Origin of the sequence: Streptomyces sp. NPDC050738 (assembly GCF_040654175.1) — a bacterium.
In the GTDB taxonomy this organism is placed as follows: Bacteria; Actinomycetota; Actinomycetes; order Streptomycetales; family Streptomycetaceae; genus Streptomyces.
This window is the reverse complement of the sequence record NZ_JBFAHN010000006.1, coordinates 56,526-169,713: the sequence shown is the minus strand read 5'-3', so window position 1 is coordinate 169,713 and position 113,188 is coordinate 56,526. Positions and strand designations below refer to the sequence as shown.

Here is a 113,188-nt window from a genome sequence, read left to right as displayed (position 1 = left end):
CGACACCACGTCGAGCCAGGCGGGTCCCGGTGCGATCGGCAGCATCAGGCCCGACAGCAGCATCGACGGCATGGTGAACGCGTTGACCAGCGGCCCGAATCCCTGCGGCTGGTCGACCCCCATGGCCACCGCGTACGAGAGCGAGCCCAGCGAGAGCGTGAGCAGGGCCACGAACGCGAAGCCGATGAGGATGCCCGCCAGCGGGGCGCGCAGGCCCATCACCAGGGCGACCAGTACGAGCACGGCCGACTGGAGGACCAGGAGCGCGGCATCGCGCAGAAGGAGGCGCTCGCGCACCTGGAGGAAACCCTCCGCGAGGAGGTCGGGGCGGAAGAGGACGACCCCATGCCGGCGCTCGTGGCCGGACAGATCAACTGGGTGCACTCCACCCTGGCCGCCTTCATCGGGCGCCGGGCGGTCGCCGGCCATCCCCTCGACGAGGTCTCCCGCGACGCGCTCGGCCTCCTCGACGAGATGGAGGAACTGCTGAGCGAAAAGGTGCTCAACTACGCAGTCCGTGGCGCGTGATGAGGATGTCCGGTGTGATGTCCGTCATCTGAGACGTGACGCGCATCTCCAAACGGCCCCAAGGCGCTTCCTGGCCGATAGCCTCCGGCCAGAGCCGTAGTAAGGAATTCGTCAAAGGGGTACGCACGTGGCCAGGAAGCTCGCCGTCATCGGCGCCGGACTCATGGGGTCCGGTATCGCACAGGTCTCGGCGCAGGCCGGCTGGGACGTCGTACTGCGCGATGTGACGGATGCGGCACTGACCCGTGGCACGGACGGCATCAAGGCCAGTTACGACCGCTTCGTCGCCAAGGGGAAGCTGGACGCGGCCGACGCGGAAGCGGCGCTGTCCCGTATCACCACGAGCACCGAACTCGACGCGGTCGCCGACGCCGACATCGTCGTCGAAGCGGTCTTCGAGAAGCTCGAGGTCAAGCACGAGATCTTCCGCGCGCTCGACAAGATCGTGCGGGACGACACCGTCCTCGCCTCCAACACCTCCGCCATCCCGATCACGAAGATCGCGGCCGTGACGGAGCGTCCGGAGCGCGTCGTCGGTGCGCACTTCTTCTCGCCGGTGCCGATGATGCAGCTCTGCGAGCTGGTGCGCGGCTACAAGACGAGTGACGAAACCCTCGCCACCGCACGGGAGTTCGCCGAATCCGTGGGCAAGACCTGCATCGTGGTCAACCGTGATGTGGCCGGCTTCGTGACCACCCGGCTGATCTCGGCCCTCGTGGTGGAGGCGGCCAAGCTGTACGAGTCGGGCGTCGCCAGCGCGGAAGACATCGACATCGCCTGCAAGTTGGGCTTCGGACACGCGATGGGCCCCCTCGCCACCGCCGACCTGACGGGCGTCGACATCCTGCTGCACGCCACCAGCAACATCTACACGGAATCCCAGGACGAGAAGTTCGCACCCCCCGAGCTGATGCGCCGGATGGTGGACGCGGGCGATATCGGCCGCAAAAGCGGGCAGGGCTTCTACAAGCACTAGGCATTTGTCGCCCAGGGGTCACCCCCAAGGGTGAATTCGGTATCAGTTCGCTTACAGACGGCAACTTCTCCGCCTGCGGGGCAGTCAGTTCAGTGTCATACGTGAAAGACGTGAATCGCGCGGAGCACTCCCGGGGAGTTCATATGCACATCAAGGGCGACCATGCCGAGCTGGTCGTCGGGGGCCGCCTCGACGTCCGCAGCGCGGCGGACGCCCGTACGGTCCTGCACACGGCCGTCGACGACGGAGCCGGCGACCTCGTGCTCGACCTGACCGAGCTGGACTCCTGGGATGCGACCGGACTGGGCGTGATCATGGGCGCCCACCGGCGGGCCGGACGGTGCGGTCGGCGACTGGTGCTCCGTGGCGTACCGCCACAGATGCAGCGCCTTTTGGTGGCGACCCGGCTGCACCGCATTCTGGCCATCGAGGGCGGAATCGTCGCAGAGGCACTTCCTCGGGTGTGACGTCTGTGGAGGGAGTGTGAGGATGGGATTCCTCGCGCAATCCTCACGAAGCTGTGACGTCTTGGACGGCCCGGCACCCCGCGTGCTCGTGGATACTGTGCGAAGGTTTAGGGTTCGCTCGCCCACCGATTGACGCAACCCATGTGGTGGGCACCGGACCAGAAGCGACAGCGCGATGTGCGAGGCCGGGAGGGGCAACCGCACGCAGCGCCATCTGGGGGGCTTTGACCATGGACCCGATAAACCGGGGACCCGAAGATTACGGTCACGACAACAACGACTACAGCGACGGACGCGGTGAAGGCCCACGGCCGCAGCGACCGCCGCGCGATGCTCTGACACCCGATCTCGGGCAGCCGTCATCGGCTGCGCCCGTACGTACGGTCCAGCTCGTGACCGGTGACTTCCTGCTCACCGTCAACCCCGTGGACGGCAGCGAGATAGAGCCCTGCCCACCGGGGGAGCAGCCCGCCCGGCCGGTGCGCCACCGCACCGACGAGCGCGCGGAGCTGCTGCGTGCGGCGAAGCCGCCGCTGCCGCCGGGTCCGCTCGCGCCCGAACTCCCGCTGCTGGAGCGGCAGGAGGAGCGTGAGCGCCTGGTTCGGCTGCTGGCGCGCGGACGCTCCGTACGGCTGACGGGACCCGGCGGCTCGGGACGCACCGCGCTGCTCGACGCCGTCGCGGACGACTGTGCCGAGCTGGCGCCGGACGGTGTCGTACGGCTCTCGGGCTATCACCGGACCCCCGCCGATCTGCTGCACGATCTGTTCGCCGCCGTGTTCAGCGCGCCGATGCACCGGCCCGACCGCGGTGAACTGCTCGACCTGGTCCATCAGATCGGCGCCGTCGTCGTCCTGGACGACCTGGAGTTCGGCGGCAGCGCGCTGGACGAGCTCCTCGACGCCACACCCGAGTGCGCCTTCCTGCTCTCCGCCACACCCGGGACCGCCGCCCCGTCCGACGACTCGCACCTGGAAGAGGTCTTCCTCGGCGGGCTCGGCCGCAGCGCCTCGCTGGAGCTCCTGGAGCGTGCCGTCGAGCGGCCGCTCACCGACGAGGAGGCCAACTGGGCGGGCGACCTCTGGTTCGAATCCGAGGGGCTGCCGCTGCGCTTCGTACAGGCGGGTGCGCTGCTGCGCCAGCGCGATCAGCTGCGGATCGATCCCAGCGCGTTCGACTCTTACGGGTACTTCGACGGGCAGCCGGTTGACGCTGCTTTCGGGGCCGAGGAAGCGCACGAGCTCCCGCTGCCTTCACTGGGCGAGGGCGCGGCCCCCGCGGCTCTGCTCGCCTCACGGCTCAGCGAGTCCGCGCAGGCGACCCTGCACTTCGCGGTGGCGCTCGGCGGCGAAGTCCCGCACCAGGCGCATCTGCCGGCGCTGGTGGGGGACACGCACGCGGATGCCGCGCTGGGCGAGCTGGCCCACAGCGGTCTGCTCTCCGCGGTCGGTGGGCGCTACCGGCTGGCCGCCGGTGTCGTACAGCAGCTGGAGTCCGCCGGGTACGCGGAGGGGGGGGGCGGCCGCGCCCCCCCCCCCGCCCCGCCCGACGCCAGGTGGGCGGGGCGGGCCGCGGGGCGGGGCGCGCGGGGCGGGCGCGGCGGGGGCCCCCCCCCGCGGCGGGGGGCGGGGGGGGGGGGGGCGGGGGGCCCCCCCCCCCCCCCACGCCGCCGCCCAGCACTACGCCTGGTGGGCGGGGCACCCCTCGGTGACGGCCGAGCGGGCCGCCGCCGAGGCCGACGCCCTGCTGGCCGCGCTCACCGCTCTGGTGACCGCGGGCGAGACGGAGTACGCGGGCACCGGGGTGCAGCTGGCCCGCAGCGCGGCTCCGGCCTTCGCCGCGGGTCTGCACTGGGGCGCCTGGGAGCGGTCGCTGCGGACCGGCCAGGAGGCGGCCCGGATCTCCGGTGACGTCGGTGACGAGGCGTACTTCCACCACGAGTTGGGGGTGCTGGCGCTCTGCACCGGGAACATCGACCGGGCGCGCGCCGAGCTGGAGGCGTCGATCGCGATGCGCGGCGCCCTCGCCGACAAGCGCGGCACGGTCGCGGGACGCAGGGCGCTCGCTCTGGTCGCCGACCGGTCCGGCTCCGGGGGCTTCGCGCTCGAAGGCCGTACGCCCGCGGGGGAAGAGGTCCCGGCGGCGCGCTACGAGGAGTCGGCCTCGCCGCCCGGCGGCGTACCGGCAGCCGTACCGCCCCTGCCGCAGGGGCCGTCGGAGAACGAGACGGTGGTCACCCGGCGGACCACACCGGTCGGCGGCGCACCCGTGCGCCGTTCGGTGCTCCGCGGTGCGCGGCGCAACGTGGTGGCCGCGGGGGCGGGCGCTCTGCTCGCCGCCGTGCTCGGCACCGTGGTGACGCTCGGCGCGACGTCGGGCAACGGCGACAAGCCCCCCGAGAAGGGCGGCAACGGCCAGACGGTCCAAGAGGGCGACAACCAGGACGGGCTGGACGCGGACACTCCGTCCGACGGGTCCACCACCCGGCCGGGCGGCGGTGCGACCGGAGGCACCGGCGGCAATTCGGCCGATCCTTCGCAGCCCGCCCCGGGCACTTCGGGCTCCGGCTCGACGCCGGGAGCGAGTTCCGATCCGGGCACGTCGGGCAAGCCGAGCACTCCGGGCAAGCCGACGTCGCCGGGCAAGACCACCAAGCCGGGTTCGCCGACGCCGAAGCCGACCACCTCCAAGCCGTCCACCCCACCCACGACGCCGCCGACGACCCCTCCGACGACGCCGCCCACGACCCCGCCTACGACGCCCCCGACGACTCCGTCCACCTCGACCTCGGCCTCCGGATCGACCGGGCCGACCATCGTGCCGACGAAGTCCACGAGCGCCCCGGCAACGAAAACGCCGGTCAGTACCGCACCGACCACCGGCGCGAGCCAGGGGACGGTGCCGGCCTGACCGGCGTCGTAACGGAAACTCAGAACAGCCGAAGCTTGTCGTCCTCGATGCCGCGCATCGCGTCGTAGTCGAGGACGACACAGCCGATCCCGCGGTCCGTGGCCAGCACCCGCGCCTGCGGCTTGATCTCCTGGGCCGCGAACACGCCCTTGACCGGGGCGAGATGGGGGTCGCGGTTCAGCAGTTCCAGGTACCTGGTCAACTGCTCGACACCGTCGATGTCGCCGCGCCGCTTCAGCTCCACGGCGACGGTCCCGCCGTCCGCGTCCCGGCACAGGATGTCGACCGGGCCGATCGCCGTCATGTACTCGCGGCGGATCAGCGTGTGGCCCTCGCCGAGGATCTCGATCCGGTCGGCGAGCAGCTCCTGAAGGTGCGCTTCCACGCCGTCCTTGATGAGCCCCGGGTCGATGCCCAGCTCGTGCGAGGAGTCGTGGAGGACTTCCTCCATCGTGATGATGAGCTTCTCGCCCGCCTTGTTGATGACGGTCCACACACCGGCGTCGTCCCCCGAACCCTCCTTCAGGGTGCACGGCGGCGACATCCAGTTGAGGGGCTTGTAGGCCCGGTCGTCGGCGTGGATGGAGACACTTCCGTCCGCCTTGACCAGGATCAGGCGCGGTGCGGAGGGCAGATGGGCGGTGAGGCGGCCCGCGTAGTCGACGGAGCAGCGGGCGATGACGAGACGCATGGTCGGCAACGCTACTCGACGCGTGGGGGTGCACGCGATTCGCCCGTCCCGCGACGGCCGCCGCCGCCGACCGAGCTTTTTCGGGCCGCACCATATTTCCCGTACGACCCCGTTCGTTATTGGCCGGTTGTGTGCCCATTCTTCTGGTGCGGCCGGGGTTGCGCGCTTACCGTGGAAGCTGGAGGTCGCCGCGCGTGCACGCTGCGTCGTCGAACTCTTCCCTGCCCGTAAGGCCCCGTGCATGTCGCGGGGCCGCGAGAGGAGAACCCATGTCGCTCGACGTCTCACCGGCCCTACTCGAACAGGCCGAGCGAGGCGAGGTCAGCGAAGCCGACTTCGTTGACTGCGTCCGGACCTCCCTGCCCTACGCATGGGAGATGATCAGCTCTCTGGTGGCTCAACTGAAGGTTGACGGCGGCGAGTTCGCTGACAATCAGACGCCGCCGCCCAACGAGCAGGCGCGCGGCCAGCTGCTGCGCGCTCTTGCGAGTGATGCGATACGAGGTGCGCTTCAGCGCCACTTCGGAGTGCGACTGGCATTCCAGAACTGCCACCGTGTGGCGGTTTTCCCGCTGGACTCCTCGGTCGACGAGCGGCTCGCCCGCTTCACCTCGATACGCGGCCAGCTGCTGAACCAGTCGCCCGAACTCCGGGACTGCTGAAGCATTGAGCTGCCGCTCCGCATCGCGGGAGGTGTACTGATGTGGGGCGGCGGCACCCGGCAGGTTGACCGAGGCGGGTTGCAACTAGCCGATGAGCGGCAGGACTTCGGCCCCCAGGCGCCGTACATTCTCCTCTGTGGCGGCCACGTCGCCCGACCCCTCGACGAGCAGTGCGAAGCGCGTGATGCCGGTCTTCTCGGCCGTGGCCGCGATCCTGTCGGCGGCCAGTGCGGGAGTGCCCACCGGGTGCAGCCCGCAGAGCATTTCCGTGTACGCGACCGGGTCGCGCATCGCGCGGTGGCGGCCGTCGACCGTCACATGGGCGTCGAGCCCCTGCTTCAGCCAGCCGGGCATCGCCTTCAGCAGCGTCTCCGCCGCCTCCGCCGGACGGTCCGCGATCTGCGCCACGCCCGCCGACACATGGGCGCCGTCGGGGCAGTGGCCCGCCTCACGGGCCACGCGGCGCCACAGGGCGACCATCTGGGCCTTCTCCTCGTCGTTGCTGTGCATCCCGAGCAGCATCGGGAGTCCGCGCTCCGCGGCGAGCTTCACGCTCTTCGGCGACGTACAGGCGACGACGACTTCCGGACCTTCGGCGTCGGCGCCCGGTCCGAGCACTTCGCCCGCCCTCGGGACGACGGAGACCTCGCGGAAGGCGAACCGCTCGCCCTCGGCGGACACCCGGGGTTCGCGCAGCCACCGCAGCAACAGGTCGAGGGATTCCGGGAAGCCGCTCTCGTACGCCTCGAGTCCCGCGCCGAAGACCTCCAGGTCCACCCAGGGCCCGCCGCGTCCCACGCCGAGGCTGAAGCGGCCCCCGGACGCGATGTGGAGAAGCGCCGCCTGCTCGCCGAGCGCGACCGGGTGCGCGCTGGGCAGCACGCTCACCGCCGTACCGACGCGGATCCTGGACGTACGGCCCAGCACGAGCGCGGCCAGCGTGACGGCGGAGGGACACACGCCGTACGGAACGAAGTGATGCTCCGCCAGCCAGACCGAATCCAGCCCGCACTCCTCGGCGACCTCGGCGGACCGCAGCGCGCGGTGCAGCGACTCCCCCTGTCCCTGTCCCGGGAACTGAGCTGCCAGTACAAAGGCCCCCACACGCATGGCCATCCGCCTCCCTGCGGCCGACGCGGCACTCTCCACTACTGGCAATAACGTCTGACACGTGCCAAAGGCACGGCCTACGCGCGAGTAATTGTGATTGTCCGCCAAGTGGGGTCCCGTGCTGGGGCGAATACCCTCTTCCGCTCCCCGTAGGCTGGGATGTGAGAGAAAGTGTCCGTTCTGCCCCGTGAGGTGTCACGTGTCTCCGCGCCGCAACCGCCCCAGTGGGGGCGAGAGTCCGAGTGAACCTTCCGACGGAGGAGGGGGAGCGGGCCCCGACCGCTTCGGGTTGCAGCGCACCGAGTCCTGGCAGGGCGAGGAGTGGCTCGTGCGCATGGTCAGCGGCGCCGCCGCCGCGGGCAAGCGCTATCGCTGCCCTGGTTGCGATCAGGAGATCCCCTCGGGCGTCCCGCATGTGGTGGCCTGGCCGGAGTACGGCGGAGTGGACGACCGCAGGCACTGGCACAAGGCCTGCTGGAACGCGAAGGACCGCCGCACCTCGAAGGTGCAGCGGTCCCGTAACGCGCCTCGTTACTGAGGGAGTTGGCCGGCCGGCTCAGACGTCGCGCTTGCTCAGCAGCGCGAAGGAACCGGCGACCGCGGCCACGGTGACCACGGCCAGCAGGGCGAGCTGCTTCATGCCGTTGCCGGCCTGGTCGCCGTCGCCCGCCAGGCCGAAGAGCATGACGATCGAAGTCGGGGCGTTGTACTCCATGAGCTTGTCGGCGATCGGCCGAAGGCTCTCCGAGATCCCGAGGATCGGGCCCAGGATCGACGGCAGCAGCACCAGGCCGAGCATCGCGGTGATCGCGCCCGCCGAGTGCCGCAGCATCGAGCCGACGGCGATTCCGAGCAGGCCGAGCAGCGAGACGTAGAGCGAGGCGCCCAGAAGGCTGCGCATCAGCTCCCCGCCGGTGGGGGAGCTGGCGCCGCTGTGGAGCCCGGCGGTGACCAGACCGACCAGACCAATGGCGATGAACAGGGCGGAGTAGGAGAGACCGAAGAAGACGATCATCTTCGCCGCGAGGACGCGCCACCGCTGCGGGGATGCGGTGAAGGTCGTACGGATCATGCCGGTGCCGTACTCGGAGGAGACCACCAGTACGCCCAGCGTGATGATGCAGATCTGCCCGAGCAGCAGACCGAAGACCGCGGGCGCGGTGAACGGGGCGTCGGAAAAGTCCGCGTCGTCGAACTGGAAGGCGACCAGCACGCCGATCCCGACGACCAGGCCGAACATCACGCCGAGCGTCCAGATCGTGGAGCGGACGGTACGGATCTTCGTCCACTCGGAGGCGAGCGCGTGGCCCAGGTGCGTGGAGCGCACCGGGATCGGCGAGGTGTAGCCACCACCGGCCATCGGTTGCTGCTGCTGGTACGGGGCCGGGGCCTGGGCCGGGGGCGGGGTCGGGGCGGTCATCGGGCGTCCTCGGGCTTGGTCAGGTCGGAGGGTGCGGGGGCCTCGGCGGGCGGCGCTTCGGCAGGCGGGGCGACGGGCGCGAGGTGCATGGTGGGGGCGGATGCGGGGGGCGCGGGCTGCGCAGGGGCCGGCGCGAGCTGCATCGTGGGCATGGGGGCCGGGGCCGCCGCGTACGGGTTCTGACCCGGTGCGGCCTGGCCCGGCTGCTGGCCGGGCGGCGGCGGGGGATACCAGCCGGGCTGCGGCTGCTGGCCCACGGGCTGCGGCGGTGCGTATCCGTAACCCTGCTGCTGCGGGACCGGCTGCTGCAGGCCCGCGCGCTGGTCCACCGTCGAGCGGTAGTCCACGGCGCCCTGCGTCATCCGCATGTACGCCTCCTCCAGCGACGCCTGGTGCGGGGAGAGCTCCCAGAGGCGTACGTCCGCCTCGTGCGCCAGATCGCTGATCCTGGGCAGCGGCAGCCCGGTCACCCGCAGCCCGCCGTCCTGCTCGGGCATGACATGGCCGCCGGCCTCCGTGAGCGCGGCCGAGAGCTTCTCGCGCTGCTCCGGCTCGGTCTGCGGGGTGCGGACGCGCGCGAAGTCGGCGGAGTTGGCCGAGATGAAGGCGCCGACACTCATGTCGGAGAGCAGCTGGCCGCGCCCGATCACGATGAGGTGGTCGGCGGTGAGTGCCATCTCGCTCATGAGGTGCGAGGAGACGAAGACCGTACGGCCCTCGGCGGCAAGGGACTTCATGAGGTTGCGGACCCAGAGGATGCCTTCGGGGTCGAGACCGTTGACCGGCTCGTCGAAGAGCAGCACCTGCGGGTCGCCGAGCAGCGCGGCAGCGATGCCCAGACGCTGGCCCATGCCGAGCGAGAAGCCCTTGGAGCGCTTGCGGGCGACCTCCTGCAGACCCACGACGCCCAGCACCTCGTCGACGCGGCGGGCCGGGATACCGGAGAGCTGCGCCAGACACAGCAGGTGGCTGCGCGCGCTGCGCCCGCCGTGCACGGCTTTGGCGTCCAGCAGGGCGCCGACCTGGCGCGGTGCGTTCGGCAGCTTGCGGAAGGGGTGACCGCCGATGGTCACATGGCCCGAGGTGGGCTCGTCGAGCCCCAGGATCATGCGCATGGTGGTGGACTTGCCGGAGCCGTTGGGGCCCAGGAAGCCGGTCACGGTTCCTGGGCGCACCTGGAAGGAAAGGTTGTACACGGCTGTCTTGGCGCCATAGCGCTTCGTCAGGCCGACTGCCTCGATCATTCTCCAGCCCCATCGACGGTTTCAGGTCGTCGGGGCTGCCGCCTCAATGCGGCCGAACGCCCCCGTATGAGTGAGGAGGATATCCAGGCCTTGACGGTTCCGGCCAAGTCGTGACCCTAGGCGTCCCGCTTCTTGAGCAGTACCAGCGCGCAGACGACCGCGAGCACCACCCAGCCGACGAGGATCGCGAAGCCGCCCCAGGGGCCGTAGGCGATGCTGCTGTCGGGGTTGTCGATGACCTGGGTCATCCGGGTGCCGGCCTGGTCGGGGAGGAACTGGGCGATCTTCTTCGTCTGCGAGACGGAGTTGAGGATCGGCGAGATCAGGAAGAACAGCGGCATCAGGATGCCCAGCGACAGCATCGAGCTGCGCAGGATGCTCGCCACCCCCATCGCGAAGATCCCGATGAGCCCCATGTAGAGGCCGCCGCCCGCCACCGCGCGCAGGACGTTGTCGTCGCCGATCGTCGTGGAGTGGTCGCCGAGCAGCGCCTGGCCGAGGAAGAAGGAGCAGAAGGCGGCGACCTGGCCGACGACCAGGGTCAGCACGCCCGCCACCACGATCTTGCTGAGCAGGAAGGTGGTGCGCTGGGGGACCGCGGCGAGCGAGGTGCGGATCATTCCGCTGCTGTATTCGTTGCCCACGACGAGGACGCCGAAGACGATCATGGCGAGCTGGCCGAGCATCATCCCCGACATGGAGATCGAGGTCGGGTCGAAGGTGAGCTTGTCCTGCTCCGAGAGGTCCTTGAAGTTGGCCTTCATCAGGGCGCACAGGCCGACGCTCATGCCCACCGTGACGACCAGGGCGATGAGCAGCGTCCAGGTGGTCGAGGCCACCGTACGGATCTTGGTCCACTCCGAGGTGAGGACCGCAGGTACCGATGCCATGGGTCAGGCTCCCTCGTTCTTGTTCTTGCCGCGGGTGAAGCCCTGACCCCACTGCGGGGCCTGCGGGCTCTGCTGGCCCGCCTCCGGGTGCGCCCGCGGGGCCTCGCCGTCCGCCGTGTGCGCGTGGTACTCCACGGAACCGGCCGTCATCTGCATGAAGGCCTCCTCCAGCGAGGCGCGCTGCGGCGACAGCTCGTGCAGAACGAGCTGATGGCTCGCCGCCAGCTCGCCCAGCTGCTCGCTGCTCGCGGCGTCCACCTCCAGGGAGCCGTCGCCGACGCTGACGGCCGTGATGCCGGCCTCGGTGATGACGTCCCGCAGCCGCTCCTGCTGCGGCGAGCGCAGCCGTACGTAACTGCGTGAGTTCTGGTGGATGAAATCGGCCATCGAGGTGTCGGCGAGCAGTTTTCCCTGGCCGATGACGATCAAGTGGTCGGCGGTGAGCGCCATTTCGCTCATCAGGTGGCTGGATACGAAGATCGTGCGGCCTTCTGCCGCAAGACTCTTCATCAAGTTGCGGATCCAGTGAATTCCCTCGGGGTCCAGACCATTGACGGGTTCGTCGAACATCAGGATCTCGGGGTCGCCGAGAAGGGCCGAGGCGATTCCCAGCCGCTGCCCCATGCCCAGCGAGAAGCCCTTGGACTTCTTCTTCGCCACCGCCGTCAGACCCACGGTGTCCAGGACCTCGGAGACCCGGGAGGTGGGGATGCGGTTGGACTGGGCCAGGCAGAGCAGATTGTTGTACGCGCTCCGGCCGCCGTGCATCGCCTTCGCGTCGAGCAGCGCACCGATGTACTTCAGCGGCTCGGCGAGCTCGCGGTAGTGCTTGCCGTCGATACGGACCGATCCTGCGGTCGGGTTGTCGAGACCGAGCATCATCCGCATGGTGGTCGACTTGCCGGCGCCGTTCGGGCCGAGGAAGCCGGTCACCACACCTGGCCTGACCTGGAACGACAGCTGGTCGACGGCGGTCTTGTCGCCGTACCGCTTGGTGAGGCCCTCGAGCTCGATCATGCGGTCACGCTAAAACGGCACAAAGCCCCCCGCCACCGGAGTGGCAGGGGGCTGTGAGCCGTATGCGTCAGCTGTAGGCCGGCTGTACGTCAGCCGCGCCTCAGCGGGTCTGCTGCGCCGGGACGCCGCGGGAGACCGGCTCGTCGTCCACGGGGCTGCTCGCGGCGGCGACAGCGGCACCGGTGAGGGTGGCCAGCATCTCGCGGACGTTGGTCAGCTGCGCGTTGATCGAGTCGCGGCGGTTCGTCAGCGCCGCCAGCTCGCGCTCCGACTCGCTGCGGATCCGGTCGGCCTTGGCGTTGGCGTCGGCCACGATGTCCTCGGCCTGGCGCTGGGCCGTCTCGACCGTCTGACGGGCACGGCGCTCGGCGTCCGTACGGAGCTTCTCGGCCTCCAGGCGGAGCTGCTCGGCGCGGTGCTCGATCTCGGCCAGACGCTTCTCGGCCTTCGCCTGACGCGAGGCCAGGTCGCGCTCCGACTGCTCGCGGCGCTTGGCGAGGTTCGTCTCGAAGTCCGCGGCGGCCTGGGCGGCCTTGGCGCGGGTCTCCTCGAAGAGGGCGTCCGCCTCCTCGCGCTTGGACTGCGCGTCCTTCGTGGCCTCGCCACGGAGCTGGGAAGCGTCGCTCTTGGCCTTCTCGACGATCCGGACGCCCTCGTCCTCGGCCTTCGACTTGCGCTCGGCGGAGAACGACTCGGCGTCGTTGCGCACCTGCTGGGCGGCCGACTCGGCCAGCTCACGGTGCTGCTCGGCGGCGCGGCGGGCCTCCTCACGAAGGTCCTTCGCCTCCTCCTCGGCAAGACGGAGGATCTTCTCGACGCGGGCACCGAGACCGGCGTACGACGGCTCCGCGTCGTTGACCTGGGCCTGGGCGTTCTGCGTCTCGAGGTGCAGCTCCTCGATGCGCTTTTCCAGAGAGGTGATCCGTGCCAGAGCGCTGTCACGGTCGGCGACGAGCTTGGTAATGCGGTCGTCCACCTGACCGCGGTCGTAACCACGCCGCACGAGCTCGAAGCCGAATGGGGAGGAAGTGTCGCTCATGAGGTTCCTGTCGAATGAGACCGGTGAGGTGATAGGGGGAATCCTAGGGGCCAAAGCGGCGTGTCATAGAGCAGATGCCCGTTTGATCTGGAGAATGTCCAGCCTTTTGAGTGGCTAGTTCTCGGAAGGCTTGCCACTCGAACGAGTTCCACCTGCTGCTGCGCCCGCCTTGACGGCCCCTTCCTTGCTGCTGTTGCCGCCGGTGGGTGCCTCAAAGGATTCCAACGCCTCCAGTACGTCCTGGACACGGGAGATCTCGGCCTGGATGTCCTTGCGCCTGCGCACCAGGACATCGTGTTCGCGGGTGGCGTCCGCGACGAGCTGCTCGGCCTCGGCCCGCGCCTCGCTGCGGAGTTGCTCCGCCTCCCGTACGAGCGTGGCCTTCTTCGTCTCGGCTTCCTTGAGCAGCGACTCGGCCCGCTTCACGGCGGCGATACGGACCTTGCCCGCCTCCGAACTGGCCTCCGACACCAGCTCCTTGGCCTTCGCCTCGGACTCGATCTGCTGGTCGGACGCGGCCTTCATGAGGTTGTCGACGCGCTCGCCCGCGGTCCGCATCTGCTCGGCGGTCTCGCGGCGGGCCCGCTCGTGCAGTTCCTCGATCTCGGCCGTGATGCGGTCGCGCAGCTCTTCCGAGCGTTCTCTTATGGCGGTGGCGTCCCGGCGTGCGCCGACGAGGAGTTCGTCGGCGTCCGTACGGGCCTTCTCGACCAGGCTGTTGCCCTCGACCGTCGCGTCGGCGGTGATCCGCTCCGCTTCGCTGCGGGCCGCGCCGACCATGGTGTCGGCCTGCGCCTCGGCCTCGGTGGCCGAACGCAGCGCCTCCTCCTGGGCCTTGGCGATCAGCTGGTCGGCCTGTTCGGCGGCGTCCGAGCGGCGCTTGGCGGCTGCCGTACGCGCCTCGTCGAGGAGCCGGTCGGCCTCCGACTGGGCGTCGGAGCGCAGCTGTTCGGCGGTCGCCGCGCCTTCGGCCTTGACGCGTTCGGCCTCGTTGCGGATGCGCTCCGATGCCTGCTGGGCGGAGCCCACCATCTCGGCCGCCTCGGCCCGAAGGCGCTCGGCCTCGCCCGATGCGTCCCGCACCAACTGCTCGGCGCGGGCCACCGATTCGGTCTGCAGCTGCTCGGCCGCTGCCGTGGAGTCGGCCTGCAGCCGCTCGGCCTCCGAGGAGGCCTCGGTGATCAGCAGGTCGGCCTGGCCGGCGGCGTCCGAGCGGATGCGGTTGGCGTCCTCGCGGGCCTCGGCCCGGGCGCGGGCCGCGTCCTGCTCGGCGGATGCCACCGCGTCGGAAGCCTCCGTGCGCATCCGCTGCGCGTACTCGGAGGTGTCCGCGCGCAGCCGCTCGGCCTCGGCGATCGCCTCCGAAACGGTGCGCTCGGCAAGGGACTTGGCGGCCTCGGACTCCTCATGGGCGACGGAGCGGATACGGGAGGCGTCCTCCTTGGCGCGCTCGCGCTCGCCGTAGGCGTCGGAGCGGAGGCGGTCCGCCTCCTCCTGGGCCTCGGTCTTCGTGCGGTCCGCTGAGTGCTCGGCGGCGGAGCGCAGCCCGGCGATCTCCTGCTCTGCCTGCTCCTGCAGACCCGATACGGAGTCCCGTACCTCCTTGGCGGTCTGTTCGGCGGCGGCGACCATCTCCGTCGCCCTGCGGTCCGCCTCCTCGACCAGCCTGATCGCCTCGGCCTGCGCCTCCTCGACCCGCTTGCGGGCGGAGGCGAGGAGCTCCTCGCTCTGCTCGCGGGCCCGTGTCCGCTCCTGCTCGGCCTCGGCGCGGGCGGAGCCCAGCGTCTCCTCGGCCTCGCGGCGGCGGCGTACGGCCTCCTCCTGGGCGGCGGCAAGGGCCTCCTGCGCTTCGTTGCCGACGCGTTCGGCCGCGGCCGCGGCCTCCGCACGTACGCGATCCGCGCTGTCCTGTGCCTCGGACTTGAGCCGCTCGGCCTCGGCGGCGGCCTCGGAGCGCAGCCGTACGGCGATGGTCTCGCCTTCGGCCCGCGACTGCGAGGCGTCCGCTGCGGCCTCGTCGCGCAGCCGCTCGGCCTCCTGCTCGGCCTGGGACTGCAGCGTGCGGATGCGCTCGGCGGCCTCGGCCCGCAGGCGTTCGGTCTCCTCCGCGGCTTCGCGGCGGATCCGCTCGGACTCGCCACGGGCGTCGGCCAGGGCGGTCTCGGATGCGGTGAGGCGCTGCTCGGCCTCGGTGTGCAGCCGGGCCAACTCCTCGCCCGCTTCGGCCCGTCGGGCCTCTATGCCGCGCTCGGTCTCCTCGCGGAGCGCCGAAGCGGCTTCCTCCGCCTGGGACTTGACGCCCTCGGCCTGCTCGTCGGCCTCGTCGCGCAGCCGCTGCGCCTCGGCGCGGGTGCGCTCCAGCGTCTCCTCGGCCTGCTTGCGCAGGGTCGTGGCGCGCTCGATGGCTTCCGTACGGACCCGCTCGGACTCCGTCGCCGCGCCCGCGCGCAGCTCGTCGGCGTCCGTACGGGCCTTCGCGAGGAGCTCTTCGGCGGTGGTGGCCGCCTCTTCGATCTGCTGGACGGCCTCCCGGCGGGCCTCGCCGCGGATCCGCTCGCCCTCCGCGACCGCCTCGGCCCGCAGCTGCTCGGCCTCGCCGCGCAGCCTGCGCGCCTCCTCCTGCAGCTCGACCGTCTTGGCCCGGTACTCCTTGGTGTCGTCCTTGGCCGCGCCCTTGAGGGACTCGGCCTGCTCGGCGGCCTCGCCGCGCAGCCGCTCGACCTCGGCCTCGGTCTTGTCGCGGATCCGCTCGGCCTCGTCGGCCGCCGCCTTGATCGTCGACTTGGCGTCCTCGGAGGCCTTGGTGAGGACTTCCTCGGCGGTACGGGCGGCCTTGGCGAGCTGCGCCGCGGTGTCCTCGGCGGTGGCCGTACGGGCGTTGTCGCCCGCCTCCTTGATCAGCCGCTCGGCCGCCGCGCGCGCATCGGCGAGGGCCTGCTCGGCCTCCGCCTTCAGGGCTTCGGCCTCGGTGGTGGCCTCCCCGACGAGGCGGGCGATCTCGGCCTTGGCGGTGCGGGTGCGCTGTTCGTTGGTCGACTCGGCGGTGGTCAGCTGCTTGGACGCCGACTCCTTCGCCTCGCTGAGGACCTTCTCGGCCTCGGCGCGCGCCTCGCGCAGCGCCGTCTCGGCCTCCTGCATCCGCTGCTCGGCGGTGCGGCTGAGCTCGGCGGCCTGCTGGCGGGCCTGGTCGGACTCGGCGGTCGTGGACGTACGCAGCTGCTCGGCGTGGGAGGTGGCCTCCTGCGCCTGGTTCGAGGCCGCGTTCAGCAGGCGCTCGGCGTCCTTGCGGGCGCGCAGCAGGATCGCGTCGGCCTCGGAGCGGGCGGTCTCGGCGGCGGAGCTGAGGCGCTGGCCGGCCTCTTCGGCGACGCGGGCGGCCTCGGCGCGGGCGGCGGCCAGGGACTGCTCGGCCTCGGTGCGCGACTCGTCCATGAGCCGACGGGCCTGGGCTTCGGTGCGGGCGCGGAGCTGTTCGGCCCAGGCCACGTTCTCGTTGACGTGGGCCTCGACGGTCTGGCGGCGCTCGTTGAGCTCCTGGTCCAGGCGCTGGCGGCGGGTGACCGCCTCGGTGTGCAGCTCGGACTGCAGGCGCGCCTGGTGCTCGGCGTGCTCCTGCAGGATCCGCTGGGTCTGGGCGCGGGCGTCGCGCAGTTCGCGCTCCGCGTCCATCCTGAGCTGGTCGGCCTGGGTCTGGGCGTTACGGAGCAACTGCTCGGCCTGATAGCCGATGTCCGCCGCGTCGTAGGCAGGGCGGGACGCGAGGTTGCGGCGCGCCTCGTGGAGCTTGGCGCGCAACACCTCGACCTGGTAGCCGAGGTCCTCGGCGTGCTGGACGGCCTTCTCCCGCTCGGTCTTCAGCCGGTCCATCTCGGCCTCGAACCGAGAGAGATGGTCGTCAGCCCGGTGACTCTCCTGGCGTTCGTACCCCCGCACTGCGCGGTCCCATCCGTCCCTGGTCGCAACACTTCTTCCGTACGCGAGCACGTCGTCGTGCATGACGGCCCCCGGGGAATGGTGTCAGATCATCGGCGAGACCTGGGTCACAGGCCCCGATCCGGCCCCGGACCGGAGCCGCCCACTCTACCGGCCCAGGTATCCGGAGGTCAGTGCTCCGGGGAGGCGGGAGGTGCGGAGGTGACCAGTTCCGTCAGTACGCCGTGACAGTCCTTGGGGTGCAGAAACGTGATGCGGGAGCCCATGGAGCCGATCCTGGGCTGGTCGTAGAGGACCCGGACACCCTTGTCGCGGATGGCCTGGGAGTCACCGTCGACGTCCTCGGTGCCGAAGGCGATGTGATGTACGCCCTCGCCGTTCTTGGCCAGCCACTTGCCCACCGCGGAGTCCTCGCGGGTGGGTTCCAGGAGCTGGAGGTAGGAGGCGCCGCCGTCGGACGTCTCGTTGATCCTGAGCATGGCCTCGCGTACGCCCTGCTCCTCGTTGACCTCGGTGTGGTGGACCTCGAAGCCGTAGGTCGCACGGTAGAACTCGACGGTGGCGTCAAGGTCGTGGCAGGCGATCCCGATGTGGTCGATTCGCGTCAGCATGGCTTAAGTGCAGCGCGCCGACGGGTGGTTACGCAACGTGCGCGCGATCACATTCGTGAGGCGGTGACGAGCGGCGTACCGCTCAGTACATTCAAGTAAACCCTCGTTCACATCTCACCATCCAAGGGGCCGTGCCCATGTCTGTGTCCGGAACGACAGGTACCACCACCTCCGTGATCGTCGCGGGCGCCCGTACGCCCATGGGACGCCTGCTGGGCTCCCTGAAGTCCTTCTCCGGCGCCGACCTGGGCGGCTTCGCCATCAAGGCGGCGCTGGACCGGGCCGGGATCGGCGGCGATCAGGTCCAGTACGTGATCATGGGCCAGGTGCTCCAGGCCGGGGCAGGGCAGATCCCGGCACGTCAGGCGGCCGTCAAGGCCGGCATCCCGATGAACGTCCCCGCGCTCACGATCAACAAGGTGTGTCTCTCGGGCCTCGACGCGATCGCGCTCGCGGACCAGCTGATTCGCGCGGGCGAATTCGACGTGGTCGTCGCCGGCGGCCAGGAGTCGATGACCAACGCCCCGCATCTGCTGCCGAAGTCCCGTGAGGGCTACAAGTACGGCGCGATCGAGATGCTCGACTCGATGGCGTACGACGGGCTGACCGACTCCATCGAGAACATCGCGATGGGCGCTTCGACGGAGAAGCACAACACCCGCCTGGGTATTGCCCGTACGCCCCAGGACGAGTTCGCGGCCGGCTCCCACCAGAAGGCCGCCGCAGCCCAGAAGAACGGCCTGTTCGAGGCGGAGATCACCCCGGTCGAGATCCCGCAGCGCAAGGGCGACCCGGTCCTCTTCTCGCAGGACGAGGGCATCCGCCCCGAGACCACGGCGGAGTCCCTGGGCAAGCTCCGCCCCGCGTTCGCAAAGGACGGAACGATCACCGCGGGCACCGCCTCGCAGATCTCCGACGGTGCGGCGGCGGTCGTCGTGATGAGCAAGGCGAAGGCCGTCGAGCTGGGCCTCGACTGGATCGCCGAGATCGGCGCCCACGGCAATGTGGCGGGCCCCGACAACTCGCTCCAGTCGCAGCCTTCGAACGCGATCCAGCACGCGCTCGGCAAGGAAGGCATCGGCGTCGACGACCTCGACCTCATCGAGATCAACGAGGCCTTCGCGGCCGTCGCGGTGCAGTCAATGAAGGACCTCGGCGTATCGCCGGAAAAGGTGAACGTCAACGGCGGCGCGATTGCCCTCGGACACCCGATCGGCATGTCCGGGGCGCGGGTCGTCCTGCACCTCGCGCTGGAGCTGAAGCGCCGTGGCGGCGGCGTGGGTGCGGCCGCGCTGTGCGGTGGCGGGGGTCAGGGCGACGCGCTGATCATTCGCGTCACAGGGAAGTAAGTTTCGCCGTAGGTACGGAAATTCGCTGATCGGAGCTGTCAACGTGGACGTCCCCACCCTGGTCGAGCAGGCCCGCGAGGGCAGGCCCCGGGCCGTAGCCCGGCTGATCTCCCTGGTGGAGGGGGCGTCCCCGCAGCTGCGGGAAGTGATGGCGCAGCTCGCGCCGTTGACGGGCGGCGCGTACGTGGTGGGTCTCACGGGCTCGCCCGGAGTCGGCAAGTCGACATCCACCTCGGCGCTCGTCTCCGCGTACCGCAGGGCCGGAAAGCGCGTCGGGGTCCTGGCCGTGGACCCCTCGTCGCCCTTCTCGGGCGGTGCGCTCCTCGGAGACCGGGTCCGGATGTCCGAGCACGCCTCGGACCCCGGCGTCTACATCCGGTCCATGGCCACCCGCGGCCACCTGGGCGGGCTCGCCTGGTCGGCCCCGCAGGCCATCCGCGTCCTGGACGCGGCGGGCTGCGACGTCGTCCTCGTGGAGACGGTCGGGGTCGGCCAGTCCGAGGTGGAGATCGCCTCGCAGGCCGACACCTCCGTCGTCCTCCTCGCCCCCGGCATGGGGGACGGAATCCAGGCGGCCAAGGCCGGAATCCTGGAGATCGGCGACGTGTACGTCGTCAACAAGGCGGACCGGGACGGCGCGGACGCCACCGCCCGCGAGCTCAACCACATGCTGGGCCTGGGCGAATCGCGCGGCCCCGGCGACTGGCGCCCGCCGATCGTCAAGACGGTCGCGGCCCGCGGCGAGGGCATCGACGAGCTCGTCGAAGCCCTGGAGAAGCACCGCGCCTGGATGGACGAGCACGGGGTCCTGGCCGAGCGCCGCCGGGCCCGCGCCGCCCACGAGGTCGAGACGATCGCGGTCACGGCCCTGCGGGAGCGCATCGGCGACCTGCGCGGCGACCAGCGGCTCGACGCCCTGGCCGGGCGGATCGTGGCGGGCGAGCTCGACCCGTACACGGCGGCCGACACCCTCGTGGAAGGCGTAACGGCGGCCTCCTGAAAGGGAGTTGCCGGGCGGAGTTGTCCCCTTGGCCGGGACCGGCCGAGCTGCTAGTTTCGCCACCATGTTCCTCGACCGTGCGTAGGGCACGTCCCCGACCGCGACCTCTCGTCGCGGTCCTTGGCGTCCCCTCCACCCGGCACTCTTCGAGGAACACCCCATGTCGTACGCAGCTGTCCTGCGGCTCCAGCACGCCCGCGCCACCTTCGGCGCCGCCCTGCTCGGCCGCCTGTCCTACGGGACCGTCTCCCTCTCGCTGACCCTCGCCGTCCAGCAGAGCTCCGGCTCGTACGCCGTGGCCGGCACCGCGATGGCGCTCTTCGGGGCCGCCTCCGTCTTCCTGTCCCCGCTCAAAGCCCGCCTCATCGACCACCACGGGCCGCGCCGCGTCCTCCTGCCGCTGGCCGCCCTGTACGCGGCGGCCCTCGCCCTGCTCACCGCGCTGACCTGGCGGCCGGGCGCGAACAGCGCCGCGCTCGGGGCGCTCGCCCTGCTCGCGGGCGCCCTCACCCCACCACTGGGACCGACGATGCGCACCGTGTGGCGGCAGCTCGCGGGGGACCGGGCCGATCTGCTGCGGCGTGCGTACAGCCTCGACGGAGTCGCCGAGGAGCTGCTCTTCGTGAGCGGCCCCCTGCTGGTCGGCGCCCTGCTCCTGGCCGGGCCGCCCGCGCTCGGAGTCGCGCTCAGCGCGGGGCTCGTGGGGGCCGGCACGGCGGCGTTCCTGGCGTCGCCCGCCGTACGCGCGATGACCGGCAGCGGGCCCGGCGCGCGGCAGGGTTCCGCGGGCGTCGTACGGGGCGTCGCCCAGCCGGTGCTGCTCGCGGCCGGTGTCGGGCTCGCGCTCGGGGCGCTCGACCTGCTCGTGCTTGCCTTCGCCGACGACCGGGGACACACGAACGCGGTGGCCTGGGTGATGGCCGCGCTCTCTGTGGGCAGTGCGGCGGGCGGCCTGGCCAACGGGTCGGTGGACTGGAAGCGGCCCGCGCAGGCCCGGCTGCCGCTGTTCGCGCTCGGGCTCGCGGGAGCGCTCGCTGCGGCGGCCTTCGCGCCGGGACTCCTCGCGCTCGGGGCGGTCGCGCTGATCGCGGGGCTCTTCGTCGCCCCGGCGATCACGACGGCGTACCTCGTCGCGGACGAGACGGTGGGCGACGGGGCGCGCACCCAGGCGGGAGCGTGGGTCAACACCGCGGTGAACGCCGGGATTTCGGGCGGGACGGCCGGGGTGGGGCTGCTGGTGGGCCGGCTGCCGGTCGGGGTCTGCTTCGGCCTTGCGGCGGCAGCGGTGGTGGGCGCCGTGGGGCTGTCGCGGCTGGGGGTACGCACCCGGGCCGCGGCGCCCGCCTCGGCCTGAAAGGCGGCAGGGGCGGGCGGCGGCCGTACGCGCTACGGCTTCCGCTGGCCGCGCAGATGGTCGGCGACCGGGGACAGTGACGCGCGCAGTGCGGCCAGCGCCTCCGGCTCCAGCATGTCGATGAAGTGCTTGCGCACCGAGGCCACGTGATGCGGGGCGACCTTCTGCATCGTCTCGCCGCCGAGGTCGGTGAGGACCGCGTACAGCCCGCGGCGGTCGGACTCGCAGTTCTCGCGCCGTACGAGACCCGCGTTCTCCATGCGGGTGATCTGGTGCGAGAGGCGGCTCTTGGACTGCAGGGTGGCGGTGGCGAGATCGCTCATGCGCATCCGGCGGCCCTCGGCCTCGGAGAGGTTGACCAGGATCTCGTAGTCGTTCATGGTCAGGCCGAACGGCTGGAGGTCCTTCTCCATCTGATACGTCAGAAGCCTGTTGACGTCCAGATAGGTGCGCCAGGTGCACTGCTCGGCTTCTGTCAACCAGGGGGTGGCCGTCTCGGTGTCCATGATGAGGATTCTACCTAAGAAGTTGAATGCCGGACGAGTCTAGGTGTGTGACATGTGTTCGAAGTTGCACTCCGCAGACTACCGGTCACAGGCCGAAACGACGCTGGAGGTCCCCCAGCTGGCCGGGAAGACGCGGTACGGCACCGGGCTGACCTGTGTTCGGCCCCCCGCCCGGCACCCCCGCCTGCTGCGGCACCGCACCCGTCGGCTGCTCCGCCATCAGCACCTCGGTCGACTGGAGGAGGACCGTCCCCGCCCCGACGAACTCGAACTGGTGCTCCTCGCCCGAGGTGCCGCCGATCCCCGTCAGCGACCGGATACCGCCCATCACTCCCGTCATATAGCCGTGGTCGTAGTGGTGGCAGGGCGACGGACAGTCCGCCCAGCCGACCAGGGCCTGCGGGTCCACGCGGATCGGCGGCTCCATGAAGACGACCGGGCCGTTCGACGCTGCCACGAACTTCCCCGTACCGATCAGCGTCAGGAAGCCCGGCACGATCGACTGCTTCAGCGCGAGCGACGGCTGGAAGGCGAGGAGGTTGCCCGAGCGGATGGTGAGGTTGCCGTTCTCCAGGTCGTAGGAGTTCACGTCGAACGCCCGGTCGGCGAGGAGCATCTTGCCGGAGCCCTCCGCGACGACCCAGTCCGCGGCGTGCATCGGCGAGTGGAAGCTCGTACGGAGAATGCTGTCGAGCCGGCCCCGTCCGAAGCCGTTGAAGTCGATCCGCCCGTAATAGGCGATCATCTTGCCCTTCTGCAGCAGCCACTGGCTGCTCTTGAGCTCCACGCAGAAGGTGTACTTGTTGACGTTGTCGTCGACGGGCAGCGACATCGGGTCGAAGACCACAGGTCCGGTCGTCATTACAGCTTCTCCTCCGAGGCCTGTACGTACACCGCTCCATTGCCCGACAGCTCCAGCTGGAACGCCTCGCCCGAGCCGCGCCCCACCATGTCGCGCCAACCGAGCGCCGTGGAGAGCTTGTTGCGTACGTCGCCGTGGTGCGCCACATAGGCCTGCGGGTCGACATGGATCGGGCGCTGCGGGGTGATCGGCAGCTCCACGACCCCGCCGTGCGCCATCACCGCCACCGCGCCATGGCCCTTGAGGGTCGTGGTGAACAGGCCCTGGCCGGTGACCTGGCCGCGCACCATCCCCATCACCCCGCCCTGCGAACCCATGAACATCGTGCCCTGCTGCAGCGCCCCGTCGAAGGCGAGGAGCCGGTCCGCCTCCACGTACAGGGTGTCGCCCGCGAGCTCGATCACCTGGATGTGGTGACCGCCGTGGCCGAACATCACCGTGCCGCTGCCCTCGACCGTCATCAGCGGCGTCGCCTCGTTGGCCACGCGCCGGCCGATCATCGACGCCAGGCCGCCCTGGCCGCCCTGGATGTTGGGCGTGAAGGACACCTCGCCCTTGTACGCGAGCATCGCCCCGCGCTGGCTGAACATCTTCTGGCCGGGCAGCACCGTCGCCTCGACCATCTTGGAGTTGATCTCACGGAAGGGCATCAGACCTCGCCCCCGATGGTGTTGCGCTCGCTGGGCTGCACGTACACGAGCCCCTCGCCCTCGAAGCGGATCTGGAAGGCCTCGCCCGAGCCCTCCCCGATGAACGTGCGGAAGGTCACCCCGGACTGGAAGTGCTGCTGCAGATTTCCGGTGTGCGCGATGTACGCCCCCGGGTCGACCTGCAGCGGATACTGCGCGCTCACCCGCAGCACCACGGCCGGGCCGTCCGACATGATCGCCGCCTGGCCGACGCCCTCGACGGTCGTGGTGAACAGACCGTTGCCCTGGGTCGCGCCGCGCAGACCGGTGAAGGTGGTGCCGGTGCGCAGGCCCGCGTCCGTGCACAGGAGATTGCTGGACTCGACGTACAGCTTCTCGCCGTTGAGCGAGACCAGGCTGATCTCGCTCGCCCGGTCCGCGAAATAGCAGGTGCCCTGCCCCTTCACCTCCATCATGACCATCTGCTCGCCGGTCAGGCGCCGGGTCACCATGCCGCGTATGCCCTCACCGCCGCCGGACATCTTCTTGAACGCCATCTGGCCGTCGTAGGCGACCATCGCGCCGTTTTTCGCCTTGACGGCGTCGCCGGTCATGGAGACCGCGAGCACCTTGCTCCCCTGGAGCCTGAACTGAGCCACGGAATCGAAGATAAGGGGAGAAGAGGGGCGCGAACAGGGCCCTTGAGGAGGATCTGGACCCTGAGACGGCCCGGGGGAGGGCGACTGCAACAATGGTTCGAGCTTGTGCGTACATTCACAAGATCACTCGCTGCTTACGACGCCGAAGGTTGCCCACCGTGGACATCAAGACCGCTTCCGCCCTCCGCCGCCTCCGTCTGGTCTCCGCCCCCGAGGCGGTCTCCTTCCTGCTGCTGCTCCTGTGCTCGGTGCTCAAGCGCACCACGGAATTCAACGCGGTTCCGGTCATGGGCATGGTCCACGGCGTGCTCTTCGTCCTGTACGTGATCTTCTGGCTGGACGCCTGGAACCGCACCAAGTGGTCCGCAGGCACCGGCATCCTCTACTTCGTTCTGTCGGTCCTGCCGACCGGCGGCTTCTTCGCCGAGCGCAAGCTCAAGCGCGAGGCCGAGAGCGCGGTCATCGCGGCCCGTGCCCGTCGCGAAGGCGTGGTCGCCTGATGATCGTCGCCTTCTCGGTCTCCCCGCTGGGCGTCGGCGAGGACGTGGGCGAGTACGTGGCCGACGCGGTGCGCGTGGTGCGCGAGTCGGGTCTGCCGAACCGTACGGACGCGATGTTCACCTCCATCGAAGGTGACTGGGATGAAGTGATGGACGTCGTCAAGCGCGCCGTCGCGGCCGTCGAAGCGAGGGCGGGGCGTGTCTCGCTCGTCCTCAAGGCGGACATCCGGCCCGGGGTCACGGACGGGCTGACCTCAAAGGTCGACACCGTCGAGCGCTACCTGGGTGGGTCCACCGCTTAGGGCGATCCCCAGCGGCGTCCGCTCGTACAGGACCTGGTGTCCGTAGCGGCGCGACGTCAGCAGGCCCGCCCCGCGCAGCGCCGACAGATGCGCCGATACGGAGCTGGGGGCCAGCCGCAGCCGGTGCGCGAGCGCGCTGGTGGAGGCGGGGTCGTCCAGCGCGCACAGTACGTCCGCCCTTGCCCGGCCCAGCAGCCTGGCGAGGGCGTCCGGCGTCCGGCCGTCGTCCTGTTCCGTCCACAGGGCGCCGATGCCGCGTGCGGGGTAGACGACCGTCGGCTGCCAGGGGGCGTCGAATCCGCTGATCACGTCCGGCCAGCAGAACGTGCTGGGCATCAGCATCAGGCCCTGGCCGGTCGGTTCGCGTACGTGCTCGCCGTTGTTGGCGAGCGTGACGGTCGCGCCGTCCCAGCTCAGGCGGGGGTGCAGTTCGGAGAGCAGGCCGCCCAGGCCGACCTCGGCGAGACGCCGGGAGTGGTACGCGATGTCCGCCTCCAGGAGCGAGCGCAGACGGGGCCACTCCGGTTCCACGAGGGCGTGCCAGGCCGCCTCCATCAGGTCCGCCAACTCGCGTACGGCTCGGGCCGGTTCGTGGATCATGCGCTGACCTGACGGGGTCTCGGCGGCACCGGGCGTGCAGGCGAGGGAGCGGGCCATGTCGTCGCGGGCGAGCTCGGGGTCGGTGGCCCGTACGGCTGCGATCTCCTCTTCGAAGGAGGCCGAGGGGCCCAGGGGCGGCGGGCAGAGGAAGTCCGGGTTGTGCCCGCGGCGCGGCATCATCAGCCAGATCGGGGTGAGGTCCAGGCCGGTGGCCGCGGTCCGGATCTTGCGGAGCCAGGGGAGGTGATAGCCGTGGCGGGCGGGGGAGTTGAGGGTGCGGATGGCTTCCTGGGTCTCCCAGAGGGGGGAGAGCGCGAAGCGGCAGCGGAGGAGGTCGGCCTCGCCGAGGTGTACGCGGAAGGGCATGGGGTTCCCGGGGAGTGATTCGGGCTGGGCCGAAAGTCTAGGGCGGGTGGGGTGGGCGGGGGCAGGGTGCGGTCATGCCGTCGCCGGACCTTTCCCCTACCCCGCCCCTCCCCGCTGTGACATGTGCGGCTCCGCCGCCTGGCGGGGTCGCACCCCGGGCCCCGCTTGCGGGGGCTTCGCCCCCTGCACCCCCGATCGCGGCCTCCGGCCGCTCGTCCTCAAACGCCGGACGGGCTGAAGATGCCCGACCGGTCGAAGATGCCCGACCGGTCGGCGTTGACCAGTCCGGCACCGGCTATCGCAGCGTCTTCCGCGTCCGCGAGTTCCGTACCGTCTTCCTCGCCCACCTCCTCTCCCTCCTCGGCGTCGTCGTCAGCGAGATCGCGCTGACCGTTCTCGTCTACGACCTCACCGGGTCTCCCCTCCTCAGCGCCCTCACCTTCGCGCTCGGATTCCTCCCGTACCTCATCGGCGGCACCCTCCTCGCCGGAGTCGCCGACCGGTTTCCCGCCCGGCGCGTGCTCGTCCTCTGTGATCTCGTCTGTGCCGGGAGCGCTGCCCTGATGGCCTTTCCCGGTACGCCCGTTGCCGGGCTCCTCGTCCTGCGGTGCGCCGTCGCCGTGGTGTCCCCCGTCTTCAACGGGACCCGCATGGCGACCCTCACCGACATCCTCGGGGACGGTGACCGGTTCGTTCTCGGGCGCTCGCTCCTGCGGATCGTCTCGCAGAGCGCGCTGCTCGCCGGGTTCGGGGCGGGCGGGCTGCTGCTGACCTTCGTCTCGCCGCGGGGCGCCATGTGCGTCACCGTCTTCACCTTCGCCGCCTCCGCGCTGCTGCTCCGCTTCGGGACGCGGCGCAGGCCCGCCCGGTCGCAGGGCGGGGGCGGCGGCGCCCTGCTGCGCGAGTCGCTCGCCGGGGCGCGGCTGGTGATGGGGGACCGGAAGGTGCGGGCGCTGACCCTGATGTTCTGGGTCTCGCCGCTCTTCGCCGTCGCGCCGGAGGCCCTCGCGGCTCCGTACGCCGGTGAGATCGGGGCGCCGTCCGCCGCGCTCGGACTGCTGATGTGCGCGATGCCCGTCGGCACGATCGCGGGCGAGCTGTGGGCGGGCTCCGCGCTCACCCCTGCCACCCGGTCCCGGATCGTGCTGCCGCTGGCCGCGGTGAGCGTGCTCCCGCTGCTGCTGTACGCGGTACGGCCGGGCGTCGCGCTCGCCGTGGTCGCGCTCGTGCTCACCGGGGCCACCGGGGCGTACACCCTGGGCCTGGACAAGTGGTACGTGGAGGCCGTCCCCGAGGAGATCAGGGGGCGGGCCATGACCCTGCTCACCGCCGGGATGATGACCGTCCAGGGGGTCGGCATGGCGCTCGCGGGCGTGGCGGCCGAACTGCTGCCGGTGCACCAGGCCGTCGCGGGGGCCGGGGCGCTGGGGACCGTCGCGATTCTCGTACTCCTGCGGGAGGTGCGGATCGTACGGAAGACCGAAGAGCGAGACAGGGCTGACCGGTATATGACCGGCGGGTAGGGTCGGGGCCGTGCCGAAGCCGCTCAGCCTTCCCTTCGATCCCATCGCCCGCGCCGACGAACTCTGGCAGCAGCGCTGGGGGCCCGTCCCTTCGATGGCAGCCATCACCTCGATCATGCGTGCGCAGCAGATCCTCCTGGCCGAGGTGGACGCCGTCGTGAAGCCGTACGGACTGACCTTCGCGCGGTACGAGGCACTGGTCCTGCTCACCTTCTCCAAGGCCGGCGAGCTCCCGATGTCCAAGATCGGCGAGCGGCTCATGGTGCATCCGACCTCCGTGACCAACACCGTCGACCGGCTGGTGAAGTCGGGTCTGGTCGACAAGCGGCCGAATCCGAACGACGGGCGCGGAACGCTCGCCTCCATCACGGAGAAGGGCCGGGAGGTCGTCGAGGCGGCCACCCAGGATCTGATGGCGATGGAGTTCGGGCTGGGGGCGTACGACGCCGAGGAGTGCGGGGAGATCTTCGCGATGCTGCGGCCCCTGCGGGTCGCCGCCGCCGATTTCGACGAGGCCTGACCCGCCCGAAGATCGCCCGTTGCGTCCGGTTACGCTCGACGGCATGAAGAAGAGCGTGCTGACCCGCTACCGCGTGATGGCGTACGTCACCGGTGTGCTGCTGGTCCTGCTGACCCTGGGCGTCATCGCCAAGTACCTGCTGGACATCGACGGGGCCGCGAGCTTCGTCAGCGTCGTCGGCATCGCGCACGGCTGGCTGTACGTGCTGTATCTGGTGTTCGCCTTCGACCTGGGGTCCAAGGCGAAGTGGCCGGTGGGCAAGCAGATCTGGGTGCTGCTCGCGGGCACGATTCCCACGGCCGCCTTTTTCGTGGAGCGCAAGGTCTCTCACGAGCTGGAATCCCTGGTCAAGGACGACGGCCCGGCCGTCGCCCAGGCGTAATACCCCCCGCCCCCGGTACAACCGAGGGCGGTTCGCCATCGACATTTACTAGGACGTCCTAGTAAATTCGAAGCATGGACATCGAAGAGGGCCGTCGTCGCTGGCAGGCCAGGTACGACTCCGCCCGCAAGCGGGACGCCGACTTCACCACGCTCTCGGGCGACTCCGTGGAGCCGGTCTACGGACCCCGGCCCGGGGACACGTACGAGGGCTTCGAGCGGATCGGCTGGCCCGGCGAGTATCCGTACACGCGCGGTCTCCACCCGACCGGGTATCGGGGCCGGACGTGGACCATCCGGCAGTTCGCCGGGTTCGGGAACGCCCAGCAGACCAACGAGCGCTACAAGATGATCCTGGCCAACGGCGGCGGCGGGCTCTCCGTCGCCTTCGACATGCCGACGCTCATGGGGCGCGACTCGGACGAGCCCAAGGCCCTCGGCGAGGTCGGGCACTGCGGCGTCGCGATCGACTCGGCCGCCGACATGGAGGTGCTGTTCGACGGCATCCCCCTCGGCGACGTCACCACCTCGATGACGATCAGCGGGCCCGCCGTCCCCGTCTTCTGCATGTACCTCGTCGCCGCCGAGCGGCAGGGAGTCGACCCCGCCGTCCTCAACGGGACCCTGCAGACCGACATCTTCAAGGAGTACATCGCCCAGAAGGAGTGGCTCTTCCAGCCCGAGCCGCACCTGCGCCTCATCGGCGACCTCATGGAGCACTGCGCGGCCGACATCCCCGCGTACAAGCCGCTCTCGGTCTCCGGCTATCACATCCGCGAGGCCGGCTCCACGGCCGCGCAGGAACTGGCGTACACCCTCGCCGACGGCTTCGGCTATGTCGAGCTGGGGCTCTCGCGCGGGCTCGACGTCGACACCTTCGCCCCCGGGCTCTCCTTCTTCTTCGACGCGCACGTCGACTTCTTCGAGGAGATCGCCAAGTTCCGTGCGGCGCGCAGGATCTGGGCCCGTTGGATGCGCGACGAGTACGGCGCGCAGACCGACAAGGCACAGTGGCTGCGCTTCCACACCCAGACGGCCGGGGTGTCGCTGACCGCGCAGCAGCCGTACAACAACGTCGTACGCACAGCCGTCGAGGCGCTCGCCGCTGTCCTCGGCGGCACCAACTCGCTGCACACCAACGCCCTGGACGAGACCCTCGCCCTCCCGAGCGAGCAGGCCGCCGAGATCGCGCTGCGTACGCAGCAGGTGCTGATGGAGGAGACCGGCGTCGCCAACGTGGCCGACCCGCTGGGCGGTTCCTGGTACGTCGAGCAGCTGACCGACCGGATCGAGGCCGACGCCGAGAAGATCTTCGACCAGATCCGGGAGCGCGGGCGCCGCGCCCACCCGGACGGGGTGCACCCGATCGGGCCGATCACGTCGGGGATCCTGCGCGGGATCGAGGACGGCTGGTTCACCGGGGAGATCGCCGAGTCGGCCTTCCAGTACCAGCGGTCGGTGGAGAAGGGCGACAAGCGGGTCGTCGGCGTCAACTGCCTGGAGGGCTCGGTCACCGGGGACCTGGAGATCCTCCGGGTCAGCCATGAGGTGGAGACCGTTCAGGTACGGGAGCTGACCGCGCGCAAGGCGGCCCGCGACGAGGCGAAGGTGCGTGCCGGCCTCGACGCCATGCTGGCCGCGGCCCGCGACGGGTCGAACATGATCGCCCCGATGCTGGACGCGGTGCGGGCGGAGGCATCGCTCGGTGAGATCTGCGGGGTGCTCAGGGACGAGTGGGGGATCTACACGGAGCCACCGGGGTTCTGACCGTCCGACCGGACGCCTTCCGGTGGTCGGTGCGGGGCGGGGAAGCCCAGTCGCGGCGCCAGGTCGCGGGCTTCCTGCGCCCAGCCCGCCAGGAAGGCCAGGGTCGCCCCGCGCTCGCGATAGCGCAGCTCGGCCGGGACCGTTCCCGCGCCGCCGTAGCCCAGCTGTTTTTCCTCGCCGGCGCGCTGGAGCATCAGCTCGGTGAGCCAGTCGTACTTGACCGCCGATGCGCACATCCCCAGGCGTACCAGGCGCTCGTCGCCGCGCCAGCCGGAGTGGCGCAGGCCCGCCAGGTAGTTGCCGTACATCTCCCGCTCCAGGACGGGGAGTTGGGCGGCGGGCAGGAAGAGGTCGAAGACCGTGTCGGGGATGTAGTTTCCGATGTCCTCGCCCAGTGCACCGTCCCCGGTGAATGCCCAGTCGAGGAGGACGGTCTGCCCGCCGCTCCCGGAGAGGGCGTTGGCCGGCCACAGGTCGAGGTGGCTGAGGGCGCGGGGGAGGGCCTCCATGATCTGCAGGAACCACGCGCGGTCGCGGTGCAGGGCGGTCATCGCCTCCCTCAGCCCCGCCGGGAAGTGGTCGCGTACGAGAGGCTGCCGCCAGGCCGCGTCGTCGTCGAGGAGGCCGTGGCCGGGCTCCTTGGTGATGTAACCGCGCAGGAAGCGGCGGCTGAGCCAGGGGGAGTCGCCGGGGGCGGGGGCGTCGGGCGCGCCGTGGGCCCTGCCCAGGGCGTGGGCCAGCCGGCCGTGGCGGGGCGTCGGCCACGCCGTGGCCGGTTCGCCCCGTACGTCCTCCAGCCACAACGCCACGTCCCCGTCGGCGCGTTGGACCGAGGCGAGGAGGCTGGGTGCGGTGATGCCGTACGGCTTCCAGGCGTCGGGCAGCCCGGACTCGTACACCTCGGCCTCGCGCCGCCAGTAGTTCCAGTGGCCGGGGTCGTCGGAGGCGGCCCAGGCGGCGAGCGTCTCCTTGCGGCGGGTGAGGACCTTGACCACGGCCGAGCGGTCGTCGCCGGCGCTGACGCGCCAGACGCCGCGGGTGACGCCGTTCTTGGGGTTGTGGGTCAAGGGCTCGGTGCGGGCGTGGCCACCGAGGATGTCCTGGGCTTCCCGGATCAGCTGGGTCGGCATGGGGAGAGGTTAGGCGGTCGCGGGGATCGTCAGCCGGAAGAGCGCCCCGCCGCCCGGTGCCTGCTCCGCCGTGAGGTCGGCACCATGGGCGCGGGCGATCTGGCGTGCCATCGCCAGGCCGAGGCCCGAACCGGGGAGGGCGCGGGCCGCCTCCGCGCGGTAGAAGCGGTCGAAGACGTGAGGGAGGTCCTGGGATGCGATGCCGGGGCCGTGGTCGCGGACCGTCAACTCCGCTGCGGTGAGGGTGACTTCGACCGTTCCTCCGGGGAGGGAGAACTTCGCGGCGTTGGAGAGGAGGTTGGCCAGGAGGCGGGAGAGGCGGGCGGGGACTCCGGGCAGGGCGGGGTCGGCTGTCGCCCGTACCGTGAAAGCGATCTCCGGCCAGTGGCCGCGTGCCGTGGCCACCGCGTGGTCGACGAGGGGGGAGAGGCGGACCGTTTCGAGGAGCGGTGTGGGTTCCTCGTCGCGGGCCAGCTCGATCAGGTCGTTGACCAGGGAGGTCGCCTCGGCGATCTGGCGGGTGAGCGCGGTCGAGGCGCGGGTGCGCTGAGTCTCCGTCAGACGGTCTGCCCTGGCGATGAGTTCGGCATTCGTACGCAGTGCGGTGAGCGGGGTGCGCAGCTCGTGGGAGGCGTCGGCGACGAGGCGGCGCTGGGCCGTGACCGAGCTTTCCAGCTCGTCCAGCATGGTGTTGAAGCTGGTGGTGAGCCGGGTGATCTCGTCGTGGCGGTCGGGCGCGGGCGCAGGCTCGATGCGGTGGCGGGGGTCGCGGGTCGCCGTGATGCGCTCCGCCGTGGCGGTGAGGCGTACCACCGGGGCGAGCCCGGTGCGGGAGACCCAGTAGCCGAGGGCGGCCGCGAGGAGCACGCCGGCCGCGCCGATGGCCGCGAGCAGCCAGGCCGCCTGGTGCACGCCGCGCTCCACCGGGTCGGCGCGCAGGGCGACTTGGAGCGCCTGGCCCTTGCCGATCGAGGTGGTGAGCATCCGGGTGGGGTGACCGGAGAGCGTGATGTTGGTGTAGTACGGCGCCCGGTCGCCGGCCGCCACCTCGCGGGTGGCGGCGCTGACGGGCAGGAGAAAGGCGGTGGCCGGATCCTTGGCGGGGTCGGCCGGGACGATCTGGCTGCACGCCGGGGCGGAGAGGAAGCGGCACTCGCCGGCCAGGACACCGGGGGCCTCGCCGCGGTGCTGCTGGGTGGCGAGGGTCGCGGACTGGGTGAGGCTGAGGTCGAGCTGGTGGTAGAGCTCGTAACGGATCACGAAGAAGGCGGCCACGACGACGCCGAGCGCGACCAGGGCGACCGCGGCGGAGGCGGTGAGGGCGAGGCGCGTGCGCAGCGGGAGGCCGCGCGGGGTGCGCCGCCGGCCGCTCACGGGAGATCCAGGCGGTAACCGATGCCGTGGACGGTCTGGACGAGGCGTGGTTCGCCGCCCGCCTCCAGCTTGCGGCGCAGATAACCGACGTACACCGCGAGGGAGTTGGAGTCGGGGCCGAAATCCTGGCCCCAGACCAGCTCCAGGATCAGCTCGCGGGGGAGCACCTGGCCCGGGTGGCGCAGCAGGAGTTCCAGGAGGGCGGACTCGGTGCGGCTGAACTCCAGGGTGCGGGTGGAGCGGCGGCCGGTGCGGGTGGCGGGGTCGAGGGTGAGGTCGGCGTACGTGAGGGACACGTCATCCTCCGCCGGGGCCGCCCGGCGGAGCAGGGCGCGTACGCGGGCGATCAGCTCGTCCAGCGCGAAGGGCTTGACGAGGTAGTCGTCGGCGCCCGCCTCGAGACCGTCGACGCGCTCGCTCACCGAGTCCAGCGCGGTCAGCACGAGCACGGGGGTGCGGTCGCCCGCGGCCCGCAACTGGCGGCAGACGCCGAGCCCGTCGAGGACCGGCATCATCACGTCGAGCACGAGGGCATCGGGCTGCCAGGAGGCGACGGCGGAGAGCGCGGCCAGCCCGTCACCGACGCCGAGCACCTCGTACCCCTCGACGCTGAGCCCGTCCTCGACGGCGGCGCGCACCTCGGGCTGGTCGTCCACGACCAGGATCTTCGTCATGGGGCAAAGCCTGCCAAATGCGGCTCTTAGAAGCTTCTTAATCCGCCTCGCGAATCTGCAGTCATGCGGACATCGACTCGTACCAGCACGACTCGGACCACGGCTGCTCCTCCCTCCGTCGTCATCGGCGCAGGCGGCACCGGCGGCCACATCTATCCCGGGCTCGCACTCGCCGACGCGCTGCGCCGGGCCGACCCGCGCGCCGTCGTCACCTTCGTCGGTACGGAGCGCGGGCTCGAGACGCGGCTCATCCCCGACGCCGGATACCGGCTGCACACCGTCGACATGATCCCCTTCGACCCCGCGCTGGGCGCCCGCCGCTATCTGCTCCCCGCCGCCCTGCTCAAGTCGGGCGTCCAGTGCCGCACCATCCTGCGCGAGCAGGGCGCCCAGGTCGCCGTCGGCATGGGCGGCTACCCGAGCGCCCCCGTCATACTCGGCGCCAGGATGGCCGGGCTGCCCAGCGTCATCCACGAGTCCAACGCCGTTCCCGGCCGCGCCAATCAGTTCGCCGCGCGCCTCACCCCGCACCTCACGGTCGCCTTCGACCGCAGCCGCGCGCACCTCGCCGGAGGGCAGAACGCCGAGACCGTCGGCATGCCGATCGCCGCCCCCATCGCCACCCTCGACCGTGCGGCCCTGCGCGACGAGGCCAGGCGCGCCCTCGGTGTCCCCGACCGCGCCCGGCTCGTCCTCGTCAACGGGGGCAGCCTGGGCGCCGCCCGGCTCACCGAAGCCGCGGTCGGGCTGGCCTCGCGCTGGCAGTGGCGCCAGGACGTGCACCTGCTGATCAAGACCGGTCCCGCCGCCCTGGACGCGGCCCGCATACGCCTCGCCGACGAGGGCGGCGACCGTGTCGCCCGCGCCGTTCCCTACCTCGACCGGATGGAACTGGCCTACGCGGCAGCCGACCTGGTCGTCTGCCGGGCCGGCTCGGCGACCGTCGCCGAACTCGCCACCACCGGCGTCCCCGCCGTCCTCGTCCCCTATCCGCACGCCCCGGGCGACCACCAGACCCACAACGCCCGCGTCCTGTCCGACGCCGGCGCGGGCCTGCTGCTCCCCGACGCCGAGACCACCGCCGACCGGCTCGCCGAACTCGTCGGACCGCTGCTCGACGACCCCGCGCGGCTCGCCGCGATGAGCGGCGCCGCCCACCCCTCCACCCACGCGCAGGCGGCCGATCTGCTGGCCGCCACCGTCCTCTCGTACGCAATGGAGCACGCCGCATGACCACTACGGCCACCCCCGCCCCCGCACCCTGGAAGAACCGCACCGTCCTCGTCACCGGCGCCGAGGGCTTCATCGGCTCGACGCTCGTCGACCTCCTCGTCGAACAGGGCGCGAACGTCCGGGCTTTCGTCCACTACAAGCCGTACGCCGAGAAGGGCCACCTCGCCCACCACATCGGCCACGCGAGCCACGTCGAGATGCTCGCGGGCGACGTCCGCGACGCCGGGCGCGTCAGCGACGCGGTGGCCGGCTGCGACACCGTTTTCCATCTCGCCGCCCTGATCGGCATCCCGTACAGCTACGACTCCCCGGGCGCGTACGTCCAGACCAACGTCGTCGGCACCGAGAACGTCGCCGAGGCCTGCCGCCGCCACTCCGTGCGCCGCCTCGTCCACACCTCCACCAGCGAGGTGTACGGAACCGCGCTCACCGCCCCCATCAGCGAGAGCCACCCGCTCCAGCCGCAGTCCCCGTACTCCGCGTCGAAGATCGGCGCCGACATGATGGCGCTCTCCCACTTCCACGCCTTCGACCTGCCGGTTACGGTGGTCCGCCCCTTCAACACGTACGGCCCCCGCCAGTCGGCCCGCGCCGTGATCCCCACGATCCTGGCCCAACTCCACTCCGGGGCACGGCAGATCAAGCTCGGCTCGCTCGCCCCGACCCGCGATTTCACGTACGTCACCGACACCGCCAGGGGCTTCCTCGCCCTGGCCGACTGCGACCGCGCACTGGGGGAGAGCGTCAACCTCGGTACGGGCCAGGAGATTTCGATCGGCGACCTGGCCGAGGCGCTCGTCGCCGCGTCGGGCCGGGACGCCGAGGTAGTCGTGGACCCCACCCGGCTGCGCCCCTCGGGCAGCGAGGTCATGCGGCTGCTCTCCGACAACACCAGGGCCCGCGAGTGGGCGGGCTGGGAGCCGCAGGTCCCGCTGACCGAGGGGCTCGCGCGCACCTCGGAGTGGATCGCGGAGCACCTGCACCTCTTCGCGGCCGACCGCTACCAGGTCTGAACAGGGCCTGAACCGGGTCTGACCAGGGCCTGGCTCAGCCCTGTACGGCGCCCAGCCCCGACACCAGCAGCAGCGTGAAGCTGCGGGCCCACGCCTCGTCGATGGGCTCGCAGCTCACCAGCGTCCGGTGCACCACGGCACCGGCGATCACATCGAAGATCAGGTCCGCGTTGCGGGCCGCCGCGACCGCGTCCTCCTCGTACGGCAGCTCCCCGCGCGCCTGCGCCCGCTCGCGGCCGACCAGCACGAGGCGCTTCTGCCGGTCGACGATGGCGGTACGGATCCGCTGCCGCAGCGGCTCGTCGCCTGTCGACTCGGCGACCACCGCCATCAGCGCGGTCTTGGTCTCCGGCCGTTCCAGGAGCGCGGCGAACTGCAGCACCACGCCCTCCACATCGGCCAGCAGGCTTCCCCTGTCGGGCAGTTCGAGCTCGTCGAAGAGGACCGCCACCGCGTCCACGACCAGCTCGTTCTTGCCCGCCCAGCGCCGGTAGAGGGTGGTCTTGGCCACCCCCGCACGGATCGCCACATCGCCCAGGGTCAGCTTGGACCAGCCCAGTTCGACCAGGGCGTCCCGGGTCGCTTCGAGAATCGCGGCGTCCGCGGCGGTGGAACGCGGGCGGCCCGTACGAGGCGTGGGAGGCGTAGGAGACGTGGGGGGAGGCGGCATGCCCGCGACCATACCGGTCGGTAGGTAGCGGAGTGAGTGAGTCAGATCACGAAGAATTCCCGCGCCGGGGCGGTCGCCGCCCAGTTACGCTACGACTCGTAGCGTAAAGAGCGACAACCACGGCGCCGGGTGGGGACCCGGTGCTTCCCGAACTCAATACGCCAGTGGCTTTCCGGAACGAGCGGCCGAAGGGGGAGGATGTACTCATGCAGCCTAGGAACATGTCCATGAGCGGCGTCGTCGACCTCGCCGCAGTGAAGGCGGCCAACGAGGCCCGGCAGAAGGCGGAGCAGGCGCGCGCCGAGGCCGCCAGGCAGGGCGGCGGAGCCCCCGCAGCGGTCTCCCCCTCTTCTCTTGTCATCGATGTCGACGAAGCCGGCTTCGAGCGCGATGTACTCCAGCGCTCCGCCGAGGTCCCGGTCGTCATCGACTTCTGGGCCGAGTGGTGCGAGCCGTGCAAGCAGCTCGGCCCGCTGCTCGAGCGCCTCGCCGTCGAGTACAACGGCCGTATCCTCCTCGCGAAGGTGGACGTCGACGCCAACCAGATGCTGATGCAGCAGTTCGGCATCCAGGGCATCCCGGCCGTCTTCGCCGTCGTCGCCGGCCAGGCGCTCCCGCTCTTCCAGGGCGCGGCGCCCGAGGCCCAGATCCGCGAGACCCTCGACCAGCTGATCCAGGTCGGCGAGGAGCGCTTCGGACTCACCGGCATCGTGGTCGACGGGGACGCCCCCGCGGGCTCGGCGGAGCCCGCCCCGATTCCGGTCGGCCCCTACGACGCCCTTCTGGAGGCCGCCGTACAGGCCCTGGACGCCAATGACTTCGGCGGCGCGGTCCAGGCGTACAAGAACGTCCTGTCCGACGACCCGGGCAATGAAGAGGCCAAGCTCGGTCTCGCCCAGGCCCAGCTCCTCCAGCGCGTCCAGAGCCTGGACCCGCAGCAGGTCCGCAAGGACGCCGCAGAGAAGCCGGCCGATGTCGCCGCGCAGATCGCGGCCGCCGACCTGGATCTGGTCGGCGGTCACATCGAGGACGCCTTCGCCCGGCTCGTCGACACGGTCAGGGTCACGGCGGGCGACGAGCGGGACACCGCACGCGTGCGGCTCCTCGAACTCTTCGAGGTGATCGGCGCCGATGATCAGAGAGTGACGGCGGCGCGTGGCGCGCTGGCCCGGGTCCTCTTCTGAGGCTGCGCTGAGCTGTCACTAAACGCGTGATGTCAGCGGGAAACCCCTGACGATTTGGCGACACAGAGACAACAGGCGGCCGCGCTTTACCAAAACTTGGTAAACGCGGCCGCTGTTACTCGTAGTAAGGCAAGCGGGTCGTTCTGCCCGCTTTTGAGTGGCAATCACCGCACATAAACCCTGGGTCGGGTCCACCCTGTGTGTCCGCCTGATGTCGGCACGTCGTGGCCTGGTTATACGTCCGTTACTAGCGGGTAACGAGACCCCTTGTGCGCAGCCCCCGAATGGACCACGATCGGCCAGGCTCGGTCCAATAACGCACCGGTGCGACATCCGGTCGTGCTGTGGCGGATTGGGTCCCCACCGGGTCGGTCGGCGGCAGTGGCGCCGACCGTGGACAGGGGGGTTCCTGCTACCCGGCAGGGCCTGTCCGTGAGGTTGCGCGAACGCGTGGCCAGTGGTTGTCGCTCGGGGGTGATCGCCGTTGTTTCGGAATGCAACTTCGCCTCCGATGCTGGCGCTCTCCTTCCCGAGGACGTAGCACTTCTCCCATCCCAGGACGGGCTCAGGTCCGATCCGGAGATGTACGTCCGAGAAGGAGGATTTTTATGAGTTCCCAGGTACGTGGCGGGACCAGATGGAAGCGGTTCGCGCTGGTCATGGTGCCCGCAGTGGCCGCGACGGGCGCGATAGGCGTGGCCATGGCGCAGGGTGCGCTGGCGGCTTCGTTCAGCGTCTCCGGCCAGAGCTTCAAGGTCACGACAGACGAGCTCCGGGGCAAGGGCTTCAGCCAGTACGGCGGTGTCGACACCGGGTACGACCTCAAGGGCAACAAGGCCGCGCACGCGGTGGCGATCTCCGGCTTCAAGTCGGCCACGATCACCAACATGTGCCAGTCCGTCGTCACCCCTGATGTGCCGTTCCTCGGTTCGGTCACGCTGGTGCTGAAGGCCGGTGGCGGCGGTACGCCTGTCGAGGCGGACAACCTCTACCTCGACGTCGAGGACCTCGACGCCGACGCGGTCTTCCACAACATCGACATCGGTGTTGCGGCCAAGGACGCCAGCAAGGGCCCGGACATGAAGCCGGGTGAGAAGGCGAACCCGTTCGGCTTCGCACAGCAGGCCGACAGCGTCGAGCTCTCGCACGTGAAGCAGAAGGCGTGGGCCACCACTGCCGGAACCTTCAAGCTCAGTGGGCTCAGCATGCGTCTGAAGTCCGGCACGCACGAGTGCTACTAGGCACACCTCGGGCGGGCCGGTAAGCACCCGGTCCGCCCGTCCCACTCACTTCTTCTCAAGGCAATGCCGGTACCAGGGAGCTGTTTTCCATGAGCGCCGAGTCCTCAGGTGACCGCGATTTCACATACTGGCGGCTGCGATTTCAGGCTTGGAGGGGTGTACGCCCCTTCTGGGCCGGTCTGTTCACCCTGCTCAGCGGGGCGCCGATCATCTACTTCCCGTACTTCAACCTGCACCTCGGCCACCTCACGATGGCCATGGCGACAACGGCGGGTGCGGGCTCGCTGATCATCGGCATCCTGCTGATCACCCTGGGCCTGACGATGTGGTTCCACTCCATCGTCCGGGTCTTCGCGGGTGTCGCGACCATCCTGCTGGGGCTCATCTCGATCCCGCTGTCCAACATCGGCGGCTTCCTGCTCGGCTTCCTGCTCGCCCTCTTCGGCGGCGCACTGGCTGTTTCCTGGGCCCCGGCCAAGAACGCGGGCCAGCCGGCCGAGCCGGCGGCCGGGATTCCGGCGCAGGGCCTCCTCGGAGAGGCGCCCGAAGGCGCAGTCCCCGCAGGCGAGTTCGACCACGCGGCCGTACCGGATCAGCACGCGGCTCAGCATTTGCCGCCGCAACCGCCGGCCGTGCACGACGACACGACATTTGACGCCAACGGTGGGAGGCACCGTGCGGGGTGAAGAAGGTCAGCTGACGCTCTCCGGAGACGATGATCTCCGCGAGAGAAGAGGGCCGCGTCACGCGGCCCCCAGGAAGTCGCTCCTGACCAAGCTGCATATCCCCGCGAACAAGGCGATCGCCCTGGCGGCGATGCCGACGGCGGTCCTGGTCGGGATGGGGCTCACCCCCAAGCTCGCGATGGCCGACGACGACATTCCGTACGCGGCAGGTCCCTGCGTCTCCGCTTCCGACAGCCCGAGTGCGACACCGTCCGAGACGCCCAAGCCCAAGGAATCCGCGACTCCGTCGCCCTCCGCGAGCTCGGACGGCAAGGACGACGGTAAGGGCGACGACACGGCCACGCCGTCCCCGACGGCCAGCCCGTCGGGATCCGCGTCCAAGCCGGCGACGACCGCCGACCCGAAGTCCGGCGCGTCCGCTTCGGCGACCCCGTCGCCGACCGCGACGAAGTCGAAGAACCCGCTCGACCCGCTCGGCGTGGGTGACGCGCTGAAGGACCTGCTGGGCATCAAGGACACCGCTTCGCCCGCGGCCACCCCCGCGCCGACCCCGACGCCCACCAAGTCCTCCTCGACGGCTACCCCGTCGGAGAAGCCGGCGGACAAGGTCACCGACGGCGCGAAGAAGGTGGTGGACGACACCACCAAGGCGATCAAGGACGCGGCGGACAAGGCCGGCAAGACGGTCGAGGACCTTCCCAAGTCCGCCCAGGGTCTGGACGCCAAGAAGGACACGGACATCCCCGACGGCGCCAAGCCGTCCTTCCCGTGCCCCACCGCGGACCCCAAGGCACTCGCGGCCGCCGACCTGGAGACGGGCATCCCCGACCTCCCCTCGGACCCGTGGACGCTGAAGACGCCGCTGCTCACCCTCAAGGGCCTGGACTACAAGGGCATCGTCGAGGTGAAGACCGCGGACGGCAAGATCAAGAAGGTCTTGAAGTTCACGGCCACGGAGCTCGACATCAAGAACCTGCACCAGCTCGTGATCGGCCCGAACGGCTCCACGGCCCATGTGCAGGCGCGCGACGGATCCACGTCCACCGTCAAGGACGGCACGGTGACGATGTACACGGAGTCGCTGAAGGGCAACCTCTTCGGCCTCATCCCCATCACCTTCAGCCCGGCGACCCCGCCCCCGGTGAACGTCCCCTTCGCCTTCTTCACGAACGTGACGGTGACCCAGGCGGGCCAGTTCGGCGGCACACTGACCGTCCCCGGCCTGCACAACTACTTCACCCAGGGCTGATCTTCCGGGAGCCGCGGAACGACGACGGCCCGTATCCCCTCTTCAACGGGGGATGCGGGCCGTAGTCGTCTTGGAGGGGAACAGCCAGTGAGCCGGTTCGTACGCCGCTGCGGGCGCGCGCTGCGGGGCGAATGGCAGCGCGTGATCGTCGACTCCGTACGGGAGGCCAGGCGCCGCGGTCTGCCCGCGTTCTCCCTCGCCCTCCTCGCGACCCTCACGGTGATCGCCCTGCACGAACTCGCCCGGACCGCGCCAGGCGCGGAGGCGATACGACTGACCGGCGAGGTCAGAGGCGACCTCCCGCTGGGCCTGGTCCTCCTCCGTACGCCGGTCTCCCTCTTCCTCGCAGCCCCCGAACTCCCCGTCTGGCCAGGCCTCCCCAAGCTCTTCCTCGCCTTCGCCCTGGCCGAACTCACCCTGGGCCGCGCCCGAACGCTGCTCATTGCGTACGGCACGAGCCTGGCCGGCACGCTGGGAGCCCGCGTGATGTTCGCACTGGGCCCCGACCGACTGGGCGGCCTGCCACCGGAGTTGGCGCACGTGCTGGACACCGGGCCCTCGGCCGGGGTGGTGGGCCTCTTCACGTACATCGCCGTGGTCAGGACCGCACCGGTGCTGTTCGCTCTCACGAGCGGAATCATCGTGGTCCAGTCGGTCCTGAACCCGAACCTCGCGGGCCGCGAGCACTTGATAGCGGTGAGCGTTGCGACGGTTCTGGCGGTGGTGCAACGCAGGCGGTCGGTCCCCGGCAGGGACATCGACGACTTTCGGCCCGAAGGGTGCTTGTCATGAGTTTCAGCATGTATGTGCAGAAGTCCGAGCACGGTGAGTCGGTGCCGATGGACGAGGCTCTGGCCCGAGAGATTCTCAGTCCTCACATCGCGGCAGGCGGAGGTGACCCGGTAGTAGCGGTACGGGCTGACGATGGCGGCGTGACAGAGGTGTACGTGGACGCCAGCGGCCTCATGATCCACCGGCCCGAACGAGACGGGATCTTCGACATTACGGCCGAGCTGATCGACCGGCTCGACGCGGTTCTGCTCATACCGGGCGGGCCGGCCGTCGTCCGGAGTGAGACGGTCCGTGAACACTTGCCGGAAGAGTTGCAACGCGACGCTGTCGTCATCGAGTTGTCCGGCGCGGCCATCCTGCGCGTGCTGGAGACCTGCTGAGGAGTCGGCCATGGGCATTCACAGGGAAGATCTGTACCCGGACCTGACCGCTGCCGGCGGTCTTGGACCAGCTCTGGAAGAGGCGGCGAGGCTGCGCGGATGCGACATCGGGCTGCCGCCCTGGGCGATCGACGCCGTCGTTCTTGAGACGGCACGAGGATTCGTGTCGGTCGATCCTGCGGCAGAGGAGCGACTGTTCCGGGTGGTTGTCCGCATCATCGGGTACACCGAAGACGGGTTCGTCTGGCGGATCGGCTCCACGCGAGATCTTGGATTGTTGGTGGAGGCACTCGCTGCATGGCAGGAAGGGGTTCAGCTCGACGAGTTGAGGTCGAGGTTCGATTTCATGGAACTCGACGAGTTCGCCCGAGCGGTCGAAAGCGGAGAACCCACCGCTTTGCAGTGGTCCGGTCTCCTGTCGACAGAGTTCCACCGGAGGCAGTGGAACCTTCTGCGCCGCTTCCATGCAGATGAGGTACTGGGGAACATGTTCCCCTCGATCACGCACGGCGCGGTCCGACTTCGGGTGGATCCGTTGGACGGAACAAGCCGCCAGGTCCTGGTGCATGAGTTGGACGGGGAGCGGTATGAAGTAGTCCGCGTCGGGGTGCCGGATGCCGTCTGGACCGAGGTGCAGACAGGTGACCTGATCGCCTTCGTGCGAACTGCCTTGCGCCCGCAGTGATCTCGGCAGTCCACAGGCGTGGACTGGTACATGAGAGGCAAGACAAGTTCCTCCGTAATGTTCCGATCCGATCGGACCTTCAGGGTCTGGCGTTTCGGGATCGGACACTCCCAGCTGCTGCTTCGGGCAGTTCCCGACAGCATGGACACCGTTTGCCTGGACCTTCATTTTGAAGATGTGAGCGCAATGCAGTTGGTCCGGCAGTACAAGTCCATCGAGCTCTGCTCCGCGAGCAAGGCCGAAGCCGAAGAGATTCTCGGTTTCTATGGAATCAGTCCGTCCGTCAGCAAGAGGTATCTGCCCGTCGTCCTTCGGTCCCCAAGCGGATCAGGGTTTGTGCTGTGTGGACGCGCTACTGCGCTGCGCGGCGGAGAAGACCGCTTCGGAACCGCCTCCGAAGGCGATGACCGCAACGTCATCTGGAGCAAGCCGTAGGCGGAGCGCTACTCGTTGAGGGTCTCCTACTTGATGTGCTTCAGGAAGGCCGACCACGCGACCGCTGGAATGAGAAGCGCGGGGCCCTGCGGGCGCTTGCTGTCGCGTACGGGGATCAGGGTGGGGTGACCGTCAGCGACTTCTACGCAGTCGCCACCCTGCGTGTTGCTGCGGCTGGACTTGCGCCAGACGGCGGCGCTGAGGTCGGGTGGGGCGACGCGTGTCACGGTAGATGTCCTCCATCGCGGATCGGATCAAGTCGGCCGATGCGCTGGGCGGCAGCGCCTGGGCCTGCAGATGATCGAATGCTAGGGCGTACTCTGCGACGGTTCCCTGATGCTCGGCAAGCTCTCCGGAGTGCGAACTTTCCAGGTAGGCCACATCCGGCCGCCGAGGGAACGACAGCACCGTGAGCGAGCCTCCGAGGAGAGGATGCTCCTCCAGGTCGAACGGTGCTACCTGCACGGTCACATGCTTCATCTCCGTTGTCATGCGCAGGAGTTGGCTCAGCTGCTCGTGCATGACGGCTCCGCCCCCGATCCTGCGACGCAAGACCGCCTCATCCAGGATGGTCCAGAGCACCGGGCCGTCGGGCCTGGCCAGAATCGCCTGGCGTGCGAGCCTTGTCTCCAGCATCGCCTCCAGCTTGTCGCCCACGCTGGGGCGGGCGACACCGAGCAATGCGCGCGCGTAGGCCTTGGTCTGGAGCAGGCCTGGAACCGTATGTGCCATGTACTTCCGGATCTTGCAGGCCTGAGGCTCCAACTCGACATATCGGCGGGCCCAGTCGGGGATTGGCGTCTTCTGGACGTGCGCCCAGAGGTCGCACAGGTCGCCGTCCGCGCCGAGCAGCGCGTCCAGCTTGTCCGACACATCCTTTGGCGGGATCTCCTTGCCCAGTTCGAACTGGGCGATGCGACTGTGCGCGATCGGGACCCGGTCGCCCAGTTCCCGCTGGGTCCAGCCCGCCCGGATCCGGAGCTTGCGCAGCTTCGCGCCGTACAGCTCGGGGAGGGATGACGTGGGGTGGAGTTCCTTTGGTGCGGGCATCGCCGCCCCTCCCGTCCCTTGCCGTTTTCGCTTCGCCGCTTCGAAAACCGTGACCCTTGGTGATCGTAGCCTCACGCACCGATGCTGGTTCCATGAACCAGCAAATGCCAGACGCAAAGCGGGAGTTCGCGCAGCTGTTCAGCTCCACGCGCCGTGGTGCCCATCTCGCCCGGGTCGCTGCTGTCCGGGTGTTGGCCGCCTGGGGGTACGAAGCCGACGTTCCCGCGCTGGTCGTCGCCGAGCTCGCGGCCAATGCCGTCGCCCATTGCCGCACCGCCGGGCGGGACTTCCGGCTCTATCTCGCCGTCGATCCTGACCGATTCGCGGTTCTCCGCGTCGAGCTCTCCGACGCCTGCGCCGATACGCGGCCCGCCCCGCGCCCCTGCCTCCCCGACGACGATGCCGAAGGCGGCCGCGGGCTCGTGCTGGTCGAGGCGCTGAGTCTCGACTGGGGTGTGGCCGACCGGCCGTACGGGAAGACCGTCTGGGCCGAGGTCCTCCTGGAGGTCGGCACCCGCCGTGACCCCTCAGAGGTATAGACCTCTGGTGCCAACCAGGGCCTGTAGCAGGCATGTTGCATGGGCAGCGGCAGCCGTTGTGCACCGCGCAACGCTCATCACGATCCGGTCCCGCTCCCGCAAAGGGGTCTGGACCAGTTCCCGATTGATGGTCAGACTCGCGTCACAGCAGACAGACAGTGAGTCAATTGGGGAGTACGGGAATGAATCGACGAGTCCTCGCGGCAGGTATCGCGCTGGTCATCGGAGCGTCCGCCACCGCATGCGGCGGCGACGACTCCAAGGACAGCGGTTCGGCCACCGACGGCAAGGGCAAGACCCTCACCGTCTGGATCATGGAGGGCACGAACCCGGACGCGAAGCCGTTCTTCAAGGAGGCGGCCGCCGCCTTCAAGAAGAAGACCGGCGCCGACATCAAGGTCGAGTACCAGCAGTGGGCCACCGCCCAGAAGAAGTTCACGACCGCGATCGAGGGCGGCCCGAAGCAGGTCCCCGATGTCGCCGAGGTCGGGACCACCTGGGTGCCGCAGTTCGCCGACGCCGGCGCGCTCGTCGATGTCACCGGCAAGGTGAAGGAATCCGGGCTGAGCGACGACCTCGTCGAGGGGCTCAAGGACGCGGGCACGCTCGACGGCAAGCAGTACGGCATGCCCTGGTACGCGGGCGTCCGGTCGATCCTGTACCGCAAGGACATCTTCGCCAAGTACAACCTCAAGGCGCCCACCACCTGGAAGGAACTCCAGGCGGCCGCCGTGACGTTGAAGCAGAAGGAGCCGAAGCTCGTCCCCTTCCCCGTCGCGGGCGGCGCCGAGATGTTCGCCACCACCTTCATCTGGGGTGCGGGCGGTGAGCTCGCCACCGAGTCCGGCGGCAAGTGGAAGTCCGCCATCAACTCGCCCAAGTCCGTCGAGGGCATCCAGTTCTACACAGACCTGGCGAAGAAGGACAAGGTCTCCCCGGCCAAGGTCAACACCTGGACCGAGAAGGAGGTCGGCGACGCCTGGAAGAAGGGCGAGGTCGGCATGTCCATCTCCGGCAACTGGACGCCCAAGGCCTTCACGGACGCCAACCCGGACCTCAAGGGCAAGCTCGCCGCGGTCCCCGTCCCCGGTCCGACCGGCGGCATGAGCCGGTCCTTCCTCGGCGGCTCGTACCTCTCCACCTTCAAGGGCGACAACCAGGCGCTGGCCTGGGAGTTCGTCAAGATGCTCACCACCGGTGAGTTCGCCACCAAGTGGGCCACGCAGACCAACTACTTCCCCGGGCAGAACTCGGAGCTGAAGAAGGTCGCCGCCGCGAAGGACCCGCTGGTCGAGCCCTTCGCCACGCAGATGCTCGACGCCGGTGCGACCGTCCCGAAGACCAAGGCGTACGGCGAGATCCAGGCCTCCCAGGTCATCCCCAAGATGATCCAGTCCATCCTGAACGGCAAGGCGACCGTCCAGGAGGCGGCCGACAAGGCGGCCGGTGAGATGGACGCGATCTTCGCGAAGAGCGAGTAAGTAGCGACGAGCGAGTAAGAGAGCTGTTGTTGTGAAGAGCACGATCGAGGGCGGCGGGGCGACGGAGGCTCGCCCCGCCGCCGGCGGCGGACCGGGGAAATCCCCCCGTACCCCTGCCGAGAACGCCCGCCGCCGCAAGCGCCTGACCGAGATCACCCGCCCGTGGCTGCTCCTGGCCCCCGCGCTGGTGGTCCTTGCCGCACTCCTGCTGTGGCCGCTGATCCAGGTCGGCAAGCTGTCCTTGCAGGACTACGAGGTGAAGTTCGGCGGCGGCGTCGGCACCTGGACCGGCTTCGACCACTACACCGACCTGCTCTCCAGCTCGCTGCTGTGGAAGACGGTCCTGCCCAACACGGTCTTCTTCGCCGTCGCCTGCGTCGGCCTGACCGTCGTGCTCGGCACCCTCGTCGCCCTGCTGCTCAACCGGCTCGGCACGGCGTGGCGGTTCATCTGCTCCACCGCGATCATGGCCGCCTGGGCGATGCCGGCCGTCACCGGAACGTACGTCTGGATCTGGCTCTTCCAGCCGGAAGACGGCATGTTCAGCAAACTCGCCGGCAATCTGGGCCTCATCGACCCGGCGACGACCAACTGGTTCACCGAGCGGCTGCCGTTCTACGCGATCGCCACCCTGAACGTGGTCCACCACGGCTTCCCGTTCGTCGCGATCACGATCTTCGCCGGGCTCCTGACCATTCCCAAGGAGCTGTACGAGGCCGGGATGCTGGACGGCGCGAACGCCTGGCAGCGCTTCTGGAACATCACCGTCCCGACCATCAAGCCGGTCTTTCTCGTGGTGACCATCCTGTCGACCATCTGGGACTTCAAGGTCTTCACGCAGATCTACATCATGCCGGGCGGCAGCGGCTCCAACGAGGACGTCTACAACCTGGGCGTCTTCTCGTACAACCAGGCCTTCGCCCAGAACGACTACGGCACCGGATCGGCCGCCGCGATCCTGCTGACCGTGCTCCTCCTCGCCATCACCGTCGTGTACATCCGCACCCTCTTCAAGCAAGGGGAGGAGGACCTGTGAGCCGCCCCTCGACCGCGTCCCGCATCGGCCTCGGCTCGGCCGTCGCCGCCCTGCTGGTCTTCACCCTGTTCCCCGTCTACTGGATGGTCTCCACCGCACTCGACCCCAAGGCGGTCACCCGCGGCGCGGACGTCCTGCCCAGCGGAGTGAGCTTCGAGCACTTCAGCTTCGTCTTCAAAGAGGGCAACTTCGGTACCTATCTGCTGAATTCGGCACTCGTCGGCATCGGCACGATCGTGGTCGCCGGAGTCCTCGCCCTCTTCGCGGCGGTCGCGGTCGCCCGCTTCAAGTTCCGCTTCCGTACGTCGGTCCTCGTCATGGTGCTGATCGTGCAGATGGTCCCGCTGGAGGCGCTGGTCATCCCGCTGTACCTCCAGATGCGGGACTACGAACTGCTCGACAGCCTCATCGGCCTGACCATCGTCTACATCGCCCTCTCGCTCCCCTTCGCGATCTGGACCCTGCGCGGCTTCGTGCAGACCGTCCCCAAGGAGGTCGAGGAGGCGGCGTACATCGACGGCTGCTCCTGGCCGCGCATGTTCTGGTCGGTGCTGCTCCCGCTGGTGGCCCCAGGCCTGGTCGCGACGAGCGTCTTCGCCTTCATCACCGCGTGGAACGAGTTCGTCTTCGCGTACACCTTCATGAAGGGCGCCGACAAGTACACGGCCGCGGTGGGCATTTACCAGTTCTTCGGCGAGAACTCGACGTCCTGGGGCCCGGTCATGGCCAGCTCCACCCTGGTCACCGTCCCGGTGCTGATCTTCTTCGTGATCGTCCAGCGCAGGCTGGCGTCCGGCCTGGCGGCGGGCGCGGTCAAGGGCTGAACAGCGGGCGCAGCGATTTCGGTCTCTTGTGATACTCCGGTCATGAAGTGGGAGTTGCGTGCCGCCGAGGCGGCCGACATCGAGACCATCGCCGAGCTGCGGGCCCTCGTCATGAGGCCCGACCTCGTGCGCTTGGGGCGGTACGACGAGGTGCGGGTGCGCCAGCGGTTCCGCGACGGGTTCCTGGCGGAGTACACCTGGGTCGTCGAGATCGAGGGGGAGTTCGCGGGATCCGTGACCCTGCGGCCGGAGGGCGAGGGGCTGTACCTCGAGAACTTCTACCTCGAACCCCGGCTCCAGGGGCAGGGCGTCGGGGCGGGCATCCTCGCCACCCTCTTGCAGCGGGCCGACGACGACGCCCTGCCCGTACGCCTCCAGGTGCTGCAGGGCAGCGCGGCCCGGCGGCTGTACGAGCGGCACGGGTTCGTCCCGGAGACCGAGGACGCGATCGATGTCTTCATGGTGCGGCCCCTTTCGCGCTAGCCGAGCAGCCAGTACGCGGTGGCCAGGTGCAGCACCGCGCCGAGCCCCGAACAGACCGCCATGCCCGCGATCCGCCGCTGGGCGCCGATCGCCAGGTCGCCCAGCTGGGCGGCGCCGAGCACGATCAGGATCGCGGCTGCCCCGGTCGTCCCCGCGCCTCCGGTCAGCATGACGAGGGCGACCAGGCTGAGGGGGAGTGCGCGGGCGGCGTAGGCCCGGGCGTAGAAGTCGACAGCGGGCGTGACCTGTTCACCGCGGCCCAGCGGGAGGGCGGGACGTAAGGCGCCTGCCACGGAGAAGAGTCCGGAGCACAGGGCTGCCGCCGAGTTGGCGAGCGTGAGAGTGGCGTTCATTGGTTCCTTCCTAGAATCATTCAGACTGTGAATGATTCTGGGAAGGTAGCATCGTCGGCATGAGCGATGTCAAGGGCGAGCCGCTGCCCGCCACGGTCACCTTCCGGCTCGGCGTGCTCGGGGCGATGGCCGGAGACCGGTTCGCGGAGGCCGTCAAGCCGTACGGGATCAAGCCCAAGCACGCGGGGGTGATGGCGATCCTCGGCGACGAGCAGGCAGCGTCGCAGCAGGAGTTGGCGACCCGCATGGGCGTCGCGCCCAGCCTGATGGTGTCGCTGGTCGACCGCCTCGAGGCGCTGGACGCCGTGCGCCGCGTACGCGATCCGAAGGACCGCCGGCGTCAGGTGCTGACGCTCACCGCGGAGGGGCGGGAACTCCTTGAGCGGTGCGCGCGGGCGGCGCGTGCGCTGGACGAGGAGCTGCTGGCCGCGCTGACTGTGGCCCAGCGCGCGGCGCTCGGGCGGGCGCTGGAGGCCCTGGCCGGTGCGGCGGGGCTGCCGGCGGACGGAGCGTGAAACGCCGGTGGGCGGCACCCCCCTGACAACTGGGGTGCCGCCCACCGGCGTTGCTGCGTGCTGAGCCGAGCGCGGGTACTAGTCGCGCTCGCTGCCGCCCAGGTGGTGCACCCGGACCATGTTCGTGGTGCCGGGGACGCCGGGGGGCGAGCCGGCCGTGATGATCATGGTGTCGCCGTTGCTGTAGCGCTGGAGCTTCAGCAGTTCGCCGTCGACCAGGTCGACCATCGCGTCCGTGGAGTCCACGTGACCGACGACGTGCGTCTCCACGCCCCAGCTCAGCGCGAGCTGGTTGCGGGTCGACTCCGAGGTCGTGAAGGCCAGGATCGGCTGGCACGTGCGGTAGCGCGAGAGGCGGCGGGCGGTGTCACCGGACTCGGTGAAGGCGACCAGCGCCTTGGCGTCCAGGAAGTCCGCGATCTCGCAGGCCGCACGGGCGACCGAACCGCCCTGCGTGCGCGGCTTCTTGCCCGGCACGAGCGGCTGCAGACCCTTGGAGAGCAGCTCCTCCTCGGCGGCCTCGACGATGCGCGACATCGTCTTGACGGTCTCGATCGGGTACGCGCCCACCGAGGACTCCGCGGAGAGCATGACCGCGTCCGCGCCGTCCAGGATCGCGTTGGCCACATCCGAGGCCTCGGCGCGCGTGGGGCGGGAGTTGGTGATCATCGACTCCATCATCTGGGTCGCGACGATGACCGGCTTGGCGTTGCGGCGGCAGAGCTCGATGAGGCGCTTCTGCACCATCGGGACCTTTTCGAGCGGGTACTCGACGGCCAGGTCGCCACGGGCCACCATCACGGCGTCGAACGCCATGACGACGCCCTCCATGTTGGCGACGGCCTGCGGCTTCTCGACCTTGGCGATGACGGGGACCCGGCGGCCCTCCTCGTCCATGACCTTGTGGACGTCCTTGACGTCGTCGGCGTCACGCACGAAGGACAGGGCGACCATGTCGCAGCCCATCGCCAGGGCGAAGCGCAGGTCCTCGATGTCCTTCTCGGACAGGGCCGGGACGTTCACCGCCGCGCCGGGCAGGTTGATGCCCTTGTGGTCGGAGATGACACCGCCCTCGATGACGATCGTGTGGACCCGCGGGCCGTCGACCGAGACGACCTTGAGCTCGACGTTGCCGTCGTTGATCAGGATCGGGTCACCCTTGGAGACGTCGCCCGGCAGACCCTTGTAGGTCGTACCGCAGATCGACTTGTCACCGGGGACGTCCTCGGCGGTGATGGTGAAGTCGTCGCCGCGGACGAGCTCGACGGGGCCCGAAGCGAACTTGGCGAGGCGGATCTTGGGGCCCTGGAGGTCGGCGAGCACGCCCACCGCACGGCCCGTCTCCTTGGCGGCCGCGCGGACGCGGTCGTAACGGCCCTGGTGCTCCTCATGGGTGCCGTGGCTGAAGTTGAAGCGGGCCACGCTCATGCCGGCCTCGATCAACGAGACGAGCTGCTCGTGAGAGTCGACGGCGGGACCCAGGGTGCAGACGATTTTGGAACGGCGCATAAGGCGGATCCTATCGGTTTGTTTCGCTTCGGAATATTCCGTCTGGTGGAAAGTACAAATGGGCAGAGTTGCGCTCAGGTGTCGGCCGGATTCCCGGGGGAGGAGCGGGGGAGAATCAGCCACGAACCAGGGCGTAAACCTGCTGGGCAATTTCCAGTTCTTCGTCTGTGGGGACCACGGCCACAGCTACTCGCGCGTAATCCGGCGAAATCAGACGCGGTTCGTCGGATCGCACGGAATTGAGATCGGCGTCCAGTGCGTATCCCATCTCCTCCAGACCGTCGATCGCCGCCTCGCGGACCGGCGCCGAGTTCTCGCCGACGCCCGCAGTGAAGGCCACCGCGTCGACCCGGCCGAGAACGGCCGAATAAGCGCCGATGTACTTCTTGAGGCGGTGGACGTACACCCCGAACGCGAGCTGGGCCGCTCCGTCGCCCGCGAGCGCCCGGCGCACCACCTCGCGCATGTCGTTGTCGCCGCAGAGGCCGACCATCCCGCTCTTCTTGTTGAGCAGTACGTCGATCTCGTCCACGGACATGCCCGCCACCCGGGAGAGGTGGAAGACCACGGCGGGGTCGATGTCCCCGGACCGCGTACCCATCACCAGCCCCTCCAAGGGGGTGAGCCCCATGGAGGTGTCCACGCACACCCCGCCGCGCACCGCAGAGGCCGAGGCGCCGTTGCCCAGGTGCAGCACGATGACGTTGACCTCCTCGGGCATCTTGCCGAGCAGCTTGGCCGTCTCGCGCGACACGTAGGCGTGGGAGGTGCCGTGGAAGCCGTAGCGGCGGATGCGGTGCGCGTCCGCGGTCTCCACGTCGATGGCGTAACGGGCCGCGTACTCCGGCATGGTGGTGTGGAAGGCGGTGTCGAAGACGGCGACCTGGGGGAGGTCGGGGCGCAGCGCCTGGGCGGTACGGATGCCGGTGATGTTCGCCGGGTTGTGCAGCGGGGCGACCGGCACGAGGCGCTCGATCTCCGCCAGCACCTCGTCGGTGATGAGCGTGGGAGCGGTGAACTTCAGGCCGCCGTGCACGACCCGGTGGCCGACCGCGGCCAACTCCGGGGAGTCCAGGCCGAGCCCGTCCGTCTCCAGCTCGTGCGAGACCGCTTTGAGCGCGGCCTCGTGGTCGGCGATGGGGCCGCTCGTCTCGCGCTCGCCGTGCTTGACGCGCGAGGTCTCCTCGCCGATCCGCTCGACCAGGCCGCTGGCCAGGCGCGAGCCGTCGGCCATGTCGATGAGCTGGTACTTGAGCGAGGACGAGCCCGAGTTGAGGACGAGGATCCGGGTGGCGGTCATGCGGTGGGCTCCTGATTCTGGGCCTGGTTCTGGCTCTGGTTCTCTGCCTGCGCCTGCGCCTGCGCCTGGATCGCGGTGATCGCGACCGTGTTGACGATGTCCTGGACGAGCGCGCCGCGCGACAGGTCGTTGACCGGCTTGCGCAGACCCTGGAGCACCGGGCCGACCGCGACCGCGCCGGCCGAGCGCTGCACGGCCTTGTAGGTGTTGTTGCCGGTGTTGAGGTCGGGGAAGATCAGCACGCTGGCCTGCCCGGCGACCTCCGACTCCGGCAGCTTGGTGGCGGCGACGGAGGGCTCCACGGCCGCGTCGTACTGGATCGGCCCCTCGATCATCAGATCCGGGCGGGCCGCGCGGACCAGCTCGGTGGCCTGGCGGACCTTGTCGACGTCCGCGCCCGACCCCGAGGTTCCGGTGGAGTACGAGAGCATCGCGATCCGGGGCTCCACGCCGAACTGGGCCGCGGTGGCCGCCGCCTGGACGGCGATGTCCGCGAGCTGCTCGGCGTTGGGGTCCGGATTGACCGCGCAGTCCCCGTAGACGAGGACCTTGTCGGCCAGGCACATGAAGAAGACCGACGAGACGATCCGGGCGTCCGGCTTCGTCTTGATGATCTCGAAGGCGGGGCGGATGGTTGCCGCGGTGGAGTGCACCGCGCCCGAGACCATGCCGTCGGCCAGGCCCTCCTGGACCATCAGCGTGCCGAAGTACGAGACGTCGGCGACGACGTCGAAGGCCAGCTCCACCGTGACGCCCTTGTGGGCGCGGAGCTCCGCGTAGACCTCGGCGAAGCGCTGGCGCAGCTCGGAGGTCTGCGGGTCGATGATGTCGGCCGAGGTCAGGTCGATGCCCAGGTCGGCGGCCTTCTTGCGTACGGCGTCGACATCGCCGAGCAGCGTGATGTCACAGACCCCGCGGCGCAGCAGGACGTCGGCGGCGCGCAGGACGCGGTCCTCGGTGCCCTCCGGGAGGACGACGCGGCGCTTGGACGCGCGGGCCGTCTCCAGGAGTTCGTGCTCGAACATCATCGGGGTGACGCGGCCGCTGCGGGCCACCGAGAGGCGGCCCAGGAGGTCGGTGGTGTCCACGTACCGCTCGAAGAGCCCGAGGGCCGTCTCCGCCTTGCGGGGGGTCGCGGCGTTCAACTTCCCTTCCAGCGCGAAGAGTTCGGCTGCTGTGGGGAAGGAGCCGCCCGCCACCGCGATGACCGGGGTGCCGGGGGCGAGGCGGTCGGCGAGCTTGAGGATCGCCTCGCCGGGGCGCTCGTCGAGGGTCAGCAGGACGCCCGCGATGGGCGGGGTGCCGGCGCTGTGCGCGGCGAGCGAGCCGACGACCAGGTCGGCGCGGTCGCCGGGGGTGACGACGAGGCAGCCGGGGGTCAGGGCGCTGAGGAACTTCGGGAGCATCGCGCCGCCGAAGACGAAGTCGAGCGCATCGCGGGCCAGGCCCGCGTCGTCGCCGAGCAGAACCGTGCCGCCGAGTGCGTGATTGATCTGCGAGACGGTCGGTGCGGCGAGGGCGGGCTCGTCGGGAAGCACGGCGCAGGGCACCGGGAGGCGGGCCGCGAGGCGCTCGGCGATCTCGTCGCGGGCCTCGGGGGCGACGCGGTTGACGATCACGGTGATGACGTCGCAGCCCAGGGCCTCGTACGCGCGGTACGCATTGCGGGTCTCGGCCCGTACGGACTCCGAGGTCTGGCCCTTGCCGCCGACCACCGGGATGACCGAGGCGCCGAACTCGTTCGCCAGGCGTGCGTTGATCGCCAGTTCGTCGGGGAGCTGGGTGCCCGCGAAGTCCGTGCCCAGGACGAGCACCACCTCGTACTCGCGTGCCACCTGGTGGAAGCGGTCCACCAGGCGCGAGACCAGCTCGTCGGTGCCCTGCTCGGCCTGGATCGTGGAGGCCTCGTGATAGTCGAGGCCGTAGACGGATCCCGGGTCCTGGGACAGGCGGTAGCGGGCGCGGAGCAGATCGAAGAGGCGGTCCGGGCCGTCGTGGACGAGGGGGCGGAAGACGCCCACCCGGTCCACCTGACGGGTGAGGAGCTCCATGACTCCCAGCTCGATGACCTGCCGGCCGTCACCTCGGTCGATCCCGGTCACGTACACGCTGCGCGTCACGCGTGCTCTCCATCCTCGTAGTCCGTGTATGCCGGTATGCGGGTATTCAGAGTGATTTATCTGGAGCAAATGCCCCGTTTAGGGTGGTCATGCCCTGTTGACAATACCCCCGTGCGTGGGTACGTCGCCCGCCGGGAAATGGCGGGACCTAAGGCCTGACGCAAGGGTCCCAAGGCCTTCTGTGCCACGGCTGGGAGCGCGCCGGGCCGTACAAGCGTGGAACAATCGGACACGGCTCACATGTCCCAGTAGGAGCAGGAGACACAGCACGATGCGCATCGGAGTTCTCACCGCAGGCGGCGACTGCCCAGGCCTCAACGCAGTCATCCGGTCGGTCGTGCACCGGGCAGTGGTCGGGCACGGCGACGAGGTCATCGGCTTCGAGGACGGTTTCAAGGGGCTGCTCGACGGCCACTACCGCCCCCTCGACCTCAACAACGTGAGCGGCATCCTCGCCCGCGGCGGCACGATCCTCGGCTCGGCCCGGCTGGAGCGCGACCGGCTGCGCGAGGCCGCCGAGAACTGCAGCGAGCTGACCGAGCGCTACGGAATCGACGCCCTCATCCCCATCGGCGGGGAGGGCACGCTCACCGCGGCCCGGATGCTCTCGGACGCGGGGATGCCGGTGGTCGGCGTACCGAAGACCATCGACAACGACATCTCCGGCACGGACCGCACCTTCGGCTTCGACACGGCTGTCGGCGTCGCGACGGAAGCCATCGACCGGCTGAAGACGACCGCGGAGTCGCACCAGCGCGTCATGGTCGTCGAGGTCATGGGGCGCCACGCGGGCTGGATCGCGCTGGAGTCCGGGATGGCGGGCGGCGCGCACGGCATCTGCCTGCCCGAGCGTCCCTTCGAGGTCGACTCGCTGGTGAAGATGGTCGAGGAGCGGTTCTCGCGCGGCAAGAAGTTCGCGGTGATCTGCGTCGCGGAGGGCGCGCACCCGGCCAAGGGCTCGATGGCGTACGAGAAGGGCGAGGTCGACCAGTTCGGCCACGAACGCTTCACCGGCATCGGGACGCGGCTGGCCATCGAGCTGGAGACCCGTCTCGGCAAGGAGGCGCGCCCGGTCATCCTCGGACACGTCCAGCGCGGCGGCACCCCGACGGCGTACGACCGCGTGCTCGCGACGCGCTTCGGCTGGCACGCGGTGGAGGCGGCGCACCGGGGTGAGTTCGGGAACATGACCGCGCTGCGCGGGACCGACATCACGATGGTGCCGCTCGCGGATGCGGTGACGGAGCTGAAGACGGTTCCCGAGGGGCGGATGTACGAGGCCGAGTCGGTCTTCTGACGGTCTTCCGACCGGTGATGCGCGGGACCTAGGTCCCTTCTTGTGACGGGTGAGCGGCCCTGAGCGTCTTCCCCCGAGGACGACTTGGGCCGCTCTTTCGTTCCGTCAGCGCGGCGGGTCCTCCCCGACCAGTCCGTCCACCGACTCGCGGATCAGATCGGCATGACCGACGTGGCGCGCTACCGACGGGGCTTGCCGCGCTTGGTGTTTTTCGCGCCCTTGGCGCCACCGGATCCGCTGCGGGGGCTCTTGCCCGCGGCCTTCTTGGGCGGGGGCTTCTTCTTCGCCTTTTCCTTGTCCTTGGGCTGCGCCGCAGGCGCTCCGCGGCCCCGTGAGCTGTTCACGGTCCGGCCCCGGACGATCCCGATGAACTCCTCCACCAGGTCGGTCGTCTCGTCCTCCCGCCACGCCAGCGCGATGCGCGACTCGGCGATCGTCTCGCCCGTCACCGTCCGGTACGTGAGGTCCTTGCGGTGGTGCAGACGCGCCAGCGACTGCGGTACGAGAAGGACACCGACCCCCGCCGCCACCAGCTCGATGGCGTCGGCCGTCGTCTCCGGACGCTCCTTCGCGGGCTGTCCCGGCAGCTTCTCCCAGCCGAGGGTGTCGTCGAGGGGATGCAGCACGATCTCGTCGGCCAGGTCCTCGGCGGAGATCTCCTCGGTGGCCTCGGCTGCCGCGAAGGCGTGGTCCTTGGGGAGCACGACGACGGTCGTCTCGGTGTAGAGGGGGATCGCGCTCAGGTCCGTACGGTCGATCGGAAGGCGTACGAAGCCGGCTTCCGCGCCGCGCTCGCGCAGGAGGCCGGGGCCTTCGGCGGGCGACACCTGGGTGAGGGTGAGCGGTACGTCGGGCAGCCGCTCGTTCCAGATCCGGACCCACTTGGTGGGGGTCACCCCGGGGACGTACGCGAGCCGGAACGAGCGAGGGGGTGCTTCCGAGCCTGTCACCTGGCCAGGCTACCGGTCGTGGTCAGCGGTCGCGCACGCGCTCGATACCCTTGAGGCATGACGTCGCACCAGAGCACCCAGACCATGAAGCCCGCCACGGCGGCCAAGAAGCTGGATGTGTACCTCGAGGCCACCCCCGCCGAATTCCAGGAGGGTGTCGTCTCGCGCGCCGAGCTGAACGCGCTCCAGACCGACCCGCCGCAGTGGCTGCAGGACCTGCGCGCCAACGGCCCGCACCCCCGCCCGGTCGTCGCCGCGAAGCTCGGCATCTCCATCTCGGGCCTGGCGCGCGGCGGAGTCACCGAAGCGCTCACCACGGAGCAGATCGAGGCGCTGAAGGCCGAGGCCCCGGAGTGGCTGAAGGCGGAGCGCGCCACGCAGGTGGACGTCCGCAAGGAGTCGGTCCGGATCAAGGAGCTGCACGCAGAGAAGGCAGCGAAGGCGGCGGAGCGCGCCGACCAGGACCGCTGAGCGGTTCTCCTTTCTGGGCCCGGAAGCCGCGTGGGGCGCCAAATCGTTAGGACAACTCCCGGGCGCTGATGCAGAGTTGGCACATGTTGGATCACATCGCCATTCAGGTGCACGACATCGCGGCCAGCGCCGCGTTCTACGACGCGGCACTCGCCCCGCTGGGCGGTGAGCGCAAGAAGCAGTACGGCGAGAACATCAGCTTCGGGGTCACGGGCCACCCCTTGTGGCTGGTCCCCGCGGCCGACCCCGCGCCGGCGCGCGAACTGCACATCGCCTTTGCCGCGGCTGACCGCGCGGCCGTGGACGCCTTCTACGCAGCGGCACTCGCGGCGGGAGCCGAGGGTCTGCACGCGCCCAGGCTCTGGCCGGAGTACCACGCGTCGTACTACGGAGCTTTTGTCCGCGATCCCGACGGGAACAACGTCGAGGCTGTCTGCCATCAGCCCTGAGGGCCGCGCAACGCTCAGTCGGTGAAGCCGTTCTCGGCGAGGATCTTGTCGATACGGGCGCGGTGCGCCGCTTCCCATGCGTCGAGTGATTCGCCGGCCTCCTTGGCCAGCTTTGCCTGGGCGTCGAGCAGTGTCGGCACCTGGCGGCCGCTGGGCGTGACCACGATTCCCTCCTCGTCGGCCACGACGATGTCACCCGCGTTCACATCCACTCCGCCGCACCGGACCGGGCCGTTGAGCGGGGCCACGGCCGCCTTGGTTCCGGGGATGGGGATGACTCCCCTGGCGAAGACCGGGAAGCCCGCCTCGCGAACTTCGGCGAGGTCGCGGATCAGCCCGTCGACCACGAACGCTGCGACTCCCCGGCGCTGGGCGACCGCGCAGACGTTCCCGCCGGCGAGCGCGAAGTCCAGATCGCCCGACTCGACGACGATGACCGAGCCGGGCGCGGCGCGGTAGATGGCCGCGTGCAGCATGAGGTTGTCGCCAGGAGGGCACCGCACCGTGAACGCAGGGCCTGCGACGCGTGGGAACGGCGACCAGAGTGGACGGATGCCGATGTCCATGACCTGCTCCCGCCCGAGGAGGTCGGCGAGCGTGGTCGGCGGAATGTCCTCGAACCCGGTGGTGGCGGTCATGTCCGTCCTTCGGTGGCGTGGTGGGCTGTCGATTCGGGCGAGTTCCATCATGCGGCAGTGGATCTTCGGCTCCGGGGCAGGATGAGTGGGTGATACCTCCCCGGTTGTTGTGGTGCGACCCTCGTCCCATCCCTCGATTCACCAGATGCTGCTGTTCCCGGCAGGGTTCACCCCTCTGCTGAGCGATGCGCAGCTGGCCTGGGTGCAGGCGCAGTGGGACGACGCCGGATAGGCGACCTCTCGAACGGGCGGCCCGGGTCGGCGTGACCGGCTGAACCGGAGAGGGTTGCGAGGCCGTCGAAGTGCTGCGGCCGGCCGGGGAAACCAGGGGCGTGGTGCGGCCCCCGGCCCCCGGCCCCCGTCAGTCGGCCTGCGGGACTCTGAAGCGGCGGCGGTACTCCGTCGGAGTCGTGTTCAGGCGGCGTCTGAACGCCCGTACCAGGGTGTCGGTCGTGCCGAAGCCGCAGGCGGTGGCGATGCGTTCGAGGGTGGCGTCGGTGGATTCGAGGCCGTGGCGGGCCTTTTCGACGCGGATGGATTCGATGTACGTGTGCGGGGTCGTGCCCAGCTCGGTCTTGAAGAGCCGGGTGAGGTGGCGGTCGCTGACATGCGCGTACGCCGCCAGGTCCGCGACGGTCAGCGGCTGGTCGACGTTGCGCATGATGTGGTGGCGGATGTCCTCGATCCGCCGCGTCGTGGAGACCTGCTCCAGCGGGACGCTGAACTGGCTCTGGCCGCTGGGGCGTTTGAGGTACATCACGAGCTGGCGCGCGACGCGCAGCGCGACGGCCTCGCCGAGGTCGTCGGCGATCAGGGCCAGCGACAGGTCCAGGCAGGCGCTGATCCCCGCCCCGGTCCACACGTTGCCCTCGCGGATGAAGATCGGGTCGGCGTCGACCTCGACGGCCGGGTGCTCGGCGGCCAGTTGCTGTGCGGTCGACCAGTGGGTGGTGGCCCGTTTGCCGTCGAGGAGACCGGCGGCGGCCAGCAGATGTGCTCCGACGCATACGGAGGTGACCCGGCGCGTACGCCCGGCGAGCACCTTCACCGAAGCGACCAGGGCGGGGTCCACGTTCGCGCGGACGCGGCCTGAGCTGTCGACGTCCACCGAGCCGGGCACGATGAGGGTGTCGATACGCCCCTCGGCGGCCTCGTTGAAGGTGACGTCGGGGAGGATGCGTACTCCGGCCGCGGTGGTTACGGGGGCCATGCTCTCGGCGGCGAGGACGACGCGGTAGCCGGCGGCGGCCTCGGTCTCGCGCTTGGCCAGGGAGAACACCTCCGGCGGGCCGGTGACATCGAGCAGGTCGACTCCCTCGAAGAGGACGATCACGATCAGTCGTCCGACGGTGTCCGGCACGGGCTGCTCCTGCTCCTGGTGCTGTTCCTGGTGCTCCTGCGGCATGTCTGTATCTGCATGTTAGACGTCATTGTGGACACGGCTGGGGGGTCGTAGCGTTTTGGACACAGCCCAACGCACCTCACCCCACCCGAACCCCCGAAGGCGGTACACCCATGTCCAGAACGACGCTGCGCGAGCTCAACGGCTTCGACGAGACGCCTGCGAAGCTGGCCGGCTCGACGCTGATCCTCATCGACTTCCAGAACACCTACACCCAGGGCGTGATGGAACTCGACGGGTGGGAGGCCTCGCTGGACGCCGCCGTACTGCTGCTGGCGCGCGCCCGTGAGCAGGGCACGAAGGTCGTGCATGTCATCAACGACGGGGGCGAAGGCACTCCGTACGACATCCGCGCCGAGATCGGCCAGATCCACCCGCGCCTGGCGCCCGTGGACGGGGAGCCCGTCGTCGTCAAGACGGCACCGAACGCCTTCCACGGCACCGACCTGGGCGACCACGTCACGGACGGGCAGGACGTCGTCATCGCCGGGTGGATGACCCACATGTGCGTGGCATTCACGGCGCAGGGCGCGTTCCTGCGCGGCAACCGCCCCACGGTCGTCGCCGAGGCCACCGCCACCAGGTCCCTGCCGGTCGCCGGCACCGACCTGGACGCCTGCCAGGTGCACTACAGCGCGCTGGCCACCATCGCCGACCTGTACGGCGTCGTCGTCACGTCCCAGAAGGAGATCGTCTGATGTCGAAGATTTTGCGTTCCGCTGCCGCACTCGGTGTCGTCGGTGTTCTCGCCTTCACCGCTACGGCGTGCGGCGGAGACTCCGAAGCCGCCTCGCGCACCGAAAGCAAGCCGTCGCCCACCGCGGAGAAGAACGTCGCGAAGGACACGACGACTCTGCGCCAGCTCAACAAGTTCGACGAGACCCCGGCGACTCTCGCGGACGCCACGCTGATCCTGGTCGACTACCAGAACACGTACACCGAGGGCGTGATGGAGCTCGACGGCTGGCAGGCGGCGGTGAACAACACCGAAGCCCTGCTGAAGCGGGCACGCGCCGCCGGTACGCCGGTCATCCATATCGTCGACAAGGGCTACGACCTGAAGTCGAAGGGCGGCCAGATCATTCCCGCCCTCACCCCGGCCAAGGGCGAGCCTGTGGTCGAGAAGTCCGTCCCCAACGGCTTCTACAAGACCGACCTCGCCCAGCAGGTCAAGAAGGCCGGGCGCAAGAACGTCATCATCGCCGGGTTCATGACGAACATGTGCACCCTGTTCACCACGCAGGGCGCGTTCCTCAACGGCAACAGCCCGACCGTGGTGGCCGATGCCTCCGCGACCCGGCCGCTGCCGCTGAACGGCAAGCCGAACGGCATCCCGGCGCAGCAGGTCCACGAGGCCGCTCTCGCCACGGTCCAGGACCTCTACGGGGTCGTGGTTCCGAAGCAGAGCGCGATCAAGTAGCACCGAGCAGCAGTACGCGCCCCCTTTCGGGATAAGGGGGCGCTTCCCCCCCATGAATGTCCGTTCCCAGCACTGGAATTCCCCATGCAGAAGCTCCCCCCACCGCACCGATATCCGTACGAAGAATTACCCAGGAGAAAACGAAGATGGCTACACGCAGAGGTTTCATAGGCAGCGCTTCCGGCATCGGCACCGCCGCCCTGCTCGGCTACTCGGCGTCCCCGAGCGCCGCCGACACCCCGGTGGCGGGCGAGGTGGGCGCGGTGGCGGTGACCCCGCAGCAGGCGAAGGACTCGATCTTCGCGGTGAACGCCGGGATGCGCTCCAACTACGCCACGCTCAAAGCCGAGTTGATCAAGCATCTCTCACCGGTGATCGTCGTGCAGAACGACGCCAAGGGCGGCAGGTTCACCCTCGTCACCGACGCCGGCCAGGAGTCGGTCAACCCCGTGGCGGAGACGTTCGAGCTGGCGAAGTCCATCGCTCACGTCCCGCTCGGCCTTTTCTCCGTGCTCGCCTCGTATCTGGCGGACAAGATCCCGAACCTGCCGAACGCAGGGCGCATGGACGCCCATGACCTCGTCATGGTGGCGTTCAACGACGACAAGTCATCCGCGTGGATCACCCCGCTCAAGGCATACGCCACGACCCTCACGACGGCCCGCCGCAACCTCGCCGCCGCCGGTCTGCCGGCCGCGCTGACCACGTCCTGCGGCAACATCCTCGACGGCGCCCTGAAGTTCATCAACACCTCGGTCCAGACGAAGGTGTTCGACATGGCGTCCTTCGAAGCGTTCTCCGCGAGCGTCTACCCGGACATCCGCGTCAACATGGAGCATGCCGCGCAGGCCCAGATCGCGGGCGTACAGCAGATCATGAAGACCTGGCGCACGAAGGTCGGCGAAGCGGCGTGGGCGGACCTGTACTGCGTGGTGCTCTCGCAGTGGACCACCAGCGTGCTCAACCAGAACACCATCATCATCAAGGACTGCATGAACGCGGCGAAGGTCGCCACCCACCTGATCGACCTGCCCGGCCTCGAAACGCCGAAGGACCCGATCTTCACCGCGCTCGACAACCTTGCCCGGATCGTGCAGGACAACATCGCCGCGGAGATGGTGTTCCCGAAGGACACGAAGGTCGCGGACGCGCTGAAGGGCAACCAGGACCTGCTGTCCGACGAGATCCTGATCCAGCTCGGCGGATCCGGCGCCACGGCGGCGACGGCGAAGGCCGCCCCCGCCTACAACACGCTCTCCGAGGGGATGTGCCCGGTCCGGAAGTGACCCCGGCCGGCTGGGTGGTTGGGTGAGGGGGTGACTCGATTCCCTTATCTGGAGGCGGCGCGGGCGTCCTATGACACCGTCGCCGAGGACTATGCCGTGCTGGTGCCGCCGCTGGTCGACGGCGACACCTTCGGCCGCGCGATGCTCGGTGCTTTCGCCGAGCTCGTACGGGATGCCGGCGGACTCCCCGTCGCCGACGTCGGGTGCGGGCCCGGACACATCACCGCGCGGCTGGACGGCATGGGGCTGGACGTGTTCGGGGTCGACCTCTCGCCGGGGATGGTGGAGGTCGCCCGGCGGACGTATCCCCGACTGCGGTTCGACGTCGGCTCGATGACCGGCCTCGACCTCCCCGACGGTGAACTCGGCGGCATCGTCGCCTGGTGGTCCGTACTGCACACACCACCGGAGGTGCTGCCCGTGGTGCTCGCCGAGTTCCGGCGGACGCTGGCGCCCGGCGGGCATGCGGTGATCGGGTTCCACGTGGGGGAGGGGAGCCGGCGGCCGGAGCGTGCGTACGGCCATCCGGTGGCGTACGGCACCTACTTCTGGCAGCCGGACCGCATGGCCGAGCTGCTGGTCGAGGCCGGTCTCGACGTCGTCGCGACGCTGGTGTCGGAGGGGGCGAAGCGGCCGAGCGCGGTGCTGATGGCGCGGCGGGCGGGCTGACCTGCCGGCTTGTGCTCGCCTAGCCGCGCGCCAGTGACCAGAAGCGGGGCACGATCGTGTCCAGGAAGGCCTTGCCCTCGTCGGCCGCCGTCGACGTCGTCGATGTATTGCCCCAGTTGAGCGTCGACACCATCTGCGCCTGGTAGTCGGAGTGGAGCTGTTCGAGGAGGTCCTCGATGTGGTGGCGGGGGAGGGGCAGGAGCTTGGCGGCCGGGCGTACGTAGGCCTGCCAGCGGGTGGTCGCCGCCGAGCGCAGCAGGTCGGCCAGTTCCCCGTCGCGGCCCGTCGCCGTGAGGAACGCGGCGGGGGTCAGGGAGAGCACCTCGGCGAGGGCGGTGGACTGGCGTTCGTTGCCGCGCCAGCGGCCCGAATCCTCCATGCGGACGTACGCGGAGACGTCCATGCCGATCCGGCGTGCCAGGTCCTCCGGGGGCAGCCCCTGGGCCAGGCGGTGTTCGCGCAGGGTGGTCGCGGTGATCAGCAGGTCGCCGAGCGAACACCACAACACCCCGGCCAGCGCGGTCAGTTCGCGGGAAGTGGGCGAGAGCAGGCCTCGCTCCCAGGCCGCCACCGTGTCGGGGGTGACCTGGAGTCCGTACTGGGCGCGCAGTCCGTAGGCGACGTGGCCGGGGGCCATGCCCAGCGCCTCGCGCAGGCGGCGCGCGGCGGGGGCGTCGAAGGGTGGGCTCTCGTGGTGCACGGGCACACCGTAGAGGGGGGAGTGAGGGTGCGCATACGGTGCGTTCCGACAGGGTTCGGGCTTTGGAGGAACGTACGGGCGCCGGTTAGCCCTTGACCGCGCCTCCCAGTGCGAAGCCGCTTCCCAGGCGGCGTGCGATCAGGACGTACAGCAGCACGACCGGCGTCGAGTAGATCATCGAGAAGGCCGCGAGCTCGCCGAAGGCCACCTGGCCCGTGCGGTTGCCGAAGAAGTTGAAGATCGAGACCGAGGCGGGGAGCTGCTCGGGGGTCAGCAGGAGCATGAAGGGGACGAAGAAGTTCCCCCACATCATGATGAAGCTGAAGATCGTGACGACCGTGACCCCCGGTCCCATCAGCGGGAGCACGATCCGGGTCAGCGTCTGCATGGCGGTCGCGCCGTCCGTGCGGGCCGCCTCCTCCAGGACCATCGGGACGCCGTCCATGAAGTTCTTCATCAGCCATATCCCGAAGGGGAGTTGGGAGGTGGAGAGGAAGAGCGCCGTGCCGTACGTGGTGTCGATGAGGTTCGTCTGCACGAACAGGCCGTAGACCGGGACCATGATCGCCGTGATGGGGAGGCAGGTGGTGAAGAGGACCGTGAGGAGGAAGGGGCGGTTGAAGCGGGACTGGTAGCGGGAGAGCGGGTACGCGGCGAGGGCCGATGCCGCCACCGTGAGGGCCGTCGCTCCGCCGCAGAGGATCAGGCTGTTGAGCATCGGGCGGAAGGTGATCTCCTCCGTGAGCACGCCGGAGAAGTTGTCGAGGGTCGGCTGGTCGGGGAGGTGTACGCGCAGGCCTGCCACCGGGTCGATGGAGGACAGGATCAGCCAGACCAGGGGGAGCGCGAAGGCCGCGGCCAGGACCAGCAGGGCCAGGTCCGTGGCGAGGCGTTCGGCGGTGCGGCGGTTCTTCAGGGCGCGGGGCATGGCGGATCAGACCTCCGTCTTCAGCAGGCGCAGGTAGACCACGGAGAAGAGCGAGCTGATCAGCAGGAGGAGCAGGGCGACTGCCGTTCCGTAGCCGATCAGGGACTTGTTGAAGGCCTGGTCGTACATGAAGACCGGGAGCGTCTCGCTCCGGTTTCCCGGGCCGCCCCGGGTCATGGCCCAGATCAGACCGAAGACCGAGAGGGTCTGCAGGGTGTTGAGCATCAGGTTCGTGGCGATCGAGCGGCGGATCATGGGGAGCGTGATGTGCCAGAAGCGGCGCAGGCCGCTCGCCCCGTCGACCTCGGCCGCTTCGGTGATGTCCTGCGGGATCTCGGCGAGGGCGGCCGAGTAGATCAGCATCGAGAAGGCCGTTCCGCGCCAGACGTTCGCGAAGGAGACCGCGACGATCGGGAGCGTGTAGAGCCAGTTCTGGGACGGGAGATGCAGCCAGTCCAGGATGGCGTTGAGGGTGCCCTCGCGGCGGAAGAAGGCGTACAGGAGGAAGGCCGCGACGATCTCAGGGAGCACCCAGGCGGCGATCACGAGGGCGCCGGTGACGGTGCGCACGGGCTTGGAGGCGCGGCGCATCAGGGTGGCCAGGAACAGGCCCAGCGAATTCTGGCCGAGGAGCGAGGAGATGACCGTGAAGACGAGGGTGAGCCAGACCGCGTTGCGGAAGACGGGGTCGGCGAAGGCGCGGCGGAAGTTGGCGAAGCCGACGAAGTCCGTCGAGGAGGAGCCCGTCAGCTGCATGTTGGTGAAGGCGATGTAGCCGCAGTAGCCGATGGGGCCGGCCAGGAAGACGAGGAGCAGGACGACGGCCGGGGCCAGGGGCAGCCAGCCGAGCCGGCCGCCCCTGCGCAGGGTGCTCACCGGGTGTCAGCCCTTGTTCAGGACTGCGTCGCCGGCGATGGTCTTCAGCGCGTCGTCGTACGTCTTCGCCGCGCCGTCGGGTTTCGCGTCACCCGTGGTCACGGCCTCCATCGCCTCGCCGATCGCCGTGGAGATCTGCGGATAGACGGGGAGCGCCGGGCGGTAGTGCGTGTACTGGACCAGGCCCGTGAAGAAGGCGACGCCCGGGCTGGACTTGAGGTATTCCGGATCCGCCGCGACGTCCTTGCGGACCGCGATCTGGGCGCCCTGGACCGTCCACTTCACCGCGTTCGCCTTCGTCTGCAGCTGCTCGATCATCTTCCACGCCAGGTCCTGGTTCTTGGACTTGGCGGGGATGGAGTAGATCCAGCCGCCCGACATGGAGACCTTGCCCGGCGCCTGGCCGTTCTGGGTCGGCATCGCGGTCTGGCCGAGGACCGTCGACCACTCGGGCCAGGGCTTGCCGCCGGTGGGCAGCCACTGGTTGCCCATCCAGGAGCCGTCGATGTCGATGGCCAGCTTGCCGTTGGGGAGCCAGTCCGTCTGGACCTGGGTGCCGACGTTCGGGTCCAGGGCGTCCGACTGCTGGGGGCCCAGCTTCTCGGAGAAGACCGTGTTCACGAAGTCGAGGGAGTCCTTGAAGCCCTTGCCGCCCGCCACCCACTTGCTGGACGCGGTGTCGTAGAGGGGATCGGTCCCGGTTCCGTACAGCAGCATCTCGAAGCCCTGCATCACGGCTGCTTCGCCCGGGCCCTTGCCGGTGTAGATGTTGAGGGGAATGGTGCCGGGGACCTTCTGCTTGATCGTGCGGGCCGCATCGAGGATCTCCGCCCACGACTTGGGCTGCCAGTCGGCGGGCAGGCCCGCCTTCTTGAAGATGTCCTTGTTGAACCAGATGCCACGGGTGTCGGTGCCGTCCGGCACGCCGTACGTCTTGCCGTCCTGCGCCTTGGCCGCCGTCTTGGCGGTCGGCAGGAACTGGTCCCAACTCGGCCATTTGGCAAGGTACTTGTCGATGGGTGCGAGGTAGCCGCTCTTGATGTCCGAGTTGATGAGGAAGGTGTCCTCGTAGACCAGGTCCGGTGCGGTCTTCGAGGAGCGCATCATCTGCTGGATCTTGGTGTAGTACGCGTTCTCGTCGGCCTGGATCGGGATGAGCTTGACCTTTTTCCCGGGGTTGGCCTTCTCGAAGTCCTTCTTCACCGCCGCGAGGTAGTTGTCCATGACGAGGACTTTGTTGTTGGTGGACCGCTGGTAGGCGATCTTCACTGTGTCGGGGCTGGAGCCGGAACCACTGCTGCAGGCAGTGAGCGAACCGGCGGCGAGCACGGTGGCTGCGGCGGCAAGGATCAGCGGAGCGGTGGGGCGCACGGGCACGACCTCCTCTGGCGAAAAAGCCTGGGTGGGCTGCCCGGTGAACCTAAGGCGGAGCTCAAATCAAGGTCAATCCCCGTGCATGACAACGTTGTTATCGGTTGCGCTACGGACCGCTGATCCAGCGGTACTGGAGCTCCGGGCGCCCGATCTGCCCGTATTGGGGTGCGCGGGCGGCGCGCCCCGAGTCGACCAGGTGCTCCAGGTAGCGGCGTGCGGTGATCCGCGAGATGCCGATGGCGGCGGCCGTCTCGGTGGCGCTGGTACCGGTGGGGCTGCGGCGCAGTGTCCGGGTCACCGCCTCCAGGGTGGAAGCGCTCAACCCCTTGGGCAGGACGGCGGGTTGGGGCGTACGCAGGGTGGCGAGCGCCCGGTCGACCTCCTCCTGGCTGCCCGCCTCGCCGGCCTCGGACGCGGTGCGGAACTCGGCGTAGCGGATGAGGCGGTCGCGCAGGGTGGGGAAGGTGAAGGGCTTCAGGACGTACTGGACGACGCCGAGCGAGACCCCTTCGCGTACGACGGCCAGATCGCGGGCCGAGGTGACCGCGATGACGTCCGCCGAGTGGCCCGTGGCGCGCAGTGAGCGTACGAGCTGCAGACCGTGCCCGTCGGGCAGATGCAGATCGAGCAGGAGCAGGTCGACGGGGGCGCCGTCGGAGGTCGCGCGGTCCAGGGCGCGGACGGCCTCGGCGCGCGAGTGGGTGGTGGCGACGACGGTGAAGCCGGGGACGCGGCCGACGTAGAGGGTGTGCGCGTCGGCGGCGACGGGGTCGTCCTCGACGACCAGGACGCGCAGGGGGGTGGTCGTCGTCATGTGCCGCTCCTCGGTGGGGTGTTGGTGGACGGATCCGGCTCCGGTTCCGGCTGTTGCTCCGGCTCCAGTGGCAGTCGTACGGAGAACTCCGCGCCCTCCACCGCGACCGTTCCGCCCAGGCGCAGCGCCGACTGGCGTACGAGGGCCAGGCCCAGGCCGCGGCCGGCGCCCCGGGTGGACCAGCCGGGACGGAAGACCTCATCGGCGTCGGCGGCCCGGACGCCGGGGCCCGTGTCGGCGACCCGCAGCAGGAGTTCGCCTTCGGCCGCCCGGACGGTGACCGTGACGCGGGCGCCCTCGCTGCCCTGGGCCGCGTCCAGTGCGTTGTCGATGAGGTTGCCGAGGAGGGTGACCAGGTCACGGGGTGGCAGCAGGCCCTCCTTGATGTCGCTGTCGTCGGCCAGGACCAGTTCCACGCCGCGCTCGTTGGCCTGGGCCGCCTTGCCGAGGAGGAGGGCCGCGAGCACCGGTTCGGCGACTGCTCCGACCACCCGGTCGGTGAGCGTCTGGGCCAGTTCGAGCTCGGCGGTGGCGAAGTCGACCGCCTCCTCGGTCCGGTCGAGCTCGATCAGCGAGACGACGGTGTGGAGGCGGTTGGCGGCCTCGTGGGCCTGGGCGCGCAGGGCCTGGGTGAAGTCGCGTTCGGAGTCCAACTCACCGCTGAGCGCCTGGAGTTCGGTGTGATCGCGGAGGGTCACGACCGTGCCGTGCTGCTCACCGCCGCGTACGGGGCGCGTGTTGACGACCACCACGCGGTCGGCGGTGAGGTGCACCTCGTCCACGCGCGGCTCGGAGGAGAGCAGCGCGCCGGTGAGCGGTGCGGGCAGGCCCAGGGTGGCGGCGCTGCGGCCGACCGCGTCCGGGCCGAGGCCCAGCAGTTCGCGGCCGCCGTCGTTGATCAGGGCGATGCGGCGGCGGCTGTCGAGCATGAGGAGGCCTTCGCTCACGGCATGCAGGGCGGCCTGGTGGTAGTCGTGCATCCGGCTGAGCTCGGCGGCGTTCATGCCGTGGGTGTGGCGGCGCAGGCGGGCGTTGATGACGTACGTACCGAGCCCGCCCAGTGCGAGAGCACCGCTCGCGAACCAGAGCAGCATTCCCACCTGCTGCTGGATCTGCGCGTCGATCCGCTTGACGGTGATCCCCGCGCTGACCAGGCCGACGACGCGGGTGCCGTCGCGGATGGGCGTGACGACGCGGATCGAGGAGCCCAGGGTGCCGGTGTAGGTCTCGGCGTACGTCTCGCCGCGCAGGGCGGGCGCGATGTGTCCGAGGTAGCGGGCGCCGATCTGATCGGGGTCGGGGTGCGTCCAGCGGATGCCGTGCACGTCCATGATCGTGACGAACGCGACGTCGGTGGAGTCGACGATCTGCAGGGCGTACGTCTGGAGGGCCGCCGTCGGGTCCGGGCCGCGGATCGCCTCCCGTACGGACGGCGAGAGCGCCACCGCCTGCGCGGCCGCCGTCGCCTGGCGGCGGGCGGCCTCCTGGGCCTGGCGGTTGTCCGTGACGTAACTGAAGAGCGCGCAGCCCGCGACGATCACCGCCACGAGGACGACCTGCATCGCGAAGAGCTGGCCGGCCAGGGAACGGGGGCGGGGGACGGATATGCGCATGGGAGCAGTGTGCATGGCGGAAAAGCGGTGAACGTAATGCACGGAAGGGTGACGGGGGTCACAGGGCGGTGGATAGTCGCGGGGATCCATCGGGACGTGGAGAAGCTCACGAGAAGGAGGGCAACGTGGCCCCCACCAGGCGGGACCGTACGCACTATCTGTATCTGGCCGTGATCGGAGCGGTCGTGCTCGGCATCATCGTGGGGTTCGCCGCCCCCGGTGTGGCCGTCGAACTCAAGCCGATCGGCACCGGGTTCGTGAACCTGATCAAGATGATGATCTCGCCGATCATCTTCTGCACGATCGTGCTGGGCGTCGGATCGGTGCGCAAGGCGGCGAAGGTCGGGGCCGTCGGCGGGCTCGCTCTCGGCTACTTCATGATCATGTCGGTGGTCGCCCTGGCGATCGGGCTGCTCGTCGGCAATCTTCTGGAGCCGGGCGCCGGACTGCATCTGACGGAGGCGGCGCGCAGCGCCGGGGCCAAGCAGGCCGCGGGCGCGAGCGAGTCGACCGTGGAGTTCCTGCTCGGGATCATCCCGACCACGATGGTCTCCGCCTTCACCGAGGGCCAGGTGCTCCAGACCCTGCTGATCGCGCTGCTCACGGGCTTCGCGCTGCAGGCGCTGGGGCCGGTGGGGGCGCCGGTGCTCAAGGGTGTCGAGCACATCCAGCGGCTGGTCTTCCGCATCCTCTCCATGATCATGTGGGCGGCTCCGCTGGGGGCGTTCGGGGCGATGGCGGCGGTGGTCGGGGAGACCGGGGTCGATGCGCTCAAGGCCCTTGCCGTGATCATGGTGGGCTTCTACATCACCTGTGCGCTGTTCGTCTTCGTCGTGCTCGGGGTGCTGCTGAAGGTCTTCACGGGGCTCAACATCTTCCGGCTGCTGAAGTATCTGAGCCGTGAGTTCCTGCTGATCCTGTCGACCTCGTCGTCGGAGTCGGCGCTGCCGCGGCTGATCGCGAAGATGGAACATCTGGGCGTGAGCAAGCCGGTCGCCGGGATCACGGTGCCGACGGGGTATTCGTTCAATCTCGACGGCACCATGATCTATCTGACGATGGCCTCGATCTTCGTGGCCAACGCGCTGGACAAGCCGATGAGCGGCGGCGAGCAGATCTCCCTGCTGCTGTTCATGTTCGTCGCCTCGAAGGGCGCGGCGGGCGTGACGGGTGCGGGACTCGCGACGCTCGCGGGAGGACTCCAGTCGCACCGGCCGGAACTGGTCGACGGGGTCGGTCTGATCGTGGGCATCGACCGCTTCATGAGCGAGGCGCGCGCGATGACGAACTTCGCGGGGAACGCGGTGGCCACGGTGCTCGTCGGGACGTGGACCAAGGAGATCGACAGGGAACGGGTGGATGAGGTCCTGGCGGGCCGGATGCCGTTCGACGAGAAGATGCTCACTGACGAGGGTGTCTCGGAAGTGCCCGAACAGCGGTCGGGCGGCAAGGAGTTGGCGGACGAGCGGGCCTGATGGCCGGGCTGCGGGCGGTACGGGATGTGATCCGTACCGCCCGCGTGGCGTATCAGGCCTTGAACTGTGAGAGCAGCTCGACGAGGTGAGCCTCGATCGCGCTCTTCTCGATGCCGACCTCGGCCAACGGCCCCTCGCCGTCCTCCAGTTCGAGGAGCGCGAGCAGGATGTGCTCGGTGCCGATGTAGTTGTGGCCGAGGCGCAGGGCCTCCCGGAAAGTGAGCTCCAGGGCCTTCTTCGCTGATGCGTCGTACGGAATGAGGTCGGGCACCTCGTCGGCGGGGAGGGCGGGCGGAAGCGCGGCGGACGCGGCCTGCCGTACGGAGTCGAGCTGCACCCCCTGCGCGCGGATCGCGACCGCGGCGAGCCCCTCGGGCTCGATGAGCAGCCCGAGGACGAGGTGGGCGGGCACCATCTCGGCCTGGCCGGCCGCCTTCGCCTCGTTGTGCGAGGCCATGACGACGTTGCGGGCGCGCTCGGTGAAGCGGCCGAAGCCCGCGCTCGGGTCGAGGGCCGCGGCGGCCGGGTCCTTGAGGTCCTTCGGCACGAACCGCTTCTGGGCGGCCTGCTTGGTGACCCCCATGCTCTTGCCGATGTCGGTCCAGGAGGCGCCGGAACGGCGGGCCTGGTCGACGAAGTGGCCGATCAGATGGTCGGCCACTTCGCCGAGGTGGTCGGCGGCGATGACGGCGTCGGACAGCTGGTCGAGGGCGTCGGTGTGACCCTTTTTGATGGCTTCGATCAGGTCGTCGAGACGGACGGGATGCGTCGGACGGACTGGATTGGTCATGCGTCAACCTTAGGTTGACGCTCTCCGGATCGTCAACCCTTAGTTGACGATTGCCCTGGCTGCGTACGCGAGGATCTCCGGGGCCGCGTCGCGCAGGCTCGTGAAGTGCCGTTGCACGCCGTCGACGGGCCGCGGTGTGTTCACGCCCCACACGGTCATGCCGGCCGCCAGTCCCGCCCTGACACCCGAAGGTGCGTCCTCGATCACGAGGCAGTCCTCGGGTGCCGCGCCCAACCGCTCGGCCCCCAGCAGGTACGGCACCGGCGACGGCTTTCCCTCGCTCACCCCGGCGGCGTCCACGATCACCTCCGGGACGGGCAGCCCCGTACGGGCGAAGCGGCCGCGCACCCGGTGCTCGTAGTTGGAGGTGACCAGCGCCCATGACCCGGCGGGCAGGGCCGTGAGGAGTGCTGCGGCGCCGTCGAATGCGGAGTACGTACCGGAGCGGACGTCCTCGTCCTCCAGAGCATGGAATTCGGTGAGGCACCGCTCCGGGTCGAGCGAGGGTGCGACGGCGGCGAAGGTCTCCAACGGCCGCGTCCGCAGCGCCTCCTGGTAGACCTCGGCCGGATCGAGGCCGTGGCGCGTGGCCCAGGTCGCCCAGATCAGGCGCTGGTTGTCGAGGGCGTCGATCAGGGTGCCGTCGACATCGAAGAGGACGTATCTGCCGGAGCTGTTCACCGTGTCATTGTCCCAGCCCCGCGATTTACCTGTGCATTAGCATCCCTTGGGAATCGGATGGGGGAGTGATTTCGGATGACCGGCACGCAGAACACCCGGGGAGCGCGGCGGGCCGCCTACGCCACGGACGGCAGCGACTACCGGGGTGCGGTGCGGCACCACCTCTCGTATCTGCTGAAGTGGCTCCTGGCGTTCGTGGTGGGCGGCCTGCTGCTCATCGCGGCGGTGCCGCTGTCCGGGAAGCAGTATCTGATTCCCGTGGGGATCGTGGGGTGCCTCATGGTCGGCGGAGGCCTGCAGTTCTGGGTTCCCGAGGCGATCTGGAACGTGAGGTGCCGGCGTGTGCTCCGTACGTACCCCCTCGTCTTCCGTACGCCGGTGGAGCAGGTCTTCGCGGGCGCCCAGGGGAATGCCAGGCAGCTCCGTATGGGCGGGAAGGGCCCCGGAGGCTCGCCGTTGATGCGCGGGAAGATCATGAAGCCGAACAGCGGCGGCTGGCCCGAGGCGGCCAATGCCGGTGTGTGGTTCGCCGGGGACGATGCGTTCGGCGGGGTGGCGCTGGTGCCGGGGAGCGGGGAGCTGATCTTCATGCAGCCCGACGGCTTCAAGGACGACGCGGCGGCGTGCGCGGCGCGTGAGGCCGCGGGCGAGGGCCGTCGGCAGCAGGCGTCCAGGGCCGGACTCCGGCGGTTCGTCAACTTCCAGGTCCGCCGGTAGCCCGGTAGTCCGGACAGAAGTGGGCCCCGGCGGAAGGGAATCCGCCGGGGCCCGCTTCTGTACGTTCCCGGTGCCTGCCTAGTCCGTGCCGAACTCCATTGCGGCGCGGTCCAGCATGGCTTCCTCGTCGGGGGCCGTGCCGCGCGAGGCGATGGCCTCGGCGCCGCCCTCCGACAGGGTGCCGATCAGCCCGGTCGCGGCCGCCTGGGCGGCGCCGATGGCGGGGTGGGCGGAGTCGGCGGTGTTGCCGCTGCCGATCAGGCCGAGGCTCGCGTACTGCTCCAGCTTGGCGCGCGAGTCGGCGATGTCGAGGTTGCGCATGGTGAGCTGGCCGATCCGGTCCACCGGGCCGAACGCGGAGTCCTCGGTGCGCTCCATGGACAGCTTGTCCGGGTGGTAGCTGAACGCCGGTCCGGTCGTGTCGAGGATCGAGTAGTCCTCGCCGCGCCGCAGCCGCAGCGTCACCTCGCCGGTGACGGCCGCGCCGACCCAGCGCTGCAGCGACTCGCGGATCATCAGGGCCTGCGGGTCCAGCCAGCGGCCCTCGTACATGAGACGGCCGAGGCGCCGGCCCTCGGAGTGGTACTGGGCGAGGGTGTCCTCGTTGTGGATGGCGTTGACGAGACGCTCGTACGCGGCGTGCAGCAGGGCCATGCCGGGAGCCTCGTAGATCCCGCGGCTCTTGGCCTCGATGATCCGGTTCTCGATCTGGTCGGACATGCCCATGCCGTGGCGGCCGCCGATGGCGTTGGCCTCCATGACGAGGTCGACGGCCGAGGAGAACTCCTTGCCGTTGATCGTCACGGGGCGGCCCTGGTCGAAGCCGATCGTGACGTCCTCGGTCTCGATCTCGACCGAGGGGTCCCAGAACTTCACGCCCATGATCGGCTCGACGCTCTCGACACCGGTGTTGAGGTGCTCGAGGGTCTTGGCCTCGTGGGTGGCGCCCCAGATGTTGGCGTCGGTGGAGTACGCCTTCTCCGCGCTGTCCCGGTAGGGCAGTTCGTGGGCGACCAGCCACTCCGACATCTCCTGGCGGCCGCCGAGCTCGGCGACGAAGCCCGCGTCGAGCCAGGGCTTGTAGATGCGCAGGTGCGGGTTGGCGAGCAGGCCGTAGCGGTAGAACCGCTCGATGTCGTTGCCCTTGTACGTCGAGCCGTCGCCCCAGATCTGGACGTTGTCCTCGAGCATCGCCCGCACGAGGAGCGTGCCCGTGACGGCGCGGCCCAGCGGCGTGGTGTTGAAGTACGCACGCCCGCCCGAGCGGATGTGGAACGCCCCGCAGGTGAGCGCGGCCAGGCCTTCCTCGACCAGCGCGGCGCGGCAGTCGACCAGGCGCGCGATCTCGGCGCCGTAGGCCTTCGCACGGCCGGGCACCGACGCGATGTCGGGCTCGTCGTACTGGCCGATGTCGGCGGTGTAGGTGCACGGGACGGCACCCTTGTCGCGCATCCAGGCGACGGCGACAGAGGTGTCGAGACCGCCGGAGAAGGCAATGCCGACGCGCTCGCCGGAGGGCAGGGAGGTGAGGACCTTGGACATAGGAAGAGTATGCATCCCAATGCATTTTCATGCAAGGCGGGAGGTGGGGCCCATCGGGAAGTCCGTCATGCGCGCATCGCATTCGCGATGACGGCGGCCGCTCGGGCCGGCGGGACGCCCGCCGTGGTGAGGGCCGTGTGGGCGGCCGCCGCCGCAGCTTCCTCCGGCGGGAGGGCGCCGTCGTTGACCGCGTCCATCAGGCCGAACATCGCCTGCTCGTGTACGTACGCGAGCGCCGCGACCGGCAGTGGGGAGCTGAACACGCCCTCGTCCAGGCCGCGTTGGAGCAGGTCGGTGAGGTCCTGGCGGACCGGGGCGAGCCGCTGCCTGATGCCCTCCACGGTGATGCTGCGCTGCGCGAGGGCGACCAGCAGGCGGTAGCGGTCGGCGATCTCCCAGGCTGCGAGGGTGGCGCGGGCCAGCTCGTCGGCCGCGTCGCCTTCGGCTCCGTCGCGGCCTGTGGAGCGTGCCTCGATGAGGGCGGCCGCCGCGTTGTCGGCGAGGGCGGCGATCAGGATGTCGCGGCTGGGGAAGTGGCCGTAGACCGTGCGGCGGACCACGCCGGCCGCGCGCGCGATCTGGTCCATCGAGGCGTCCGGGTCGTGCAGCAGCTCGGTGAGCGCCACGTCCAGGATGCGGCGGCGGTTGGCGTCTGCGCGTACGGAAGAAGTCACCTCCTCATTTTGCACAGGGGCGTGCATCGGCGTAACTTGCACAGCAGTGTGTAATTGCACAGCAGTGTGCAAGTCGATGGGAGGCGGCAGGGATGGCGTTGTGGCAGAAGCAGCCGGTGGATGAGATGGAGCAGCCGTACGCACGGCGCTGGTGGGCGCTGGGGGTGCTCTGCCTGAGTCTGCTGATCATCGTCATGGCGAACACCGCGCTGACGGTCGCGGCCCCCGACATGACCAAGGACCTGGGGCTGAGCAGCTCGGACCTGCAGTGGGTCATCGACGGCTACACGGTTCCGTACGCCGCGCTGATGCTGCTGCTCGGCGCGATCGGCGACAAGTACAGCCGCCGGGGCGCGCTCGTCCTCGGGCTCGTCGTCTTCGGGGGCGGCGCGGTCGCCGGGTCCCTCGTCGGGAGCGCGGGCGGAGTCATCGCCGCGCGCGCAGTGATGGGCGTCGGCGCGGCGATGATCATGCCCGCCACGCTCTCGCTGCTCGCCGCGAGCTTCCCGCGCGCCGAACGCGCCAAGGCGATCGTGCTCTGGACGGCGACGGCAGGACTCGCCATCGCGGCCGGCCCGCTGGTCGCGGGCGCGCTCCTCGAGAACCACGGGTGGGCGTCGACGTTCCTCATCAATGTGCCGATCGCCGCGCTCGCGATCATCGGGGCGTTCGTCCTCGTACCGCCGTCGAAGGCGCACGGTCACGGGCGTATCGACTACGCGGGCGGGCTGCTGTCCGTGGTGTGGATCGGCGCGCTCGTCTACATGATCATCCAGGGCCCGCACTTCGGCTGGGACGCGAAGGCGCTCGGCGCCGCGGTGGTCGCCGGGGTGGGGCTCGTGGCCTTCGTGGTGTGGGAACTGCGGTGCGCGCGCCCGCTGTTGGACGTGCGCCGGTACCTCGACCGGGGCTTCGCCGGGTCCAACCTCGCCGTCGCGCTCTTCTTCCTGGCCGTCTTCGGGGCCTTCTACTACCTCACGCAGCACCTGCAGTTTGTGCTCGGCTACACACCGCTGGAGACGGGCGTACGGATGCTGCCGCTCGCCGGTGCGGTCTTTGTCGGGTCGGCGCTGACCGGGATTCTGACGCCTCGGCTCGGCATGAAGGTCACCGTCACGGCGGGGATGGTCGCCGGAACCGCCGCCCTGGCACTGCTCACGCAGGTCGACGCCTCGTCCACGTACACCGCCTTCGTGGCACCTCTCGCCATCCTCGGTCTGGCGATCGGGCTCGCGCTCTCGCCCTGCACGGACGCGATCATGGGCGCCTTCCCGGAGTCCGAACTGGGCGTCGGCGGCGCGGTCAACGACACCTCACTGGAGCTCGGGGGCTCACTGGGGATCGCGATCCTGGGCTCCGTGCTGGCCGGTTCGTACTCCTCGCATCTCGCGGACAGCGTGGGCACCAAGCTGCCTGCCGATGCGCTGGGCACGGCCCAGGACTCGGTCGGTGCGGGGCTCGCCGTGGCACAGAAGGTCGGGGAGCAGGCCGGCCCGCAGCAGGCGCAGGCGCTGGTACAGGCGGTGAACGGCGCCTTCTCGGACGCGGTCGCCCACACCAGCCTGATCGGCGCGGTGATCCTGGGTGCGGGGACCCTGCTGGTGGCGGTACTGCTGCCGGGGCGGCGGGGCCCGGCATCCGGCGTGGGGTCTGCTGCCGGACCGGGGAACACGGCGCCGGAACAGGAGCCCGCGGAAGCCCGGCTCTGAGCGGGCAGGCCGGCGGCCCCTGGACTCCGGGTCGGCCGCCGCCCCAACGGCCCTTGACCGGGTCGCCGCCGAGCACCGCGGGACGGGACACCGGGCACAGAGAAATCCCCGGACGGGAATTGCCGTCCGGGGATTTCTCAGCGTATATTGGGGAGTTCTGTGTGCCCACAGAAAAGGCCCCTCAAGGGGGGCCGATAAGAGGAACACTACCTGGCAGGGAGCGAATTTGTCAACCCGAGCGAATGCCGAATTGCGGAACGAGCAGGAATTCATCGACCGGCTCTACGCTCGCGTCGACGAGCTGCGCGGCCTCGCCGCCGACTCTGTCCAGGACGCGCTGGTGCCGGTGGGGACCGGGCAGCAGGCCCGTCTTGAGCGGGATCTGCTGCTGGTGGAACGGTCGGGGCTGGTCGTTGCGCTGAATTCGGTGGAGGGGTCGCTGTGCTTCGGGCGTATTGATCTCGCGGAGAACGACGTCACACATCACATCGGGCGCATCGGTATTCGCGCCGATGACATCGAACGCACTCCAGTGCTGATCGACTGGCGTGCTGCTGTGGCCCGGCCCTTCTATCTCGCCACCGGACACACGCCGATGGGTCTGCGCCGGCGCCGACACCTCACTCTCGACGGCCGCACCGTCACCGAGCTGCACGACGAGCTGCTGGATGTGGGGGACTCCGAGCGCACCGGGTACGAGGACCCGACCGGCGACGCCGTGCTGCTCGCCGCCCTCAACTCGGCCCGCACCGGCCGCATGGGCGACATCGTGCAGACCATCCAGGCCGAGCAGGACCGCATCATCCGCGCCCCGTACCAGGGCGTGCGGGTGGTCGAAGGCGGTCCCGGCACCGGCAAGACCGCGGTCGCGCTGCACCGTGCCGCTTTCCTGCTGTACGAGCACCGCGAGCTTCTCGCCAAGCGGGCCGTGCTGATCGTCGGACCGAACCCCGCGTTTCTGCGGTACATCGGCGAGGTGCTGCCCGGGCTCGGCGAGACGGGCGTCCTGCTCGCCACCGTCGGCGAGCTGTTCCCCGGCGTGCACGCGACCGGCGTCGACACCCCGCGCGCCGCTGCCGTCAAGGGCGGCGAGGCCATGGCCGAGGCGCTGGCGCTGACCGTACGCGACCGGCAGCAACTGCCCGAACCCGGCGCTCCGTTGGTGATCCCGCACGACGACGGCGACCTGGTCATCGACTGGACGATCGCCTACGCGGCCCGCGAGGCGGCCCGCGAGACCGCGCTGCCGCACAACCTCGCCCGGCCGTACTTCGTCTTCCACGTCATCGACGCGCTGACCGCCCAGCTCACCGAGCGCATCGGCGCCGATCCCTTCGGCGGGCCCAATCTGCTGGGGCCCGACGACATCGCCCAGCTCGGCAAGGCTGTCGCGGGCAATGCCGAAGTGCACTCCGCCGTACAGGAGTTGTGGCCCGAACTCGCGGCCGAGGACCTGGTGGCGGACTTCCTCGCCGACCCCGTGCGGGTCGCGGAGGAGGACGCCGGCGCGATCCGGCGTACGGGAGGGGAATGGACCGTCGCCGACGTGCCGCTCCTCGACGAGGCCGCCGAGCTGCTCGGGGTCGACGACAGCGCCCGGCGGGCCGCAGCGGAGGCCGCCCGGCAGGAGCGGATCGCCTACGCCCAGGGCGTGCTGGACCTGTCGCGTGGCTCCGAGAGCTATGAGTTCGAGGACGAGGAGGAGTCCGAGGTCCTTGCCGCGCACGACATCGTCGACGCCGACCGCGTCGCCGACTGGTACGAGGAGGACGACCACCGCAGCGCCGCCGAGCGGGCCGCCGCCGACCGGACCTGGGCGTTCGGGCACATCATCGTCGACGAGGCGCAGGAGCTGTCGCCGATGGCGTGGCGGCTGCTGATGCGGCGCTCGCCGACGCGCTCGATGACGCTGGTCGGGGACCCCGCGCAGACCGCCGAGGAGGCGGGTGTCGGGTCGTGGGAGAAGATCCTCGCGCCGTACGTCGCCGACCGCTGGACGCACACCAGGCTCGGGGTCAACTACCGTACGCCGTCCGAGATCATGGACGTCGCGGCGGCCGTGCTGCGGGCCGAGCACCCCGGATTCGAGCCGCCGTCGTCCGTGCGGTCGACCGGGGTGCGCCCCTGGGTGCGCGGTGCCGACGACGTCGTGGAGGCGGTCGCCAAGGCCGCCGCCGAGGAGACCCCCACCGAGGGCCGGCTCGCGGTGATCGCGCCGCGACGGCTGCACGAGGCACTGGCCGCGCGGCTGCCCGGGGTGGTGGCAGGCGCCGAACCGGACCTCGAACAGCATCTGGTGCTGCTCGATCCCCGGCAGGCCAAGGGGCTCGAGTTCGACCGGGTCATCGTCGTCGAGCCGGCCGAGTACGGCACGAGCGATCTGTACGTGGCGCTCACACGGGCCACGCAGACGCTCGGGATCATCCATGGAGGGGATGCCCTGCCCGAGCCTCTGCGGGCCGCGCTCACACCGGCCTGAGCCAGACCGTCGACAGGGGCGGCAGCGTGAGCTGAATGCTGGAGGGGCGGCCGTGGTACGGCACCGACTCCGGCTTCAGCGGCTCCGGGTTGCGTACGTCGCTGCCGCCGTAGCGCAGACCGTCGGTGTTGAGGACCTCCTGCCAGGCGGAGATCCCCTCGTGCCCCGATATCTCCGTGGGGACGCCCAGGCGGTACTCGTGGCGTACCACCGGGGAGAAGTGGGAGACCGCGAGGAGGGGTGTGCCGGCGTTGTCGTAGCGGAGGAAGGCGAAGACGTTGTCCTCCGCGGCGTCGCCCTCCACCCAGGCGAAGCCCGCCGGGTCGGTGTCGCGCTGCCAGAGCGCGGGCGTCGCGGTGTAGGTGGTGTTGAGGTCGCGGACCAGGTCGCGTACGCCGCGGTGGTCGGGCTCCGCGGAGTAGGAGGGGTCCAGGAGCCACCAGTCGGGGCCGTGGGCCTCCGACCACTCCGCACCCTGGGCGAACTCCTGGCCCATGAAGAGGAGTTGCTTGCCGGGGTGGGCCCACATGAAGCCCAGGTAGGCGCGGTGGGTCGCGCGCTGCTGCCACCAGTCGCCGGGGAGTTTGGAGACGAGGGAGCGTTTGCCGTGGACGACCTCGTCGTGCGAGATCGGCAGGACATAGTTCTCGGAGTAGGCGTAGACCATCGAGAACGTCATCTCGTTGTGGTGGAACTTGCGGTGCACCGGCTCGTGGGAGACGTATCCGAGGGAGTCGTGCATCCAGCCCATGTTCCATTTCAGGCCGAAGCCCAGGCCTCCGAAGCCTCCGGGGCCCGTGTGGTGGGTGGCGCGGGTCACGCCGTCCCAGGCCGTCGACTCCTCGGCGATCGTCACCACGCCGGGGTTGCGGCGGTAGACGGTGGCGTTCATCTCCTGGAGGAAGCCGACCGCGTCGAGGTTCTCGCGGCCGCCGTGTTCGTTGGGGGTCCACTCGCCGTGTTCGCGTGAGTAGTCGAGGTACAGCATGGAGGCGACCGCGTCGACGCGCAGGCCGTCGATGTGGAACTCCTCGCACCAGTAAGTGGCGTTGGCCACAAGGAAGTTGCGTACCTCGGTACGGCCGTAGTCGAACTCCAGGGTGCCCCAGTCGGGGTGGGCGGCGCGGGCCGGGTCCTCGTGTTCGTAGAGGGGGCGGCCGTCGAACTCCGCGAGGGCCCAGTCGTCGCGCGGGAAGTGCGCGGGGACCCAGTCCATCAGGACGCCGATGCCGGCGCGGTGCAGGGCGTCGATCAGGAACCGGAAGTCGTCGGGGGTGCCCATCCGGGAGGTGGGGGCGTAGAAACCGGTGACCTGGTAGCCCCAGGAGCCGCCGAAGGGGTGCTCGGCGACCGGCATCAGTTCTACGTGGGTGAAGTTCAAGTCGGTCAGGTACGGGGGGAGTTGGGCTGCCAGCTGGCGGTAGGTGAGGCCCGGGCGCCAGGAGGGGAGGTGGATCTCGTAGACCGAGAAGGGTGCCTCGTGGACCGGGCGGTCGGCGCGGTGCGCGAGCCAGTCGGCGTCCTGCCAGACGTGGTGCGAGTCGGTGACGATCGAGGCGTTGTCGGGGGGAACCTCGGCGCGGCGGGCCATCGGGTCGGCGCGCATGGTGTGGCTGCCGTCGGGGCGGGTGATGTCGAACTTGTAGCGCTCGCCCTCGCCCACGCCGGGGAGGAAGACCTCCCAGATGCCGGTGGAGCCGAGGGACCGGAGGGGGAAGCCGGTGGAATCCCAGTAGTTGAAGTCGCCTGCGAGGCGGACTCCGCGTGCGTTGGGCGCCCAGACCGTGAACCGGGTGCCGGTCACCGACTGGTGGGTCATGGGGTGCGCGCCGAGCGCCTTCCAGAGCTCCTCGTGCCGGCCCTCGCCGATCAGGTGCAGGTCGAGGTCGCCGAGGGTGGGGAGGAAGCGGTACGGGTCCTGGACCTCGCGGGGTGCCACGTCGTCGGCGTCGTCGTTCTCGTACGTCACCTGGAGCGTGTACTCGGGGACGGTGCGGAGCGGGAGCAGGCCGGAGAAGAAGCCGTCGCCGTCGTGGTGGAGTCCGGCGCGGATGCCTGCGGCGAGGACGGTGACCGTGCGGGCGTAAGGGCGCAGTACGCGGAAGGCCACGCCGGTGGGGGTGGGGTGTGCGCCCAGGACCGCGTGGGGTTCGTGGTGTTCGCCGGCGAGGAGGCGGGCCCGTTCGGCCGGGGGCAGGGGTGCGGGGCGGACGCCGGGGGGCTGGGGGGCGGGGTCGCCTGCTTCGGGGGCGCTGCCCCCGGGCTCCCGCTGCTCGATCAGCGCAGGAGCCTGGTCCGGCTGCTGTGGAGCACTCGCCGCAGGTTGGGGTGCCGCGGGGGCTTGGTCCGGCTGCTGTGGAGCCTTCGCGGTCGGCTCGGGTGCCGGGGCGGGGTGGTTTCGGCTCGGCTTGGACGGCTTGCGCGGGCTCACTGGGTGGGCCTCCTCGGGGAGCGGGGTGTTGCCAGGCGCTGGATCGCTGCCATGGGGACCGGCAGCCAGTCGGGGCGGTGGCGGGCCTCGTAGAGGACCTCGTACACCGCCTTGTCCGTCTCGTACGCCCGCAGCAGTTCGGGCTCGGCGCGCGGGTCGGAGCCGGCGAGGGCGGCGTATCCCTCGCAGTACGCGGTGCGGCAGCCCGCCGCCCAGTCGGGGGACCAGGGGCGGTGGGAGCGCGCGGCGTAGTCGAAGGAGCGGAGCATCCCGGCGACGTCGCGGGTGATCGGCTGGGGGCGGGTGCGCTCCGTGAGGGGGCGGGCCGGTTCGCCCTCGAAGTCGATCAGGGACCATGCGCCGTCGGCTTTGGCGCGGAGTGCCTGGCCCAGGTGGAGGTCGCCGTGGACGCGTTGCGCCTGCCAGGTGCGGCCCGACTGGCCGAGCGCCGCGACCGCGTCGAAGGCGGCGCGCAGGCCCGGTACGTACGGGACGAGCGCGGGCACGGCCTGCGCGGTCTCCTCCAGGCGGCGGATCATGTCCGTCGCGAGGTGGTCGGTCTGCTGCTTGCGCAGCGTCTGGGTGGGCAGGGCGGTCGCAAGTGCCGCGTGGATCTCGGCGGTTGCCCGGCCGAGGTCGTACGCCGCGCTGCGGAAATCCTGGCCGTCGGCGAGTGCGTGCAGGGCGAGCTGCCAGCCGTCGTCGGAGCCGCGAAGGAAGGGCTGCAGCACGCCGAGGGTGGCGGGTTCACCGTCGAGCATCCCCTCGAACCAGGCCACCGGCGCGGGGACGCGTCCGCACCCCGTGCGGGTGAGCGCCCACGGCAGTTCCAGGTCGGGATTGACGCCTGCGTGCACGCGCCGGAAGAGCTTGAGGATGTACGCGTTGCCGTACACCAGCGAGGAGTTGGACTGTTCCGCGCCGAGCGGTCGCGGGGTGAGTCCGGGCGTGGGGAGTGTCGCGTCGGGGTCACGGTCGAAGCGCAGGGTGCCCAGGGTGCCGGGGGTGCGGAGCCGTTCCAGGAGCAGGCCGGCCAGGCGCGGATCGAGGAGGGCGTCGTACGCGGTGAGCCCCGCCAGGGGGCCTTCGGTGACATGGCCGATGAGGGCGGAGGCGAGGTGCGGGGGGAGATTGGCCCGCAGGCCTATGAGCAACTGGTAGCAGTCGGCGCCGGGTTCGCTGCGTATGAGGAGGTGGAGCAGGCCCGCGGCGCCGCCGGGCGGCAGCAGGCCGGTCGCCGAGACCAGGGCGAAGTCGTCGACCGCGCGGCCCTTGCCCGCGAACCAGCGCTGCCGGGGCAGCCACTGCCGGAGCATCGGGGCCAGGGATATGAGCGGGTCGGGTGGGACGGCGGTGGCGCGTGCGTCGCGTACGTCGTGTGCGTCGTGGGCGTCCCTCCAGATCGATGCTGTCCAGATGGAGGATGCAGCCTTGGACATGGATCGCATCACGTCCTTTCCCGCGGGTGGGTTCGGAGTGCCCAGGGCGGGACGGCGGAAACCGTCCCGTCCGTGACGCAACGTCAACTCAGCCCAGCACGGCGTCCTTTCGGAGCCGGAACCAGTAGAAGCCATGACCTGCCAGGGTCAGGAGGTACGGCAGCTCGCCGATGGCGGGGAAGCGCACCCCGCCGATCAGCTCCACCGGATGGCGGCCGGTGAAGGTCTGCAGATCGAGCTCCGTCGGCTGTGCGAACCGCGAGAAGTTGTGCACGCACAGGACCAGATCGTCCTTGTACTCGCGGAGGAAGGCGAGGACCGCGGGGTTGGAGGAGGGGAGTTCCGTATACGAACCCAGCCCGAAGGCAGGGTTCTGTTTGCGGATCTCGATCATCCGCCGCGTCCAGTGCAGCAGCGAGGCCGGGGATGCCATCGAGGCCTCGACGTTGGTGACCTGGTAACCGTAGACCGGATCCATGATCGTCGGGAGGAACAGCCGCCCCGGATCGCAGGAGGAGAAACCGGCGTTGCGGTCCGGGGTCCACTGCATCGGGGTGCGCACGGCGTCCCGGTCGCCCAGCCAGATGTTGTCGCCCATGCCGATCTCGTCCCCGTAATAGAGGATCGGAGAGCCGGGGAGGGAGAGCAGCAGGGCCGTGAACAGCTCGATCTGGTTGCGGTCGTTGTCCAGGAGGGGCGCCAGGCGCCGCCGGATGCCGATGTTGGCCCGCATCCGGGGATCCTTGGCGTACTCCGCGTACATGTAGTCGCGCTCTTCGTCCGTGACCATTTCGAGGGTGAGCTCGTCGTGGTTGCGCAGGAAGATGCCCCACTGTGCGTTGGCGGGGATGGCCGGGGTCTTGGCGAGGATCTCCGAGACGGGGTAGCGCGATTCACGGCGTACGGCCATGAAGATGCGCGGCATCACCGGGAAGTGGAACGCCATGTGGCATTCGTCGCCGCCGCTCTTGAAGTCGCCGAAGTAGTCGACGACGTCCTCCGGCCACTGGTTCGCCTCGGCGAGCAGCACCGTGTCCGGATAGCTCGCGTCGATCTCGGCGCGCACCCGCTTCATGAACTGGTGCGTCGCGGGCAGGTTCTCGCAGTTGGTGCCCTCGACCTGGTAGAGGTACGGGACCGCGTCGAGGCGGAAGCCGTCGATGCCCAGGTCGAGCCAGAAGCGCAGGGCGGAGATGATCTCCTCCTGGACCGTCGGGTTCTCGTAGTTGAGATCCGGCTGGTGGGAGAAGAAGCGGTGCCAGTAGTACTGCTTGCGCACCGGGTCGAAGGTCCAGTTGGAGGTCTCGGTGTCGACGAAGATGATGCGGGCGTCCTGGAACTGCTTGTCGTCGTCGGCCCAGACGTAGTAGTCGCCGTACGGTCCCTCCGGATCCTTCCGCGACTCCTGGAACCACTCGTGCTGATCGCTCGTGTGGTTCATGACGAAGTCGATGATGACGCGCATGCCGCGCTGGTGGGCTGCGTCCACGAACTCGACGAAGTCGGCGAGGTCGCCGAACTCGGGGAGTACGGACGTGTAGTCCGAGACGTCGTAACCCCCGTCGCGCAGCGGCGACTTGAAGAACGGGGGCAGCCAGAGGCAGTCGACGCCCAGCCACTGGAGATAGTCCAGTTTGGCGGTGATGCCCTTGAGGTCGCCGACGCCGTCCCCGTTGGAGTCCTGGAAGGAACGCACCAGGACCTCGTAGAAGACGGCACGCTTGAACCAGTCGGGATCGCGGTCCTTGGCCGGGGTGTCCTCGAAGGTGTCGTGGACGGGCTCGTTTACGATCATGTTGTGGGTGACCCTCCGATCGGCGGGGACGGTCGCAGGACGCAGATGTGCGCGGGCGTGACGCCCGGCTCTAGGCGCACATAGTTGGCCCTGCCCCAGTGGTAGGTCTCGCCGGTGAGCTCGTCGCGCACCGGGACGGACTCGTGCCAGTGCAGGCCGAGTTCCGGCATGTCCAACGAGACCGTGGCCTCCTGGGTGTGGTGAGGATCGAGGTTGGCGACCACCACAACGGTGTTCGATCCCGACCGTTTCGAGTAGGCGATCACCGCGTCGTTGTCGGTGTGGTGGAAGTGGATGTCGCGGAGCTGCTGAAGGGCGGGGTGGCGCCTTCGTGCGTCGTTCAGCGCGGTGATGAGGGGGGCGATGGTGCGGCCCTCGCGTTCGGCCAAGGCCCAGTCCCTGGGCCGCAGTTGGTACTTCTCCGAGTGTAGATATTCCTCGCTGCCCGCGCGGGCGGGAGCGTTCTCGCACAGTTCGTATCCCGCGTAGACGCCCCACGACGGAGCCAGCGTCGCGGCGAGGACGGCCCGCACCTCGAAGGCGGGGCGGCCGCCGTCCTGGAGGTAACCGTGCAGGATGTCAGGGGTGTTGACGAAGAAGTTGGGGCGCATGTACGAGGCGGCCTCGCCCGAGAGTTCGGTCAGGTACTCGGTGAGCTCCTCCTTCGTGTTCCGCCAGGTGAAATACGTGTACGACTGCTGAAAGCCGATGCGGCCGAGCGTGTGCATCATGGCGGGCCGGGTGAAGGCCTCGGCGAGGAAGACGACGCCGGGATCGTCCCTGTTGATCTCTGCGATGACCCGTTCCCAGAAGACGACCGGCTTGGTGTGGGGGTTGTCGACGCGGAAGATACGCACGCCGTGTTCCCTCCACAGATGCAGGATGCGTACGGTCTCCGCGACGAGTCCGTCCATGTCCTGGTCGAACGCGACCGGATAGATGTCCTGGTACTTCTTCGGCGGATTCTCCGCGTACGCGATCGAACCGTCGGAGCGGTGGTGGAACCAGTCCGGGTGCTTGTCCACCCACGGGTGGTCGGGCGAGCACTGGAGCGCGAAGTCGAGGGCGATCTCCATGCCCAAGTCCGCTGCGGTGGCGACGAATTGATCGAAGTCGTCGAAGGTCCCGAGATCGGGATGGATGGCGTCATGGCCGCCCTCCGGTGACCCGATCGCCCACGGGACGCCGACGTCGTGCGGCCCGGCGGAGAGGGAGTTGTCGGGCCCCTTCCTGAAGGTGGTCCCGATCGGGTGGACGGGCGGCAGATAGACGACGTCGAAACCCATGGCTGCGACGGCGGGAAGACGTTCCGCCGCCGTACGGAACGTGCCGCTGACCGGGGGTTTCCCTTCCTCGACGACGGCACCCTCGGAGCGCGGGAAGAACTCGTACCAGGCGCCGTAGAGCGCCCGCTTGCGCTCGACGAGCAGGCTCAACGGCTCGCTGGAGCTGACCAGTTCACGGAGCGGATGGCGGTGGAGCGCGTCGAGCACCTCGGGTGCGTGGACGGCTGCGAGCCGGGCGGCGGCGGACATGGTGTCGTCGCGCAGGGCTTCGGCGGCGGCCAGCACCGCTGCCCGACGCCCCTTCTTCTTCGGAACGCCGGCGGCTGCGCGTTCGTACAGCTCCGCACCCTCGGCGAGCACCAGCGCCGTGTCGATCCCGGCGGGGATCTTGATGTGGGCGGTGTGCAGCCAGGTGGCGACGGGATCGCCCCAGCCCTCGACGGCGTACGTCCACATCCCCTCGGCGGTGGGCGTGACCTCGGCCCCCCACCGGTCGGTCCCCGGCGCCAGCTCCCGCATCGGCGTCCAGGGTCCGGCCCGTCCGGCGGGATCTCGCAGCACCGCATTGGCGGCGACGGCGTCGTGCCCGTCCCGGAAGACGGTCGCGGTGATCTGGAAGGACTCACCGGTCACCGCCTTCGCGGGACGTCTGCCGTGGTCGACGAGCGGGTGTACGTCCAGGACGGGTATGCGACCGATCACAAGTGACCACCTTGGGGTGGGGTGGGAAACGTGCGGTGGGGTGCGCTTCGGGGGCGAGTACCGGGAGAGCCTTCCCCCACACATCGGGGGGTCAATCCGGGCACTTGGTTAAGTACTCGCGCGTAACGCAACTGGCAAGTGCCAAACGAGCCCCGGGCGCGCCGATGCCGCCGCCGGCCGGGACTCCGGGCGGCGGCGGCATCGGCATCCTGTGCTGCGCCTACGGGTTGTTCACCTGGAGCAGCAGGTCGGGCGAGCCCGGGCCCGCGCCGGTGATCCGCCCCCGTGAGGCCTTGTCCTTCAGCGCCTTCGACACATCCGCAGGGGTCGCCCAGGCGTTGTCCGCCAGATAGAGCGCGGCCGCGCCCGCCGCGTGCGGGGACGCCATCGAGGTGCCGGAGATGGTGTTCCTGGCCGTGTCCCCGGTGTTCCAGGCGGAGGTGATGCCGACGCCCGGTGCGTACAGGTCGACGCGCTTTCCCCAGTTGGAGAAGGAGGCCTGGGCGTCGCCCCGGTCCGTCGCACCGACCGTGATCGCCTGCCTGACCCGGGCGGGGGAGTAGAGCGACGCGGGCATCGCGTCGTTCCCGGCGGCGATGGTGTACGTCACCCCGGATGCGATGGAATTGCGTACGGCCGCGTCCAGTTGGGCGTTGGCGAAGCCGCCCAGGCTGAGGTTGGCGACGGCCGGCCGGTGCGCGTTGCGGGTGACCCAGTCGATGCCCGCGATGACCTGGGCGGTGGTGCCCGACCCCTGGGCGTCGAGGACGCGGACGGCCACGACGTCGGCGTCCTTCGCGACGCCGTACGTGGTGCCGGCGATGGTCGCCGCCACGTGGGTGCCGTGGCCGTTGCCGTCCTGCGCGACGGCATCGTCGTCGACGAAGTCCCATCCGCTGGACGCCCGACCGCCGAAGTCCTGGTGGGAGGTGCGGATCCCGGTGTCGATGACGTACGCGGTGACGCCCGCGCCCGCACTCTCCGGCCAGGTGTAGGAAGCGTCCAGGGGAAGGTCCTCCTGGTCGATGCGGTCCAGCCCCCAGGAGGGCGGATTCCGCTGGTTGTGGTCGAGGGTGACGGTGGTGTCCTGGACGACGGATGCGACGCGGGGGTCGGCGGCCAGGCGCTTGGCCTCGCCCGAACCGGCCTTCACCGCATAGCCGTTGAGCGCGGTGCTGTAGGTATGGCTTATTTCCGCCCCGTACGTCGCCGCGAGATTCCTGCCCGCGGCGGACGGCGCCTTGATCCCCCCTGTCCCGGCCTTGAGCGTGACGATGTAACTGCCGCCGACGGCACCGGGCGCCCCGGCGCCGACGATGCGCCCTTCGGGCGGGGCGGCATGGGCGGGCAGCGTGACGGCCGAGAGCGCCGCCGCGGTGGTGACGGCGGCCAGGACCCCTGCCAGCTGCAGCCGGCGGATACGCGGAAGTGTCATGTGCTGAGTTCCCCTCCTCAACTCGGGTCTCGCCCCGTGCAGTTGACGCCGGTGATGCACCGGGTCCCCCAGGACTGCGGCGGGCGGCCACTTGGCAGCTTCGCGTCTGGTGTGAAGTGCCACAAGACCGCACGAGGGGGCGGAATCGGCCATATCGCCCGTGGCGGTCATGTGAGGGTTGCGGCGATTTTCGGTCGGGTTGGGGCGGGTTGGGGTCGACGGTCCAGCTTCTCGGGGACGCCGACCACTTCGCCGTACCGCGAAAGGCGCGGCCTAGGCTGTGGCCCGGATCGCCGACCCAGAGAGACCTCAGCGCATGAACGCGACACCTTCGAGCCTTGAAGCAGAACGCCCTGCCGAATCAGCCGTCCGGATCGGAGCGCTCGTTCCGCTGACTCCACCCGGCTGGGTCGGGGCCGGGCGGCACCTGCTCGCCGGGATCCAGCTCGCCGTCGATGAAGTCAACGACTCCGGCGGGGTGGGCGGGCTGCCGCTCGAGCTGGTGGTCCGGGACACCGCTGCTGATCCGCAGAAGGCTGCGGCGGCCGTGGACGAACTGGCCGGCCTGGGCGTCGCCGCCGTGGTCGGGGAGTATCACAGTGTCGTCGCTCGCGCCGCTGCCGCCAGGGCCGACGAGCTCGGGCTGCCGTTCCTCTGCTCGTCGGCGGTGCTCGACGCGCTGACGGAGAAGCCGACGGACCGGGTCGCTCGCCTTGCGCCGGCCCAGTCGCACGGCTGGCAGATCTACGCGGACTTCCTTCTCGGCGCGGGGCACAGCCGTATCGCCGTGGCGACCGAGCCCAGTGTGTACTGGGCGTCGGGGACCCGCATTCTCCGGGAGTACCTCGCGCTGCGAGGCGGCACCTTGGCCGAACTCGACGCGCGTTCGCTCGACCCCTCGGGCGTGTGCGACGCACTCGTCGAGAGCCGCGCGACAGCCCTCCTTCTGCTGACCGGCTTCCCGGAGCCCGCCGTGTCGATCGTCCGGGCTGTCCGCCGCGACCCCCGCCTCGGCGAGGTCCTGGTCGGTGCACCCGCAGGGCAGCCGGAGTTCGCCGAGTGGGCGGCCTTGCTGGGCGATGAGGGTGCCGGGGTGCCGTTCCTGCGCTACCTGCCGGAGCGCCTCGGCTCGCTCGGCGTACGAGTCGCGGAGGCTCTGCGCGAACGGCTGGCCGAAGCGCCCTCCTTCGTCGCGTTCGAGGGCTACGACGCGGTGATGGTCCTCGCCCGGGTGCTGCGTTCCGAGGGCTCGGACCGGACGCGCATCGCCGAAGCCTGGCCGCGCGTCGCGGTCGAAGGTACCCGCGGGCAGATCCGCTTCTCCCGGACGCCCGGCATCAACGTGTGGCAGTGGGCCTGGGCGCCGGCCCAAGTGGCGGATCGGGACCCGGACAGCGTTGATCGCTTCCGAATCCTCCACACCGCCTGAGCGCCGCTCGGCGAGGGCATCCCTGAAATCCACGGGCAGCTGGCCCCGGGGTAGCGTCGGGCCGCCGTCACCTGCAGCTGTGCGCGGCCCGGATCCCTGCGGAGAGGCTGGACCATGACATCGTCGTTCGGTTCGTATCAGGACGAGATCTATCTCAACGGGCTCGGCGGGATCGTGCCCCGGTATCCGCTGAATCACGGTGAGTTGGAGGCCGCCGCCCACGCCGCCATGCCTGCCTCCGTACGGTCCTATGTGGCCGGTGGCGCCGGGGACGAGCGCACGCAGCGGGCCAATGTCGAGGCCTTTGAGCGGTGGGGGCTCGTGCCGCGCATGTTCGTGGGGGCCGCTCAGCGCGATCTGGGTGTCGAGGTGTTCGGGATGGATCTTCCCTCGCCCTTGTTCATGGCTCCCATCGGGGTCCTCGGGATCTGCGCGCAGGACGGGCACGGGGATCTGGCCACCGCGCGCGCCGCCGCCCTGACCGGCGTTCCCATGGTCGCCTCGACGCTGTCGTCCGATCCCATGGAGGACGTCGCCGCCGCGCTCGGGTCGACGCCCGGCGTCTTTCAGCTCTATACGCCCACCGATCGTGAGCTCGCCGAGAGCCTCGTGCGGCGCACCGAGAAGTCCGGGTTCAAGGCCATCGTCGTCACCCTCGACACCTGGGTGACCGGGTGGCGGCCCCGGGATCTGGCCACCGCCAACTTCCCTCAGCTGCGCGGGCATTGTCTGGCCAACTACACGAGTGACCCGGTCTTCCGCGCCCAGCTCGCCCGCGAGCCCGAGGAGGACATGGGCGCCGCGATCCTGAAGTGGACGCAGATCTTCGGCAATCCGCTCACCTGGGACGATCTGCCCTGGCTGCGGTCCCTCACCTCCCTGCCGCTGATCGTCAAGGGGCTCTGTCACCCCGAGGACGTGCGGCGGGCCAAGGACGGCGGCGTGGACGGGATCTACTGCTCCAACCACGGCGGTCGGCAGGCCAATGGGGGGCTGCCCGCCCTCGACTGTCTGCCTGATGTGGTCGCCGCCGCCGACGGACTTCCGGTGCTCTTCGACTCCGGGATCCGCAGCGGCGCCGACGTCGTGAAGGCCCTTGCCATGGGCGCCACTGCCGTGGGGATCGGGCGGCCCTACGCCTACGGGCTCGCCCTGGGAGGCGCGGACGGCGTCGCCCACGTCCTGCGGTCCGTTCTCGCCGAGGCCGACCTGATCATGGCCGTCGACGGATATCCCACCCTCGCCGACCTCAACGCCGACGCCCTGCGGCGCGTGGGCTGACCCGGCGCACCGGCAGCGCACGCCGGGGCCGGCGGTTGCGCCGTGGTTGTGACGGGCGGCGGGGACTACCTTCGGAGGTGTTCTGTACCTCGCTTGCGAAGGTGGAGCACGCATGAAGGCGATTCGTCGATTCACCGTACGGCCCGTCCTCCCCGAACCCCTGCGCCCGCTCAGCGACTTGGCGCGGAATCTGCGCTGGTCCTGGCATACCGAGACCCGTGATCTCTTCCAGGCCGTCGACCCCGACGGGTGGCAGGCGGCGGAAGGGGACCCGGTGCGGCTGCTCGGGTCCGTATCGGCAGGGCGCCTTGCCGAGCTGGCGCAGGACCGGCGCTTCCTGCGCCGGCTGAGCGCCGCCGCCGATGATCTGCAGGACTATCTGGGCGGCAGCAGGTGGTACCAGGCGCAGACCGGTGAACTGCCCGCCGCAGTCGCTTACTTCTCACCCGAGTTCGGGGTGACCGCGGCCCTTCCGCAGTACTCGGGCGGGCTCGGGATTCTGGCCGGGGACCATCTGAAGGCGGCCAGCGACCTCGGTGTGCCGCTGGTGGGTGTCGGGCTGCTCTACCGGCACGGGTACTTCCGGCAGTCGCTGTCCCGGGACGGCTGGCAGCAGGAGCAGTACCCGATCCTGGACCCCAACGAGCTGCCCGTCAGCCTGCTGCGCGAGGCGGACGGGGTGCCCAGCCAGGTCGTCCTCGCCCTGCCGGGAGGGCGCTCCCTGCGGGCGCACATCTGGGTGGCGCACGTCGGGCGCGTACCGCTGCTGATGCTCGACTCCGACGTCGAGGAGAACGGAGCCGGGGAGCGCGACGTCACCGACCGGCTGTACGGGGGCGGCAGCGAACACCGGCTGCTGCAGGAGATGTTGCTCGGCATCGGGGGCGTGCGGGCGGTGCGGACGTACTGCCGGCTCACCGGTCACCCCGACCCCGAGGTGTTCCACACCAATGAGGGGCACGCCGGGTTCCTCGGCCTGGAGCGGATCCGCGAGCTGTCCGTGGGGGAGGGGCTCGACTTCGACGCCGGTCTCGAGGCCGTACGGGCCGGGACCGTCTTCACCACGCACACCCCCGTCCCCGCCGGGATCGACCGCTTCGACCGCGAGCTCGTCGCCCATCACCTGGGTGACGAGGGCGAGTTGCCGGGTGTCGACGTGGAGCGGATCCTCCAGCTGGGGATGGAGACGTATCCCGGCGGCGAACCCAATCTCTTCAACATGGCCGTGATGGGCCTGCGTCTCGCCCAGCGCGCCAACGGGGTCTCCACCCTGCACGGCGCGGTCAGCCGGGAGATGTTCGCCGGGCTGTGGCCGGGATTCGACCCGGACGAGGTGCCGATCACATCCGTGACCAATGGGGTGCACGCCCCGACCTGGGTCGCACCCGAAGTCTTCCGGCTCGGCGCCCGGCAGATCGGCGTGGGGCGTACGGAAGATGCACTCTCCGTCGGGGGCTCCGAGCGCTGGGACGCCGTCGCCGAGATCGCCGACACGGAGATCTGGGACCTGCGGCGGGTGCTGCGCGAGCAGCTGGTCCACGAAGTACGGTCCCGGCTGCGCGCTTCCTGGCGACACCGCGGCGCGTCCGAGGCCGAACTGGGCTGGGTGGACGGGGTGTTGGACCCGGATGTGCTGACCATCGGCTTCGCGCGGCGCGTCCCCTCGTACAAGCGGCTCACCCTCATGCTGCGGGACCGCGACCGGCTCATGGAGCTGCTGCTCCATCCGACCAGGCCGATCCAGATCGTCGTCGCGGGCAAGGCGCATCCGGCCGACGACGGGGGCAAGCGGCTCGTTCAGGAGTTGGTGCGGTTCGCGGACGATCCGCGGGTGCGCCACCGCATCGTCTTCCTCCCGGACTACGGGATGGCGATGGCCGAGCGGCTCTATCCAGGGTGCGACGTCTGGCTCAACAACCCGCTGCGCCCGCTGGAGGCGTGCGGCACCAGCGGGATGAAGGCCGCGCTCAACGGATGCCTGAATCTCTCCGTCCTGGACGGGTGGTGGGACGAGTGGTTCGAGCCCGACTTCGGGTGGGCCATCCCGACCGCCGACGGCGCGGGCACGGAGGAGGACCGGCGCGACGACCTCGAATCCGCCGCGCTCTACGAGCTGATCGAGGAGCGCGTCGCCCCGCGCTTCTACGACCGGGGGCACGGCGGCCTGCCCGACCGCTGGATCGAAATGGTCCGCCGTACGCTCGTCACGCTCGGCCCGAAAGTCCTGGCCGGGCGGATGGTGCGGGAGTACGTGGAGCGCCTCTACGCACCGGCCGCGCACGCCCACCGGGCCCTGGACCCCAACACCGCAAGGGAGTTGGCGGAGTGGAAGGGGCGGGTGCGCGCCGCCTGGCCCTATGTCGGCGTCGACCATGTGGAGGCGCTCGCCGCGACCGCCGTCAACGGCACCGCCGAGCTCGGCTCCACGCTCTCGCTGCGGGTGCGCGCGGCGCTGGGCAATCTGCAGCCCGACGACGTCGAGGTGCAGGCGGTCTCAGGGCGGGTCGACACCCAGGACCGGATCGCCGACGCGCAGACCTACCCGCTCAAGCCGGTCGGCGGCCCTGACTCCGAGGGGCGCTGGGTGTACGAGGGGCCGCTCGCCCTGGACCGTACGGGCCCGTACGGCTACACGGTCCGCATCCTGCCCTCCCACCGCCTGCTCGCCACGAGCGCGGACCTCGGTCTGGTGGCGCTGCCGACCGAGGCGACGGGGGAGGGTGCGGGTGTGCTGATGCGCTGACGGGTGGTCGTCATGTTGGGGCCCGGTGCCGGGGACGGCACCGGGCCCCTTCGCTTCCTGGCCCCTTCGTTTCATGAACGTATCTCTTGACGCGTTCATGAAATCCCTCTAGTTTCCACACGCACGATCGAGTTCAGCATGAAGAGCAACGTTCATATGAATGAACGCAGTTGGCGTCAGACCCCCGACTGAAAGGCCCCCCACATGCGCACCCGAACCACCTCGCACAGATCCCCCCGCCGGCTCCGGCTCTGGACGGCGGGTGCCGCCGCAGGGCTGGCCACCGTCCTCGGTCTGACCCTGATACCCCAGGCGTCGGCGGCGAAGACGACGCCCGCGATGCCCGCCGCAGCCGCCGCCCCCGCCGCGTTCACCCACCCCGGTGTGCTGGTCAGCCGCCCCCAGCTCGACTTCGTCCGCGGAAAGGTCCAGGCGGGAGCCGCCCCCTGGAAGGCCGCGTACGACCAGATGATGGCGAGCAAGTACGCCTCGCTGACCCGCACCGCGGCCCCCCGCGCCACCGTCGAGTGCGGCTCGTACTCCAACCCCAACTACGGCTGTACGGACGAGCGCGAGGACGCCATCGCCGCGTACACGCTCTCCCTCGCCTGGTACATCACCCAGGACGCGAAGTACGCCAAGAAGGCCATCGAGATCATGGACGCCTGGTCGGCTGTGATCAAGGCGCACACCAACAGCAACGCCCCGCTGCAGACCGGCTGGGCGGGCTCGGTCTGGCCGCGGGCCGCCGAGATCGTCAAGTACACCTACACGGGCGGCTGGTCCAACTCGGCCCGCTTCGGAACGATGCTCAAGAACGTCTACCTCCCCACCGTCATCAACGGCTCGAAGTCCAACGGCAACTGGGAGCTGTCGATGACGGAGGCCGCGATCGGCATCTCCGTCTTCCTGGAGGACCGCACCTCCTACGACAAGGCCGTCACCCTCTTCCGCGGCCGCGTCCCCGCGTACATCTACCTCGCCTCGGACGGCGCCCTGCCCAAGGTCGCCCCCGGCAGCGGCCTCAGCGGCAGTGCGGCGATCATCAAGTACTGGCAGGGCCAGTCGACGTTCATGGAAGGCCTCACCCAGGAGACCTGCCGCGACCTGACCCACACCGGCTACGGCATCTCCGCGATCTCGCACATCGCCGAGACCAGCCGCATCCAGGGCCAGGACCTCTACCCGGAGGTCGGCGAGCGGCTCCGTCAGGCGCTCGGCTTCCAGTCCAAGTACATGATGGGCGCGGCCGTCCCCTCGAACCTCTGCGGCGGCTCGCTGAAGGACAGCCTCGGTCCGATCACCGAGGTCGGCTTCAACGCCCTGCACACCAGGCTCGGTTACGCGATGACCAACACCCAGGCGCTCACCGAGAGGCAGCGCCCGGCCGGCTCCAACAACCTCTTCGTGGCCTGGGAGACCCTCACCCACGCGAACAACCCCGCCTGAGGCATCGGCTGGTGATGTCCGCGGGCACCACAGAGCCCCGCCGGCTGCCGGAAGAGCGGCAGTCGACGGGGCTCCTGTGGGGGGTTGGCCGTGGTGTGGGTGCGCTAGCTGACGTTGACGCCCGACCAGGCTGCCGCGACCGCCTTGTACTCGGTGCTCGCCGTGCCGCCGTACAGCGCGCTCGCCGCGCTGAGGGTGGCCGTGCGGGCCGCCTTGTAGTTGGTGGTGCTGGTCATGTACGTGGTCAGGGCCTTGTACCAGATCTGGATGGCCTTGTCCCGGCCGATGCCGGTGACCGTGGAGCCGTTGGAGGTCGGGGAGTTGTAGCTGACGCCGTTGATCGTCTTGGCGCCGCTGCCCTCGCTCAGCAGGTAGAAGAAGTGGTTGGCGATGCCCGAGGAGTAGTGGACGTCGACGTTGCCCGCGGTCGACTTCCAGGCGTCCAGGGAGCCGCCGTCCTTGCTCGGCTTGTCCATGTAGCGCAGCGGGGTGCCGTCGCCGTTGATGTCGATCTTCTCGCCGATGAGGTAGTCGCCGACGTCGGAGGCGTTGCTGGAGTAGAACTCCACCGCCGTGCCGAAGATGTCGGAGGTCGCCTCGTTCAGGCCGCCCGACTCACCGCTGTAGTTGAGGTTCGCGGTGGCGGCGGTGAGGCCGTGGGACATCTCGTGGCCTGCCACGTCCAGCGCGGTCAGCGGGGCCGCGTTGCCGGAGCCGTCGCCGTACGTCATGCAGAAGCAGCTGTCGTCCCAGAAGGCGTTCACATACGAATTGCCGTAGTGGACCCGGGAGTACGACGCGACACCGTCACCCTTGATGCCGTTGCGCTTCAGGACGTTCTTGTAGAAGTCCCAGGTCTGGCCGGCGCCGTAGTGCGCGTCGACCGCCGCCGTCTGGTTCGTCGTGCCCTTGCCGTCGCCCCAGACGTCGTCGGCGTCCGTGTAGAGCGTGCCCTTGCCGGAGGTCTTGTGGGCGAGGTCGTACGTCTTGTGGGCGCCCCGGGCAGCGTCGCTCAGCTGGTACGTGGTGCCCGACTTCGTCGTGCCCAGCGTCACCTTGCCGCTGTACTCGCTGTTGCCGGTGCCGGTCTTGACCGCCTGCCACTCCGACAGCTTGGCGCCGGTGGTGGCGTCGGTGACGACGTGCAGCTGGCTGGGGGTGCCGTCGTCCTGGAAGCCGCCGACCACCGTTTCGTACGCGAGGGTGGGCGTGCCGGTGGCCGCCCAGATCACCTTGCGCGGGGCCTGGTCGGCGGTGGCCTTCTCGGCGCCCGCGGACTTCGCCGCGGTGAGGGCCTTGGACTGGGCCGCTGCCGCCTTGAGGGCGGGCGTGGTGCTCGCCACGTTGATGGACTTGGCGGTCGCCTTCGTGACGCTCCGTACCGCGCCCGACTTGGCCTGGTGGACGACCAAGTCGCCGCCCAGGACCGGGAGTCCGGCGTAGGTGCGCTCGTAACGGGTGTGCGTGGTGCCGTCCGCGTCCTTGATGACGTCTCTGACGACGAGCTTCTCCTGGCTGCCCAGCGAGAGGGTGTCCGCTGTGTTCGCCGTGGTGGCGGTGGCCTCACGGATCAACTCGGCGCGCTGGGAGGCGGAGAGGGAGAGCGGCTGTGCACCGGCGGCTGTGGGGGTGGCGCCGGCGGGGGAGGAGACGAGGCCGGTGAGGCCGGTCGCCAGGAGCGCGGCGGCGGCTATCGACCCGGCGACGCGCGTAGAGCGGGATATCTGAGGGGTCACCTGAAGTTCCCTTTCGTAAGGGGTGGGGGGTGGGAATGCGGGTGCCTCGTGGTACGGGTGAAGCCTTGCAGAGCTGGCGCGTGCATGTCATCAGGGCAAAACGGTCTTGGCCGAAAATTCACAGTTGGGGTACAGATGGAGGGTGGGGCGCTGCCCGTATGTTCAGGGAAACGCCCCACCCGGTCTGGCTGGAATCAGTCGGTGCGCGACCTCATCAGAAGGTCAGGCTCCAGCTGTTGATCTTCCCGACGTCCTGCGCGGCGACGTCCTGGGCCTTGAGCTTCCAGGTGCCGTTGGCCACCTCCGAGGAGGCGTTGACCGTGTACGTCGCGATGACGTTGTCGGCCGAGTCCGAGCCGCTGGAGTTCTTCAGCCGGTACGTCGACCCGTCCGGGGCCACCAGGTCCAGGACCAGGTCGCCGCGCCAGGTGTGCGTGATGTTCACGTCCACCTTGAGCGTGGAGGGAGCGTTGCCCGTCACACCCGTGACCGGGATCGACGAGGTGACAGCCGCGCCCGCGTCCGGGATCGAGACCACGGTGTTGGACGTGAAGACCTTGCCGGTCGGAGGCGTCGTGCCGCCCGAGCGCTCGCCGACGGCGATGGCCGCGAACGCGTCCTGCACCGCCTTGTACTCGGTGCTGGCCGTGCCGCCGTACAGCTCACTCGCGGCCAGGAGAGCGCCGGTGCGTGCGGCTGCGTAGTTCGTGGTCGAGGTCCACTTGGTGGACAGCGCCCGGTACCAGATCTGGATGGCCTTGTCCCGGCCGATGCCGACCACCGGAAGACCGTCCGAGGTGGGCGAGTTGTAGCTGACACCGTTGATGACCTTGGTGCCGCTGCCCTCGCTCAGCAGGTAGAAGAAGTGGTTCGCCGGACCCGAGGAGTAGTGGACGTCGAGGTTGCCGAGGCCCGAGTACCAGGAGTCCTTGGAGCCGCCGTCCTTGCTCGGCTTGTCCATGTAGCGCAGCGGGGTGCCGTCGCCGTTGATGTCGATCTTCTCGCCGATGAGGTAGTCGCCGACGTCCGACGTGTTGTTGGCGTAGAACTCGACGGACGTGCCGAAGATGTCGGACGTCGCCTCGTTCAACCCACCGGACTCACCGCTGTAGTTGAGCTTGGCGGTGGCGGCGGTCAGACCGTGGGACATCTCGTGTCCTGCGACGTCGATCGCGGTGAGCGGGGCGGCGTTGCCGGACCCGTCGCCGTACGTCATGCAGAAGCAGCTGTCGTCCCAGAAGGCGTTCACATAGTTGTTGCCGTAGTGGACGCGGGAGTAGGACGCGACGCCGTTGTTCTTGATGCCGTTGCGGCCCAGGACGTTCTTGTAGAAGTCCCAGGTCTCGGCCGCGCCGTAGTGGGCGTCGGCGGCCGCGGTCTCCGCGTTGGACGCCGCGCCGTTGCCCCACGTGTCGTCCGCGCCGGAGAAGAGCGTGCCGGTGCCCGACGTGCCGTGGTTCAGGTTGTACGTCTTGTGGCCGCCGCGGCCCGCGTCGGTGAGGTTGTACGTGGAGCCCGACTGCGTGGTGCCGAGCGTGACCTGGCCGCTGTACTCCGTGTTCCCGACGCCCTGCTCGATCGCCTGGTTCTCGAAGAGCTTCTTGCCCGTGGTGGCGTCCGTGATGACGTGCAGCGCGTTCGGCGTGCCGTCCTCCTGGAAGCCGCCGATCACGGTCTCGTACGCCAGCGTCGGCTTGCCCTGGGCCAGCCAGATCACCTTGCGGGGCGCCTTGTCGGCGGCGGTCTTCGTCGAACCGTCCGCCTTCGCGGCGGCCAGCGCGGTCTTCGCGGCGGCGGCCGGTGCGACATCGGCGCTGGTGTCGGCGTTGGCGAGGGAGGCCTGCGACGCCTTGGTGACGCCCTCGGTCTTCCCGGCTTTGCTCTCCGCGACGACGAGGTCGCCACCGAGGACGGGCAGCCCGTCGTAGGTGCGCTCGTAGCGGGTGTGTGTGGTGCCGTCCCGGTCCTGGACGACATCCCTGACCAGGAGCTTCTCCTTGGCGCTGAGGCCGAGGTCCTTGGCGGTGGCCGCACTGTCGGCCCCCGCCCGGCGTATCAGCTCCGCACGCTGGGCGGGCGAGAGCTTGGCCGGCAGCGAGCCGGGGTTCACCTTGCCTGCGGCCGGGGCCGCCTGGGGGGTGGCGGATGCATAACCGGTCTGGATCCCGGTGACGAGCAGAGCCGCAGCGGCGAGAAGTGCCCCGGTGGCTGTGGCGCGACGATGCGTGGGTCTCACGCGAACTCCTTCTGCAAAGGGGGTGTTGGGGCGGCTGGTCGGGCCGCCCTAGCAGAGCAAGCTGTGCGCAGAACGAGGGAAGAGTGGCAGGACGGAGAACGTTCTGTCAGGAGCGCGACAAGAAGTTGGCTGGAAAGTGTCCGTTGCCCGACGGGCAGTGTTCGCTATACGGAACGGGTGTCGGTCGCGGCGGAAGGCTGTGCGCGCAATTCCGGCCTCCGCTGCCGCCGGAGCTGTGCAGTGGGGAACGCGGCGCCCGAGGCGCGGCGATGTGGCCGGAAAGAGGTGCATGCCCGCGGCGAGATGCCGCGGGAATCTCCGCCCGTCAGGGCCGGAGCATCGCCGCAAGAGCGCGCCCGAATACGGCGCGTGCGACGCGGGCGAGGAGCGGGTCGGTGAAGGCGGGCAGCCGGGCGATCGCGAGTTCCTCGGTCCAGGTCACCACCGAACCGGCGCCGCGGGCCGCGACCTCGATCTCGGCCCAGCCCGTCAGGATCCGCCCCTCCTTCTCCACGCGGCAGACACCGGGGGAGCCGTCCACGGGCGGCTCCCACCGTACGACCACCATCGGGTCGTCGACCACGGTGAACCGCCCCACCGCGGTACGGGCCACGAACCGCGTCCCCTCCCCGGCAGGCGGCGGCGTCAGCACGACGGTGCTGGTCAGGGGGACGGAAGCGGCATGGGCCGGCCAGTCGGTGACCCGCGCCCAGACCTCGGCGGGCGGACGCGGCGAAGAGGACCGTACGCGGAAGACGGGCATCCCCCGACCCTAGGGTGCCGCCCTGCCCGGCTCCGCGCCGCCGCGCCTACCGCCGCGGCCGGGGGTCCAGCCACAACGCCTCGGCCACCGCGCACAGTTCGCCCTCCGCCGTCGCAAGGCCGACGCCCACCGTGTGCTTGCGGCCCGACTCCTCCGTCAGCCAGGCGTACGCGACATGCGGCTCGCCCGCGGCGACCGGCCGCAGCACCGTCGCGGTCAGCGCCGCCGTCACCAGGCCGTCCTTCGCCGAGCCCAGCCGGAGCGCGGCCACCCCGCCGGGGCAGTCGAGCGCCGACCACACCACCTCGGGCGGCAGCAGGCCGTCGTCGCCGGCGAGCCCGGGGTCCGGTGTCCACGCGGCGGCGACCAGATCCCGGCCGCGCGCGATGTCCGGAAACAGCCGCAGCCCCCGGCCCGGTACGACCGCGGTCCCGCAGCCGTAGCAGTCGCTCATGCCACCGTTCTGCACGCGCACATGTTCTTTCGACGCCTCCCGCGCCTGCTCCCAGCCGGGCGCGGCCGGGGCGTCGAGGGTCTGTCCGTACGGGCTCGCGACGGCGAGCAGCGTCTCGCCGGACCTCAACTCGGCGCCCCCGTCGGGGGTCCGGCCGATCCGGACGGGAGTCTCGACCGGTACGGCCGCGCGGAAGTCCACCCGCAGGGTCTTGGCCTCCGACCGGACGGCGAGCATCCCCGCCACATAGCCGCCGAAGGCGACACCGGGATAGCCGTGCACATGGGCGGGGACGGTGGTGGTGAGGATGTCCGGCTCCTTCATCGGGCCTCGATCACCCGCTCGTAGTGCAGGGAGTGTTCGTCGAACCGCTTCAGGACCTTCCGGGCCGCGGCAGGCACCACCGACTGCGCGGGGTCGCCGCCGGTGAACTCCGCCACCGCACGCTCGTCGTCGAAGGCCATCACCGTGACGAACTCGACCTCACCCTCGTCACCGGGCCTGCGCCAGGCCTCCAGATCGCGCAGCCCCGCGATCTTCCGGGCGAGGATGCCGGGGAAGATCTCCTCCCGCAGCAGCCGCTCATAGGCGTCCGCGTTCTCCGGGGTCGTCCAGCCGTGCCACAGGCGTCGCATCATGAGTTCAGCCCACCACACTCTCCCGCCAGGCGCGATGCAGTCCGGCGAACTGTCCGCTGCCCGAGATGAGTTGATCCGGTGTGCCGTCCTCGATGATCCTTCCGTGCTCCATCACCAGGACCCGGTCGGCGATCTCCACCGTGGACAGGCGGTGCGCGATCACGACCGCCGTACGGCCCCGCAGCACGGTGTCCATCGCCCGCTGCACCGCCCGCTCGCCGGGGATGTCCAGTGAGCTGGTCGCCTCGTCGAGGATCAGTACGGCGGGGTCCGCCAGCAACGCCCGTGCGAACGCGACCAGTTGGCGCTGCCCTGCGGAGATCCGGCCGCCCCGCTTGCGTACGTCGGTGTCGTACCCGTCGGGGAGCGAGGCGATGAAGTCGTGCGCGCCGATCGCCTTCGCGGCGCGCTCGATCTCCTCGGGCGTCGCGTCCGGGCGGCCGATCGCGATGTTCTCGGCGACCGTGCCGGAGAAGAGGAACGCCTCCTGGGTGACCATGACCACGCCCCGGCGCAGTTCGGGTGTTTCGAGGTCGCGGAGATCCACGCCGTCGAGGAGGACCCGGCCGGAATGGGGCCTCCCCTGCTCGGAGCCTGTCGGAGAGCTTGGGGAAGGGTCGTAGAAGCGGGCCAGCAGCTTGGCGAGGGTCGACTTGCCCGCGCCCGTCGAGCCGACGACGGCGACCGTCTGGCCCGCGGGGATCGTCAGGTCGAAGCGGGGGAGCACCTCGCCGCCGGTGCGGTAGGCGAAACGTACGCCGTCGAACACGACCTCGCGGCCCGGGTGTTCGGTGGCGAGGGCGGGGAGTGGCTTCGGTGCGGTGGGGGCGGGGACGGTCGGGGTCTGGGCGAGGAGGCCCGCGATCTTCTCCAGGGAGGCGGCCGCGGACTGGTAGGAGTTGAGGAACATGCCCAGACGGTCGATCGGGTCGTACAGGCGGCGCAGATAGAGGACGCACGCCGCCAGGACGCCGAGCGCGAGACCGCCCTGGGCGACGCGGTAGGCGCCCCACAGGACGATCCCGGCGACGGTGGTGTTGGCGACGAGACGGGAGCCGACCACGTAACGGGCCATCTCCAGGAGCGCGTCGCCGTTCGTGCGCTCGTGGCGGCGGTTGAGGGTGAGGAAGTCGGCGTCGTTGGCGCGTTCGCGGCGGAAGGCCTGGACCGGGCGGATGCCGTTCATGGTCTCGGCGAACTTCACGATCACGGCGGCGATCGCGGTGGAGCGGCGGGTGAAGACGCGGCCGGCCCGGCGCTGGTAGAGGCGGACGAGGAGATAGAGGGGGACGAAGGAGGCGACGGCGACCGCGCCCAGGCCCACATCGAGCCAGAGCAGCATCGCGCAGATGTACACGCCCGAGAGGATGACGCCGATGAGCTCCTGCAGCCCCTCGGAGAGCAGTTCGCGCAGCGACTCGACGTCGGTGGTGGAGCGCGAGATGAGCCGTCCCGAGGTGTAGCGCTCGTGGAAGTCGACGCTGAGCGCCTGCGCATGACGGAAGATCCGGCCCCGGAGATCGAGCAGGACGTCCTGGTTGACCCGGGCGGAGGCGCGGATGAAGGAGTACTGGAGGATCCCGGAGGCCAGCGCGCAGCCGAGGTACCCGGCGCCGACCGCGATCAGCGGCCCGTAGTCGTGGTCACGGAAGGCGGGGACCCCGCGGTCGATGGCGTACGCGACGAGCATCGGCCCCGCCTGGACGGCGGCCTGTTGCAGGAGGAGGAGCAGCGTGGCGACGAGGACGCGGCCGCGCAGCGGGGCGAGGAGCGAGAGGAGCAGGGTGCGGGTGGCCCCGGCGGGGGCGGGCAGCGCGTCGCGGTCGAAGGGGTCGCCTGCGCTGCCCCGGGTGCCGTCGTCGCCTCCGGGGACCCGCGGCTCGGGGATCGCGGCCGGCTCTTCCTCGTGTTCGGGGGTGGTCGTCGTCTGCGACGCGGTCATCAGGCGTTCTCCTCAACGGCGTTGGCGTCCGCACCCGACATCAGCCAGGCGTATTCGGCGTTGCTGCGCAGCAGTTCGTGGTGGGTGCCCACCGCCGTGATCCGGCCGTCCGAGAGCAGCGCGACCCGGTCGGCGAGCATCACCGTGGAGGGCCGGTGCGCCACCACCAGCGCGGTCGTCGACTCCAGGACCTGGCGCAGGGCCGCCTCGACCAGGGCCTCGGTGTGCACGTCCAGCGCGGACAGCGGATCGTCCAGTACGAGAAAACGCGGCCGCCCCACGACCGCCCGCGCCAGCGCCAGCCGCTGGCGCTGGCCGCCCGACAGGCTCAGGCCCTGTTCGCCGACCTGGGTCCCGGTGCCTTCGGGCAGACCGTGCACGAACTCCGCCTGCGCCACCGACAGCGCCCGGTGCAGCGCCGCCTCGTCCGCGCCCGCGTCGCCCATCAGCACGTTCTCGCCGACGCTCGCGGAGAACAGCGTCGGCTCCTCGAAGGCCACCGAGACCAGTTCGCGCAGCTGCTCGCGTGTGATGTGCGTGATGTCCTGCCCGTCGAGGGTGATGCGGCCCCCGGTGATCTCGTGCAGGCGCGGTACGAGTGCGGTGAGCGTCGTCTTGCCCGAACCGGTCGCCCCGACCAGCGCCATCGTCTCGCCCGAGCGGATGTGCAGATCGATACGGGCCAGGACCGGCGGGGCGTCCGGAGCCGCGTCGGGGTAGCGGAACTCGACCCCGTCGAAGACGAGGCCTGAGGAGTCGGGGCTCACAGGGCCGGCTTCGGCGGTCTCCGTCTCCTCCGCCACGTCCAGGACCTCGAAGTACCGCGTCGTGGCCGTCGCCGCGTCCTGGCTGATCGCGATGAGGAAGCCGATCGACTCCACCGGCCAGCGCAGGGCGAGCGCCGTGGAGAGGAAGGCGACCAGCGTGCCCGCCGACAGGTCACCGTCGGCGACCTGGACCGTGCCCAGGACCAGGGCCGCACCGATCGCGACCTCGGGCAGCGTCATGATGAGCGCCCAGATCGAGGCGAGCAGCCGCGCCTTGTAGAGCTCGGTGCCGCGCAGTTTCTGCGACAGCTCGCGGAACGCGTGCGCCTGGCTGCGGTGGCGGCCGAAGCCCTTGATGATGCGGATGCCGAGGACGCTCTCCTCGACGACCGTGGTCAGATCGCCGACCTGGTCCTGGGAGCGGCGGGTGACCTTCGAGTACTTGGCTTCGAAGAGCGCGCAGAGGATCACCAGCGGGACCACGGGCGCCAGCAGCACCAGCCCGAGCGACCACTGCTGCTGGAGCAGGATGACGAAGCCGACCAGGATGGTCACCGCGTTGACCAGCAGGAAGGTCAGCGGGAAGGCGAGGAACATCCGCAGCAGCATCAGGTCGGTCGTGCCGCGCGAGAGCAGCTGGCCCGAGGCCCACTTGTCGTGGAAGGCGACGGGCAGACGCTGCAGATGCCGGTAGAGATCGGCGCGCATCGACGCCTCGACCCGGGACAGCGGCCGGGCGACCAGCCACCGCCGCAGACCGAAGAGCAGGGCCTCGGCGACCCCGAGACCCAGCAGCGCGAAGGCGCCCAGCCAGACCCCGCCGGTGTCCCGGTCGGCGACCGGACCGTCCACGATCCACTTCAGTACGAGCGGGATGACCAGCCCGAGACAGGACGCGACGACAGCGACAAATGCCGCACTGGCCAGCCGGGTTCGTACCGGCCGTACGTAGGGCCACAGGCGCATCAGGCTGCGTACGGCGGACAGATCCTTGGGCGGTGCATCTTTTCTGGGCATCAGCACCGACCCTACGGACAGCCACTGACAATGCCCACTGACTTTTAGGGCGCCGGGAGGTCGTAGCCGGGTATCAACCGATCGGTTGATGCGAGGTCGAGCGCGATGGCCGATGCCCGGACCACGGGTTTTCCTGGACTCTCGGAGCATGGCAATCATCGAGGTCAGCGGGGTACGCAAGGTCTACGGCGGCAGGCCCGTCGTGGACGGGGTGTCCTTCGCCGTCGAGCAGGGGGAGATCTTCGGAATCCTCGGCCCGAACGGCGCGGGCAAGACCACCACCGTCGAATGCGTCGAGGGTCTGCGGATCCCCGACGCCGGCTCGGTCAGGGTGGCCGGATTCGATCCGGTCGCCGACCACGACCGGGTCTCCAAGATCCTGGGCGCCCAGCTCCAGGAGAGCGAACTGCAGGCCAAGCTCACGGTGCGCGAGGCGCTCACCCTGTACGCCGCCTTCTATCCGCACCCCGCCGACTGGCGCCCGCTCGCCGAGCGCCTCGGTCTCACCGCCCACCTGGACGCCCGCTTCGGAAAGCTCTCCGGCGGCCAGAAGCAGCGCCTGTTCATCGCGCTCGCGCTGATCGGCAACCCGAAGGTCGTCGTGCTCGACGAGCTGACGACCGGGCTCGACCCGCGCGCCCGCCGCGACACCTGGGAACTGATCGAGGACGTACGGGACTCCGGCGTCACCGTCCTTCTCGTCACCCACTTCATGGAGGAGGCCCAGCGCCTCTGCGACCGCATCGCCGTCATCGACGGCGGCAAGGTCGCCGCCCTGGACACCCCGGCGGGCCTGATCCGCCGGGCGACGGGCGCCACCGTCATCTCCTTCACCCCCTCCGCCCCGCTCGACGAGCACGAGCTGAACGCACTGCCGCAGCTCGCCTCCGTGGAGCACAGGGACAGCCGGATCACGCTCAGCGGCACCGACGACACCGTCAACGCCGTCATCACGCTGCTCGCCCAGCGCCACATCACCGCCCACCAACTCCGGGTCACCGACGCCACGCTGGACGACGCGTTCCTCGACCTGACGGGAGCCGACGCATCATGAGCACCGCGACCGCAACCTCCACCGCCGTACTGAAGGCCGAGGCCACACTCTTCCGGCGCGAACCCGCGTCCGTCTTCTGGGTCATGGCCTTCCCGACGATCCTCCTGGTGATCCTCGGCTCCATCCCCTCCTTCCGCGAGACCGACGCCTCCCTCGGGGGGATCCGCCTCGTCGACGCGTACGTCCCCGTCACCGTCCTCATGGCGATGATCCTGGCCGGGCTGCAGGCCATGCCCCCGGTGATCACCGGCTACCGCGAACGCGGCATCCTGCGCCGGATGTCCACCACCCCCGTCCGCCCGCACGCCCTCCTCGGCGCCCAGATGGGGCTGCACGGAGCGGCCGCACTGATCTCCGCGCTGCTCTCCCTCGCCGTGGGGCGGATCGCCTTCGACGTCGTACTTCCGCGCCAGGCCTTCGGCTACCTCCTGGCGCTCGTGCTGGCGATCCTGGCGGCGCTCGCGCTGGGCGCCCTGGTCACCGCGGTTGCCCGTACGGGCAAGATCGCCACCGCGATCGGCTCCGCGATCTTCTTCCCGATGATGTTCTGCGCCGGGACCTGGGTCCCCGTCCAGGCCATGCCCGACGCACTCGCCGACGTCGTCGAGCTCACCCCCTTCGGCGCCGCGGCCCAGGCACTGAACCAGGCGGCCGCGGGCGACTGGCCGGGCTGGATCCACCTGGGCGTCCTCGCCCTGTGGACGGTGGTCCTTTCGGCCGCCGCCACCCGCTGGTTCCGCTGGGAGTGAGGCGAAGGTGGCGAACAACGGGTCCGGGCAGACTGTCCGCATGACGACCGACTCCACCGCAGTCGACCAGCGGCTGGCCCAACTCCACTACTGGGGGCCCTACGCACTCCTGGCCTTCGGCACCATCATCTCCGCGGCCACCACCGACACGTTCGACATCGGCACGGCGCAGATGTACGAGGGCGTGGTCCTGGTCGTCGCGGCCGTCGCCCTCCAGCTGTGGTGGGGCCGGGCGGCCCGCAGCCGCCCGGAGCCCGGCGTCGCGAGCACGGCGTACTACGCGGTGCGCTGGGGCATCGGCTTCTGGCTCTGCTGGCTGAACCCGTTCTGGTCGTTCTACGCGGTCATCGGCTACTTCACCGCCGAGAGGCTGCTGCCCCGCCGGCTGATCAGGGTGGGCCTGTTCGCCACCGCCGTCACCATGTCCGGCTCGTACATCGGCGGCCTGCCGCCCAAGGGCGCCGGCGGCTGGGCGCTGTTCGGCGGGCTGCTGGTCGTCAGCCTCATCCTGTTGGTCGCCTTCATGCGCCTCGCGGAGCTGGAGGACGAGCGCACCCGCAAGCAGGCCGCCACCATCGAGGAGCTGGCCCGCACCAACACCCGCCTCCAGCAGGCCCTCGACGAGAACGCCGCCCTGCACGCCCAACTCCTCGTCCAGGCAAGGGAAGCGGGCGTCTCGGACGAGCGCCGCCGGATGGCCGCCGAGATCCACGACACCATCGCCCAGGGTCTCGCCGGGATCATCACCCAGCTCCAGGTGGCCACCACCACCAAGTCCCCCGAGACCGCCGCCGAGCACCTCGCGAGCGCCCAGACCCTGGCCCGCCACAGCCTCGGCGAGGCCCGCCGCTCCGTGCAGAACCTCTCCCCGGTCGCACTCGCCGACGACCCGCTCCCCGAGGCCCTGAAGAAGCTGGTCGCGGACTGGTCCCAACAGTCGGGCGTACGGGCCGAGTTCACCGTCACCGGTACGGTCGAGCCCCTCCACGACGAGGTCGCCGCCACCCTGCTCCGGATCGCCCAGGAGGCCCTCGCCAACACCGCACGGCACGCCGCGGCGACCCGGGTCGGCGTCACGCTCTCGTACATGGGCGACGACATGGCCATGGACGTACGCGACGACGGCCGCGGCTTCGACCCGGCCCAACTGCCCCCGGCCACCACGGCCGGCGGGTTCGGGCTCGGCGGGATGTGCGCCCGCGCCGAACGGATCGCGGGCACAGTCGTCGTCGAGTCGGAACCGGGTCAGGGCACTGCGGTCTCCGCTCGCGTACCTTTGGTCCGCCATGAATCCTGACACCGCACCCGCCATCACGCTGCTGATCGTCGACGACCATCCCGTCGTACGGGACGGCCTGCGTGGCATGTTCCTCGACGCCCCCGGATTCGAGGTGCTCGGCGAAGCTCCGAACGGCGTCGAAGGCGTCGAGCTCGCCGTCTCCCTCGACCCGGACGTGGTCCTGATGGACCTGCGGATGCCCGGCGGGGGAGGCGTGGACGCCATCGCGGAGCTGACCCGCCGCGGCGTGCGCTCCAAGGTGCTGGTCCTCACCACGTACGACACCGACTCCGACACCCTCCCCGCGATCGAGGCCGGCGCCACGGGCTACCTCCTCAAGGACGCCCCGCGCGACGAGCTCTTCACCGCGGTACGGGCGGCCGCCGAAGGCCGCACCGTCCTCTCCCCGGCGGTCGCCTCCCGCCTGGTCTCGAGGGTCCGCACCCCGGCTCCGTCCGGCAGCGAAACCCTCAGCACCCGCGAGCGCGAGGTCCTCGTGCTGGTCGCCAAGGGCACGTCGAACCGTGAGATCGCCCGCGAGCTCTTCATCAGCGAGGCCACGGTGAAGACCCACCTCACCCACATCTACGGCAAGTTGGGTGTGAAGGACCGCGCGGCAGCGGTCGCGGTCGCGTACGACCGCAGGATCCTCGGCTGACCTGTCGTCCCCCAGCACCTCGCCGACCTGCACATTTCGTGATCCGCCCGTGCTGGTTCGAGCAGCTTTGCCCCCGCAAACTGTGCACGGTACAAGCACAGCGCACACACAAGGGGCAGGAACGATGAAGAAGGCGACCGTACGGCTGCGAGCTCTGCTCATAGCTGCGCCACTGCTGCTGGGAGCGGCAGCCTGCCAGAGCGGCGGGGCGGACAAGACGGCCGAGCCGAAGGCGGAGCCGGTGTACAGCAAGCCGCTGCCGGCCCAGTTCTCCGCGGCGCTCAAGGCCACGGACGAGGCCGGTTCCGCCCGCTTCACCTCCTCCCTGGTCTACACGACGGGCTCGGGCAGCAGGGCGGTGGACACCACCACCGGCAGCCAGGACTACGCCCGCCACACGGCCCAGGCCGAGCGCACCCTCATCGTGCCGCGCACCCTCCCGGCGAAGGACGCCGCGTACCTCCGTGAGGAGGGCGACTCGCGCCCCCGGACGTACGCCGTCGACCACTCCGACGTCCTCTACAAGAGCCGGAGCGGCGACTGGCTGCGCTATCGGGCCGGAGCGGACACGGAGTTCTCCGAGGGGGCGCAGGAGATGTTCGACCGTGCCGGAAATGCCGCCCCCTACGGCGGCACCCTGGCCGAGCTCGTCCGCTACACCATCCCCCGCCACCAGCCGCAGCAGCTGGACTCTGGCGTCCGCCGCTACCGGGAGATGGTCACGGCCAGGCTCGCCCTGGAGCTCCTTCCTCCCTTGATGAGCGCCGACGCATCCGGCGGATTCTCCCCGGACGAGGCGAACATCCCCCTCACCGCCGAGTTCGACGCCCAGGGCAGGCTGACGAAGGCCTCGGCCGACCTCGCGCCCTTCCTGAAGGAGCTGCACGCGAACCATCACCTGAGCGCGGTGAAGTCCCTGCGCGCCGAGTACGCCCTGACCGGGTTCGGCGAGAAGGTCCCGTACACGATCGCCTCCGGTGAGAACGTCCTGGCCGCGCAGAAAGAACTCGCCGCGATCGAATCGGTGAAGCCGGGCAGCTGCGCCTCGGAGGACACCGGCATGCCGTCCTCGTCCCTGGTACGACCGGTGAGCTGCACGGCCCCGCACGACCTCCAGGTGTTCGGGCAGGTGCACATCGAAGCGCATGCCAAGGACACCCTCTCCGACGACGTCGGCGACTCCCTGGCGCACGACAAGTGCGACCGGAAGTTCCAGGCGGCCCCGGCCGCCTGGACCCGTGACGCGCACCCGCGAGGCACGTACACGGTCTCCGGCGCCGCGGGACTCTCCGTCACCCCCGGCGAAGGTACGTCCCTCGACGGCGACTTCAGCTGCTACATCACTACGTCCTGACCCGCAGCAGCAGCACCGACCGCGCGGGCAGCGTCAGTTCGGACCCTCCGGGGTGCACCGTCCCGGGAGAGGCCGTCTGGTCCTCCTGGGAGGTGTCGACGATCAGCTCGTACGCATCCGCCCACGGCGCCCCCGGCAGCACGAAGCCCGCCGGGCGGTCCGCCGCGTGCAGGACCGTCAGGAAGCTGTCGTCGGTGATCTCCTCGCCCTGTGCGTCGCGCCCCGGGATGTCGCGTCCGGAGAGATAGAGGCCGAGGGTGTCGGCCGGTGCGTACCAGTCGCGCTCGGTCATCTCCGTCCCGCGCGGGGTGAACCACGCCAGGTCCCGCAGCCCGTCCGCCGCCTGCGCCCGCCCGGAGAAGAAGGCGCGGCGGCGCAGCACCGGGTGGGCGTGGCGCAGGGCGAGCAGGCGCCTGGTGAGGGCGAGCAGGGTGCGGGGGCCGTCCTCGTCGAGGAGTGACCAGTCGATCCAGCTGACCTCGTTGTCCTGGCAGTAGGCGTTGTTGTTGCCGCCCTGGGTGCGGCCCATCTCGTCGCCCGCGACCAGCATCGGCACTCCGGTCGACACCAGCAGGGTGGCGAGCAGCGAGCGCAGATGGCGGTGGCGCAGCGCGTTGATGCGGGGGTCGTCGCTCTCGCCCTCGGCGCCGCAGTTCCAGGAGCGGTTGTTGCCGGTGCCGTCGCGGTTTCCTTCCCCGTTGGCCTCGTTGTGCTTGCGTTCGTAGCTCACCAGGTCGCGCAGGGTGAATCCGTCGTGCGCGGTGATGAAGTTGATGGAGGCCTGCGGGCGGCGGCCGCCCCAGGCGTAGAGGTCGCTGGAGCCCGAGAGGCGGTAGCCGAGGTCGCGTACGTCGGGCAGCGCACCCCGCCAGAAGTCCCGTACGGCGTCCCGGTAGCGGTCGTTCCACTCGGTCCACAGCGGCGGGAAGGCGCCGACCTGATAGCCGCCGTTGCCGACGTCCCACGGCTCGGCGATCAGCTTCACCCGCCGCAGCACCGGGTCCTGGGCGATGACCGCGAGGAACGGCGAGAGCATGTCGACGTCGTGCATGGAGCGGGCGAGCGCGGCCGCCAGGTCGAAGCGGAAACCGTCGACGCCCATCTCGGTCACCCAGTAGCGCAGCGAGTCGGTGATCAGTCGCAGGACGTGCGGCTGCACCACGTGCAGGGTGTTGCCGCAGCCGGTGTAGTCGGTGTACCTGCGGGCGTCGCTCTGCAGCCGGTAGTAGCCCCGGTTGTCGATTCCCCGCAGCGACAGGGTGGGGCCCAACTCACCCGCTTCCGCCGTGTGGTTGTAGACGACGTCCAGGATGACCTCGATGCCGGCGGCGTGCAGCGCCCGCACCATCTTCTTGAACTCGCCGACCTGCTGGCCCGTCGTCCCCGACGCCGCGTAGCCCGCGTGCGGGGCGAAGTAGCCGATGGAGTTGTAGCCCCAGTAGTTCTTCAGCCCGCGCCGCAGCAGATGGTCCTCGTGCGCGAACTGGTGCACAGGCAGCAGCTCGACGGCCGTCACCCCGAGCTGCGTGAGGTGCTCGATCGCCGCAGGATGCGCGAGGCCCGCGTACGTACCCCGCAGCTCCTCCGGAATCCCCGGATGCAGCTTGGTGAAGCCGCGCACATGGACCTCGTAGATGACCGAGTCCGCCCACGGCGTCTTGGGCCGGTGGTCGTCCGACCAGTCGTCGTCGTCATGGACGACCACGCCCTTGGGTACGTACGGAGCCGAGTCGCGGTCGTCGCGCACGGTGTCCGCCACATGCTGCTGCGGCCAGTCCCGCACATGCCCGTACACCTCGGCGGGCAGCCTGAAGTCCCCGTCCACGGCGCGCGCGTAGGGATCCAGGAGCAGCTTCGCCGCGTTCCAGCGGGCACCCGTCCAGGGGTCCCAGCGGCCGTGCACCCGAAATCCGTACCGCTGCCCCGGCAGCACTCCGGGGACGAAACCGTGCCAGATCTCATGGTCGAGCTCGGTCAGTTCACAGCGCGTCTCGCGCCCCGCCTCGTCGAAGAGGCAGAGCTCGACGGAGTCCGCACCGCCGGCCCAGAGCGCGAAGTTGGTGCCCGCGGCACCGTCGGGACCGACCCGGAAACGTGCTCCGAGCGGTGTCGGTGCGCCCGGCCACACGGCGGGCGCGCGGCGCCGACTGCCGCCGTTCTGCCGCCCGTTGACCGGGGAGCGCTGATGGTTCGCGTGTTCGTGCACGGCCTCTGGTACGGCCTCCTGCTCGGCGGCACTCGACACTCTCCCAGCCTCCCGCGGCTCATCGGGACTCGTCACAACATGGGCGCACGGCGTCCCGGCCGCGGCTCCCCTCGCGTAGTCCTTCCCCCTGTTCTGCCCGCAACAGCCCCTCTCCTCACGTTTCCCCTGAAGGGGGACGGTCGTTGGAGCGGGAGTGAGACAACTGGCAAAGCGGGCAGGGGCGGGCGTCGCCGCCGCAGTGGTTTGGGCAGGACTGATGGCTTCACTGGCCGGATGTACGGGAGGCGGGGCGGTCGACGCGAAACCGCGCCCGCCCGAGGAAGCGATCCGCGTCCTGCCTCTGGACAAGGCGCAGGGCGTACGGCAGGACGGCCGGGTCGAGGTGAGCGTCCCCGACGGACGGCTCGAGCGGGTACGGGTGACCCAGGTCGGGGACGCCCAGGAGCAGGAGATCAAGGGGGCGATCTCCGACGACGGCCGGAGCTGGCACCCGGTGGGCCCGAGCACCGACAACGAGCTGCGGCTCGCCGCCAAATACACCGTCGACGCACTCGCCGAGGACGGCGCGGGCCACCGTCAGGCCCGGCACACCACCTTCACCACCTATGTCCCCGAGCACCGCTTCATCGGCTACTTCAAACCCGAGAACAACTCCACCGTCGGCACCGGCATGATCGTCTCCTTCGACTTCAACCGGGCCGTCGCGAACCGCGCGGCCGTCGAGCGCGCCATCCGCGTCACCTCGGAGCCGCCGGTGGACGTGGTCGGCCACTGGTTCGGCGACCGGCGCCTCGACTTCAGGCCCGAGACGTACTGGAAGCCCGGGACGAAGGTGAGTGTCGACATGCGGCTGCGGGACGTCCAGGCGGCGACCGGCGTGTACGGCACCCAGCAGAAGACCGTCGGCTTCACGGTCGGCCGGTCCCAGGTGTCCCTGGTCGACGCCGACGCGCACACGATGACCGTACGGCGCGAAGGTGCGGTCCTGCGGACACTGCCCGTCACGGCGGGCGCCCCGAGCCGGACGACGTACAACGGGAAGATGGTGGTCTCGGAGCTGTACGACGTGACGCGGATGAACGGCCAGACCGTCGGCTTCGGCGGCGAGTACGACATCCCGGATGTGCCGCACGCGATGCGGCTGACCAATTCGGGGACCTTCCTGCACGGCAACTACTGGGCGTCCTCGGGGACGTTCGGCTCCGCCAACACCAGCCACGGCTGCGTCTCGCTGCAGGACGTGAAGGGCGGCAGCTCGGACACCCCGGCCGGCTGGTTCTTCTCCCGGACCCTGGTCGGAGATGTCGTAGAGGTCGTCAATTCCCATGACAAAACGGTCGCGCCGGACAACGGCCTCGGTGGGTGGAATCTGGACTGGGCCCGGTGGAAGGCCGGATCGGCCCTCGGTTGGAACTGAACGGTGACATAGCAGGGGAGTTCCGCGCGTCTGCGATGTGATTATCTTTCGCCAGGCGCGCGGGATTCAGCGCGCGGGTGGTACGAGCCGGGGTGAACACCAGGCCGTGCGAGGGGAGAACACACACGTGGACGTGCAGCCGATTTCGGGGACATCGGCCGGGGGGCGGCGCAGGCGCGGAGGGCTTCTGGCTCTGGTACTG

General features: G+C 70.0%; 101 protein-coding genes and 3 pseudogenes (2 of these 104 only partly in view). 53 read left to right on the top strand and 51 right to left on the bottom strand.

The window, feature by feature from the left end:
- Positions 1-282, bottom strand: a pseudogene (locus AB0H78_RS17660) (ABC transporter permease); its annotated part reaches 159 nt to the left of the window's first position; the annotation flags it as partial.
- Between AB0H78_RS17660 and AB0H78_RS17655 the strand changes: the two are divergent.
- From AB0H78_RS17655 to AB0H78_RS17640, 4 genes and pseudogenes are all read left to right on the top strand, one after another.
- Positions 271-528, top strand: a pseudogene (locus AB0H78_RS17655) (TetR/AcrR family transcriptional regulator); the annotation flags it as partial. The pseudogenes AB0H78_RS17660 and AB0H78_RS17655 sit on opposite strands and share 12 nt — an antisense overlap.
- 127 nt (positions 529-655) lie before the next feature.
- Complete coding sequence (locus tag AB0H78_RS17650; protein ID WP_363235315.1) at positions 656-1,504, top strand: 3-hydroxyacyl-CoA dehydrogenase family protein; 849 nt, start codon at positions 656-658, stop codon at positions 1,502-1,504.
- 143 nt (positions 1,505-1,647) lie between these two features.
- Complete coding sequence (locus AB0H78_RS17645) at positions 1,648-1,971, top strand: STAS domain-containing protein (RefSeq protein ID WP_363235642.1); 324 nt, start codon at positions 1,648-1,650, stop codon at positions 1,969-1,971.
- Between the two features lie 230 nt (positions 1,972-2,201).
- Positions 2,202-3,729: pseudogene (locus tag AB0H78_RS17640) on the top strand (ATP-binding protein); the annotation flags it as partial.
- A 1,171-nt stretch (positions 3,730-4,900) separates the two neighbouring features.
- Here the strand turns inward: AB0H78_RS17640 and nucS are convergent.
- Positions 4,901-5,572: an endonuclease NucS gene (nucS, locus tag AB0H78_RS17635; RefSeq protein WP_363235314.1), complete on the bottom strand. Its 672-nt coding sequence runs from the start codon at positions 5,570-5,572 to the stop codon at positions 4,901-4,903.
- A 269-nt stretch (positions 5,573-5,841) separates the two neighbouring features.
- On the opposite strand from nucS, the gene AB0H78_RS17630 reads away from it, so the two are divergent.
- Positions 5,842-6,234 (top strand): SCO5389 family protein, encoded by a 393-nt coding sequence (locus AB0H78_RS17630; protein WP_363235313.1) that lies wholly within the window; start codon positions 5,842-5,844, stop codon positions 6,232-6,234.
- 84 nt (positions 6,235-6,318) lie between these two features.
- Here AB0H78_RS17630 and AB0H78_RS17625 read toward each other — a convergent pair whose 3' ends face one another.
- Positions 6,319-7,344: an LLM class flavin-dependent oxidoreductase gene (locus AB0H78_RS17625; RefSeq protein WP_363235641.1), complete on the bottom strand. Its 1,026-nt coding sequence runs from the start codon at positions 7,342-7,344 to the stop codon at positions 6,319-6,321.
- 199 nt (positions 7,345-7,543) lie between these two features.
- On the opposite strand from AB0H78_RS17625, the gene AB0H78_RS17620 reads away from it, so the two are divergent.
- Positions 7,544-7,882, top strand: a complete 339-nt coding sequence (locus AB0H78_RS17620; protein WP_363235312.1) for an ATP/GTP-binding protein — start codon at positions 7,544-7,546, stop codon at positions 7,880-7,882.
- A gap of 18 nt (positions 7,883-7,900) precedes the next feature.
- Here the strand turns inward: AB0H78_RS17620 and AB0H78_RS17615 are convergent, their stop codons facing one another.
- The 7 genes from AB0H78_RS17615 to mce all read right to left on the bottom strand — a co-directional run bounded on the left by AB0H78_RS17615 (position 7,901) and on the right by mce (position 17,498).
- Positions 7,901-8,764, bottom strand: a complete 864-nt coding sequence (locus tag AB0H78_RS17615) for an ABC transporter permease (RefSeq protein ID WP_363235311.1) — start codon at positions 8,762-8,764, stop codon at positions 7,901-7,903.
- Positions 8,761-10,008: an ABC transporter ATP-binding protein gene (locus AB0H78_RS17610; RefSeq protein WP_363235310.1), complete on the bottom strand. Its 1,248-nt coding sequence runs from the start codon at positions 10,006-10,008 to the stop codon at positions 8,761-8,763. Before AB0H78_RS17610 ends, AB0H78_RS17615 begins: the two co-directional genes overlap by 4 nt.
- Positions 10,009-10,124: 116 nt before the next feature.
- Positions 10,125-10,898, bottom strand: a complete 774-nt coding sequence (locus AB0H78_RS17605) for an ABC transporter permease subunit (RefSeq protein WP_363235309.1) — start codon at positions 10,896-10,898, stop codon at positions 10,125-10,127.
- Positions 10,899-10,901: 3 nt separating this feature from the next.
- Positions 10,902-11,915, bottom strand: a complete 1,014-nt coding sequence (locus AB0H78_RS17600) for an ABC transporter ATP-binding protein (RefSeq protein ID WP_363235308.1) — start codon at positions 11,913-11,915, stop codon at positions 10,902-10,904.
- A gap of 100 nt (positions 11,916-12,015) precedes the next feature.
- Positions 12,016-12,954, bottom strand: coding sequence for a cellulose-binding protein (locus AB0H78_RS17595; protein WP_363235307.1), 939 nt, complete (start codon positions 12,952-12,954; stop codon positions 12,016-12,018).
- 114 nt (positions 12,955-13,068) lie between these two features.
- Positions 13,069-16,887 (bottom strand): polarized growth protein Scy, encoded by a 3,819-nt coding sequence (scy, locus tag AB0H78_RS17590; RefSeq protein ID WP_363235640.1) that lies wholly within the window; start codon positions 16,885-16,887, stop codon positions 13,069-13,071.
- A gap of 170 nt (positions 16,888-17,057) precedes the next feature.
- Positions 17,058-17,498, bottom strand: coding sequence for a methylmalonyl-CoA epimerase (gene mce, locus AB0H78_RS17585; protein WP_363235306.1), 441 nt, complete (start codon positions 17,496-17,498; stop codon positions 17,058-17,060).
- A 143-nt stretch (positions 17,499-17,641) separates the two neighbouring features.
- Between mce and AB0H78_RS17580 the strand changes: the two genes are divergently transcribed.
- The 3 genes from AB0H78_RS17580 to AB0H78_RS17570 all read left to right on the top strand — a co-directional run bounded on the left by AB0H78_RS17580 (position 17,642) and on the right by AB0H78_RS17570 (position 21,201).
- Entirely contained in the window at positions 17,642-18,847 is a 1,206-nt protein-coding gene (locus AB0H78_RS17580) for an acetyl-CoA C-acetyltransferase (protein WP_363235639.1), read from the top strand.
- A 43-nt stretch (positions 18,848-18,890) separates the two neighbouring features.
- Positions 18,891-19,847 carry a methylmalonyl Co-A mutase-associated GTPase MeaB gene (gene meaB / locus AB0H78_RS17575; RefSeq protein WP_363235305.1) on the top strand — a complete coding sequence of 319 codons (957 nt, stop codon included), beginning with the start codon at positions 18,891-18,893 and terminating at the stop codon, positions 19,845-19,847.
- A 160-nt stretch (positions 19,848-20,007) separates the two neighbouring features.
- Positions 20,008-21,201 (top strand): MFS transporter, encoded by a 1,194-nt coding sequence (locus tag AB0H78_RS17570; RefSeq protein WP_363235304.1) that lies wholly within the window; start codon positions 20,008-20,010, stop codon positions 21,199-21,201.
- 32 nt (positions 21,202-21,233) lie between these two features.
- On the opposite strand, the gene AB0H78_RS17565 is transcribed toward AB0H78_RS17570, so the two are convergent.
- The 4 genes from AB0H78_RS17565 to AB0H78_RS17550 all read right to left on the bottom strand — a co-directional run bounded on the left by AB0H78_RS17565 (position 21,234) and on the right by AB0H78_RS17550 (position 23,857).
- Entirely contained in the window at positions 21,234-21,707 is a 474-nt protein-coding gene (locus AB0H78_RS17565; protein WP_363235303.1) for a MarR family transcriptional regulator, read from the bottom strand.
- Positions 21,708-21,792: 85 nt separating this feature from the next.
- Complete coding sequence (locus AB0H78_RS17560; protein ID WP_363235302.1) at positions 21,793-22,569, bottom strand: AIM24 family protein; 777 nt, start codon at positions 22,567-22,569, stop codon at positions 21,793-21,795.
- A complete protein-coding gene (locus AB0H78_RS17555; RefSeq protein ID WP_363235300.1) occupies positions 22,569-23,219 on the bottom strand; it encodes an AIM24 family protein in 651 nt (216 codons plus the stop codon). The genes AB0H78_RS17560 and AB0H78_RS17555 overlap by 1 nt, the downstream gene beginning before the upstream one ends.
- The gene (locus AB0H78_RS17550; RefSeq protein WP_363235299.1) at positions 23,219-23,857 is read right to left on the bottom strand and encodes an AIM24 family protein; all 639 of its coding nucleotides are present in this window, start codon (positions 23,855-23,857) and stop codon (positions 23,219-23,221) included. The genes AB0H78_RS17555 and AB0H78_RS17550 overlap by 1 nt, the downstream gene beginning before the upstream one ends.
- Before the next feature lie 158 nt (positions 23,858-24,015).
- Between AB0H78_RS17550 and AB0H78_RS17545 the strand changes: the two genes are divergently transcribed.
- Both AB0H78_RS17545 and AB0H78_RS17540 read left to right on the top strand, forming a co-directional pair.
- A complete protein-coding gene (locus tag AB0H78_RS17545; protein ID WP_363235298.1) occupies positions 24,016-24,357 on the top strand; it encodes a DUF3817 domain-containing protein in 342 nt (113 codons plus the stop codon).
- Entirely contained in the window at positions 24,357-24,659 is a 303-nt protein-coding gene (locus AB0H78_RS17540; RefSeq protein ID WP_363235297.1) for an MTH1187 family thiamine-binding protein, read from the top strand. Before AB0H78_RS17545 ends, AB0H78_RS17540 begins: the two co-directional genes overlap by 1 nt.
- Here AB0H78_RS17540 and AB0H78_RS17535 read toward each other — a convergent pair.
- The gene (locus tag AB0H78_RS17535) at positions 24,612-25,625 is read right to left on the bottom strand and encodes a DUF5937 family protein (protein WP_363235296.1); all 1,014 of its coding nucleotides are present in this window, start codon (positions 25,623-25,625) and stop codon (positions 24,612-24,614) included. The genes AB0H78_RS17540 and AB0H78_RS17535 overlap by 48 nt on opposite strands.
- Positions 25,626-25,699: 74 nt before the next feature.
- Between AB0H78_RS17535 and AB0H78_RS17530 the strand changes: the two genes are divergently transcribed.
- The 4 genes from AB0H78_RS17530 (at position 25,700) to AB0H78_RS17515 (ending at position 29,816) form a co-directional block, all read left to right on the top strand.
- On the top strand, positions 25,700-27,148 hold the full coding sequence (locus tag AB0H78_RS17530) for an MFS transporter (RefSeq protein WP_363235295.1): 1,449 nt from the start codon (positions 25,700-25,702) through the stop codon (positions 27,146-27,148).
- Positions 27,149-27,158: 10 nt separating this feature from the next.
- Entirely contained in the window at positions 27,159-27,668 is a 510-nt protein-coding gene (locus AB0H78_RS17525; RefSeq protein WP_363235293.1) for a MarR family transcriptional regulator, read from the top strand.
- 43 nt (positions 27,669-27,711) lie between these two features.
- Positions 27,712-28,050, top strand: coding sequence for a DUF3817 domain-containing protein (locus tag AB0H78_RS17520; RefSeq protein ID WP_363235292.1), 339 nt, complete (start codon positions 27,712-27,714; stop codon positions 28,048-28,050).
- A gap of 74 nt (positions 28,051-28,124) precedes the next feature.
- Complete coding sequence (locus tag AB0H78_RS17515; protein WP_363235291.1) at positions 28,125-29,816, top strand: methylmalonyl-CoA mutase family protein; 1,692 nt, start codon at positions 28,125-28,127, stop codon at positions 29,814-29,816.
- Here AB0H78_RS17515 and AB0H78_RS17510 read toward each other — a convergent pair.
- Genes AB0H78_RS17510 through AB0H78_RS17500 form a run of 3 tightly spaced genes read right to left on the bottom strand, consistent with a single transcriptional unit; the run spans position 29,792 to position 32,994 of the window.
- Positions 29,792-30,946: an aminoglycoside phosphotransferase gene (locus AB0H78_RS17510; protein WP_363235290.1), complete on the bottom strand. Its 1,155-nt coding sequence runs from the start codon at positions 30,944-30,946 to the stop codon at positions 29,792-29,794. The genes AB0H78_RS17515 and AB0H78_RS17510 overlap by 25 nt on opposite strands.
- 9 nt (positions 30,947-30,955) lie before the next feature.
- On the bottom strand, positions 30,956-32,320 hold the full coding sequence (locus tag AB0H78_RS17505) for a HAMP domain-containing sensor histidine kinase (protein WP_363235289.1): 1,365 nt from the start codon (positions 32,318-32,320) through the stop codon (positions 30,956-30,958).
- Entirely contained in the window at positions 32,317-32,994 is a 678-nt protein-coding gene (locus AB0H78_RS17500; protein WP_363235288.1) for a response regulator transcription factor, read from the bottom strand. Before AB0H78_RS17500 ends, AB0H78_RS17505 begins: the two co-directional genes overlap by 4 nt.
- 63 nt (positions 32,995-33,057) lie before the next feature.
- On the opposite strand from AB0H78_RS17500, the gene AB0H78_RS17495 reads away from it, so the two are divergent.
- Both AB0H78_RS17495 and AB0H78_RS17490 read left to right on the top strand, forming a co-directional pair.
- Positions 33,058-34,227, top strand: a complete 1,170-nt coding sequence (locus tag AB0H78_RS17495; RefSeq protein WP_363235287.1) for a UDP-N-acetylglucosamine--N-acetylmuramyl-(pentapeptide) pyrophosphoryl-undecaprenol N-acetylglucosamine transferase — start codon at positions 33,058-33,060, stop codon at positions 34,225-34,227.
- Entirely contained in the window at positions 34,224-35,240 is a 1,017-nt protein-coding gene (locus AB0H78_RS17490; RefSeq protein WP_363235285.1) for an SDR family NAD(P)-dependent oxidoreductase, read from the top strand. Before AB0H78_RS17495 ends, AB0H78_RS17490 begins: the two co-directional genes overlap by 4 nt.
- 34 nt (positions 35,241-35,274) lie before the next feature.
- On the opposite strand, the gene AB0H78_RS17485 is transcribed toward AB0H78_RS17490, so the two are convergent.
- Positions 35,275-35,910 (bottom strand): TetR/AcrR family transcriptional regulator, encoded by a 636-nt coding sequence (locus AB0H78_RS17485; RefSeq protein ID WP_363235284.1) that lies wholly within the window; start codon positions 35,908-35,910, stop codon positions 35,275-35,277.
- Positions 35,911-36,116: 206 nt separating this feature from the next.
- Between AB0H78_RS17485 and AB0H78_RS17480 the strand changes: the two genes are divergently transcribed.
- From AB0H78_RS17480 to AB0H78_RS17445, 8 genes are all read left to right on the top strand, one after another.
- Complete coding sequence (locus AB0H78_RS17480) at positions 36,117-37,094, top strand: tetratricopeptide repeat protein (protein WP_363235283.1); 978 nt, start codon at positions 36,117-36,119, stop codon at positions 37,092-37,094.
- A 608-nt stretch (positions 37,095-37,702) separates the two neighbouring features.
- Positions 37,703-38,335, top strand: a complete 633-nt coding sequence (locus AB0H78_RS17475) for a DUF6230 family protein (protein ID WP_363235282.1) — start codon at positions 37,703-37,705, stop codon at positions 38,333-38,335.
- 89 nt (positions 38,336-38,424) lie between these two features.
- Complete coding sequence (locus tag AB0H78_RS17470; RefSeq protein ID WP_363235281.1) at positions 38,425-39,021, top strand: DUF6114 domain-containing protein; 597 nt, start codon at positions 38,425-38,427, stop codon at positions 39,019-39,021.
- A complete protein-coding gene (locus AB0H78_RS17465) occupies positions 39,011-40,270 on the top strand; it encodes a hypothetical protein (RefSeq protein WP_363235280.1) in 1,260 nt (419 codons plus the stop codon). The genes AB0H78_RS17470 and AB0H78_RS17465 overlap by 11 nt, the downstream gene beginning before the upstream one ends.
- A gap of 87 nt (positions 40,271-40,357) precedes the next feature.
- The gene (locus AB0H78_RS17460) at positions 40,358-41,062 is read left to right on the top strand and encodes a hypothetical protein (protein WP_363235279.1); all 705 of its coding nucleotides are present in this window, start codon (positions 40,358-40,360) and stop codon (positions 41,060-41,062) included.
- A complete protein-coding gene (locus AB0H78_RS17455) occupies positions 41,059-41,442 on the top strand; it encodes a hypothetical protein (protein ID WP_363235277.1) in 384 nt (127 codons plus the stop codon). The genes AB0H78_RS17460 and AB0H78_RS17455 overlap by 4 nt, the downstream gene beginning before the upstream one ends.
- A gap of 10 nt (positions 41,443-41,452) precedes the next feature.
- A complete protein-coding gene (locus tag AB0H78_RS17450; RefSeq protein WP_363235276.1) occupies positions 41,453-42,127 on the top strand; it encodes a hypothetical protein in 675 nt (224 codons plus the stop codon).
- Between the two features lie 177 nt (positions 42,128-42,304).
- Positions 42,305-42,562 (top strand): hypothetical protein, encoded by a 258-nt coding sequence (locus AB0H78_RS17445; RefSeq protein ID WP_363235275.1) that lies wholly within the window; start codon positions 42,305-42,307, stop codon positions 42,560-42,562.
- 26 nt (positions 42,563-42,588) lie between these two features.
- On the opposite strand, the gene AB0H78_RS17440 is transcribed toward AB0H78_RS17445, so the two are convergent.
- Together AB0H78_RS17440 and AB0H78_RS17435 are read right to left on the bottom strand one after the other, a co-directional pair.
- On the bottom strand, positions 42,589-42,789 hold the full coding sequence (locus tag AB0H78_RS17440; RefSeq protein WP_363235274.1) for a DUF397 domain-containing protein: 201 nt from the start codon (positions 42,787-42,789) through the stop codon (positions 42,589-42,591).
- Positions 42,695-43,612 carry a helix-turn-helix transcriptional regulator gene (locus AB0H78_RS17435; RefSeq protein ID WP_363235273.1) on the bottom strand — a complete coding sequence of 306 codons (918 nt, stop codon included), beginning with the start codon at positions 43,610-43,612 and terminating at the stop codon, positions 42,695-42,697. The genes AB0H78_RS17440 and AB0H78_RS17435 overlap by 95 nt, the downstream gene beginning before the upstream one ends.
- Positions 43,613-43,716: 104 nt before the next feature.
- Here AB0H78_RS17435 and AB0H78_RS17430 point away from each other — a divergent pair, with 104 nt between their 5' ends.
- The 5 genes from AB0H78_RS17430 to AB0H78_RS17410 all read left to right on the top strand — a co-directional run bounded on the left by AB0H78_RS17430 (position 43,717) and on the right by AB0H78_RS17410 (position 47,975).
- On the top strand, positions 43,717-44,151 hold the full coding sequence (locus AB0H78_RS17430; protein ID WP_363235272.1) for an ATP-binding protein: 435 nt from the start codon (positions 43,717-43,719) through the stop codon (positions 44,149-44,151).
- Positions 44,152-44,333: 182 nt separating this feature from the next.
- Positions 44,334-45,632: a sugar ABC transporter substrate-binding protein gene (locus AB0H78_RS17425; RefSeq protein ID WP_363235271.1), complete on the top strand. Its 1,299-nt coding sequence runs from the start codon at positions 44,334-44,336 to the stop codon at positions 45,630-45,632.
- Between the two features lie 31 nt (positions 45,633-45,663).
- Positions 45,664-46,668 carry a sugar ABC transporter permease gene (locus tag AB0H78_RS17420; protein WP_363235270.1) on the top strand — a complete coding sequence of 335 codons (1,005 nt, stop codon included), beginning with the start codon at positions 45,664-45,666 and terminating at the stop codon, positions 46,666-46,668.
- Positions 46,665-47,492, top strand: a complete 828-nt coding sequence (locus AB0H78_RS17415) for a carbohydrate ABC transporter permease (protein WP_363235269.1) — start codon at positions 46,665-46,667, stop codon at positions 47,490-47,492. Before AB0H78_RS17420 ends, AB0H78_RS17415 begins: the two co-directional genes overlap by 4 nt.
- Positions 47,493-47,534: 42 nt before the next feature.
- Entirely contained in the window at positions 47,535-47,975 is a 441-nt protein-coding gene (locus AB0H78_RS17410) for a GNAT family N-acetyltransferase (protein WP_363235268.1), read from the top strand.
- Here the strand turns inward: AB0H78_RS17410 and AB0H78_RS17405 are convergent.
- Positions 47,972-48,328, bottom strand: a complete 357-nt coding sequence (locus AB0H78_RS17405; protein WP_363235267.1) for a hypothetical protein — start codon at positions 48,326-48,328, stop codon at positions 47,972-47,974. The two genes, AB0H78_RS17410 and AB0H78_RS17405, sit on opposite strands and share 4 nt — an antisense overlap.
- A gap of 59 nt (positions 48,329-48,387) precedes the next feature.
- On the opposite strand from AB0H78_RS17405, the gene AB0H78_RS17400 reads away from it, so the two are divergent.
- Entirely contained in the window at positions 48,388-48,843 is a 456-nt protein-coding gene (locus AB0H78_RS17400) for a MarR family transcriptional regulator (RefSeq protein WP_363235265.1), read from the top strand.
- Between the two features lie 78 nt (positions 48,844-48,921).
- Here the strand turns inward: AB0H78_RS17400 and pyk are convergent, their stop codons facing one another.
- The 3 genes from pyk to pta form a co-directional block, all read right to left on the bottom strand.
- Positions 48,922-50,352 carry a pyruvate kinase gene (gene pyk, locus AB0H78_RS17395; RefSeq protein WP_363235263.1) on the bottom strand — a complete coding sequence of 477 codons (1,431 nt, stop codon included), beginning with the start codon at positions 50,350-50,352 and terminating at the stop codon, positions 48,922-48,924.
- 115 nt (positions 50,353-50,467) lie between these two features.
- Positions 50,468-51,652, bottom strand: coding sequence for an acetate kinase (locus AB0H78_RS17390; RefSeq protein WP_363235262.1), 1,185 nt, complete (start codon positions 51,650-51,652; stop codon positions 50,468-50,470).
- Positions 51,649-53,772 (bottom strand): phosphate acetyltransferase, encoded by a 2,124-nt coding sequence (gene pta / locus AB0H78_RS17385; protein ID WP_363235261.1) that lies wholly within the window; start codon positions 53,770-53,772, stop codon positions 51,649-51,651. The genes AB0H78_RS17390 and pta overlap by 4 nt, the downstream gene beginning before the upstream one ends.
- A gap of 271 nt (positions 53,773-54,043) precedes the next feature.
- Between pta and AB0H78_RS17380 the strand changes: the two genes are divergently transcribed.
- Positions 54,044-55,069: an ATP-dependent 6-phosphofructokinase gene (locus AB0H78_RS17380; protein ID WP_363235260.1), complete on the top strand. Its 1,026-nt coding sequence runs from the start codon at positions 54,044-54,046 to the stop codon at positions 55,067-55,069.
- 179 nt (positions 55,070-55,248) lie between these two features.
- Here AB0H78_RS17380 and AB0H78_RS17375 read toward each other — a convergent pair whose 3' ends face one another.
- Complete coding sequence (locus AB0H78_RS17375; protein ID WP_363235259.1) at positions 55,249-56,019, bottom strand: LysR family substrate-binding domain-containing protein; 771 nt, start codon at positions 56,017-56,019, stop codon at positions 55,249-55,251.
- Between the two features lie 57 nt (positions 56,020-56,076).
- Between AB0H78_RS17375 and AB0H78_RS17370 the strand changes: the two genes are divergently transcribed.
- Both AB0H78_RS17370 and AB0H78_RS17365 read left to right on the top strand, forming a co-directional pair.
- Complete coding sequence (locus AB0H78_RS17370) at positions 56,077-56,490, top strand: DUF5997 family protein (protein WP_363235258.1); 414 nt, start codon at positions 56,077-56,079, stop codon at positions 56,488-56,490.
- 83 nt (positions 56,491-56,573) lie between these two features.
- Positions 56,574-56,939, top strand: coding sequence for a VOC family protein (locus AB0H78_RS17365; protein WP_363235257.1), 366 nt, complete (start codon positions 56,574-56,576; stop codon positions 56,937-56,939).
- A gap of 14 nt (positions 56,940-56,953) precedes the next feature.
- On the opposite strand, the gene AB0H78_RS17360 is transcribed toward AB0H78_RS17365, so the two are convergent.
- Both AB0H78_RS17360 and AB0H78_RS17355 read right to left on the bottom strand, forming a co-directional pair.
- Positions 56,954-57,577, bottom strand: a complete 624-nt coding sequence (locus AB0H78_RS17360) for an RraA family protein (RefSeq protein WP_363235256.1) — start codon at positions 57,575-57,577, stop codon at positions 56,954-56,956.
- A gap of 361 nt (positions 57,578-57,938) precedes the next feature.
- Positions 57,939-58,982, bottom strand: coding sequence for a helix-turn-helix domain-containing protein (locus AB0H78_RS17355; RefSeq protein ID WP_363235255.1), 1,044 nt, complete (start codon positions 58,980-58,982; stop codon positions 57,939-57,941).
- 110 nt (positions 58,983-59,092) lie between these two features.
- Between AB0H78_RS17355 and AB0H78_RS17350 the strand changes: the two genes are divergently transcribed.
- The 4 genes from AB0H78_RS17350 to AB0H78_RS17335 all read left to right on the top strand — a co-directional run bounded on the left by AB0H78_RS17350 (position 59,093) and on the right by AB0H78_RS17335 (position 62,354).
- Positions 59,093-59,677, top strand: coding sequence for a cysteine hydrolase family protein (locus tag AB0H78_RS17350; protein ID WP_363235254.1), 585 nt, complete (start codon positions 59,093-59,095; stop codon positions 59,675-59,677).
- The gene (locus AB0H78_RS17345; RefSeq protein ID WP_363235253.1) at positions 59,677-60,399 is read left to right on the top strand and encodes a cysteine hydrolase family protein; all 723 of its coding nucleotides are present in this window, start codon (positions 59,677-59,679) and stop codon (positions 60,397-60,399) included. Before AB0H78_RS17350 ends, AB0H78_RS17345 begins: the two co-directional genes overlap by 1 nt.
- A 146-nt stretch (positions 60,400-60,545) precedes the next feature.
- Complete coding sequence (locus AB0H78_RS17340; RefSeq protein ID WP_363235252.1) at positions 60,546-61,685, top strand: hypothetical protein; 1,140 nt, start codon at positions 60,546-60,548, stop codon at positions 61,683-61,685.
- A 30-nt stretch (positions 61,686-61,715) separates the two neighbouring features.
- On the top strand, positions 61,716-62,354 hold the full coding sequence (locus AB0H78_RS17335) for a class I SAM-dependent methyltransferase (protein WP_363235251.1): 639 nt from the start codon (positions 61,716-61,718) through the stop codon (positions 62,352-62,354).
- 19 nt (positions 62,355-62,373) lie between these two features.
- Here the strand turns inward: AB0H78_RS17335 and AB0H78_RS17330 are convergent, their stop codons facing one another.
- From AB0H78_RS17330 to AB0H78_RS17305, 6 genes are all read right to left on the bottom strand, one after another.
- On the bottom strand, positions 62,374-63,060 hold the full coding sequence (locus AB0H78_RS17330) for a helix-turn-helix transcriptional regulator (protein WP_363235250.1): 687 nt from the start codon (positions 63,058-63,060) through the stop codon (positions 62,374-62,376).
- 79 nt (positions 63,061-63,139) lie between these two features.
- A complete protein-coding gene (locus AB0H78_RS17325; RefSeq protein WP_363235249.1) occupies positions 63,140-63,982 on the bottom strand; it encodes a carbohydrate ABC transporter permease in 843 nt (280 codons plus the stop codon).
- A gap of 6 nt (positions 63,983-63,988) precedes the next feature.
- On the bottom strand, positions 63,989-64,849 hold the full coding sequence (locus AB0H78_RS17320; protein WP_363235638.1) for a sugar ABC transporter permease: 861 nt from the start codon (positions 64,847-64,849) through the stop codon (positions 63,989-63,991).
- Positions 64,850-64,864: 15 nt separating this feature from the next.
- A complete protein-coding gene (locus AB0H78_RS17315; RefSeq protein ID WP_363235248.1) occupies positions 64,865-66,229 on the bottom strand; it encodes an extracellular solute-binding protein in 1,365 nt (454 codons plus the stop codon).
- Positions 66,230-66,338: 109 nt separating this feature from the next.
- Complete coding sequence (locus tag AB0H78_RS17310) at positions 66,339-67,046, bottom strand: response regulator (RefSeq protein WP_363235247.1); 708 nt, start codon at positions 67,044-67,046, stop codon at positions 66,339-66,341.
- Positions 67,043-68,659 carry a sensor histidine kinase gene (locus AB0H78_RS17305; protein ID WP_363235246.1) on the bottom strand — a complete coding sequence of 539 codons (1,617 nt, stop codon included), beginning with the start codon at positions 68,657-68,659 and terminating at the stop codon, positions 67,043-67,045. The genes AB0H78_RS17310 and AB0H78_RS17305 overlap by 4 nt, the downstream gene beginning before the upstream one ends.
- Positions 68,660-68,784: 125 nt before the next feature.
- On the opposite strand from AB0H78_RS17305, the gene AB0H78_RS17300 reads away from it, so the two are divergent.
- Complete coding sequence (locus AB0H78_RS17300; RefSeq protein ID WP_363235245.1) at positions 68,785-70,134, top strand: cation:dicarboxylase symporter family transporter; 1,350 nt, start codon at positions 68,785-68,787, stop codon at positions 70,132-70,134.
- Between the two features lie 52 nt (positions 70,135-70,186).
- Here AB0H78_RS17300 and AB0H78_RS17295 read toward each other — a convergent pair whose 3' ends face one another.
- Together AB0H78_RS17295 and AB0H78_RS17290 are read right to left on the bottom strand one after the other, a co-directional pair.
- Positions 70,187-70,924: a Clp protease N-terminal domain-containing protein gene (locus AB0H78_RS17295; RefSeq protein ID WP_363235244.1), complete on the bottom strand. Its 738-nt coding sequence runs from the start codon at positions 70,922-70,924 to the stop codon at positions 70,187-70,189.
- 39 nt (positions 70,925-70,963) lie between these two features.
- Positions 70,964-71,605 (bottom strand): HAD-IA family hydrolase, encoded by a 642-nt coding sequence (locus AB0H78_RS17290; RefSeq protein WP_363235243.1) that lies wholly within the window; start codon positions 71,603-71,605, stop codon positions 70,964-70,966.
- Between the two features lie 75 nt (positions 71,606-71,680).
- On the opposite strand from AB0H78_RS17290, the gene AB0H78_RS17285 reads away from it, so the two are divergent.
- Entirely contained in the window at positions 71,681-72,322 is a 642-nt protein-coding gene (locus AB0H78_RS17285; RefSeq protein ID WP_363235242.1) for a hypothetical protein, read from the top strand.
- A gap of 78 nt (positions 72,323-72,400) precedes the next feature.
- Here the strand turns inward: AB0H78_RS17285 and argG are convergent, their stop codons facing one another.
- Positions 72,401-73,864 (bottom strand): argininosuccinate synthase, encoded by a 1,464-nt coding sequence (argG, locus tag AB0H78_RS17280; RefSeq protein ID WP_363235241.1) that lies wholly within the window; start codon positions 73,862-73,864, stop codon positions 72,401-72,403.
- 65 nt (positions 73,865-73,929) lie between these two features.
- Complete coding sequence (locus AB0H78_RS17275; RefSeq protein WP_363235240.1) at positions 73,930-74,538, bottom strand: TetR/AcrR family transcriptional regulator; 609 nt, start codon at positions 74,536-74,538, stop codon at positions 73,930-73,932.
- A gap of 92 nt (positions 74,539-74,630) precedes the next feature.
- Between AB0H78_RS17275 and AB0H78_RS17270 the strand changes: the two genes are divergently transcribed.
- The gene (locus AB0H78_RS17270; RefSeq protein WP_363235239.1) at positions 74,631-76,247 is read left to right on the top strand and encodes an MFS transporter; all 1,617 of its coding nucleotides are present in this window, start codon (positions 74,631-74,633) and stop codon (positions 76,245-76,247) included.
- Positions 76,248-76,497: 250 nt separating this feature from the next.
- Entirely contained in the window at positions 76,498-78,726 is a 2,229-nt protein-coding gene (locus tag AB0H78_RS17265) for a helicase (protein ID WP_363235637.1), read from the top strand.
- Here the strand turns inward: AB0H78_RS17265 and glgB are convergent.
- From glgB to AB0H78_RS17240, 5 genes are all read right to left on the bottom strand, one after another.
- On the bottom strand, positions 78,713-80,923 hold the full coding sequence (gene glgB / locus AB0H78_RS17260; RefSeq protein WP_363235635.1) for a 1,4-alpha-glucan branching enzyme: 2,211 nt from the start codon (positions 80,921-80,923) through the stop codon (positions 78,713-78,715). The genes AB0H78_RS17265 and glgB overlap by 14 nt on opposite strands.
- A gap of 230 nt (positions 80,924-81,153) precedes the next feature.
- Positions 81,154-82,473 (bottom strand): phosphotransferase, encoded by a 1,320-nt coding sequence (locus AB0H78_RS17255; RefSeq protein WP_363235634.1) that lies wholly within the window; start codon positions 82,471-82,473, stop codon positions 81,154-81,156.
- Positions 82,474-82,684: 211 nt separating this feature from the next.
- Complete coding sequence (gene treS / locus AB0H78_RS17250) at positions 82,685-84,391, bottom strand: maltose alpha-D-glucosyltransferase (RefSeq protein WP_363235238.1); 1,707 nt, start codon at positions 84,389-84,391, stop codon at positions 82,685-82,687.
- On the bottom strand, positions 84,388-86,379 hold the full coding sequence (locus AB0H78_RS17245; RefSeq protein ID WP_363235237.1) for an alpha-1,4-glucan--maltose-1-phosphate maltosyltransferase: 1,992 nt from the start codon (positions 86,377-86,379) through the stop codon (positions 84,388-84,390). The genes treS and AB0H78_RS17245 overlap by 4 nt, the downstream gene beginning before the upstream one ends.
- 220 nt (positions 86,380-86,599) lie before the next feature.
- Positions 86,600-87,814, bottom strand: coding sequence for a S8 family peptidase (locus tag AB0H78_RS17240; RefSeq protein WP_363235236.1), 1,215 nt, complete (start codon positions 87,812-87,814; stop codon positions 86,600-86,602).
- Between the two features lie 316 nt (positions 87,815-88,130).
- Here AB0H78_RS17240 and AB0H78_RS17235 point away from each other — a divergent pair, with 316 nt between their 5' ends.
- The 4 genes from AB0H78_RS17235 to AB0H78_RS17220 all read left to right on the top strand — a co-directional run bounded on the left by AB0H78_RS17235 (position 88,131) and on the right by AB0H78_RS17220 (position 94,716).
- Positions 88,131-89,243, top strand: coding sequence for an ABC transporter substrate-binding protein (locus AB0H78_RS17235; protein ID WP_363235235.1), 1,113 nt, complete (start codon positions 88,131-88,133; stop codon positions 89,241-89,243).
- A gap of 114 nt (positions 89,244-89,357) precedes the next feature.
- Positions 89,358-90,524 carry an alpha-hydroxy-acid oxidizing protein gene (locus tag AB0H78_RS17230; RefSeq protein ID WP_363235234.1) on the top strand — a complete coding sequence of 389 codons (1,167 nt, stop codon included), beginning with the start codon at positions 89,358-89,360 and terminating at the stop codon, positions 90,522-90,524.
- A 112-nt stretch (positions 90,525-90,636) separates the two neighbouring features.
- Positions 90,637-93,267 (top strand): alpha-glucan family phosphorylase, encoded by a 2,631-nt coding sequence (gene glgP, locus AB0H78_RS17225; RefSeq protein WP_363235233.1) that lies wholly within the window; start codon positions 90,637-90,639, stop codon positions 93,265-93,267.
- A 204-nt stretch (positions 93,268-93,471) separates the two neighbouring features.
- Positions 93,472-94,716, top strand: coding sequence for an alginate lyase family protein (locus AB0H78_RS17220; protein WP_363235232.1), 1,245 nt, complete (start codon positions 93,472-93,474; stop codon positions 94,714-94,716).
- A gap of 104 nt (positions 94,717-94,820) precedes the next feature.
- Here AB0H78_RS17220 and AB0H78_RS17215 read toward each other — a convergent pair whose 3' ends face one another.
- The 7 genes from AB0H78_RS17215 to AB0H78_RS17185 form a co-directional block, all read right to left on the bottom strand.
- Positions 94,821-96,452 carry a M4 family metallopeptidase gene (locus tag AB0H78_RS17215; RefSeq protein ID WP_363235231.1) on the bottom strand — a complete coding sequence of 544 codons (1,632 nt, stop codon included), beginning with the start codon at positions 96,450-96,452 and terminating at the stop codon, positions 94,821-94,823.
- A 214-nt stretch (positions 96,453-96,666) separates the two neighbouring features.
- Positions 96,667-98,688 (bottom strand): M4 family metallopeptidase, encoded by a 2,022-nt coding sequence (locus tag AB0H78_RS17210; RefSeq protein WP_363235230.1) that lies wholly within the window; start codon positions 98,686-98,688, stop codon positions 96,667-96,669.
- A 325-nt stretch (positions 98,689-99,013) separates the two neighbouring features.
- Complete coding sequence (locus AB0H78_RS17205) at positions 99,014-99,451, bottom strand: SRPBCC family protein (RefSeq protein WP_363235229.1); 438 nt, start codon at positions 99,449-99,451, stop codon at positions 99,014-99,016.
- Between the two features lie 46 nt (positions 99,452-99,497).
- Positions 99,498-100,229, bottom strand: a complete 732-nt coding sequence (locus AB0H78_RS17200) for a hotdog fold domain-containing protein (protein WP_363235228.1) — start codon at positions 100,227-100,229, stop codon at positions 99,498-99,500.
- Positions 100,226-100,543: an antibiotic biosynthesis monooxygenase gene (locus AB0H78_RS17195; RefSeq protein WP_363235227.1), complete on the bottom strand. Its 318-nt coding sequence runs from the start codon at positions 100,541-100,543 to the stop codon at positions 100,226-100,228. The genes AB0H78_RS17200 and AB0H78_RS17195 overlap by 4 nt, the downstream gene beginning before the upstream one ends.
- A 4-nt stretch (positions 100,544-100,547) precedes the next feature.
- Positions 100,548-102,485 (bottom strand): ABC transporter ATP-binding protein, encoded by a 1,938-nt coding sequence (locus AB0H78_RS17190; protein ID WP_363235226.1) that lies wholly within the window; start codon positions 102,483-102,485, stop codon positions 100,548-100,550.
- Positions 102,485-104,269 carry an ABC transporter ATP-binding protein gene (locus AB0H78_RS17185; RefSeq protein ID WP_363235225.1) on the bottom strand — a complete coding sequence of 595 codons (1,785 nt, stop codon included), beginning with the start codon at positions 104,267-104,269 and terminating at the stop codon, positions 102,485-102,487. The genes AB0H78_RS17190 and AB0H78_RS17185 overlap by 1 nt, the downstream gene beginning before the upstream one ends.
- Before the next feature lie 148 nt (positions 104,270-104,417).
- On the opposite strand from AB0H78_RS17185, the gene AB0H78_RS17180 reads away from it, so the two are divergent.
- The 5 genes from AB0H78_RS17180 (at position 104,418) to AB0H78_RS17160 (ending at position 109,363) form a co-directional block, all read left to right on the top strand.
- On the top strand, positions 104,418-105,323 hold the full coding sequence (locus AB0H78_RS17180; protein ID WP_363235224.1) for an ABC transporter ATP-binding protein: 906 nt from the start codon (positions 104,418-104,420) through the stop codon (positions 105,321-105,323).
- The gene (locus tag AB0H78_RS17175; RefSeq protein ID WP_363235223.1) at positions 105,320-106,072 is read left to right on the top strand and encodes an ABC transporter permease; all 753 of its coding nucleotides are present in this window, start codon (positions 105,320-105,322) and stop codon (positions 106,070-106,072) included. The genes AB0H78_RS17180 and AB0H78_RS17175 overlap by 4 nt, the downstream gene beginning before the upstream one ends.
- Before the next feature lie 40 nt (positions 106,073-106,112).
- The gene (locus tag AB0H78_RS17170) at positions 106,113-107,369 is read left to right on the top strand and encodes a sensor histidine kinase (RefSeq protein ID WP_363235222.1); all 1,257 of its coding nucleotides are present in this window, start codon (positions 106,113-106,115) and stop codon (positions 107,367-107,369) included.
- The gene (locus tag AB0H78_RS17165) at positions 107,359-108,009 is read left to right on the top strand and encodes a response regulator transcription factor (protein ID WP_363235221.1); all 651 of its coding nucleotides are present in this window, start codon (positions 107,359-107,361) and stop codon (positions 108,007-108,009) included. The genes AB0H78_RS17170 and AB0H78_RS17165 overlap by 11 nt, the downstream gene beginning before the upstream one ends.
- 124 nt (positions 108,010-108,133) lie before the next feature.
- Positions 108,134-109,363, top strand: coding sequence for a hypothetical protein (locus tag AB0H78_RS17160; RefSeq protein ID WP_363235220.1), 1,230 nt, complete (start codon positions 108,134-108,136; stop codon positions 109,361-109,363).
- On the opposite strand, the gene glgX is transcribed toward AB0H78_RS17160, so the two are convergent.
- Positions 109,353-111,608: a glycogen debranching protein GlgX gene (glgX, locus tag AB0H78_RS17155; protein ID WP_363235219.1), complete on the bottom strand. Its 2,256-nt coding sequence runs from the start codon at positions 111,606-111,608 to the stop codon at positions 109,353-109,355. The two genes, AB0H78_RS17160 and glgX, sit on opposite strands and share 11 nt — an antisense overlap.
- A gap of 154 nt (positions 111,609-111,762) precedes the next feature.
- Between glgX and AB0H78_RS17150 the strand changes: the two genes are divergently transcribed.
- A complete protein-coding gene (locus AB0H78_RS17150) occupies positions 111,763-112,986 on the top strand; it encodes an Ig-like domain-containing protein (RefSeq protein WP_363235218.1) in 1,224 nt (407 codons plus the stop codon).
- Between the two features lie 127 nt (positions 112,987-113,113).
- Positions 113,114-113,188 carry the 5' end (the start) of an Ig-like domain-containing protein gene (locus AB0H78_RS17145; RefSeq protein ID WP_363235216.1) on the top strand. Its footprint extends 1,179 nt past the window's final position, so only the first 75 of its 1,254 coding nucleotides appear in the window; it begins with the start codon at positions 113,114-113,116; the stop codon falls past the right edge of the window.

Bases quoted from the DNA above. Each gene is read 5' to 3' on its own strand.
- AB0H78_RS17645 (WP_363235642.1), top strand. From the start codon at position 1,648: ATGCACATCAAGGGCGACCATGCCGAGCTGGTCGTCGGGGGCCGCCTC.
- AB0H78_RS17500 (WP_363235288.1), bottom strand. From the start codon at position 32,994: ATGACGAAGATCCTGGTCGTGGACGACCAGCCCGAGGTGCGCGCCGCC.
- AB0H78_RS17185 (WP_363235225.1), bottom strand. From the start codon at position 104,269: ATGCCCAGAAAAGATGCACCGCCCAAGGATCTGTCCGCCGTACGCAGC.
- AB0H78_RS17425 (WP_363235271.1), top strand. From the start codon at position 44,334: ATGAATCGACGAGTCCTCGCGGCAGGTATCGCGCTGGTCATCGGAGCG.
- AB0H78_RS17255 (WP_363235634.1), bottom strand. From the start codon at position 82,473: ATGCTCCGGCAGTGGCTGCCCCGGCAGCGCTGGTTCGCGGGCAAGGGC.
- AB0H78_RS17520 (WP_363235292.1), top strand. From the start codon at position 27,712: ATGAAGAAGAGCGTGCTGACCCGCTACCGCGTGATGGCGTACGTCACC.
- mce (WP_363235306.1), bottom strand. From the start codon at position 17,498: ATGCTGACGCGAATCGACCACATCGGGATCGCCTGCCACGACCTTGAC.
- AB0H78_RS17515 (WP_363235291.1), top strand. From the start codon at position 28,125: ATGGACATCGAAGAGGGCCGTCGTCGCTGGCAGGCCAGGTACGACTCC.
- AB0H78_RS17400 (WP_363235265.1), top strand. From the start codon at position 48,388: ATGAGCGATGTCAAGGGCGAGCCGCTGCCCGCCACGGTCACCTTCCGG.
- AB0H78_RS17175 (WP_363235223.1), top strand. From the start codon at position 105,320: ATGAGCACCGCGACCGCAACCTCCACCGCCGTACTGAAGGCCGAGGCC.
- AB0H78_RS17480 (WP_363235283.1), top strand. From the start codon at position 36,117: ATGCAGCCTAGGAACATGTCCATGAGCGGCGTCGTCGACCTCGCCGCA.
- AB0H78_RS17605 (WP_363235309.1), bottom strand. From the start codon at position 10,898: ATGGCATCGGTACCTGCGGTCCTCACCTCGGAGTGGACCAAGATCCGT.
- AB0H78_RS17370 (WP_363235258.1), top strand. From the start codon at position 56,077: ATGACGTCGCACCAGAGCACCCAGACCATGAAGCCCGCCACGGCGGCC.
- AB0H78_RS17615 (WP_363235311.1), bottom strand. From the start codon at position 8,764: ATGACCGCCCCGACCCCGCCCCCGGCCCAGGCCCCGGCCCCGTACCAG.
- AB0H78_RS17475 (WP_363235282.1), top strand. From the start codon at position 37,703: ATGAGTTCCCAGGTACGTGGCGGGACCAGATGGAAGCGGTTCGCGCTG.
- AB0H78_RS17355 (WP_363235255.1), bottom strand. From the start codon at position 58,982: ATGCCGCAGGAGCACCAGGAACAGCACCAGGAGCAGGAGCAGCCCGTG.
- AB0H78_RS17495 (WP_363235287.1), top strand. From the start codon at position 33,058: ATGCGGACATCGACTCGTACCAGCACGACTCGGACCACGGCTGCTCCT.
- AB0H78_RS17205 (WP_363235229.1), bottom strand. From the start codon at position 99,451: ATGCCCGTCTTCCGCGTACGGTCCTCTTCGCCGCGTCCGCCCGCCGAG.
- AB0H78_RS17530 (WP_363235295.1), top strand. From the start codon at position 25,700: ATGCCGTCGCCGGACCTTTCCCCTACCCCGCCCCTCCCCGCTGTGACA.
- AB0H78_RS17610 (WP_363235310.1), bottom strand. From the start codon at position 10,008: ATGATCGAGGCAGTCGGCCTGACGAAGCGCTATGGCGCCAAGACAGCC.
- AB0H78_RS17405 (WP_363235267.1), bottom strand. From the start codon at position 48,328: ATGAACGCCACTCTCACGCTCGCCAACTCGGCGGCAGCCCTGTGCTCC.
- treS (WP_363235238.1), bottom strand. From the start codon at position 84,391: ATGATCGTAAACGAGCCCGTCCACGACACCTTCGAGGACACCCCGGCC.
- AB0H78_RS17240 (WP_363235236.1), bottom strand. From the start codon at position 87,814: ATGACACTTCCGCGTATCCGCCGGCTGCAGCTGGCAGGGGTCCTGGCC.
- AB0H78_RS17510 (WP_363235290.1), bottom strand. From the start codon at position 30,946: ATGCCGACCCAGCTGATCCGGGAAGCCCAGGACATCCTCGGTGGCCAC.
- AB0H78_RS17350 (WP_363235254.1), top strand. From the start codon at position 59,093: ATGTCCAGAACGACGCTGCGCGAGCTCAACGGCTTCGACGAGACGCCT.
- AB0H78_RS17165 (WP_363235221.1), top strand. From the start codon at position 107,359: ATGAATCCTGACACCGCACCCGCCATCACGCTGCTGATCGTCGACGAC.
- AB0H78_RS17345 (WP_363235253.1), top strand. From the start codon at position 59,677: ATGTCGAAGATTTTGCGTTCCGCTGCCGCACTCGGTGTCGTCGGTGTT.
- AB0H78_RS17555 (WP_363235300.1), bottom strand. From the start codon at position 23,219: ATGCCCTTCCGTGAGATCAACTCCAAGATGGTCGAGGCGACGGTGCTG.
- AB0H78_RS17490 (WP_363235285.1), top strand. From the start codon at position 34,224: ATGACCACTACGGCCACCCCCGCCCCCGCACCCTGGAAGAACCGCACC.
- AB0H78_RS17535 (WP_363235296.1), bottom strand. From the start codon at position 25,625: ATGCCCTTCCGCGTACACCTCGGCGAGGCCGACCTCCTCCGCTGCCGC.
- AB0H78_RS17485 (WP_363235284.1), bottom strand. From the start codon at position 35,910: ATGCCGCCTCCCCCCACGTCTCCTACGCCTCCCACGCCTCGTACGGGC.
- AB0H78_RS17470 (WP_363235281.1), top strand. From the start codon at position 38,425: ATGAGCGCCGAGTCCTCAGGTGACCGCGATTTCACATACTGGCGGCTG.
- AB0H78_RS17390 (WP_363235262.1), bottom strand. From the start codon at position 51,652: ATGACCGCCACCCGGATCCTCGTCCTCAACTCGGGCTCGTCCTCGCTC.
- argG (WP_363235241.1), bottom strand. From the start codon at position 73,864: ATGTCCAAGGTCCTCACCTCCCTGCCCTCCGGCGAGCGCGTCGGCATT.
- AB0H78_RS17220 (WP_363235232.1), top strand. From the start codon at position 93,472: ATGCGCACCCGAACCACCTCGCACAGATCCCCCCGCCGGCTCCGGCTC.
- AB0H78_RS17310 (WP_363235247.1), bottom strand. From the start codon at position 67,046: ATGACGACGACCACCCCCCTGCGCGTCCTGGTCGTCGAGGACGACCCC.
- AB0H78_RS17230 (WP_363235234.1), top strand. From the start codon at position 89,358: ATGACATCGTCGTTCGGTTCGTATCAGGACGAGATCTATCTCAACGGG.
- AB0H78_RS17180 (WP_363235224.1), top strand. From the start codon at position 104,418: ATGGCAATCATCGAGGTCAGCGGGGTACGCAAGGTCTACGGCGGCAGG.
- AB0H78_RS17595 (WP_363235307.1), bottom strand. From the start codon at position 12,954: ATGAGCGACACTTCCTCCCCATTCGGCTTCGAGCTCGTGCGGCGTGGT.
- AB0H78_RS17365 (WP_363235257.1), top strand. From the start codon at position 56,574: ATGTTGGATCACATCGCCATTCAGGTGCACGACATCGCGGCCAGCGCC.
- glgP (WP_363235233.1), top strand. From the start codon at position 90,637: ATGAAGGCGATTCGTCGATTCACCGTACGGCCCGTCCTCCCCGAACCC.
- AB0H78_RS17235 (WP_363235235.1), top strand. From the start codon at position 88,131: ATGAACGCGACACCTTCGAGCCTTGAAGCAGAACGCCCTGCCGAATCA.
- AB0H78_RS17450 (WP_363235276.1), top strand. From the start codon at position 41,453: ATGGGCATTCACAGGGAAGATCTGTACCCGGACCTGACCGCTGCCGGC.
- AB0H78_RS17625 (WP_363235641.1), bottom strand. From the start codon at position 7,344: ATGCGTGTGGGGGCCTTTGTACTGGCAGCTCAGTTCCCGGGACAGGGA.
- AB0H78_RS17270 (WP_363235239.1), top strand. From the start codon at position 74,631: ATGGCGTTGTGGCAGAAGCAGCCGGTGGATGAGATGGAGCAGCCGTAC.
- pyk (WP_363235263.1), bottom strand. From the start codon at position 50,352: ATGCGCCGTTCCAAAATCGTCTGCACCCTGGGTCCCGCCGTCGACTCT.
- AB0H78_RS17360 (WP_363235256.1), bottom strand. From the start codon at position 57,577: ATGACCGCCACCACCGGGTTCGAGGACATTCCGCCGACCACGCTCGCC.
- AB0H78_RS17195 (WP_363235227.1), bottom strand. From the start codon at position 100,543: ATGATGCGACGCCTGTGGCACGGCTGGACGACCCCGGAGAACGCGGAC.
- AB0H78_RS17285 (WP_363235242.1), top strand. From the start codon at position 71,681: ATGACCGGCACGCAGAACACCCGGGGAGCGCGGCGGGCCGCCTACGCC.
- AB0H78_RS17325 (WP_363235249.1), bottom strand. From the start codon at position 63,982: ATGCCCCGCGCCCTGAAGAACCGCCGCACCGCCGAACGCCTCGCCACG.
- AB0H78_RS17600 (WP_363235308.1), bottom strand. From the start codon at position 11,915: ATGATCGAGCTCGAGGGCCTCACCAAGCGGTACGGCGACAAGACCGCC.
- AB0H78_RS17200 (WP_363235228.1), bottom strand. From the start codon at position 100,229: ATGAAGGAGCCGGACATCCTCACCACCACCGTCCCCGCCCATGTGCAC.
- AB0H78_RS17410 (WP_363235268.1), top strand. From the start codon at position 47,535: ATGAAGTGGGAGTTGCGTGCCGCCGAGGCGGCCGACATCGAGACCATC.
- AB0H78_RS17340 (WP_363235252.1), top strand. From the start codon at position 60,546: ATGGCTACACGCAGAGGTTTCATAGGCAGCGCTTCCGGCATCGGCACC.
- AB0H78_RS17380 (WP_363235260.1), top strand. From the start codon at position 54,044: ATGCGCATCGGAGTTCTCACCGCAGGCGGCGACTGCCCAGGCCTCAAC.
- AB0H78_RS17630 (WP_363235313.1), top strand. From the start codon at position 5,842: ATGTCGCTCGACGTCTCACCGGCCCTACTCGAACAGGCCGAGCGAGGC.
- AB0H78_RS17540 (WP_363235297.1), top strand. From the start codon at position 24,357: ATGATCGTCGCCTTCTCGGTCTCCCCGCTGGGCGTCGGCGAGGACGTG.
- AB0H78_RS17170 (WP_363235222.1), top strand. From the start codon at position 106,113: ATGACGACCGACTCCACCGCAGTCGACCAGCGGCTGGCCCAACTCCAC.
- nucS (WP_363235314.1), bottom strand. From the start codon at position 5,572: ATGCGTCTCGTCATCGCCCGCTGCTCCGTCGACTACGCGGGCCGCCTC.
- AB0H78_RS17455 (WP_363235277.1), top strand. From the start codon at position 41,059: ATGAGTTTCAGCATGTATGTGCAGAAGTCCGAGCACGGTGAGTCGGTG.
- AB0H78_RS17295 (WP_363235244.1), bottom strand. From the start codon at position 70,924: ATGACCAATCCAGTCCGTCCGACGCATCCCGTCCGTCTCGACGACCTG.
- AB0H78_RS17430 (WP_363235272.1), top strand. From the start codon at position 43,717: ATGCCAGACGCAAAGCGGGAGTTCGCGCAGCTGTTCAGCTCCACGCGC.
- AB0H78_RS17160 (WP_363235220.1), top strand. From the start codon at position 108,134: ATGAAGAAGGCGACCGTACGGCTGCGAGCTCTGCTCATAGCTGCGCCA.
- AB0H78_RS17570 (WP_363235304.1), top strand. From the start codon at position 20,008: ATGTCGTACGCAGCTGTCCTGCGGCTCCAGCACGCCCGCGCCACCTTC.
- AB0H78_RS17565 (WP_363235303.1), bottom strand. From the start codon at position 21,707: ATGGACACCGAGACGGCCACCCCCTGGTTGACAGAAGCCGAGCAGTGC.
- AB0H78_RS17190 (WP_363235226.1), bottom strand. From the start codon at position 102,485: ATGACCGCGTCGCAGACGACGACCACCCCCGAACACGAGGAAGAGCCG.
- AB0H78_RS17305 (WP_363235246.1), bottom strand. From the start codon at position 68,659: ATGCGCATATCCGTCCCCCGCCCCCGTTCCCTGGCCGGCCAGCTCTTC.
- AB0H78_RS17435 (WP_363235273.1), bottom strand. From the start codon at position 43,612: ATGCCCGCACCAAAGGAACTCCACCCCACGTCATCCCTCCCCGAGCTG.
- AB0H78_RS17560 (WP_363235302.1), bottom strand. From the start codon at position 22,569: ATGACGACCGGACCTGTGGTCTTCGACCCGATGTCGCTGCCCGTCGAC.